The sequence below is a fragment of the Streptomyces sp. NPDC059355 genome (genome assembly GCF_042752335.1).
In the GTDB taxonomy this organism is placed as follows: domain Bacteria; phylum Actinomycetota; class Actinomycetes; order Streptomycetales; family Streptomycetaceae; genus Streptomyces.
This window is the reverse complement of record NZ_JBHYXN010000004.1, coordinates 78,794-170,543: the sequence shown is the minus strand read 5'-3', so window position 1 is coordinate 170,543 and position 91,750 is coordinate 78,794. Positions and strand designations below refer to the sequence as shown.

Here is a 91,750-nt window from a genome sequence, read left to right as displayed (position 1 = left end):
CTATAAGGTTCAGCTGTTGGGCGGGGGGCCGCTGTTTGGGTCCGGTGGGGGTTTGTGGTTGCCCGGGGCCTTGGGTTTGGGGGCTGACGCGGTTTCGCGTCAGCCGCTTTCGCGTGTCCCGCCGCTCAGGTCCGCCGGCGGGCCCCGCCCAGCGCCGCGCGCGCCGCGACGTACAGGCCCGTTGCGAGGGCGATGGCCGCCATCGTCAGCAGCCAGTTGCGCAGGTAGTCCAGCGGCACGACCGTCGGGTTGGCGGCCCCGCCCGGGCGCAGGAGCGGCGGGAGGGCGATCGCCGTCAGGGAGCCCGCGACGATCAGGGCGGCGCGCGGGACCCCGCGCAGGCGCAGGCCGAAGGCGCCGGTGAGCGCGGCGATCGCGATGACGAGCGGCGCGATCAGCCCGTCGTGCACCACGACCGCACCCGCGAGCCACAGCGCGATCCGCCAGGGCGAGGGCTGCTGGACCAGCAGGGCGCCGCCCAGGCCCATCAGGACCACGCCGAGACCCGCGACCACGTACCGGTACCGCATCACAACACCTCCAGTCGGCCGACCCACTTGGTCTGGAGCACGCCGGGCCGGTTCGGGGCGATGATCCGCGCCGGGTAGCCGTGGTCCGGGGAGAGTTCCTCTCCGTTGACGCGCAGCGCGAGCAGGGTGAGCGGGTCCTGGGCGTACGCACGGCCCATCTCCGTCACCCGGTACGCGCCGACCGGCTCCAGGGACTCCACGCGGGCGCGGGCGGCCGGGCCGCCGCCCGCGCGTTCCAGCAGGTCGCGCACGCGGACCCCGGTCCAGCGGGCGTTCTTGCTCCAGCCCTCTACGCAGGCGATGGGCAGTGTCACCTCGTACTGCGGCATCGCGCGCAGTTCGTCGAGGCCGAGGGTGTACGGGCGCGGTCCGGCGACGGTCAGCCGCCAGTCCCGTACGGAGGCCGCGGTGATCCCGGCCGCCGCGGCCGTGCGGTTCACCGGGAGTCCCTGCGGTCCGACGGCGGGGTCGCGCGGGGCGAACAGGTCGAGCCGCCCGAGCGCGGTCACGGACTGCCCGGCGGTCGTCAGCGTCACCGCCCCCACGGCCGCGGCGACGCCCGCCAGCAGCGCGCGCCGGTCCGGGCCGTCGGCCTCGGGCAGCGCGAGCGTGCCCGGGGAGCGCCGGGTCCAGTGGCCTTGGATCTCCGGCCACTTCACGGCGATGTGCACCATGAGCGCTCCGATCAGCAGCCAGGACAGCGCGAAGTGCACGGGTACGAAGGAGAAGGGCCAGGGGTACCACTGGAAGGTGTTCAGCAGCCCGGTGAACAGCTCGAACACCCCGGCCGCCACCAGGACGGCCACCGAGGCCCGTTCGAGCGCGTGCCGCACCGACCGCAGCGGCGGCCATTCGAACAGTCGGGGGTAGACCGCCCACAGTTTCGCGAGCAGCAGCGGGATCGCCGCGATCCCGGAGATGACGTGGAGTCCCTGGGTGAACCGGTAGCCCCAGTACGGGCGGCTCGGCAGCCGGTCGGCGAGCCAGTTCGGCGGGTGCTGGAAGTAGTGGCTGAGCACGCCCGTCACGAAGCAGACGGTGAAGGCCAGACCGAGCCAGCGGCCGACGGCGGTCGCGGTACGGGCGTCGTGCAACCGCGCCTTGAAGGTGACGGGCGGGTCCGAGGGGAGACGGATGGGGAAGCGCATGGACCCATCACACCCCCGGGACGGTGCTCGAAGGCGGTTCGGGCACCTTACGAAACGCGGACATGGGGCGGCGCGGGACCCCGATGTGCGCCGTTGCCTGGAACGCTGCGGCTGTGAACCCGCGTACCGCCCTCGGCCCCGCCGCCCTCGCCGCCCTCGGCCTCTCCGCCCTCGTCGCGGCCTTGGTGTGGACCATCCGCTACGACGGCAATTTCACCGACCCCGCCGGACTGTCCTGGCGGTACGCGGCCTGCTGGGCGCTGTTCGCGGCCGCGCTGCTCGCGCTGCGCCGGGTCCCGGCCCGCCTGGCGGTGCCGCTGGTTCTGGCGGGGGCCTTCGCGGTGACGGCGACGGGGCTGGTGGCGGCGCCCCGGACCAGCACCGATTCGTACCGGTACGCCTGGGACGGCCGGGTCCAGGCCGCCGGCGTCTCACCGTACGACCACGCACCGCAGGACCGGGCGCTGGAGGGGCTGCGCGATCCGTGGCTCTTCCCGACGGGCGCCGCCGCCTGCACCGGCCCGGACCTGGCCCGGATCCCGTACACCGGGGACACCCCGCACTGCACGCGGATCAACCGGCCCGCCGTGCACACCATCTACCCGCCGGTGGCCGAGGCGTACTTCCTGGCCGTCGACCGGCTCTCCCCCGAGGGCTCCCGGCACAAACCGCTCCAGATCGGCGCCGGGGTGCTGTCGCTCGGCGTGACGGGCGCGCTGCTGCTGATCCTGCGGCGCCGGGGCGCGGATCCGTGCGGGGCCGCGTACTGGGCGTGGTGCCCCGCCGTGCCGATCGAAGCCGTGAACAACGCGCACGTCGACGTGCTGGGGGTGCTGCTGGCCGTGTCCGGTCTCGGGCTCGTGGCCTCGCGGAGCCTGGGGCGGCGGGCCGGCGGCGGGCTGGTCCTGGGCGCCGCCGTCGCCACGAAGCTGATGCCGGCGATCGTCCTCCCGGGGGCCCTGTCCGGCGTACGCCGGGTGCGCGACGCGCTCGCCGTACTGCTGCCGGCCGCCGTGTTCACGGCGCTCGCGTACCTCCCGTACGTCCTGCTCTCGCACGGCTCCGTCTTCGGGTACCTGGGCGGCTACGTGGAGGAGGAGGGGTACGAGGACCCCTCCTCCGGCTCCCGCTACGCGCTGCTGCGGCTGGTGATGCCGGGCGACCGGGCGGTGCCGGTGCTGCTCGCCGTCATGGCGGGCGTGTGCGGGTACGTGCTGTGGCGCGGGGATCCCCGACGGCCTTGGAGCGGCGCCCTGTTGGTGACCGGGTGGGCGTTCGTGCTGCTCACGCCCGGCTATTCGTGGTACGCCCTGCTGCTCGTCGGGCTGGTGGCCCTGGACGGGCGCTGGGAGTGGCTGGGCATCGCGGTCGCGGGCCCGGCGGTCTACGTCACGGGCCAGGCGTTCGGCTCGCGCGGGGCGGTGAGTGCCACGGCGTACGGGGCCGCCGCGGTGCTGGTGCTCATGATGACGGCGGTGCGGTGGCACCGGCAGCGCGGCGAGGGGGCGGTCGCGGAGCCGTCGTAGACCGCCCGCCCCGGCTCAGGGCCGGTCGTACCAGGAGAACGCGGCGATCCGCCAGCCGTCCGGGGTGCGGACGAACTGGATCGTCTTGGTCCCGCGGCCCTCGAACGGCTCGCCGTCCAGGATCCCGGACTTGCGGTACTCGCCGAACCGCGACGCGATGTCGCCGGCGATGTCGGTCCGTTCGGAGGTCTCCCACTCCGAGAATTCGACCAGCCGGCCGTCGTTCAGCAGCTTCCGACGGGGCTCGATGAACTCATCGACGGTGTAGACGGTGAGCTCCGGAGGACCGGTCTTGACGATCACCCCGCCCGGCAGGACCAGCCGCCGGATCCGGGCCACGTCGGCGGTCTTGCCGCCCCGGTTGTCGAATGCGCCGAAGAACTCGTCGGTCAGCGCGTCTATTTCACCCTTGGACATGGCGCGACGGTAACACGCGGCCCCTGCGACGGATGCGTGCGTGAATCTGCTCGTTGAAGCGGGGTTTCGAGCAGGTATTGACATGCACCCCGGCGCTGCGCTCCACTTTGGCTGCACTTTGACCGACCCCTGAACTCCCCCTGCCCTCCTACGACTTGGGGACTTGCCATGCGTCTGCTCAGATTGCTGATCGCCGCCGTCTGCGCGGTGGCCGCGCTCTCCTTGCCCGGTGTCGCCGTCGCCGGACCCGCACGGGCCGCTGCCGCGGCGCCGCAGACCGTGCCCGCGCTGCGGCAGTGGACGGCCGGCACCGGCGCCTACACCTTCACGAGCACCAGCAGGATCGTGGTCGATCCCGCCTACGCCGCCCAGCTCTCCGACGAGGCCGCCACCTTCGCCGAGGACCTGGGCGCGCTGGCCGGGCGTCCGGTCGGTGTCGTCACCGGGAGCGCCTCCCCCGGCGACATCGCGCTGAGCCTCGGAGACCCGGGGCTGCCCTCCGAGGGCTACCGGCTGACCGTCGGGCCGTCTGTCGCCGTCCGGGCAGGGACCGGCACCGGCGCGTTCTACGGCACCCGTACCGTGCTCCAGCTCCTGCACCAGTCGCCCACGGTGCCCGCCGGTACGGCGGTCGACTGGCCCGCCAAGGCGGAGCGGGGGCTCATGATCGACCAAGGCCGGAAGTTCTTCACCGTCGACTGGGTCGAGCAGCACATCAAGGAACTGGCCTACCTCAAGCTCAACTACTTCCACTTCCACCTGTCGGACACCTTCGGGTTCCGGCTCGAGAGCTCCACCCACCCGGAGATCGTCTCCGCCGACCACTACTCCAAGCAGGACATCGCCGACCTCGTCGCGCTCGGGCGGAAGTACCACGTGACGATCGTGCCCGAGATCGACACCCCGGGGCACATGAACGCCGTTCTGGCCGCCCACCCCGAGCGCAGGCTCAAGAACAGTTCCGGCACGGCCAGTCCCGATTTCATCGACCTCTCACTGCCGGCCTCGTACACCCTGATCAAGGACCTGGTGAACGAGTACCTGCCGCTGTTCCCGGCCCCGTACTGGCACATCGGCGCCGACGAGTACGTCACCGACTACGCCAAGTACCCCCAGCTGCTGGCCTACGCCCGCGCCCACCACGGGGCGGGCGCCACCGCCAAGGACACCTACTACGGGTTCGTGAACTGGGCCGACGACCTGGTCCGGGCGGCCGGCAAGACCACCCGGATGTGGAACGACGGCATCAAGGCCGGGGACGGAACCGTCACGCCCCACCCCGGGATCCTCGTCGAGTACTGGTACGGCTACGGCCTCACCCCGCAGCAGCTGGCCGCGGCCGGCCACACCGTCGCCAACGAGTCCTGGACGCCGACGTATTACGTGCTCGGGGGCGCCAAGCCCGACACCCGGTGGATGTACGAGACCTGGACCCCCGACCGCTTCGAGGGCGGAGCCACCCTCACCGACCCTTCGAAGAACCCGGGCTCGCTGCTCCACGTGTGGTGCGACAACCCCACCGCCGAGACGCAGGAGCAGATCGCCGCGGGCATCATGTACCCGCTGCGCGCCCTGGCCCAGCAGACCTGGGGCTCCCCGAAGCCGGCGGCCACGTATGCCGCCTTCACCCCGATCGCGGCCGCGGTCGGACACAACCCCGCCTGGCCGGGCCTCGCCCAGCCCGGCAACCTCGCCCGCAACCGGCCGACCACCGCCTCCAGTACGGAGACCGCCGATTTCCCGGCCGCGGCGGCCACCGACGGCGACCCCGGCACCCGCTGGTCCAGCGCGTACGCCGACCCGCAGTGGCTCCAGGTCGACCTGGGGTCCGGCCAGGCCGTGAGCCGCGTGGTGCTGCGCTGGGAGGCGGCGTACGGAAAGGCCTTCCGGGTCCAGCTTTCGGACGACGCCGCGACCTGGCGCACCGTGTACTCCACGACGACGGGCGCCGGCGGGGTCCAGGAGCTCGCCGGACTGTCCGGATCGGGCCGGTACATCCGCGTGTACGGGACCACGCGCGGCACGGCATACGGCTATTCGCTGTACGAGTTCGAGGTGTACGGCGGCCCGTTGAGCGGCACCCGTACGCTCAGCGCGGCCGGCAAGGCCCTCGACGACCCGGGGAGTTCGAGCGCGTCCGGTACGCAGCTGATCACGTGGACGCCGCACGGCGGCCCCAACCAGCAGTGGCAGCTGGGGCTCGACGCCGACGGCTCCTACTCCCTGGTGAACGGCGCGTCGAAGCTGTGCGCTGACGTCTCGGGCGGCTCCACGGCAGCCGGCGCGGCAGTCGTCCAGGCCGCTTGCACGGGCGGGGACAGCCAGCGCTGGCTGATCACCGCGCTCGGCGGGGGCGACTACTCGGTGGCCAACAAGAAGAGCGCGCTCCTGCTGACCACCGCGTCCGGGGCGGACGGCGCCCCGGCCACGCAGGAGACGGGTTCCGGTTCGGCCTACCAGCGCTGGCAGATCGCCTGAGCTCATGGGTATCACCGTGACCGCGTGCGGAACACCGTGTCCACCACACACGTTGTGCGGGAGATGACACACCGTACATACCGCCACGACCACCTCTTAGGCCCCCGCGCAAAGGAGTCCCGCGTGAACCAGGCACCCGCCGTCCCGCTGGTCCTCGACCCCGCCGGCGCCGACCGGCACGCGGAGCACCGGCTGCTGCGTGCCCAAGGGCCCGCGGCCCGCGTCGACATCCTCGGCGTGACGGCCTGTGCCGTCACCGACCCCGCCCTGCTCAAGGAGTTGCTCACCAGCCCGGACGTGTCAAAGGACGCCCGCGCGCACTGGCCTGAGTTCGAGCAGGCCGTCCAGACGTGGCCGCTCGCCCTGTGGGTCGCGGTGACCAACATGTTCACCGCGTACGGAGCCGACCACCGGAGGCTGCGGCGGATGGTGGCTCCCGCGTTCAGCGCCCGCCGTGTCGCCCTGCTCCGCGACACCGTCGAGGACATCGTCACCGGCCTCGTCGACGGGCTCGCCGCCCTCCCGCCGGGCGAGGTCACGGATCTGCGCGAGCGGCTCGCCTACCCGCTGCCCATCGCGGTGATCGGGCACCTGATGGGCCTCCCCCAGGAGCAGCGCGCCGACTTCCGCACGGTGGTGGACGGGGTCTTCGACACCACCCTCACCCCCGAGGAGGCCGCCGCGAACACGGTCCGGGTGTACGAGGTCCTCGCCGAGCTCATCGCCGCCAAGCGCGCCCTGCCCGGCGACGACATGACCTCCCTGCTCATCGCCGCCCGCGACGAGGAGGGGGACGGCTCCGCGCTCTCGGACTCCGAGCTGGGCGACACCCTGATCCTGATGATCAGCGCCGGGTACGAGACCACGGTCAACGTCATCGACCAGGCGGTGACGGCCCTGCTCACGCACCCCGACCAGCTGGACCACGTCCGGGCCGGGCGCAGCGGCTGGGGCGACGTCGTCGAGGAGACCCTGCGGCACGAATCGGCCGTCAAGCATCTGCCGATGCGCTTCGCGCTGGCCGACATCCCGCTGTCCGACGGCCGGATCATGGCCAAGGGGGAGGCGATCCTCGCCTCGTACGCCGCCGCCAACCGGCACCCCGACTGGCACGGCCCGGACGCGGACGCCTTCGACGTCACGCGGGTCACGAAGGAGCACCTGGCCTTCGGGCACGGGGTCCACTTCTGTCTCGGCGCCCCGCTGGCCCGTCTGGAGGTCGCGGCCGCGCTCGAAGCCCTCTTCGACCGCTTCCCCGCGATCGAGCTGGCGGTGCCCGCGGACGGACTGCTGCCCGTCACCTCCCTCATCAGCAACGGCCACCGGTCGCTGCCCGTCCGGCTCGGCCCGTCGGCATGACCGGCCGACCGGCCGACCGGCTGACCGGCTGAACGCCCGAAGTTCACTCTCCCGACGCCTCGGGCTGGCCGATCATCAGCCTCGCCCGCCTTAGGCTGCCGGCATGTCTCAGATGGGGGTCACGGTCCGGGGTTGCCGGCTGCTCGGAACGCTCGGGTCGGTGCTGCTGGCCGCCGGGAGCTGGTCCGCGGGCGCGCTGCCGTTCGGGGTTCCGGACGGAGTGTGGGCGCAGCGCAGCCCGGCACACACGGTGCTGGGAGCGGCCGCCTCGTACGCCGGGCTGGTCCTGCTCGTGGTCGCCTGGTGGCGGCTGGGCGGACTGCTGCGGGCCGGGGAGCCGGTCGGCCCGGGACGGCTGCGGTCCGTGCTGTGGTCCTGGGTCCTGCCGCTGGTCCCGGGACCGGTGATCTTCAGCAATGACGCGTACAGCTATGTCGCGCAGGGCGCGCTGGCGGTCCGGGGCTGGGACGTGTACCGGCTGGGGCCGTCGGTGCTCGGCGGTCCGCTCACGGACAACGTGCCGGAGGTGTGGCAGGACGCGCCGGCACCGTACGGGCCGGTGGCCGTCGCGGCGACGCGGGCCGTGGTCGCCGTCACGGGCGAGCACCACACGGTGGCGGCGGTGCTGGGCATGCGGCTGCTGGCCCTGTTCGGGCTGGCGCTGATCGTCTGGGGTGTGGGGCGGCTCGCTTCCGAGTGGGGTTCCGGACAGGGCTCCGAGCCCGGTTCCGGGTCCGGCGACGCGGAGGCCGGGGCGCTGTGGGCGGCCGTGCTCAACCCGCTCGCCCTGGTGCACCTGGTGGGCGGGGCCCACAACGAGGCGCTGATGATCGGTCTGATGGTGGCCGGGCTGGTGGCCTTCCGCAGGGGGCACTGGGTGCTGGGCACCGTCGTGCTGGTCTCGGCCGCGCTGGTCAAGGTTCCCGCTGGCGTGGCCCTGCTGTGCGCCGCCGCGTGGTCGGTGGGCGGGCGGCCGGACCGGCGTGCGGGATGGCTGCGGGCGGCCGGGATCGCGCTGGTGGGTCTCGCGGCGCTGGTGCTGGGTGTGGCGGTGTGCGGCCAGGGCTGGGGGTGGCTGTCGACGCTGCGGGGCCCGGCGCAGGTGTACACGGTGCTCTCGCCGAGTACGGATGTGGGCCGGGTGCTCGGGCTGCTGTCCGAGGGGTTCGGCGTGGGGACGGCGGGCGATGCGATCGCCGCCGCGCGGTCGGTGGGGCTGGTGCTGGGCGTGTGCCTGGTGGGGTTCTGCGTGTGGCGTGCGCCGCGTACGGGTCCCGAGTACGCCGGCGGGATGGCGCTGCTGGGACTGGTGGTGACCGCTCCGGTCGTTCAGCCCTGGTACCTGCTGTGGGGGATGGTGCCGCTCGCGGCGGTCGCCTGGCGACTGCTGGAGAGCACGCGGGTGCGGCTGGCGATGCTGGTGCTGCTGTTCATGGTGCTGCCCAGCGGGACTTCGGCGACCTGGTCCTACGGGGTCGCCGCCGTCACAGGTGCGTCGGCGGCCGTGGCGGCGCTCGTGGCATGGGGTCCGCCGGTGCCGGGGACGCTGCCCCGCCTTCGCCTGCTGGAGCGCGCTTGGGTGCGGGCGGCGGTCAGAACGCGCCGGTGACCCGGGCGGGGGATCGGCGTTGTGCCGGACGATGATGATCACTAGGGTCGACCGGGTGACTGCCGGGTCGGCCTTGGGCCATGTACGAGTAGGGTTCCCGGCCTCGGCGTGAGCCCGAGGCGGGCCAGGAGCCCGCCCTTCCTCCGCGTTTCCATCGCCCGGCGCCCGCGTGCGGCGCCTTCCCACGGCAACCCGAAACCGGAGACACACACTCATGTCGAACACCCAGCAGTATCCGAACGCCGTCGAGTTGAACCACACCGTCGTCCACGCCAGGGACCGGGGGCTGTCGGCCGAGTTCCTCGCCGTGGTCCTGGGGCTGGAGGTCGGAGCTCCGTTCGGGCCGTTCCTGCCCGTCGATCTCGGCAACGGCGTGACGCTCGACTACTACGCGATAACCGACGAGCCGATCCAGCCGCAGCACTACGCGTTCCTCGTGCCCGAGGGGCGGTTCGACGGCATGATCGCCCGCCTGGAGGCGGTCGGGGTCACCTACTACGCCGATCCCCACCACACCGAACCGGGGCAGACCAACCGCCTGTTCGGGGGTCGCGGCGCGTATTTCGCCGATCCGGACGGCCACAACATGGAGATCATGACCCGCCCCTACGTTCGCCGGTAGCCGGGGGCGCGGGAGCCTCAGCGGGGGCTGCCGGTGAGCTTGCCGTCGGGGGTGAGGGTGAAGACGGTCTCGTCCATCACGGAGCCGGCGCGAGCCGTCTCGCCGTACGCGTGGAGGCTGATCTGCTCGGCCTTGCCCATGTAGAGCTCGGCTTCGGCGGATCGGGTCCAGTGGTTGACGCGGACGTGCGCCGACCAGTGGGCGACCTCCTCCTGCCGCCAGGCGCCCCAACTGCTCTCCGGGAGCAGCCCCGGCGCCGCGCCGCGGTAGACGCTGACGGCCAGGACCGCGAGCAGGGCGGCGGCCACGGCGAAGCCGAGTGCTGACGCGCGGGATCGGTTCATGAAGGGCACGACATGCTCCTGACGCCGGGACGGGAAGGCCCCGCCGGTCGGGTAGATGCGGTGGGGCCCGGTGGGGTTCCGGCCGCTTCGCTCCCAGGGACGATGGCCCGGCACCGCGCGGGCGGGGTGTCGGCCGTCCGGCGGGACTGTCGGTGATCCGTCGGGGATGTGTCGGTGGCCGCTGCAACCGTGGGGGTGTCGGGTTGCCCGAGGGAGCAGCCGCGACCGCCTTCAACAGCAGGGGAGCCCCATCGCCATGTCGTCCGCATCCTCCACCCCGCCCTGGAATGTCCGACGGCTGCCGCGTGCCGATGGCCGCGTCTTCCTGGTCACCGGCGGCAACGCCGGCATCGGGTACTTCATCGCGGAGCAGTTGTCGGCAACCGGAGCCACCGTCGTACTCGGGAGCCGGAACCCCGCCAAGGCCGAGGTCGCCTCGGCCTCGATCCGTGCCCGCGTCCCCGGCGCACGTGTACGGGCCGTGCGGCTGGACCTCGCCGACCTCTCGTCGCTCGGAACGGCGGCGGCGTCACTGGAGGTGGAACGCCTCGACGCGGTGGTCCACAACGCCGGGGTCGCGCTCGACGACCCGCCGCGCAGGGAGACCGGGGACGGTCACGAGCTCATGTTCGGTACGAACCACCTGGGGCACTTCGCCTTGACCCGGTGGCTGATGCCCCTGCTGTCGGCCGCACCGGCGGCCCGCGTCGTGACGACGGGCAGCTTCGCGGCGAAGTCCGAGCGGCTGGACCTGGACGACCTGCAGTCCCGGAAGGACTACCAGCCGAAGCGCACCTACGGACGCTCGAAACTGGCACAGATGTACTTCGGCGTCGAACTCGACCGCCGCCTGCACGCTGCCGGCAGCACGGTGGCGAGCGTGGTGGTCCATCCCGGCGGCGCGCTGGACTCCCTCACCCCGTCGCGGCCACCGGTCCATGTGCGGACCACCGGCGCACGGCTGGGCGCGGCACCTGCGGCCCTCCTCCTCCAGGGCAAGCACGCCGGCGCATGGCCCGCGGTCCGGGCGGTGCTCGACCCGGCCGTGCGGGGCGGCCGGCTGTGGGGACCGCGCGTCTTCGGCCTGCGCGGCGAGCCCCGGCCTGAACCGGTCTGGAACCACCTCGCCGACCCCTCCATCGCGGCACGGTTGTGGGACGCGAGCCGCGATCTGACCGGCGCCGACTTCGACACCCTCTCCGGATAGCTCAGGCACCCGCGCGGTGGCCCACAGGTCGTCGAACCGGCCCCCTCACACACCCGCCTGCGCGGGCTGCGCGAACCGGGATGCCCACGCCCTCAGATCCTCGGCCGAGGCTTCGAGCGCGTCGCCGCCGGGCCCGGCCCAGGCTATGTACCCGTCCGGGCGGACCAGGTAGAGCCCGCGTCCGTAGGCCTCGTACGCACTTGTCCGCGCGGTCCGCAGGCCCGGGAGCGCCGGCAGGTGCTCCGGCAGCGGGGTGTCGACGGCGAGCAGGGTGAAGTGGGGGCCGCGGTAGAGGTCGAAGAGCCGCAGCCCGTCGCGCTTCCCGTCGGGCGCACGGTCTCCCGCGGTGAGGGCGCCCTCGGCCAATCCGGTGCGTATCTCTCGGGTGAGTGAGGAGTCCCGTTGGCCCAGGCCGAGTTGGCGGGTGGCCGCGCCGCGCCGCTCCTCACCGCGGTGGATGCGGGTGGACAGCCCCAGCATGGCCGCGGCATTGGGCAGGCGCTCCTCCTCGTACGTGTCCAGCAGCGCCTCGGGGGCTCCGTCCCGGAGCACGGCGGCGAGCTTCCACCCCAGGTTGTAGGCGTCCTGGACGCTGGTGTTGAGTCCCTGGCCGCCCGCCGGCGAGTGGATGTGGGCGGCGTCGCCCGCGAGGAAGACCCTGCCGTCACGGAAGCGGTCGGCGAGCGCGGCGTTCACGGTGAAGTCCGATGCCCACAGGACCTCGGTGATCTCCTCGGCCGGTATGTGGGTGAACTCGGCGACCAGCGCCCTGACTTCCTCCGCCGTGACCTCTCCGCCGACCGGCGCCGGCTGGGCCACGAACTGGAACTCCCGCGTATGCGGCAAGGGGCAGAGGGCCGCGAAGCCCGTACCGCCCGCGGCCGGCGGGAAGATGTGCCAGTTGTCTCGGTCGAGCGTCGGTATGACCACGTCCGCCACGAGCATCGGGGCGGGATCGACGCGCTCGCCGGTCATCTTGATGCCGACGAGCCGGCGGACCGTGGACCGCCCGCCGCCGGCGGCGACGGCATATCCGGCGCGGACGGACATCGGGCTCCCGCCTCCCGCGGGCATGAGCGTGGCCGTGACGGACTCGGCATCCTGGGTGAGGCCGGTCAGCTCGACCCCGAACACGACGTCACCGCCCAGGTCGCGGAGCCGGTCGAGCAGGATCCGCTGGGTGCGCCACTGGGGCAGCAGCCAGGGGCCCGTGTAGGGCGCGTCCTCGGTCGGCTCGACGTCCTCGAACATGCGGTGCTCCCCCGCACGGGTACCTCCCTGCCATGTCATGCCCATCGGCGCCCGGCCGCCCCATCGCAGGGCCTCCCCCACGACCCCGAGGTCGTCGAGGACCTCCAGGGTCCGCGGCTGGACGCCCTTGCCGCGCGAACCGGAAAACAGCTCCGGCGACCGCTCGACGACCAGCGCGCGCACTCCGCGCCGGGCGAGATCACAGGCCAGCACAAGGCCGGTGGGGCCGGCGCCCACGATCAGGACGTCACTCCGGTCTTCCTGGTACCGCTGCTGGTTCATCGATCTCCCCGTTCGGCCGATCCGCCACGGCCCCTTAACAACATTAAGGAGCCTCGCCCCGCAAGAGTGCCCTTAACGCTGTTAAGCTGTCAACGCCACGGAAGAGTGAACCGCCCTGGGAGACAGAGGCAGACGATGAACGCCAAGCCGCAGCGGACTCCGCCGCGCGTCCCGCCCCTGACCCGCCTGACCGTCGCCGAGACCGCGCTGCGGCTGCTGAACGAGGGCGGGCTCGAAAAGCTCACCCTCCGCGCCATCGCGCAGGAGCTGGACGTGAAGGCGCCTGCGCTGTATTGGCACTTCAAGAACAAGCAAGAGCTGATCGACGAGATGGCCACGGAGATGTTCCGGCGCATGGTCACCAGCCCGGAGGAGCCCGGGCCGGACGACTCGGCGCCCTGGCGGGAGCGGATGCTGAGCGCCAACCGCCGGCTGCGCGAGGCCCTGCTCGCCTACCGCGACGGCGCCCGCGTGTTCACCGGCTCACGCTTCACCGGAACCGAGCACGCCGAACAGTCCGAGGCCTACCTGCGCGCCCTGCTGGCGCACGGGTTCGAACTGCCGCAGGCGGTGAGGGCCATGGCGACCGCATTCTCCTACACGCTCGGGTTCGTGATCGAGGAACAGGGCGTCCACCCCGTCCCGGGCGAGCGCCGGGACGGCTACGACGTGGCCGAGCGCGGCGAGCGTCTGGCCGACTACCCACTCGCCGCGGCCGCCGGTACGCACCTCTTCGAGGAGTACGACGAGCACTTCGAAGAGGGTCTGCAGATCGTCATCGACGGCATCGCCGCGCGGTACGCGATCCGCTGACCGCGGCGGCGCGGGCGCCGGTCGTGGCGGGTTACGGCACGTTCGACATGGTCTCGCAGCGGACCGCGATGTCGGCTCCGCCCGAGCCGTCGCAGCTGTCCTTCGCGTCCTCGCCCCCGTCGATGACGTCGTTGCCGCCCGCCGCCGCGTCCGGGGCGACGGGCGCGACCGGTGCGCCCTGCGCGGGCTTCGCCGCCGGGGCCGGGCGGCCCTGACCTGCCGGGCGCGCGGGCTTGCCGGTCAGGCGCGCGGGCTTGCCGGTCAGGCCCTCGCCCTTGCCGTGTGCGGCGTGGCCCGAGTTGCTGTCACCGATGATCGTGTCCACGCCGGGTCCGCCCAGGAGCACGTCCTCGCCTTGGCCGGTCGCGGTGCCCTCGGCGGAGGAGTCGCCGGTGAGGCTGTCGTCTCCGGCCCCGCCGTCGAGAACGTCCCTGCCGCCGCCGCTCGCATTGATGCCGCCCCGGCTGTCGCCGATCATGGCGTCGTTCCCCGCCTCGCCGAACAGGACGTCGTCGCCGCCGCCCGACGCGCTGGAGCCGAAGGCCATGCTGTCGCCGCCCATGCGGTCGTCACCCGGCCCGCCGAAGAGGACGTCGTTGCCGCCGCCGTCCACGGCAGCCCTGGTCGAGAGCAGGTCGCCGCGCATGAGATCCGCGCCTTCGCCGCCGTCCAGCTGGTCGTTGCCGAGGCCGCCGGCGATCATGTCGTTCCCGCCGAGACCGCAGATCAGGTCGTCTCCGCCGAGACCGTCGATGGTGTCCGCCGCCGCCGACCCGATGATGACGTCGTTGCCCTCCGTCCCGTTGATGGTGCCGGACCCGGTGATGGTCGCCGGCTGCCCGAAGCAGGTGGCGTCGGCCGCGTGGGCGACCGTTGCCGGGGCGCCGAGGGAGAGCAACGCGGCTGCGGCCAGCAGAGTGAGTGACGTGCGGCAAGGCATACAGACCTCCGGTCGGAGTGTGCACAGCCGTTCCGGCTGTCCAGGGAAGCAGGCTCGAATCCGTGGGGAACGTATGGTGCGAATGCCTTGAATGCAATGAAATGCAGAGCCTTTTGTATGCCTTACGCTCGGTTGGCCCCGCTCCGGGCGGGGCCAACCGGCCCACACACGGCCGCACGGGCGCGAAGGAGCGGGCTGCCGGAGGGTCGCCTACCGTCGGGGTATGAGCGGGATCATCGTGGTGCACGAACTCGAGACGCCTACGCCGGGCCGCGCGGCGGGCGGGCCGGCTCCGGGCGCCGGGGCCGCCGTACGCCAGGTACATGCCGCCCCCGCGGCCCCGGATACCACCACCGAGCCGGGCCCGCGCACGCTGTGCGGCAGGGACACGTTCGCGATGCGAGCGGCGGCGGCGTGGACCCCGTCCGGGGAGCCCGGCTCGCCGTGGTACCCGCCGGAGGAGGAGGGCCTCGTGTGCCCTTCCTGCGATGCCGCCATGGACGACGGCTGATCCGGCACCCGGGCGCGGTACAGCGCGTGCGCGCGGCGGGTACCCGCGTGAAGCTTGAGGCCAGGTGACACGCAACCCCTCCGGAAGGGCCCGTCCTCATGCCGCTCACGCATCGCAAGGATTTCGGACTGCTCACCCTGCGCCTGGGCGCAGGCGGGGTGCTGCTCGCGCACGGGTCGCAAAAGCTCTTCGGGTGGTTCGGCGGGGCCGGCATCGAGGGCACGGCCCGCGGTATGGAGCACATGGGGTTCACCCCGGGCCGCGAGAGCGCGATCGCGGCCGGGCTCGGCGAAGCGGGCGGCGGGGCGCTGCTCGCGCTGGGGCTGGCGACTCCCGCGGCCGGAGCCGCCGCGGCCGGCGCCATGGCGGGGGCCGTCGCCGTGCACGCTCCCGCCGGGTTCTACGCCCAGGGCGGCGGCTTCGAGTACCCGGCCTTCCTCGGCTTCGTCGCGGCCTGCATCGGCCTGGCCGGGCCCGGCCGTTTCTCGCTCGACCATGCCACCCGTCACCGGCTGGACCGGCCGGCCACGGTGGCGACGGCCTTCGCACTCAGCGCGGCAGCCGCCACCGTCGTACTCAACCGCCGCGCCGCGACGCTCGCCGCGGCCAAAGCCTCCGGCCCGGACCCGGACGCCGACAGCCGGACGGCCTAGCCTCCGTCGCCGATTCGCGATTCGCGATTCGCCGACCAGCGGCGGAGCGGCTACCAGCCGAAGCGGCGGTCGACCTCCCGGGAGAACTCCTCGAACGTCAGCACGTTGTCGCCGTTCTTGTCGGCGGCGTCGAACAGCGCGGACGAGGCGTCGGCATCCCCGAGGCCCCAGAACGGCAGGTCGCCGTCGGCGGCCAGGGTCGGGCCCTTCGTCCGCAGGGCGGTGATCACTTCCAGACGGGTCAGGGTGCCGTCGTGGTTGAGATCGAGCGCCTCGAACAGCTTGCGGGCCTTCGCACTCATCGCGTACGTCCTTCCGGGAGGATTCGGCAGGGACTGCCTGCAGCCAGCCTACGGCGCACCCCCTCCGGGCCGACGGGGGCGGGGGCTCGGCGCCGACGGCCGGGCCGCGGCGGCCTTTCGGTGGATCCGAACCGTCCGGCGCGGTCGGCCGATCCCAGCCGCGCCCTACCCCGGAGCAGCAGCCGGAGGAACGAGGAATCAGACGGATGAGCGAGACGCCACCCCCGCGCGCCATCGCGGAGCAGGCCGTCACCGTCCTGATGGCGGTGGTGCCGTGCGGCGCCGACACCGCGCGGCAGATCCTGGGAGACGCGGCGCGGGCCGCCGGCGCCGCACTGCACGAGATGGCCGGGGCCGTGCTCGTACTGGGTGGCGGCGGCAAGCCCGCGGCTCCCCTGGGCAGGGCCCTGGCGGACGCGATGGACGAGGCCCGGTGCGCCGCCGAGCCCGTGGCCCAGCCGTACACGCGGCTGCTCCCCGACCCGCGGGCCATCGGCGAGCTGCTGAAGCGGCACCGCGGCCTGCGCCGCCGCGCCCTGGCCACGCCCGACGATCCGGCCGTACGCGATGAGCTCGACGACGCCACCTACACCCTGTGCATCCTGATGGGACGGCGCAACGCCCACACGGCACTCCGCTCGGCGGAACTCCTCCTCGGCACCGAGTGGCTCGGCACCACCGTCATCGGTACCGCGCCCTCGTCGCGGTCTCGGCAGGTCCGGCAGGCCCGCGGCTCCACCCCCTAGAAGGCGTGCGGCGTCCACGGGGCGAGGTCGCTCGCGAAGGCCGCGGAAGCCTGCGCCAAGGCTCCGGGCTTCAGTTCGTGGACCCGTCCTGCCGAGGCGAGGGCGGTGAGCGAGACCCCGCCCAGGTAGGCACAGCCCAGATCCCGTGCGGACAGCACCACCTCGGGGGCCGCGCCGGTGCGTGCACACTCCGCGCCGTCGACGCCGCCGGTGAGCCGCCAGCGCCCGTCGTTCCAGGGGCACATGGAATCCTCGATCTGCAGGACGGTCTCGACCGGTGTGCGGTAGGTCCGGGCCCGCAGCGAGGCGGGCACGTCCACCACGCGGACGAAGAGCGCGTCGCGCAGCCGCAGCTGGCACCGGCGGATGTCGGAGACGAGATGCTGCCACGCATCGTCCGCCGGCCGGTTGGGCAGTGAGAGCCATGACGTCAGGTCGACGTCGAAGAGGAACCTCCACAGGGCGGCGTGGGCAGCCGGGTCCAGCGCCTCCAGATCGCAGAGCACGACGGTGCCCCGGGGGCCCGCCGCGTCCCATTCCGGTCGGTTGCGGAAACGGGCGTAGCCGACGGTCACCCCGTCGCGCTCGGCGAGGACGCATTGCAGCGGGACTCCGCCTGCGTGTCCGGAGCCGTCCGCCTCCACCACGGCCAGCCCCTCCCAGCCGGGCCGGCGTGCCAGCATCCCGGGCCGCTGCGGCACCTGCCGGGCGTACACCGCCTCGCAGGCGTCGAGTGAGGCCACCGGGTCGGCGTACCGGATCCGAACCGTATCCGTACCGCCCGGTACGGAGAGCCGGACCCGGTGGGTGTCGATCATGGCGGAGAGCTGGTAGGCAGCCATGCCGTAGCCGAAGCGGCCGTAGATGTCCGGCTCCGAGGCGATCAGCGCGGCCAGTGGTTCACCCCGCCGGTGCACTTCGTCCAGCTGGCGCCGCATCATCGCGGTGAGCAGGCCTCGCCTGCGGTGGGTGGCCGCGACGCTCACCATCGTGACACCGGCCGCCGGGACCAGAGCCCCACCCGGAACCGAGAGCCCGAAGGAGAAGGCTCCTGCCGTGCCGACGCAGTCGTCGCCGGCCCATGCCCCGAGCGAGCGCTCGGGTTCGGTCAGCGTCCGCCAGAGCGCGCGGATCCGAGGGGCCTTCGGCGCCCCGCCGAAGGCGCGCTCCAGGGTGTCGAACCAGGTGTCCCACTCGGCCGACCGCAAGGTCCGCAGCTCTGTCCCCGACTCCGCCGTCACGCATCAGCTCTACCAGGGCTTTCCGCCCGGCGGTCGCGCGAAGCGGCCGTGTCACCCGCGCGGGTCACCCCGCGGGGGGAGGCGAAGGCCTTGACGCGCCGCACGCAAAGTAATGACACTCATAGTGCAAATTGTTCGCCGAGGTCGCGGGAGAGGGCACATGGGGGAAGTGAGGGCGCCGTTCGGTGCGGTGGTCCGTCGGGAGACCCTCGACATCGGCGGTCTCAGACGCACGTTCACCGTGGTCCGACCCGATCCCATGAGGGCGAACGCGCCGGTGGTGCTCGTCTTCCACGGCGCCTACCAGAACGCGGCGACACTTCGGCTGGCCACCCGCAGGGCACTCGACGGCGTGGCGAACACATCGGGGGCGATCGTCGCCTACCTCAACAGTCACCGATGGCACTGGAACGATGCCCGAGTGGACACGAGTTTCGCGGCCCGCACGACGGGCGTGGACGACATCGCCTTCACCACCGCCGTCGTCGACCGCCTGGTGCGGCGCCACGCCGCCGACGCCTCACGCGTCCACGCGGTGGGCTTCTCCAACGGCGGATACCTGGTCTTCCGGCTCTTGCACGAGGTCCCCGAGCGCCTTGCCGGTGCCGCGGTGATCTCCGCGGCACAGCCGGAGGCAGAGAACTTCGCCCCACACGTGTCACGGCTCCACCCCCTGCCGACCTTGATCATTCATGGGACCGCCGACCGGGTCGTACCGTACGGAGGCGGACGCGTAAGCCTGGGCGGACGGCACTCCGGCGGGAGGTGCATGTCGGCACGGGACACGGCGGAGTACTACGCCCGCCGCAACGGCATGAACGTCGGGGCCACGACCGGCCGGGCAGTCCATGGCCGAGGTGCGTACCCGACGGGGTCCGGCCACACCCCCGTCGAGTACACCGAGTACCGGCAGCATCCGCACCCGCCGGTCGTGCTGTACACCGTCCACGGCGGTGGCCACGCCGTCCCGACTCCGGGCAGGACGCTCGGCAGCCTCCTGGGGCAGGACCGCCGCAGCCTCGATTCGGTCCGGGTGATCGAGGACTTCTTCGGCCTCGCCCGCCGCCGGTAGGCCGCCGCGAGCCGGCCGGGAGGGCGGCCCGCCCAGGGCCTTCCCGTCAGATCAGCTCGACGAGGGGGAACACCCGATGCCGGCGTGGCGGGGTGAGGAAGTTCTGGCGCCGGGTGGCGGTCAGGAACCGCTCCAGGCCGTTCTCGTCCTCGGGTACGTCATGCTCGGACGCCAGGTCGAGCGAGGCCTGGTTGGTACGCATTTCGGCGAAGAACTCGGCGGTCGGGACGAAGGCCGTGAACTCCAGCTTGGGCTGGGCGGATCCGTCGGGCACGTCCATGGAGTCGTACCCCGGCCCGTCCATGCGCAGGTGCAGCGGGTTGCCGTCGGCCTTGCGCGAGGACCTCTGGAGGCAGGAGAGGTGCCCGATGCGGTGTTCCCCTTCCGGGGTGCCGTTGCCCTGGGCGCTCAACTCCGCGTCGTCCGTGCCCCGGAAGGTGTTCGGCAGGAACGCGGGTCCTCCGCCGTCCGTGATCTGGTCGGCATTGCCCTCCGAAGGAGGCGGCGTGGACCGGAACATGTACTGGACGCGTTCCGAGAACGCGGCGTCGTCGCCCGGCACCCCGGCGTCGTCCACGTCGTAGAACTGCTTGAGGTCCAGAATGACGTGGGAGAGGTGCTGGACGGCACCGTGATCGAAGTAGTCCCCCGCGTTCGATGTCGTGAGGCCGCTGGCCAGAAAGGTGACGTCCGCGGCCGGAGCACTCCCGGCGACCTGCTGGTCGGCGAAGCCCATCCACATCGGCGACCTCGGATTGATCATGAAGCCGTAGACGAGCGACTCGGCGTCCGCCAGCTTCCGGGGCAGTCCGATCTGGGTGAACATCGCCCGGCTCGACGTGAAGGTCAGGAGATCCGCCAGGTGCGGCGAGGGCTGGGGGCGGCCGGCAAGGATCTGACTTCCTCCGAGCCAGCGCAACACGTCCTGGATGTGCTCGGCACGGTCGCTGCGCAGCGTGAGCAGGAGGTCGTTGTCCTCGATGGACACCGGTACGTTGAACCGGCGCTTGACGATCCCGGGGTTGGCGGAGCTGACGTCCGTGGGGCCGGGCACCGCCTCCTCCAGGGCGTAGCGGCCCGGCTCGGCCTTCAGGCGGGGCATGTGTGCGGAGACCAGCGGCCCGTGCAGTCCGCCGGGTAACCGGCTGAAGTACGGCAGTCCGTACGAGACGAACGTGAAGACACCCGCGGGGCTGAAGGGGTAGGCGCGTTCGATCGCGGCCAGGGCTCCGCTCAGCTTGGCCTGGTCCATGCGCGTGGGGGTCCGCAGCAGACGAGCCGTGACGAACAGCGTGTGCACCGGGCCGAACTGCACCTCGACCCCGTCCTCGGTGGTGACGGGGGCCATGCGGTCGGCGATGTCGAACTGGATGTCGGGCAGGGCCGGGAGGCGGGCCGGATCGCTGGGCGACGAGGCCGAGACCGTCCTCATCGGGACGGTGGAGGATCTCCCCACCAGCTCCAGGCCGGCCACGGCCGCGGCCAGCACCCCGCCGTGCAGGAGGCTCCGGCGGGTGAGTCCCGCGGGGTCCGCGGTACCCCGCGGTCGGGGAATACGGGCGGGAGCCGCTTCCGGTTCCTGCCGGTCCGATCCGGCTCTGCTCTTCGGGCGTCGGACGTCGTCCATCACGTCTCCACTCCTGATCAGGGGCAGCATTGACGTACAAATTGCACTCGCAGTGCAATCGAGTGGTCACTATAGGCGCCCGGGGAGTGGGCTGTCAGGAGAACCGTCGGAGCGGAGGCAGCCGTTCGCAGCCCTACCCGCGCAGCGGTGTCGGCACGGTCCACGGGCGCGGGCCGCCGTACCGCAGGCGCAGGAGGAAGTCGAGGATTCCGGCTGTCCCGTTGGCGTACTCACAGCCCCCGGCCCGGTCGGCCGTCAGCCGGAGCCCGTCCTGAACGGAGTGCTGCGCGTCGATGATCCCGGCGATCTCCTCCGCGCGGGCGCGATGGCGGTGCGTACCGCGGAGCTCGGCGAGATCCAGGAGGAGGTGGCCGGTACCCGCATTCCCGCAACAGGCGCCCGGCCCCGCGCGCCAGGGGTCGCTCATGGCGGTCGCGGCGGCCTGCTCGGCCAGCTCGGCGAAGCGCTCCTCGCCGGTGGCGGCCCACAGCCGGACGAGGAAGGTCCCGATCCCGGCGGGGCCGTTGCACCACTGGGTGGTCGGTCGCAGCTGCGGCTCGCCCCCTGCCCGGGCCGGCCAGGTCGCGCAGCCCCGCTCCACATGGGCCGTTTCGGCGAGTGTGGCGCCGGCGCCCAGGGCCGCTTCCCGGAACCGTGCCGCCGGCTCGGGCAGTCCGCGGGTCTCCGCCGCGTGCGCGGCGGACAGGAGGAAGGTCCCGACGCCTGCCGTGCCGTGTGCGAATCCGTAGCCGCGCAGGCCGGCGAGCTCGGAGTCGGTCGCCTGCGAGGTGGGCCAGATTCACTGGCCGTCACCGCGGTCGGTGGCGGCCAGTACGGCGTCCCCGCAGGCCAACGCGGCGTCGAGCAGGGCTTCGTCGCTCGTGAGGTGCCACAGGTGCAGATGCGCGGTACCGGCACCCGCGAGTCCGTGGGTGAAGTCCGGGCTGTGCCACCGCACCGGCAGCCGCCCCGCGAGTTCGACCGCCCGGTCGGCGGTCTTCGTGTCGCCGAGGAAGCGGGCGGCGTCGTAAAGGGCCCATGCCGTGCCGCTGCGGCCGAAGCACAGCCCCGGCAGAAGCCGGGGCACCGCGAAGAGGCGCTCGTCGATCCAGGCCGCCGCCACGGCCACGGTGTCGCGCAGGGAGTCGCCGCCGTCGGCCCGAGCCGCCCGGGTGAGCGTGGCCAGGACGCCGCCGGCGCCGTTCCAGATGGTGCACGGATCGGTCTGAGGGACGCGCCGTTCGGGGCGGGGCCACAGCGTGTCCCGGTGCGGCGTCATACTGCGCTGGAGGTGCAGGAGACCGTCGGCGAGCAGACGCTCGACGGAGGCCTCCCGGTACAGGGGCGCGGCGGCCGTGGGGGCGGGGCCCGCCTTCGCCCTGCCGGAGGTGTCGGAGGTGCAGTTCAGCCCGAGGAGGTACTCCTCGGCCTGCCCGAGCGTCCAGCGATCCTCGGGGCCGCTCCGCACCAGCCCGGTGATCAGTTCGCCGAACGGCTCCAGCAGCGGGTGGGACAGGGCGATCAGGGAGAACAGCCGAGCCGGATCCTCCCGGGGCCGCACGACATCGGGCCGGCCGGCCGCCCACCGCGGGTCGAGGTCCGTGACCAGGCAGAACAGCGTCACGCCGAGGCTGAACCGGTCCGCCGCCGGGCCGGGCACCGGGACCGGCCGCGATGCGTCGGGCCCGCCCGCGGCCCGGGCTTCGGGCGCGGCGTACCCGACCGTGTAGGCCGGAATGCGCTCCTGGCCCGGCTCGGCCACGTACTCCGTATCGATCAGGCGCACCTCTCCCCCGGGAGTGACCACAACGTTGTGCGGTTTGAAGTCGCAGACGACGAACCCGGCCTGATGGAGGGTCCGCAGCAGGGTCACCAGCCCTCTCGCCATCGCCACCGCCTCGGGCCGGGTGAGGGTCGCCTGCCGGGCTCGTTCCGCCTGCCAGAGGTTCAACGGGGTTCCGGGCACCAGCTCCTCGGCGAGGAACAGGTCGCCCTGCTCGTCGAAGAGGTCCACCACCGCCGGGGAGACCGCCAGCGGCGCCAGCCGCTCCAGCACCCGAGCCTCGTTGCGCAGCCGGTCGCGTACATCGGTTCCGTCGAGCCGGGCGCCCACGTGGGCGCGGGCGTGCTTGACGACGACCTCCGAACCGGTGCGCTCGTCGACGGCCCGGTAGACGCCCCCCTTGTTCGCGTGGCGGATGGCACGCAGGACCCTGAACCGGCCTCCCAGCAGTACGGACGCGGGCGCCGCGGGCGCCGCGGCGGGCTCCTCCGGGAACGGGTACGCCGCCCAGGGAGGGAGGACGAATCCGGGCTTCCGCTCGTCCTTGACCACGCTGCCGTCAGGGCCGGTCATACGGCGCTCGAACACGCCGTCATCGGTGAGGAACCGCTCTCCGCTGAACTCGCCGTACCGGAAGTACACGAGGCTGCCCGGCCCGAGTTGCCGGTCGGAGAGGATCCTCGGTCCCGGCAGGCCGGCCGTCGCCGCATCGAGCTCGGAGGCCAGCATCCGGAAGTGATCGTCGTCGCGCGGGTAGACCGTGATGAACTTGCCGCCGCTGCCGCGGTCGGACCAGATGTTCCCGAGCCGTGCGACGCGGTCGAGGTCGGTGGCGAACTTGAACGAAGCCCCGTGGCGGACCAGGACCTCGGCCGACCGGGCCAGCACCACGGGCGCGGCCAGGGGGGTGGCCGACACGTGGAGCTTCCAGCCGTGTGCGCGCCGGGCGGTTGCGGGCGGCCGTACGAAGCACCACGCATCGCCCGGCTGGAACGCCCAGCGCTGTCCTGCGCAGCGGTCGAGTACCGCGCGCGCCACGTCCAGCAGGAGCAGGGCGTCGGCCGTCGGCGTAGCGGGTTCCGGGGCTGAAAGTGCGCCGCTCACCCTCCCATGGACGCACCGCCCGGCCCGCCTGTCGAGCGGGGGCGGGCACCAGGAACAGGTTCTTGCACTCAAAGTGCAAAGAATTCGTCAAGCGACGCATTCGGGCGATTTGAGTGGGTATCTACTTCGTATCGAGTCGTGATGACCCGAGAAAACCGACGAGAAGGGCCGAGGAAATGACTGAGATCAACGCCCTGGAGCTGCTTCCGCAGGAGCAGGAGCAGGAGCAGTCGGAGATGGACTGCACCGCATGGTCCAGCTGTAGCTTCACGCTCGCAGCCGATGAATGACCGGAATGCCGGCTGAACGGCACCGGATCCATTCCCCATAGGCACCGCGAGCCGGGTTCCCGCCCTCGAGGGCGGGAACCCGGCTCCGCGTACGTCGGGCTCGCTGTCAGCAGCTGCGGGAGCGGGTTCCGAAGACCCCCGCGCCACCCGTCCAGTCGTGGGTCATGACGGAGGGTTGCACGCGCTCGCCGAGGTAGTCGAGCCGTTGGCCGGGCGTGGGGTCCGTATTGCCGGGCGGCTCCACGCTCTGGGCACTGGTGGCGGCCAGCAGGTAGTGGCTGCGGCAGTACACGAGCGGATCGCCGTTCAGCCAGGTGCCTGCCGAGTCGTTGAAGAGGACGAACCACGGCGCGATCGAGGTCTCGTAAGCGGCACGGGTGCCCAGCGACCGAGTGGCCGGCCAGGCCATCACCTCCGGCAGCCTGCCCGCGGCGGCGCGGTCGCGGACGTGGCGGCCGTACTCCACGTCGGTCGGCACGTTGTCCTCGAAGACCTTGCCCTCGACGGTGCCCGGCCACACGTAGAACAGGAACTTGCCCCTTGCCTGGGCCAGGGTGGGCCAGGCCCCGGCCCGGGCGGCGGCGTCCACGTCGGAGTACGCGGAACCCGTCAGATCTCCGGGCTTGAACACCCGGGAGGAACCGAGCCGATTCGCGATCAGCCGGTCCAGATCCTCCGGAGCCATGTCCGAGCGGCCGTAGAAGCCCCACTTCATTTCCAGCTTCACGTAGACCGGGTCGTGGCCGGGGTGCGCCTCGCTCCAGCGCCGCATGTCCGTGAGGCAGTCGGCGAGGTCTCCGTTCCTGACCTGCTTGCCGAAGATGTTCTTGCGCGTGCAGTTGCTGTCGCTGGAGACGGGGTTGCTGTGGCTGACGACCCACCCGGAGACCGGGTCGGTGTACACGTCGATCTCCAGGAGCCGCGACCCGGCGTCGAGCCCGTCGGTCAGCCGCCCGTACGTGGCCTTCTCGTACGCGTTGTGATTGCCGGAGAGGGTGATCCGGTCGAGCTTCAGGTCCTCGGAGTCCGGGGTGGCGGCCGATGCCCGCTGTGCGCCGCACGCCATCCAGGCGGCGAGGAGTAGGGCGAGGGCGGGTGGACCCCAGGGGCGACACTTGCTCACTCTGGACGCCTGAAACGGCATGGGTACTCCATTCGGGGCCGCGTGGGTGGGAGCATGCTCGGCCGCGTTCACGCTCGGCGGCCCATCAGCGGTGAGCACCGTAGCCCGGGGCGCGGGGCGATCCAGCGGTGTTTTCGAGCCATTCGGCCACAGTGGCCCTCCGGTCGACCCGGCAGACATGAAGGCAAAGAATACGCAAAGCGTGTCGGAGTCGATCGGCGGCGCCCTGCGCGCAGTTCTCATCCAGGTGCCTGCTAAAATCCCGCCATCAGCCTTTCGGGCTCGGACGCGTATCCGGCCGAGAGGCTTTTTTGTGCCCTGGCCCGCCCAGTCCTTCGCGCCGGTGTGCCCGCCCGTGCGGGTGTCATGTTTCGTGCCGCCGCGTGACCACAGATTCGGCATGCGGCGGCGACCGTTGTTCGTCGTCCTGCAAAGGGGTTTCATGTCGGACATATCTGTGCGCCTTGCGAACGATGCCGACCGTTCTGTGCTGGAACGTCTCTGGCTGATGTTCCGCCATGACCTGTCCGAGTTCGGCGGCCTGCTGCCCAACCCGGACGGGGCGTTCCGGAGCGAATGGCTCCAAGCAGCCTTCGACGACACCGATTGCGCGCCGTACCTGCTGATGAGCGGCGAACGCCCCGTCGGTCTCGCTCTCGTCCGAGGCCTGGCCAGCCACACGCGCGTACTCAACGGCTTCTTCGTGGTGCGTGGGGCTCGGAGGTCCGGGATCGGGATGCGTGCCGTTCAGGAGGTGCTCGCCAAGTACCCGGGCCCGTGGGAAATCGCCTTCCAGGACGCCAACGTGGCCGCCGTACGCTTCTGGCACCGCGTCGCGGCCGAGATCGCGGGTGACGCATGGACGGAGAACCGCAGACCCGTTCCAGGCCGGCCCGACCTGCCACCCGACGTATGGATCTCGTTCGACGTGCACGCGTGAAGGCGAGGCCCGACGCCCGGCGGCGTCGGAGGAGCGGGCGCCACCGGCGCCGGTATCGGCTTTCTCCGCTCCCCAGCTGCCCGGGCCCGGCCCGTCTGAAGCAGCTCGACCACATGGAGCCCGGGCTGCCTCGGCCACGAGCGGCCGTCCGCCCCGGCGGACGCCTTTCTCGCTGCGGATGCGGGCGCGCTCTTCGCGTTGGGCGGCCAGGATGCCGGGGTGACGGGCGTTCGCGTTGCGCCGGCGCAGGTAGCGGTGCAGCTCGCTCCTTCGTGCGCGGAGAGGTTGTCCATGACCACGTAGACCGGGGCGCCGTCGGGTCGGGCGGCGCGTATCGGCTTCAGCGCGGCCAGGGACCGAGTGGCGCCCTTGTGGCGGCGGTTGACGCCCCACAGAGTCGTCGCCGACCGAGTAGCAGCCATGGAAGTAGGTGACGCCGTGGGTGCGGCGGCAGGTCGCCGGGACCCGGTCGGGGCGGCCCGGATTGGCCCAGCCGGTCACCGCACTAGTCGGCGGGGTGGGCCGCGTCGGTGGCGGCGAGAAGGGCGTGCACGGCCGTCTCCATCGTCCGGGCGGCCGCCTCGACGCTCAGGCCGCTGCTGCGCCAGTGGTACCAGGCACCCCAGGTGGTCACCGCGTCCAGTCCGTGGAGCACCTCGGTCCTGCGCTCGGCGGGCAGCCGGTCGAGCTCCTCGGCGAAGATGTCGGCCAGCCGTCCCCGGGCGAAGTCCAGGACCTGCCGGGTGACCTCGCTGATCCGGTCGCCGGGCTTCTCGATGCGCAGCAGGGTCAGCTGGGCCGGGGTGATCCACTCCAGGATCCGGGAGCGCTGTTCCGTGAGCGCCGCCACCCGTACAGCCCGTGGGCCGTCCGTCGGCAGGGGCCTGATCTGCTCGATCAGCTGCTCCAGCCGTCGCGCGATGGCGGTCTCCACCAGCTGGGACATGTCGGCGAAGTGGTGGAAGACCAGGCGGCGGGAGACCCCCGCGCGCTCGGCGACGCGGTCCGCGGGGAAGTGCGACTCCCCTTCGTCGAGCAGGGACAGCACCGCGTCCGCGATCTTCACGCGGGACTGACGGCTGCGCTCGGCGCGGCCGTCCGCGAGTCGCTCCTCCGGCTGCCCCGCCGACTGCTGCACGTTGACCCCTCCCGGTCTCACCGGTCGCCATTGTCGCAAACCTGGAGGGGGTTTCCATCGATCCGTGCCGGTCGCCGGGGGAAGGGTAAGGGGAAGGGGACCGGCACGCGCCACCGCCGGGGCGAACGGGGTGAGGGGCGGCCCCGCCGGGCCGCCCCTCACGTGTTCCGTCCCGGCTTCAGCTGGTGGACACGACGAACGTGGCGATCACGGATCCGTTCCCGCCGGAGTCGGGGTTGCTGATGACGGGGACGCTCTGGACGGTCTCGGTGTCACTGAAGGCCCAGCTTCCGCCACCGCCACCGCCGCCGCCGGTGATGGCCTCGCCGCCACCGCCACCGCCGCCGCCACCACCCCAGCCGCCGCCACCGCCGCCACCGCCGCCGTAGTTGGTGGCGTTCACGCGCCACTCGCCCTCGCCGCCCTGGCCGGCGCTGCCGAAGGACAAGGAGGAGTTGTTCGTCCATGCCACACCGGCGTTGGGCCCCTTGGACGTGTGGGTGGGGCCGCCGAGGCCGCCGATCCCGTCCTGGCCGTCGGTGCCCGCGTGACTGGACACACCCGAGCCGCCGCGGCCGCCCGAGCCCCCGTCGCCGTTGCCGCCGCCGAAGCCGCCCTGGCCTGTGCGGGTGAGGGTGCCGGTGGCGGCCCGGCCGTCCCGGCCCTGAGAACCGAGCGAGATGATCTGGCCCGACACGGCGGTGCCGCCGTTGCCGCCGTAGCCGCCGTCGCCGTTGGCATTGCCCTCGCCGCCGCCGCCTCCGCCTGCGCCATCGGCCAGGAGGTTGGTGGTGGTGCAGGAGGCGTAGCCGGCGATGCAGGGCTGATTGGTCGTCAGGTCGACGCCGGACACCAAGGTCGAGGAGCCGCCTCGGCCTCCCGCCGAGGTCCCGCCCAGCTGCCCCACGTAGTAGTAGAGCGTCGATCCGAACGTTCCCTGGAAGTCGGCGACGGAGGTCACCGTCTGCGCCCGTCCGCCCTGTCCGCCACTGCCTCCGGAGTAGAGGCCGCCACCGTTGTCACCCTGACGGCCCGCTCCGCCGAAGGCGGTGAGCACCAAAGGGGTGGACGTCGTCAGCGTGGTCTGGGTGGACTGCTGGGCCGCGGCGAGCAGCGCCGTGGTGTTGTACTGGGAGACACCGTCGGGGAGCACGCAGGAGACCACACCGGTGTCGATCTCCGAGCAGGAGATGGCGGTGGTCGTGGCTGAAGCCGTGGGCGCGGACAGAGCCATGAGCGATGCCAGGCAGAGACTTGCGCCCAGTGTCTTGGCAACGCCGTGGGATGTGGACATGGGTTCCTTTCAGTGACGGAGGCGATCGCGTGTCAGCCGGACACGGCCGCTGCTGAAACCGGTCCCTGAGGGGGCATCAGGGAGCGCACTCCGCCACCGCGCTGATCGTGGCGTTCTCCGTGTGCGTGTTGAGGACGGTGACCACCCAGGTGTTGGGTGTGGCAGCCCTGGAGCTCATCAGCACGTGCATGGGCCGGCTCATCAGGTACGAGCCGCCGACCAGAACGCTCCCGTCGTCACAGGTGGCGTATACGGTGCCCTCCTTGCCCGTGATCACAGTGATCGGGTCTCCGATGACCTCCGAGGTGACGGTGGGCCCTGCGGGTCCGGTCGGCCCTGCAGGACCGCTGGGTCCGGGGGAACCCGAGGATCCGGGGGAACCCGAGGGTCCGGCGGGTCCGCTGGGTCCGGGGGAACCCGAGGGTCCGGGCGGCCCGCTGGGTCCGGGGGAACCGGAGGCTCCAGGGGGCCCTGAGGGGCCGGGGGAGCCTGACGGTCCGGGCGGCCCCGAGGATCCGGGAGGTCCTGAGGGTCCGGGGGAACCGGAGGCTCCGGGAGGCCCGCTGGGTCCTGGGGGGCCAGTGGGTCCAGGGGGACCAGTGGGTCCTGGCGGACCCGACATGCCCGGCTTGGGGTGTCCGTCGTGCTTGCCGTGTTCGTCGCGTCCGTCGTGTTCATCGCGTTCGTCGCGCGGGGGACGGCCGGGGCCGTCCAGCCACGGAGGCCCGCCCGGCCCGCAATCCACAAATGGAGGACAGAAGCCGTTCGGCTCCGGATCCTCCGTGACGACACGGGTCTGGGCTGCCGCGGTGGGCGACGCGGCAGCGGTCACCGTGTATGCAAGGGCGCTCATGATCAGGGCCAGGGAGCTGAATGCCCCTCCGGCGAGCCAGAGCCGGCGCCGGGGCAACGGCCCGAGGCCGCGGCCACGCTTCGTCCCAGCTTCAGGGGACATCTGATTCCTGCTTTCTGCGGTGGTGCCTGTTCCGGGAGGGGAGAGCCGCGGAATCCGGTACGCATGAGCCGTCTTCGCGATCGAGTCACGACGCAGCACGGCGCGCCGGCCGGTGACCGCCGGCCAGGCGAGGGTCGGTACTGGAGCGGATCCCAGGAACGAGCCGTGGCGCGCACGCACGCGCCACGGCTCGAACACGCCGCACAGGGCGGCGTGCATGCGGAGAACCAGCGTCAGCCCTACGGCTTGTGACCGGGCTTCGGCTTGGGGCTGGTCTTGTGCGGCGGCTCTTGGTTAGGCGACCCGTGGTCCGGGCGCTCTTGGTCCGTGCCTTCATGATCCGGGCGCTCTTGGTCCGGGCGCTCTTGGTCCGTGCCTTCATGATCCGGGCGCTCTTGGTCCGTGCCTTCATGATCCGGGCGCTCTCGGTCCGGGCGCTCCTGAGCCGGACGCCCGTGATCCGGGCGCTCGTCCTTGGGAGGTTCGTGGTTGGGAGGCTTGTGGCCCGAGGGCCCATCGCCGGCGGCGATCGACACCCGGACCGACTGCCACAGCTGGGAGGCATGCCCCGCGAGTTGGAAGTGGTAGTCACCGGGCCGGACACGGTCGATTCCGGGATAGTCGGGGATCCAGACCTCCCCCGACACGGAGCCGTCGGCCCCGGCGAGGAAGATGCCGAGCACCACGATCCGCCGGTCGTTGTCCGTGTTGTCCTCGTCCAGGGTGAGCCTGGAGGTGGGCTCGGGCCCCCGGCGGACCGAGATCGGGGCTGCGGGAATCAGGCGGACGTACACTTCTTCGCCCGGCAGGTAGCCGGTCCCGGAGAACGAGACCGTGTCTCCGACGGTGAGATCGGTGCTGCTCACCGAGACGGTGGGGATGACCGTGGCGTGTGCCGCAACCGGTACGGCGGCGAACGCGGGAGTGGCGGCCAAGGTCCCGGCGGCGGCCGTCAGGGCGACGAGCCATCGCGAATATCTGGGCATCGTGTTCGGATCTCCTTCGCAGGCGGGACGGGATCGACCCAAATCCAGCAAGGCAATCCGTTGACCGGTGGAAATCCTATAAAACGGGCGGCCTCCCCAGTTGGGCGAATAGGCCTATAGAAATAGTCAATTAGAGGCAATGGGGAGGCCGCCGGATGCGTCGGCGGGGCGCGAGCCAACCCGTTTCGCTTTAGTGAGTGGGCAGAGTGGCACCTTTCCGAAGGGAAGCTTCATGTCCTATCCACGTGGCCGGGCGAGAATGCTGGGTGTGGGCGTATGCCTGACCTCGATTCTGGCTCTCGCTGCTCCGGGCGCATCGGCGACCACCACCAACGTGTCCTGCGCCGAGATCGAGAGCGGGACCGTCTCCTGCCTCCTGCCCGACGGCGCCTCGCAGTACTCCCTGTCCCAGCTGTTGGCCGACGCCCAGGCGCAGACCACCGTCTCGCTGACCACGTCGACGCCGATGGTCGTCACGGCATTCGGTGGAGCCGGAAGGTACGGGAGCAACGGCGGCGGCCTCTACCGCGGCGGTAGCGGCGGTTACGGCGGCAAGGCCCAGACGGTCAGCACGATCGCCGGCTTCCAAGGCACTTTCGGCGGGACCCTCTACTACTACGACGGCAAGCTGGGGGCCACGTCCTCGGGCGGCCGCGGGGGCGCGTCGACCCTCGTCTCCGGAGTGGACCTGACGCAGCAGACCCCCTGCATCACCGGCTACGGCAGCTGCACCACCGCGAACCTGCTCCTGGATGCCGGCGGCGGAGGCGGTGGCGGCGAGGCGAATGCCGACGGAGACGGAGGCATGGGCGGCAACGGCGGCACCGCGGTCTCGGGCCAGATCATCAGTGCGGGGGCCGGCGGCCAGTCCGGGCGCAGCACGACGGGTACGGTCCGGACCGCCCAGGGTGGCGGCGGCGGGCTGAACGGGGTGGGCGGATCGGGCGGCCGCGCCGGTGGCGGGGTGGACAGCGTCCGCGGAACCGACGGCCAGGACGGTATCGGAGGGCTCGGAGGACCGACGCACACGAGCAAGGGCCCGAACGCCGGAGCGACGTGGACCAACAACGACTCCCTGGCCTTCGGCAGTGCCGGGCAGGGCGGTGAGGGCGAGTTCCGGACCAACGGCACCAACTACGGCAGTGGTGGCGGCGGAGGCGGCGGCTGGGGCGGCGGAGGCGGCGGCGGTGGCGGTGGCGAGGCGGTGAGCGGCGGCGGCGGTGGCGGCGGCGGCGGCAGCTTCGCCATCGGCAACACCGTGTCGGTACAGACCGTTCCCGCCATCAGCAACGCCAATGCCAACGGCGACGGTTCCGTCTACGTCACGTTCGTCGGCAGCGCGAGCTAGGCCGGACGGTCTTGGACGTCTGTCCCGCAGCGGCTCGGGCCGGTGCGGGACAGACGCGTACCCGGACGACGGCCCGTCGCCCACGCGCCGATGCTCCTGCCGCGGACGGTGTCCGCGGCAGGAGCATCGGCGTGGAGAAGGGCGCTGCTCCCTCGGGCGTCAGTTGACGCAGGTGCTCACCGCCGCGGGACTGCGGTCGCAGTTGGTGGGCGTGTTGTTGACGAACATGGAGCCGGGGACCGTGGTGATCGCGACGTTGGTCCAGATGCCGCCCGGAGCAGGATCCGCCGGCGCCGAGTTGTTCGAGACCGAGGCGCCGGTGAAGGTGACGGCGCTGTTGTTGTTGTAGACGCCGGCCGCGAAGGAGCCCGTGCCGGCCACCTTGTTGAAGTCGATCGCGGAACCGTCGACGTTCACGGTGACGCCTTGGCCGAAGTCGTCGCTGGCGTGGATGCCGCCGCCTTGCGAGTAACGCCCCGAGAGCAGGTTCTTCGTCACGTTCGAGCCGTTGTTGATGTTCAGCGTGCCGGCATTGGCCAGGATCCCCCCGCCCTTCGCGTTCTCGCCGATCACCTGGTTTCCGGTCACCGCGGTGTTGTCCAGGGTCAGCGTCCCACCTGCCAGGTGGATGCCGCCGCCTCCGCCGTCGGCGCCGTTTCCGGCGACCTTGTTCCCCGCGATGCTCGCGTTCTTGATCGTGTGGGTACCGCCGGACACCAGGACTCCGCCACCCGAGTCCGCCGGAACACCTCCGGTGGTGATCCGGTTGTCGGCGATGACCGTTCCGTCCACCGTGGAGGTGCCGGCCTCGAAGTGCAGGCCGGCGCCGAGGTCGTCGGCGGTGTTGAACTTGACGTTGCCGCGGGTGACCGTGAGGGTGCCCACTGTCTTGCCGATGCCCCCGGCGTTGCCGGCCCGGTTGCTGAGGATGTCCGTGTCGACGAGGGTCGTCGTGCCTTCGGAGTAGATGCCGCCCCCCGTGGTGGCGCCACCGGTCGTTCGGTTGTCCCTCACGATGCTGTTGCTGAGCGTGAGGGTGCTGCCGACCCTGCCCCTGATGCCTGCGCCGAGGTTGCCGGTACTGCCCTCCACGGTCACGTTGTCCCCGATGAACGTGCCGCCGTTCTGGACCAGGATCGCACCGCCACCGATGTTGCTGGCCGGCTCCCCGTTCTCGACGCTGAGATCGAAGGCGCTGAGCTTGCCGCCGGAGGCGATGTCGAAGAGGCGGAAGTTCGCGGGGACGGTCCTCTTGATCGTGGCGTTGTTGCCGTTGATGGTGATGCCCGCGGCGAGCGTGATGGGCGGAAGCCCGTCGTCCGCCGCTGCGGCCGCGGTGACCTCGTAGACGCAGTAGGACGTCAGGTTCAGGACCGGGTCCCCCATACCACTGTTCGCATTGTTGATCGCGGTGACCAGATCCGCCGTGGTGCAGCCCACCGTGACGTCTGCGTGGGCGGGCACCGCCGATGTGGCCGTCGCCGCCAGCGTCGTCAGGGCGAGGGCGGTCAGGTGCCGCAACCGCCGCGAGGTCGTCCTATGCCGTCTCATCGTCGTGCCTTTCGTACCTGGGCTGCGGGATCCGCACGCAGGAGCTGAGCCACAGCAGGTGCGGGTCGGGGTCCGGTGTCAGCACGTGGCGGGACGCAACGCGGCTGAGACACGCAGTAGGGGTAACCGCACCGCAACGAGTTCATGCCGTACGCCGCCCCGAATGCCGCATCTGTCACGCATCCGGACCGCAGTGGCCGCTCGATCAGCGGTAACTCGACGGGTGCACCGTCGACTTCGTACACGTCGCGCTCGACGGCACTGGGGAGCGGCCGTTCACAGCCGATTCCCAGGTGTCCCACACCCCACGCAAAGGGAAAGCCGCTCAAAATAATTGCACGCGGAGTGCAAAAGTCGGCCATTTCCGTCTACCCTGAAGGAGATGGCCTTCGCCGCCCAGCCGCCGACAGAGCCCGCCAGGGCATGAAGAGCCGTCCTGTGGGGGTTTTCGCCTGGAGGACAGGCAGAGGTCAAGGAGCTCCACAATGTCCCGCCATCACGATGCGACGCCTTCCCGCGGCCGGGAGAGCAGCCGAAACGCGCACCGCTCCCCTGCCGCGAGGACCCTGCGGCCCGTCATCGCAGCCTTGGGCGCCGCGGCCCTGATGACCGCGTGCGCGTCCGGAGAGGCGACCCGGCCGTCAGCGCCGTCATCGGCCGCGGCCCCCGCCTCCACCTCCTCCGGTACGTCCGACTCCTGGTCCGGCACTCCGACCGACCCGAAGAAGATCCCGCTCGGGGACGGCAAGGTCGAGCAGACCGGGGCGAAGAAGGGGTACGCCTGGAGCTGCAGGGCGGCGGACGGCACCGTCGGCGGAGCGCAGAAGGAAGGCCCCTGGATCGACACGAAGACGAAGACCTGGGACTCCACCTCCAAGGTCTCCGTGCAGGGCAAACACACCTGGCCCCAAGCCGACTACAGCGAGACCGTCAGCGGCGCCGATCGAGTGATCAAGTCCACCGGGCTGCCCACACACGAGGTCACCGGCACCTTCCCCGTCCAGCCGTCCGACCCCGCCTACCAGTACGACTTCAATCCCAACACCATCAAGCAGAAGGCCATCGGATACACGCTCCCGCTCAACCCCACCGCCGCGGCCCACCCGTCATGCCTGGCCGGACAGGTCGGCATCCTCAAGAACGGAGTCCTGCTCTTCGCGGGCTTCGACGGCGAGGACCGCGACGCGGTCGCGCACGAGACCCAGGACGCCTGCGACGGCCACCCCGCCCCCACCGAGGAGTACCACTACCACGACATCCCCTCGTGTCTGCTGAACGCGACCGAGGGCAAGCGCTCCACCCTGGTCGGATACGCCCTCGACGGCTACGGCATCTACGTCGAACGCGACGCCAGGGGCAACCTGCCCACCAACGCCGATCTGGATGAATGCCACGGGCGCACCAGTACCGTCGAGTGGAACGGCAAGCGGACCAGCATCTACCACTACGTCGCCACGACGGAGTTCCCGTACACCGCGGGCTGCTTCCACGGCACCGACAACACCCCTGGACCGTCCGGCCCGCCGCCCGCCAAGAAGGCTCCCGCCGTGGCCCCGAAGCCCCGATAGCCGGACCGCGAGCGCTGCGCGTCAACAGAGCGCCACGAAGGGCGAACCCTCCGTGGTCGAGCTGCTACCTTTCGTGATCAACGAGGGAATTGACCATGCGCAGAAGGGTGCGCCCATGAAGACGGCCGGGAACAAGGGCGAGGCCTGGATCGCGTACGGGAAGCTCGCGGGCTGCTGATCGTGGTGAGGATCACCTGGACGTTCCGGCAGCTCGTGGACGTCGCGGCGGTACCGGACGACCGCGTGGGCGACGGAGCGGAGCTCTGCACGAGGCACTTCCGGAACTTCGCCGCCCACACGGCGTTCGAACCCCTCCTCTCGGGCGAGGACCTCCGACAGTGAGACCCCTCGCACTGCGCCCCGCGGCGGCCGTCCGCACGAGCACCACCCGGCGGGCCCTGCTCGCCGGGTCGGTCGGCAATCTCGTCGAGTGGTACGAGTTCGGCGTCTACGGATGCCTGGCCACCGTCATCGCCGCGAACTTCTTCCGGTACGAGGGGAGCAGCGGCGCCGAGGCGCTGGTGGCCACGTACGCCTCCTTCGCGCTCGCGTTCTTCTTCCGCCCCGTCGGCGCCGTGCTCTTCGGACGGCTCGGCGACCGGGTCGGGCGGCGGCCCACGCTCATCGTGGTGGTCGGCCTCATGACCCTCGCCACCGTGATGATCGGCCTCCTGCCGACCCGTGCGACGATCGGCGCCGCCGCGCCCTGGCTGCTCACCCTCCTGCGGGTGTTGCAAGGGCTCTCCGCGGGCGGGGAGTTCGGCGGGGCCGTCGCCCTCATGACGGAGTACGCGCCCGTCGGCCGCCGCGGCCTCTACGGCGCCTGGCAGTCCTTCACCGTCGCGCTCGGCCTGCTCACCGGGGCGGGTACGGCCGCCGCCCTCGCGAGCGCGCTTCCCGCCGGCGCCCTGCACGCGTGGGGGTGGCGGATCCCCTTCCTGCTGGCGCTGCCGATGGGCGCGGTGGCGCTGTGGCTGCGTACCGCGCTGGCGGAACCGCCCCCGCCACGAGAGCCCGCGGCCCCGGCGGACGAAGTTCCCGTCGACCCCCGGGAGCTCGCGCGGGCCGTCGTCCTCGGCATCGGGCGCGTCATGGGCTGGTCGGCGGCCGGGTACACCTTCCTCGTCGTCCTGCCCTCCTACCTCCAGGCGACCCTGGGCGCCTCCCTCCGCGAGGCGCTGCTCGCCACCGCCCTGGCCAACGCCGGGTTCGCCGCCTCGATCCTGCCCGCCGGGGTGCTCAGCGACCGGATCGGCCGGCGGCCGGTGATGCTGGGCGGTGCCCTCGGCGTCGTGCTGCTTGCCCTCCCCCTCCTCCGTCTGCTCCAGTCCCCCGGCGTCTCGCCGTGGTCCAGGGCCGGGGCCCTACTGCTCGCGGGTGCGCTGGTCGGCCTGATGGCCGGGCCCGGGCCGGCCATGCTCGCCGAGATGTTCCCGCGCCGGGTGCGCTGCACCGGGCTCGGGCTGGCCTACTCCCTCGCCAACGCGGTGTTCTCCGGCTGCGCCGGGCTCGTCATCACCGCCCTGATCGCCCGGACGGGAGACACCGCCGTGCCCGCGTACTACGCCGCCGGCGCCTGCGCCCTCAGCTGCTTCGCCCTGCTGAGCCTGCGCGGCCGCGACCACGAGGAGCCGCTGCGATGAGGACGAGGGTGATCGGGCTGATGTCGGGGACCTCGTACGACGCCGTCGACGCCGCGGCCGCCGACCTCGAACTCTCCGCCGAGAACGGCACGCTGCACCTCGAACCGCTGGGCCTGGTCAGCGAGCCCTACCCGGCCGATGTCCGGGAGGCCCTCGCCGCCGTGCTGCCGCCCGCGGCGACCACCCTGGCCGAGGTCTGCCGGCTCGACACCCGGATCGGGCAGGTCTTCGCGGCCGTCGCCGCCCGCGCCGACCGGGAACTGTGCGGAGGGCGCGCCGAGTTGGTCGCCTCGCACGGGCAGACGGTGTACCACTGGGCCGAGGAAGGCCGGGTGCACGGCACGCTGCAGCTCGGCGAACCGGCCTGGATCGCGGAGCGCAGCGGCTGCCCGGTCGTGTCCGGATTCCGGCCGCGCGACGTGGCGGCGGGCGGTCAGGGCGCACCCCTGGTGAGTCTGATCGACCTGATGCTCCTGCGCGGGCGTCCCGGCGTACCGGCCGCCCTGAACATCGGGGGGATCGCCAACGTCACCGTGCTGCCGGCGGGTGGCGATCCCTTGGCTTTCGACACCGGCCCGGGCAACGCGCTGATCGACGCGGCGGTCCGTGAACTGAGCGCCGGGAGGCTCTCGTACGACACGGACGGCGCGCTGGCCGCCGCCGGGCGCGTCCACGAGGGACTGCTGGAGCGGCTGCTGTCCGGGGAGCCGTACTACCGGCTGCCGCCCCCGCGGACGACGGGCAAGGAGCTGTTCCACGCCGGCTACCTGCGGTCACGCCTGGCGGGGTTCGGCGAAATCCGGCCGCAGGACCTCGTCGCCACCCTGACGCGGCTGACGGCCCGTACGGTGGCCGACGCGCTGCGCCCGCTCGGAGCCACCGAGGTGTTCGTGTCCGGCGGCGGCGTACGGAACCCCGCGCTGATGGCGATGCTCCGCGACGAGCTGAGGAACGGCACGGGCGGGGCGGGCGGCGCCGGCGGCACCGCGGTCCGCGGATCCCAGGAGCTCGGGCTGCCCGCGGAGGCGAAGGAGGCCTACGCCTTCGCGGTGCTCGGGTACCTCACCCTGCACGGCCTCCCGGGCAACGACCCGGGGTGCACGGGCGCCGCGGGGCCGCGCGTACTCGGGTCGCTCACCCCGGGCAGCCGCCCGCTGCGCCTTCCCGCGCATCCGGGCCGCACCCCGCACACCCTGACCGTACGGGGGCCGGCCACCGCCCGGGCGGCCGTGTGACCGTCGGCCGGGGCTGCCGGGGCTGCCGGGGCTGCCGGGGCTGCCGGGGAACAGCGAATCGGACCGAGGGAAGGTTCTCGTGCACCATCGGATCACACGACACGCGGCCGCGGTGCTGGCGGCGCTCGTACTCCTGCTGCAGACGGCGGGGATCGGGGCCGCCGGCGCCGCCGAGGCGGCCGACGACCCGGCCCAGGTCGTCGAGGAGCGGCTGATCGACGCGCGGACGCTCGACCTCACGGTCTCCTCGCCCGAGATCGACACGCCGGTCAAGGTGCGGCTGCTGCTGCCGCCGGCCTGGTCCAAGACCGCCACCCGCACGTGGCCCGTCCTGTGGCTGCTGCACGGCGGCCCGGGAGACCACACGGACTGGACCGCCAACACCCACGTCCAGGAGCTGGCCGCCCCTCGGGACGTCCTCGTCGTGCTGCCCCAGACCAGCCCGTGCAGCGGGTACAGCGACTGGTACAACACGGGCAGCGGCGGCCCTCCGGCCTGGGAGACGTACCTGCTCGACGAGCTGCGGCCGCTGCTGGAGAGCGGGTACCGCGCCGGTACGGAGCGTGCCGTCGCGGGGCTTTCGATGGGCGGGCTCGGCGCGATGAAGCTCGCCGCGGCGCACCCCGGCACGTTCCGCGCGGTGGCCTCGTACAGCGGGGCGGTCAGCACCCTCCACCTGTCGCTCGACGGCGGGCTCTCCGGGCCCGACCTGGTGAAGGGCGCCGGCGCCGGTGCCACACCGACTGGCGGCGCATCTGGGGCGAGCCCGGCTTCCCGTACGACACCGCGGACCCGGCGGACGTGCGCCAGCGCGGCGTGTGGGAGCGCAACGACCCGGTCCATCAGGCCGCCGGGCTGGCCGGTACCGCGCTCTACGTCTCGTACGGCGACGGCACGGACGCCGGTACGGGCTGGCAGTGGGGCGACCCGCCGGCGAGCCCGACGCGCTGCACGAACCCGGTCGGCCACGGCACGGAACGCGTCGAGCGGCTCATCCACGGCATGAACCAGGACCTGCGGCTGCGGCTCGCCCAGCTCGGGATCCCGGCGGCGGTGTGCTCGTACCGGGGCGTCCACGCGTGGCCGTACTGGGAGCGCGAGCTCGTGTCCTCGTTCCCGATGCTGATGGCGGCCATCGGCGCCTGACCGGGCGGCGGCTCAGTGCTCGGCCGGGGGTTCGAGCAGCTCGGGGCCGTTGTTCCGGACGCTGTTCACCGCGGTGGAGACCGCCCGTACGTCGAGGTGGCCGCCGGCCGGGGTGTGGAGCAGGGCCCGGAGGTCGTGGGCGTCCTCGTGGGCGGGGTCCAGCCAGGCGTCGTGGTCTCGCGCGGCCACGGCCAGGGGCATGCGGGGGTGGATGCGGCCGGCCGCGTCGGTGGCCTCGGTCGTGATGATCGTCGTGGTGACGAGCCAGGCGGCCGGGTCGTCCTCGTCCGTCACGGCCGGGTCGCGCCAGAACTCGTACAGCCCGGCCATGGCCATCACCCCGGCGTCCTGCGGAGCGATGAAGTACGGCTGCTTGTACGCCTTCGCCGTCGCGGTGGCGGCCACGGGCTGCCACTCGTAGAAGCCGTCCGCGGGCAGCAGGCAGCGGCGCCGGGTGAAGGCCCGGCGGTAGGCGGGCTTCTCGTGCACCGTCTCCACCCGCGCGTTGATCATGCGGGCGCCGCCGTTCGGGTCCTTCGCCCAGGAGGGCACCAATCCCCACCGCAGGGTGCGCAGCCGGCGCTCCACCTCACCCGTCTCGCGGTCGGGGCGTTCGAGGACCGCCCAGACCTCGTCGGTGGGGGCCACGTTCCAGCTCGGTGCCAGCGTCTCCCGCGGGTCCCAGCGGGCCTCGAACAGGCCGGCCAGGTCCTCGGGGGCGCGGCTGGAGGCATATCGACCGCACATGGCATCCACTGTCCCACCGCGCGGGCTCTTCCGGCTCCGCTCGGATGTGCGCCGCGCCGCTCCCGCCGGGACCGGCCGCCGTGCCGGCGCCGCGGGCGCGGGATTCAAGGAGGGGTACGTGCCCGCAGCCGCCGGGGCGGCCGCCCGGGCCGCTCACCGCGGACGGCCGCCGTCTCCAGCGTAGGCCGCGGTGCCGCCGCCCCGCACCGTGGCGGGTGCCCGGCGGGCGCGGTCATGGTGTGCGTCCCGAGCCGACACCGGGCTGCGCGACGAACTCCTCGTCCCCGTAGCGCACCGTCGCGGTGTTCCGCTCCACCCCGGGACCGGCCGTGAGGCGGCGGGCCGGCGGGAGGTCGGCGAGCGGGGCGATCAGGACGAGGCGCCCGTCCACGGTGACCGAGCCGCCGCCGAGCCGCCGCCGGGCGCTCGCGGGACTCGGGGTTCGCGAGCAGCGCTGCGCGCAGGCCGGCGGCCGAGACACCGGGGGCCGGATCTCGACCGCGTCGGTGTCCGGCGAGGTGCGCGGCAGGCAGCGGAAGGTGAGCACCGACTCCTGGTGGTACCGCTTGCGGATGACGTCGGCGATGTGGTGGGGCCCTTCGGCCCCGACCTTGTTCACGTCGGACTCCCGCGAGCGCTCGTACGTGGTCCACTTCAGGTCCGCGGACCGGAAGACGCCGTCGAGCAGGGTGGACTCCCCCGCCTTCGCGCCGTTGGCGCGGACGGTCCGGCGCACCTCGTGGTCGGATCGCGCGTCGGGATCACCGTAGGGCCCGCGGTGCGGCTCTCGGGGCGGCTCTCGGGGCGGCTGCTTGGCCGATAGCGGGTGGCAGGAGCGGCCGGTCAGCCTCGGGGCTCCCGCGCCATGGCCTGCCCGCCGATGTCGGCGGCTCCGTCGAGCAGTTCCTGCCACCACGACTGCACTTCGCGGTGGTCCATCGTGGCCCAGGCGGGGGTCTGCTCCACCTGGCCCCGGCCGAGGCGCCGGGCCAGGGCGACCATCTCCCGCCCTGCCGCACCGCGCGCGGCGTGGTACCCGCCCAGCAGCTCGGCCCAGCTGCCGGCCCGGCGCCAGGCGTCCTCGAACGCGGAGGCGTCCTGGAGCGCCTTGGCCACCCCGCTCGTGTTGTGCGGGCGCACCACGGTGGCCGCGTCGCCCGCGAGCAGCAGGCGTCCGGCCGTCGTACGCGCCGTCTCGAGGTCGTAGATGGGCTGGACGTAGGTGTCCGCGGGCTCCGTCAGGGCCAGCACCTGCGCCCAGTGGGGCGGGAACTCCCGCTCCAGCAACGTGCGCAGGTGCGCGGTGAGTTCCTCGGTCACCCGCCCCGGCGGGAAGCTCGTCGGGTCGTCGAACGGCAGTCGGCCGCCGCGCGGGGGCATGGCGTACAGGACCCAGTTCACCCGGGGGCCGTCCGGCCCGGGGGTGGGGTAGACGACGCAGCTCCCGCCGGTGAAGCAGACGGTGGTCACCGCGTCGGAGGGCACACCGCCGTTGCCGAGCCCCTCCAGCCGCCGGGCGTCGAGGTTCCCGCGCCAGCAGACGTACCCGGCGTAGACCGGCCGGGACTCCGGGCAGACGGCCTCGCGCACCACCGAGCGGTACCCGTCGGCTCCGACGACCAGGTCGAACGGCTCGGCGGCCCCGTCGGCCGTCCGCACCTCGGCCCGCTCGCCGGTGTCGGCGACGCCCGTCACGGCCGCCCCCTGGCGGTAGACCACCGAGGCGGGGGTCGCCTCCCGCAGTCCGCGCCACAGCAGGCCCCAGTGGTACGAGTGGAAGGGGAACGGCTGCTCCCAGAACACCCGCCCGGCGGGCCCGGCCGCCGCGTCGTCGCGGACGATCCAGCGGCGCCGGGTCAGCGGGTGCGCGGCGATGCCGGCGGGCAGGGCGCCGGTGGCGGCGAGTTCGGCGGCGCGGCCGTCGTGGATGCAGAGCCCCAGTCCCCGGTCGGCCAGCCGTCCTCGGGTGCGCTCCAGGACCACCACCTCGTCGGCGCCCGCGCGGGCCGCCGCCGAGGCCAGCGCACAGCCCGCAACGCTCCCGCCCACTACCGCGACTCTGCCGCCTCGCATGACCGCTCCCTCCGCGCGAACTCCCGGATCCCGCCACCCTACTGAGAAGTCCCGGGTCGGGGTGGCGGGTTCGCCTGGCGAGAGGTGCGGCGGCGAGGGCTTCGCCGGGGGTGGGATCAGTCGGCCAGTGCCGCCGAGACGACGGAACGGGCCTCCTCCTGTACGCGGGCCAGGTGGTCGGTGCCCAGGAAGGACTCGGCGTAGATCTTGTAGACGTCCTCCGTGCCCGACGGGCGCGCCGCGAACCAGGCGTGCTCCGTGGTGACCTTGATGCCGCCGATCGCGGCCCCGTTCCCCGGAGCCTCGGTCAGCACCGCCGTGACCGGTTCCCCCGCCAGGGTGTCGGCGGTCACCTGATCGGGTGACAGCCGGGCGAGGACCGCCTTCTCCTCCCGGGTGGCCGGGGCGTCGATCCGGGCGTACGCCGGCTCGCCGAATCGGGCCGTGAGGCCGGCGTACCGCTCGCTCGGGGTCTGCCCCGTCACGGCCAGGATCTCCGAGGCCAGCAGGGCGAGCAGGATGCCGTCCTTGTCGGTGGTCCAGACCGAGCCGTCGCGGCGCAGGAAGGAGGCACCGGCGGATTCCTCGCCGCCGAAGCCGATGCCGCCCGCCAGGAGCCCGTCCACGAACCACTTGAAGCCGACGGGCACCTCGACCAGTTCGCGGCCCAGGTCCGCGGCCACCCGGTCGATCATGCCCGAGGACACCAGGGTCTTGCCGACGCCCGCGTCCGCCGGCCACTGCTCACGGTGGCCGTAGAGGTACTCGATCGCCGTGGCGAGGTAGTGGTTGGGGTTCATCAGGCCGCCGTCGGGGGTCACGATGCCGTGCCGGTCGGCGTCCGCGTCGTTGCCGGTGGCGACCTGGAACCGGTCCCGGCCCTCGATCAGCGAGGCCATCGCGTACGGGGAGGAGCAGTCCATCCGGATCTTGCCGTCCCAGTCCAGCGTCATGAACCGCCAGGTGGGGTCGGTGTACGGGTTGACCACGGTCAGGTCGAGGCGGTGCTCCTCGGCGATCCGCCCCCAGTACGCCACGGAGGCTCCGCCGAGCGGGTCGGCTCCGATGCGCACACCGGCGGCGCGTACCGCGTCCAGGTCGAGCACGGACGGCAGGTCGCGCACGTACGTGCCGAGGTAGTCGTACGTACGCGTGGTCGGGGCCGCCGACGCGCGCGCGAACGGGATGCGCCGGATCTCCTTCATGCCGCCGGTGATGATCTCGTTGGCGCGCTCCTGGATCCAGCCGGTCGCGTCCGAGCCGGCGGGCCCGCCGTGCGGCGGGTTGTACTTGAAGCCGCCGTCCGCGGGCGGGTTGTGCGAGGGCGTGACCACCACTCCGTCGGCCAGGGCCGAGGTGCGACCGCGGTTGTGGGTGAGGATCGCGTGCGAGACCGCGGGCGTGGGGGTGTAGCCGTCGGCGGCGTCGACGAGCACGGTCACGTCGTTCGCGGCGAAGACCTCGAGGGCGGTCACCCGGGCGGGTTCGGACAGGGCGTGGCTGTCCGCGCCGAGGAAGAGGGGGCCGTCGATTCCCTGCCGGGCCCGGTACTCGCAGATCGCCTGGCTGGTCGCGGCGATGTGGTCCTCGTTGAAGGCGATGGCGAGGGAGGAGCCGCGGTGGCCCGAGGTGCCGAAGGCGACGCGCTGGCCGGGGTCCGCCGGATCGGGATGCAGGGCGTAGTACGCGGTCACGAGCCGGGCCACGTCGACCAGGTCCTCCGGGCGCGCCTGCTGCCCCGCTCTTTCGTTGAGCATCCGCCCATTCCTCCGTACTCGATCAAAGAGAACAACCGTGGTCATTGTGTCGCCCCCTGAACGTGCCCGCACCGCCGCGTCCCCACGCGGCCCCCGCCTGTGCCCCGGGTCACGCAACGGGGCACGCGGCGAGGAGAGGCGTCGCCCGCGCGGCGGTCAGCCGCCGGAGGCCTCGCGCACGCCGGTGAAGACGGTGGTGGCGGAGAGGAGGAAGGCGTCGGGCCGGTGCAGGATGCCGTGCCGGGCCTCGGGATCGAGCAGCACGTCTAGGGTGTCGAGGTCGTCCGCGTCGAGCATGTCGCCCGTGGACTCCCGCAGCCAGGTCAGCTGGGTGTGCAGGAAGGCGCAAGCCGCCGCGCCCAGCGGGGCCGGCAGGTCGAGGAGGTACGTGAAGCTCCCCGCGCGGGAGAGCCCGGCGCGGCCGAGCATCGCGGGCCAGTCCTCGACGACGGGGGTGCTGCCGGGGAGCTCGGCCCGCATGATCGAGAACCAGTGCTCGTGGAGGGCGTCGAGCCGGGCCTGCAGGCCGGGCCTGCCGATGCCGATGTCGCGCGGCAGGAAGCGCATCGGCAGCCCGCCTTCCGCCACGGCGAGCACACCGCCGGGCCGCAGAACGCGGGCCAGCGCGTCCAGCGCGCCCTGCTGATCGCCGAGGTGGTGGACGAGCTTGCTGCTCCAGATCAGGTCCGCCGTGCCGAGGCCGTCCCCGCCGGGTCCGTCGCCGCTGTGCAGGCCTTCGGGCAGTTCCGCGTGGAGCACGGCCACCCGGTCGCCGAGGCCGAGCTTCTCGGCGCGGGCCCGGGCGCGGTCCAGCAGCCCGGGCGTGGCGTCGACGGCGACGGTCTCGGCGCCGGCGAAGGCCTCGGCGAGCACGCAGGTCATCACTCCGGGCCCGCTGCCGATGTCGAGGATGCGGCCGACCTCGGCCCAGGGGCCGAGCAGCTCGATCAGGTGGGCCGCCGCCCGGCGCAGGCCGGGGAGCTGCAGTTCGGCGCCGCTCTCCAGCTGGGTCGCCATGACGTCCCAGTCGACGTCGGTGGAGTGGTGGCCGTGACCGTGACCGGCCGTGTCCGCGTGCGCGCGACCGTGGCCGTGGCCGTGGCCGTGGCCGTGCGCCGGGCCGGAATCGCTGTGTGGGCTCATGCCGCGGAGCCTGCACCGGGTCGACCCGATACGACAACTCTTGTTGCCGTTTCCGGGACAGCCGGGTGGAATGCGTCCATGGACACACCAGCCGACCACCCTCCGGCCGACCCGCCGGCGCCCTACCGGACCGTTCTCGACGAGGTCGGCCCGCGGCTCAAGCGGCTGCGCGCCGGGCGCGGTCTCACGCTGGCCGCGCTCTCCGAGACGACCGGCATCTCCAAGAGCACCCTGTCCCGGCTGGAGTCCGGTCAGCGCCGCCCCAGCCTGGAGCTGCTGCTGCCGCTGGCCGGCGCGTACCGCGTGCCGCTGGACGATCTGGTGGGAGCGCCCGAAGTGGGCGACCCGCGGGTGCGGCTGACGCCGCACGCGATGCCGAACGGCGATTCGTACGTCCCGCTGTCCCGGACTCCGGGCCCCCTCCAGGCGTACAAGATGATCATCACGGACCGGGGGGCCGAGCCGGATCTCCGTACCCACGAGGGCTACGAGTGGATGTACGTACTGCAGGGGCGGCTGCGGCTGGTGCTCCCCGAGCACGATCTGGTCCTCGGCCCGGGCGAGGTCGCCGAGTTCGACACGCGGCTGCCCCACTGGTTCAGCAGCGCCGACGGCCGGCCCGTCGAGGTGCTCAGCCTCTTCGGCAGGCAGGGCGAACGCATGCACGTGCGGGCGAAGCCCGCTGCGAAGCCCGCCCCTTGGCGGGCGGAGCGGGTCAGGTCGGCAGGCTGAGGAGCAGCAGCGGGCGGGTGGTGGGCCGGGCCGATCCGCCGGCGGGTTCGACGGTGAGTCCGACTCCGGAGGCGCCCTGGATGCCGCCCTGCATGAGCGTGGCCCCGTCCTGCGCGAGGAGCCCGGCGGGGCGCATGGTGCCGTGGTCGTCGAACCAGAGCTGGTACGTCCGGCCCGCGCCGGGGTCGGGGAGCCCGGTCCCGATGAAGACCGCCCTGTTCTGCAGCTTGGAGCTGACCACGGAGGTGCCGGCGCCGGTGGTGGTGCGGCCGCGTACCGTACGGGCGTCGGAGGCGGCCACGACGGCGCTGACGTCCTGGAGGCGGCGTTCGGACGCCTGGGCCTGCTGCCGGGCCTCCTCGGCGAGCTGTTTCTGCCACACGGTGACGCCCCCGAGCACGGCCGCCCCGGCGAGGCTCGCGGCGATGGCCAGCGTGATGGCCTTGCGGCGCAGGATGGCGGTGAACGTCATCGGCCTGCCCGAGTCGGGCAGCAGCGGCGGCAGTTGGCGGACCGAGTCGATGCCGTGCAGGACCGCATCCCTCATGCGGGCAGGCGCCGCCAGGGTCGCGGCCCCGGCCAGGCGGGCGGCGGTGGCGGAGAACTCGGCCACTTCCTGCCGGCACGATGGGCAGTCCGCGAGGTGTGCGGTGAACGTCTCGTGTTCCGCAGCCGTGAGTGCGTGGAGTGCGTACGCGCCGGTGAGGGTGTGCAGTTCTCCGTCGTGCTTCATGTGGTCACCCCCATGCAGTCGCGCAGCCGGATGAGCCCGTCGCGCATGCGTGTCTTGATCGTGGGCAGTGGAGTGCGCAGGGTCTCTGCGACCTCGCGGTAGGTCAGGCCCTGGTAGTAGGCCAGGGTGACGGCTTGGCGCTGGATCTCGGTCAGGCCGCGCATGCAGCGCCGGACCTGTTCGCTCTCCAGCCGGGTTTCGACCTGTTCCGCCACCTCGTCGAACGGGCGCGCCTGCTGGCGGGCGGCCTGGTCGTGTTCGCGGTTGATCGCGGCCTGTGCGGAGCGGACCCGGTCGACGGCCCGGCGGTGGGCGAGGGTGGCCGCCCAGGCGAGCACGCTGCCCTCCTCGGGGCGGTAGCGGCCGGCCTGCCGCCACAGGTCGATCATCACCTCCTGTGCCACCTCCTCGGACTGGGCGCGGTCGCGTACGACCCGGACGACCAGGCCGAACACGGTTCCGGACAGGGCGTCGTAGAGAGCGGAGAAGGCGTCCTTGTCGCCGCGGGCCACCCGGGACATCAGGTCCTCGAGCCGCGGAGCCGCGGTGTCGGGGACACCGAAGGGCAGCGGCTGCCCGGTGGTGGCGGATGGTCCGCCGAGGTCCGTCCGTCGCATGACAATCCTTTCCCGTCGAATGGACCGGCCCTTCCAGAAAGAGAGCCGACCGCTCCGGATGCTGCCAGGTTCGCCTTCTCGACCGGTCTTCGGAGCAGACATCTGTGCGGATTGGTCAACCGGGTCGCCAATTGCCGATCAATGTGCAGCACCCGCACCGCGGCTGGTTCCGCTCTCCGCAACCGGGACCAATCCGGGGGCCCTTCGGCCGCGAATCAAGGGGGAGAAGCCGTCCCGGAAGGCGGCGTGGCGACCGGTGGGGAGTGACGGAATTTGCGTACCCAGAGTGTGGCCGTGATCGGCGGCGGGGTGGCGGGACTGACCGCCGCCTACGTCCTGCAGAAGGCGTGCGACGTCACGCTGTACGAGGCGGACCCCCGGCTGGGGGGCCACGCCCACACCCATGAGCTGCCGGCCCCGGGCGGCGGAACGGTGCAGGTGGACTCGGGGTTCATCGTCCACAACGAGCGCACCTACCCCTTGCTGATGCGGCTCTTCCGCGAACTCGGAGTGGCCACGCAGGACTCCGAGATGAGCATGTCGGTACGGTGCGACGGCTGCGGCCTGGAGTACGCCGGTGCCCGCGGACCCGCGGGCCTATTCACCGGGCGGGCCGCGCTGCGCGGCCGGTACCTCAGGCTGCTGGCGGAGGTGCCGCTCTTCCACCGACGCGCTCGCCGGCTGCTGGCCGAGGGCGGTCCGGAGCAGCAGCTCACCCTCCGCGCCTTCCTCGCCGACGGCGGGTTCTCCCCGTACTTCGTCGGCCACTTCATCACGCCGCTGGTGTCCGCCGTGTGGTCCTGCCCCACCGAGACCGCGCTGGAGTACCCGGCCGAGTACCTGTTCCGCTTCCTCGACCACCACGGGCTGCTGTCCGTCACCGGTTCCCCCCGGTGGAAGACCGTCACCGGCGGCAGCGCGGCGTACGTGGACGAGGCCGCCAAGGAGATCAGCAACGTCCGGACCGCCACTGCGGTCAACCGGGTGGACCGGATACCGAGCGGCGTCCTGGTGGGCACGGAGGACGGCACCACCGAGCCGTACGACGCGGTCGTCATCGCCACACACCCCGATCAGGCACTGCGCCTGCTGGCCGAGCCCACCCGCGACGAGCGCCGGATCCTCGGCGCCTTCCGGTACGAGACGAACCCGACGGTGCTGCACACCGACACCGGGCTGCTGCCCCGCTCCCCGAGAGCCCGCGCCTCCTGGAACCACCACCTCGACGACTGCCGTCCGGGGGCGGGGGGAGTCCGGGTCAGCTACGACATGACGCGGCTCCAGCGGCTGCCGGGCAGCTCCCGGTACGTCGTCACCCTGAACCCGGGCGGGCGGATCGACCCGGAGCGCGTCCTGGCCCGCATGGACTACGCGCACCCGGTCTACACGCCCGAGTCGGTGGCCGCGCAGCGGGCGCTGCCCCGCCTCAACACGCGGGTCACCGCGTTCGCGGGGGCGTATCACGGGTGGGGCTTCCACGAGGACGGCTGCCGCTCGGGCGTACGGGCGGCCGCGGCTCTGGGGGTGCGGTGGTGAGCCGGGTGGACGCGCCCACCGCGGCGCAGCGGACGAGGCGCACGATCCTGCGGGGGCGGACGGCGTCGGCAGCGGCGTCGGTGTCGGCGGACCAGGCGAACCAGGCGAACCAGGCGGTCCCGACGCCCCCGACGCCCCCGCCCCTCCCGCCCGTCGCCGTGCCGGCCCTGTACGACTGCGTCGTCTCCCACGCGCGGACGGCCCCCGTACGGCACTCCTTCCGCCACCTCACGTACATGTGGCTCGTGGACCTGGACGCGCTCCCCCGCCTCCCGTGGCCGCTGCGCCCGCTGGCCCGCTTCCACGCCCGGGACCACTTCGCCGCCGCGCCGACCATCCGGGCCGGACTCGACGCGTACCTGGCCTCCCGGGACGTGGACCTCGACGGCGGGCGGGTCCTGATGCTGGCCCACGCCCGGGTCCTCGGGTACGTCTTCAACCCGCTGACGCTGTACTGGTGCCACGACCGCGCCGGGGCCCTGGTCTGCGTCGTGGCCGAGGTCCACAACACGTACGGGCAGCGCCACTGCCACCTCCTGCGGACCGACGAAGCCGGCCGGGCCGAGGCGGCGAAGGAGCTGTACGTCTCGCCGTTCTTCCCCGTCGACGGCCACTACCGCATGCGCCTGCCGGAGCCGCGGGAGCGGCTGGAGATCTGCGTCCAGCTCGAGCGCGCCGGGCACCGGCCCTTCACCGCGACCCTGCACGGCCGGCACCGCCCCGCCACCGCCCTCACCCTGCTGCGCGCGGTCGCCCGGCGGCCCTGGTCCACGGCCGCCGTCTGGGCCGGGATCCGCCGCCACGGCATCCGCCTGCTGCTCCGCGGGCTGCCCGTACAGCCCCGACCCGACCGCGCGCCCCAGGAAGGCATCCTCCCGTGACCCTTTCCCTCCCCCGCAGCGCCGACACCGAGCCCGGCATCGACTGCGACACGCAGGCGTGGCCGGACGTGGCGCGTCCGCCGGCGGCCCCCTTCGGGCACGCGGCCGTCGCCCGCACACTCGTCCGCCGCGCCGTGACCGCCCTGCCCCTGCGCTGCCGCTTCGGCGCCGAACCGCCCTGCGGCAGCGGTCCTTCGCTGACCGTCCACGACCCGGACGCCTTCTTCCGCCGGATCGGGGCGTTCGGTCTGATCGGCTTCGGCGAGTCCTACATGGCGGGCGAATGGGAGAGCGACGACCTGACCGGCCTCCTGACCGTCCTCGCCGCGCACGTGGACGACCTCATGCCCGTCCCGGTGCGCCGGCTGCGCGGAGCGTGGGTGCAGCGCAGGCCCGAGGCGCAGCTGAACTCCCGGGCCGGGGCCCGGGAGAACATCCACCGCCACTACGACCTGTCGAACGAGCTGTTCGCGCTCTTCCTTGACGAGACGCTGTCGTACTCCTCCGCCGTGTTCACCTCCTTCCCCGCGCGCCGCGAGAGCCTTCCGGCCGCGCAGCACCGGAAGATCGACCGGCTGCTGGACCTCGCCGGCGTCGGTCCGGGCACGCGCCTGCTGGAGATCGGCACCGGCTGGGGCGAGCTCGCGCTGCGCGCCGCCGCCCGCGGGGCGCGTGTGACGACGGTGACCCTCTCCGCCGAACAGCAGCACCTCGCCCGCCGCCGGATCGCCGCCGCGGGGCTGGCCGGCCGGGTGGACGTGGAGCTGCGGGACTACCGCGACGTGGAGGGCCGCTACGACGCGGTGGTGAGCGTGGAGATGATTGAGGCGGTCGGCCGGGACTTCTGGCCGGCGTACTTCGCGGCCCTGCGCGACGCGGTGGTGCCGGGCGGACGGATCGCCCTCCAGTCGATCACCATGGGGCACGAGCGGATGCTGCGCACCGCCCGTACGCACACCTGGATCAGCAAATACGTCTTCCCGGGCGGTCTGATCCCCTCCCGCGAGGCCATAGAGGCTCACGCGGCCGGGGCGGGGCTGCGGATCGTCTCCGACCAGGGGTACGGCGACCACTACGCGCAGACGCTGCGCCTGTGGCGGGAGCGCTTCGCGGAGCAGGAGCAGGCCGTGGCGGCGCTGGGCTTCGACGCGACGTTCCGGCGGATGTGGGAGTTCTACCTGTCCTACTCGGAAGCCGGGTTCCGGGCCCGCTACCTCGATGTCCGGCAGCTGCTCCTGACGGAGGACACCTCGCCGGGGGCGCGGCCGTGAACGCCGCCTCCCGGGAGGCCCTCGGGGGCGAACCGGCCTCGGCCTCCGTCACGGCCGGATCCGTACCGCTCCGTACCAGCGGGTTCTTCCCGCTGCCGTCGAGGGGAGGCCGCGCATGAGGGGGCCGACGGGTGCGCTGGTGCTGCACCGGGTGCCGCAGGATCCGACGGCCGCGGTGCTCCTGCTCCACGGAGGGCGGGCGCAGGGGCTCGAAGCGCCGCCGCGGCCGAACCTGCCGGGGCTGCGGATGCGCCCGTTCGCGCGGGCGGTCTCGGGCTCGGGGGCGGCGCGGGGCGTGGTGGTGGCGGAGGTCCGCTACGAGCACCGGGGCTGGAACGGCAACCGCGCGGATCCGGTCCACGACGTGTGGCAGGCGCTGCGCGAGCTGTGCTGCGTGGCCGGTCCGCTGCCCGTGGTGCTGGTCGGGCATTCCATGGGCGGGCGGGCCGCGCTGCGGGCCGCCGCCGACCCGCTGGTCCGTGCGGTGGTGGGGCTGGCGCCGTGGTGCCCGCCCGGTGAACCGGTGATGCACCTGGGGGACACGGCCGTGGTGCTCCTGCACGACGAGGCCGATCGGGTCACCGACGCGCGGGGGTCGTGGGACTACGTACGGCGGGCCCGTGCCCGGGGCGCCCGGGCCGCGGGCATCGCGATGCCGCACGGAGGTCACGCGATGCTCCGCCGGGCCCCGGACTGGCACCGGGTCGCGAGGGACACGACGCTGGGCCTCCTCGGCCTGGCCCCGCTCCCGGAAACCCTGTTCACGGACCGGGTGCCGACCCCGCCGGGTCCGTCCCCGCGGCTTCCGGCGCGGGGCGGGTCAGCGGCCCGGTGAAGCGGTGGCCGTAAGTGGACGGCGCTCCGGCTCTTCGAGTTGCCGTCCCAGGGGCGCGAACGCGAGGAGGAACAGCAGTCCCGCCGCCGGAAGCAGGTCCAGGCTGACGCCCGTGGCCACGATGCCCGCGACCACCACGACGGGCCGCCAGGCGGCGATCCGGCGCAGCGCCGCCAGCTGGGTCATGAGCAGCAGCAGGCCGACGTGGAAGAGGAGCGGACCGACGGTGTAGACGGCAGGCTCCACACCGGCGTGGCTCTTGACCCGTCGGAAGAGTTCGCGCATGGCCTCGCGGTCCTCGCTGAGGAATCCGGCGACGAGGTCGATGGCCGCCTGCGCGACGACGGAGGCGATGCCGAGCAGCGCCGTCACCGCTCCGGCTCCGGCCAGCGCCCGGCCTGCCCGGCCCCGGCCCGCCGCGACCGCGCGGCGCATGCCCAGTACGACGGGGACGAAGCACGACACGGCGGCCAGGAAGAAGAGGTGGCCCGAGGACCAGGCCAGCCCGGGGCCGTGCTCCTCGTCGGTCAGCCGGATGAGCCCGTAGGCCGTCATGCAGAGCGGGCCGACGCTGAACGCCGTCCGCTGCCATGGTGAGTTCGACATGGATCGATCATGTCCACGCCCAATCCGCCGGCCCTCGGGGAACGCCCTGACCCGCCCCTGACGGGGCGGGCCGGGCGCCTTAGGGGAGGACCCCCGTGGGGACTACTCGACCACCAGCGTGACCGGGATGTTGCCGCGGGTGGCCTTGGAGTAGGGGCAGACCTCGTGGGCCTGCTTGACCAGCAGCTCGCCCGTCTCGCCGGCGAGGGACTCCGGCAGCTCGACACGGAGGGTGACGGCCAGGGCGAAGCCCGTGTCGTCCTTGCCGATCGAGGTCTCCGCGGTGACCGACACCTCGCCGGTGTCGACCTTCGCCTGCCGGCCGACCAGGCCGAGCGCGCTGGCGAAGCAGGCCGCGTAGCCGGCCGCGAAGAGCTGCTCGGGGTTGGTGCCCTGGCCGTTGCCACCGAGCGCCGGGGGCATGGCGAGCGCGAGGTCGATCTGGCCGTCGGAGCTGACGGTGCGGCCTTCGCGGCCGTTGGCGGTGGCGACAGCGGTGTACAGCGCGTCCATCGGGGGTTCCTCTCACGGTGGTGACCGTCCAGCCGGTGTTCGACTGACCTCCAGAAGTAGAGCACACAATTCAATTGCGCACAACTGAATGACTCGCAAGTCTTGCCCGGGTACACTCGTGTCCATGAGCGAGCAGCCCGCCCCCACCCTCCGCGAGGAGGACTTCCTCCGTCTGGACGGCCAGATCTGCTTCGCGCTGAACTCGGCGAGCAGGGCCTTCAACGGCCTCTACCGCGTGGTCCTCAAGGACCTCGGCCTGACCTACCCCCAGTACCTGGTGATGCTGGTGCTGTGGGAGCACGGCACCACACCCGTCAAGGAGATCGGAACCCACCTCCGCCTCGACTCGGGCACGCTGTCGCCGCTGATCAAGCGCCTGGAGGTGGCCGGGCTGGTCCACCGGGAGCGCAGCACCGAGGACGAGCGCTCGGTCCACGTCGGCCTCACCGAGGCCGGTACGGAGCTGCGCGCCCGCGCGGTGGAGGTGCCGCGCCGGATCGCGGCCGCGACGGGCTTCGAGCTCGCCGAGATCCGGGACCTCCAGATCCGCCTGCACCGCCTCACCGCGGCCCTCGACGCCGCGGTGCCGCAGGCATGACCAGCCTCTGACCCGGCGCCCGGCGAAAGCGGGCGAAACGCTTCCGGGAGGGTGGCGAGCCTCCTGCCCTCGTCCGCGAGGGAGGGGTGGTTCACCATGGAGGAAATCGTGACCGCCGCGGCCGCGTCCTTGCCGGGGGCGATGGCGACGGATGCCCGAGGGCAGGCACGGGAGGGCGTGATCGCCCTGTGGAGACGCGTCCGCACGCGCCGGGAGCCAGCGCCCGGCCGCGCCGCGAATCGTACGACGCGCAGGACTCGGAGCTCGACACCCGGCTGGTGGCCCCGAGGGCCGCATTGACCGAAGCGCGGCGGCTCGGCGACGCCGAGGCGGAACGGGCCCTGGCGGCCGACTGGCAGGAGCGCTTCCGCGAGCTGCTGCGCCGTCACCCGGAACTGGCCGGGCCGGTACGGAACCTGATCGACGAGCGGCCCCGCCACGGCGGCGGCGCAGCCGGAGGGGGCCGGTGGCGTTGCCACCGTGAGCGCCGACGTCTTTGGCCAGGGCAGGGCCCATCCGGCCGGCCGCGACCTCACCGTCCACGAACGATGGCCGAGCCGGCCGCCGGTCCGCAGGAGCCCGAAAGCCCCTCTGTGCACGCCGAGGTGAGCGGCGACGCCCGCGCCTACCTCTCGGGGCGCGACATGCACCTGTACATCGAGGACGGCGTACGGACGCTGCGCCGGACCCTGTCGGGCGGCGCTCCCGAGGGCGGCGGCGCCGGGTGCCGCTGCCCGTATCCGGGCCTGCGTCCGTTCGCCCCGCAGGAGCACGAGTGGTTCCGCGGGCGCGAGGACGTCACCGCCGATCTGCTCCAACTGCCGGCCCAGCGGCTGGAGTCGGGCGGCCCGCTGATGGCGGTGGCGCCCTCGGGGGCGGGCAAGTCCTCGCTGCTGCGGGCGGGGCTCCTGCCCGGCATCGCCGGCGGCGGGCTCCGCGTACTGGCCGCGCGCCGCCCTCACTCCGCCGCGCGGCCCCTGTCGGCCCTCGCGGACGCGCCGGCCGCCGCCCTGGCCGGGGAACTCGGCGACACCGCCCGCGATCAGGTGCGCCAGGCCCCGGCGGCGGGCCCGGAGGCCGCGCAGGCCCTCGTGCTCACGGCACTGCGCGGCGCGCCCGCGCGGGTCGCGCTCCTCGTGGACCAGCTGGAGGATCTCTTCACCGTCTGTACGGACGCGGAGGAGCGGCGGGCGTTCGTCGGGGTGCCGGCACGGCTCGCGGCGAAGGTGGACGGGGAGCCGGCCGCCGCCCTCGTCATCCACGGCCTGCGCGCCGGCTTCACCGCCGCCCGCGCCGCGCATCCCGAGCTGCGGGACGCCCCTCTGGGACGTCCGCGACCCGGCCCGGCCTGTGGCCCGGGGCGTACCGCTCGGCTGGTTCGGGCAGCAGGCGGGCGTGCACGGGATCGTATTCAGCCCGGACGGCCGTTTCCTGGCGGGCGCGGTGGGCGGGAACGGGCACAACGCCATCGACCGCAACGTCCTGGTCCGGGACGTCACCGACCCCGCCCGGCCGCAAGCGCTGTCCGGGGCGCAGGTGAGCGACCGGGGAGTGCTGATGAGCCTCGCGTTCAGCCAGGACGACCGGCTGCCGGCAACCGGCAGCGCCGACGGGGTCGTCCGGTTGTGGAACACCGCCGACCCGGCCCGGGGCATCACCCTCGCCGGCTCGCTGACCGGCCACCAGAACCTGGTGGGCGCGCTCGCGTTCAGCCCGGACGGCCGCACGCCGGTCGGCGGAGGGGCCGACACCACGGTCCGGCTGTGGGACGTGGCCGCGCGCTGGGCGGGCCGCTGACCGGGCACACGCTGCCGGTCGGGGACGTGGCCTTCGCGCCGGACGGCCACACCCTCGTCACGGCCGGCCGGGACGACGCCGTCCGTCTGTGGGAGACCGACCCGGCGCGGCTGCTGCCGCGGCCGTGCGCGGCCACCGCCGGGCCGCACGACCGGGAGCTGTGGCAGCGTCACGTCCCGGGCACCCCGTACGTGCCGGGCTGCGGCTGACGCGCGCCCCAGCCCCGGCCCCCAGGGGGTGTCTTGTCGATCAGGTCGGCCGCCGCGAGCCCGGCCTGATCGGCGAGACACCCCCTAGGCTCGGGGCCATGGTGCACGTACTCGGCAGCCGCGTCCTTCTCACCCCCGCCGACCCGGAGCGCTCGCGCGCCTTCTACGGCGGCACCCTGGGGCTCGCCGTGCACCGGGAGTTCGGCACCGGGCCGGACCGCGGCACGGTCTACTTCCTGGGCGGCGGCTTCCTCGAGGTCTCGGGACGCGCCGAAGGCCCGCCCGCTCCCGGGCTGCGGCTGTGGCTCCAAGTCGCCGACGCGCAGGCGGCGTACGAGGAGGTGCTGGCCCGGGGTGCCGAGGTGCTGCGGCCGCCCCTGCGGGAGCCCTGGGGGCTGATCGAGATGTGGATCGCCGATCCGGACGGGGTCCGCATCGCCATCGTTGAGGTCCCGGCCGACCACCCGTTGCGCTTCCGCGCCGGAACCGACTGAACCCCGAGCTCCTTCCGGCCGGACCCGCACGTCCGGTACGCCGTTCGGGTTGTTCACCATCCGTGATCGACGTCGCCACGACGAACGGGAACCCGCCCGGGCGCGGCAGCTCCCGGCGCGCGGGCGCCGAGCCCGTCCACCCATCGGGGGGACATCGGGCGCACCCCCTGGACACCGCGTCAACCCCGCCCGGCCGCGTGGCCGGTACGGGAGCGGGTACGCAGTGCCCGCATAGCAGAGATGAATATGCCGTGGAGGCCTTTTGTAAAGATCAACTCAGTGTGCTGGATTAATCACCGACAGTGCTCCCGGCTGCGCGGAAGGACATCGAATGCGCACGGTTCGCGAATCAATCCTGGACGTTCTACGAGCACGTGGTGTAACCACGGTCTTCGGCAACCCCGGCTCGACCGAACTGCCGATGCTCAAGCGGTTCCCCGAGGACTTCCGGTACGTGCTCGGCCTCCAGGAGGCCGTCGTCGTCGGCATGGCCGACGGTTTCGCCCTCGCCTCCAGAACCACTTCCCTGGTCAACCTGCACACCGGGCCCGGCACGGGCAACGCGATGGGCGCCATCCTGAACGCCCGCGCGAACCGCACCCCGATGGTCGTCACCGCGGGCCAGCAGGTACGCGCCATGCTCACCATGGAGGCCCTGCTCTCCAACCCGCAGGCCACACTGCTCCCCCAGCCCGCCGTCAAGTGGGCATACGAGCCTCCTCGTCCCGCCGACGTCCCGGCGGCGCTGGCCCGCGCCGTGCAGATCGCCGAAACCCCGCCGCACGGGCCGGTGTTCCTCTCCCTCCCGATGGACGACTTCGACGTGGAGCTCACCGAGCAGGAGGACCGGGCCGGCCAGGAGGCGGCCGCCCGCCGGATCACGCACGCCGCCGCGCCCGACGCCGCCACGGTCGCGGCGCTCGCCGACCGGATCTCCCGCGCCCGCTCCGCCGTCCTCGTCGTCGGCGACGACGTCGACGCCTCCGGTGCCTGGGACGCCGTCCTCGCACTCGCCGAGCGCACCGGACTGCCCGTCTGGGCCGCGCCCGTCTCCGCCCGCGTGTCCTTCCCGCGCAGCCACCCGCAGTTCCGCGGGGATCTGGCCCCGGCGATCGGGCCGCTCGGCCGGCAGCTCGAGGGACACGACCTGGTCGTCGTGGTCGGCGCGCCCGTGTTCCGCTACTACCCCTACATCCCCGGTGCCCACCTGCCCGAGGGCACCGAGCTCGTGCTCCTGACCCGGGACGCCGAGGAGGCCGCCCGGGCCCCCGTCGGGGACGCGGTCGTCGCGGACCTGGCCCTGGCCGTACGGGCCCTCGCGGAGCGGCTCCCGGCCGCCGGCGCGCCCGTACCCGCACCGCACGAGCAGGTGCGCTTCCCCGAGGCGGCCGACGGGACCCTCACTCCGCTCGCCGCCCTGACGGCCATCGCGCAGGGCGCCCCGGAGAACACCCTCTGGGTCAACGAATCGCCCTCCAACGTGCCGCAGTTCCACGAGGCCACCCGCATCCGCACCCCTGACTCCTACCTGTTCTCCGCGGGCGGCGGACTCGGCTTCGGAGCCGCCGCGGCCGTCGGCGCGCAGCTCGGCGCGCCCCACCGGCCCGTGGTCTGCGTGATCGGCGACGGCTCCATCCACTACGCCGTACAGGCCCTGTGGACCGCGGCCGCGTACAAGGTCCCGGTGACATTCGTCGTCCTCAGCAACGCGAAGTACGCGATCCTCCACTGGTTCGCACAGCTCGAGCACGCCCAGGGCGCCCCCGGCCTCGACATCCCCGGTATCGACGTCACGGCCGTCGCCGACGGCTACGGGGTGCGCACCCACCGGGCCCAGGGCGCGGGCGAACTCACCAAGCTCGTACGGGACGCGGCGGCCCAGCAGGACGGGCCGGTGCTCATCGACGTGCCCGTGACCACCGAGCTCCCCTCCCTCTGAAGCCCGGCCGCCGCGCCGCCCGGACACCAGCCTCCCCCCACCACCGTCAGAAGGCCCTCATGTCCCCCGAAACCCCTCTCCTGTCGCGCCTGCGCACCCTCCTCACCGACCACGCCGACGTCCTGCACACCGACCCGGAGACCCTCGCCGCGCACGCCCGGGACGCCGCGCCGTTCTCCGAGGCCGGCACCCCGGCCGTCGTCGCCTTCCCGCGCACCGCCGAGCAGGTCCGGCACATCATGCGCACCACGTACGAACTCGGCGTCCCCGTCGTCCCGCAGGGTGCCCGCACCGGCCTCGCCGGCGCCGCGAACGCGATCGACGGCTGCGTCGTCCTGAGCACCGCCCGGATGGACCGCATCCTGGAGATCGACCCCGCCAACCGGCTCGTGCGCTGCGAGCCCGGCGTGGTCACCAAGCGGCTGAACGACGCCGTCGCCGAGCACGGCCTCTCCTACCCGCCCGACCCCGCCTCCTGGGAGCACTGCACCATCGGCGGGAACATCGCGACCGGCGCGGGCGGCATCTGCTGCGTCAAGTACGGGGTCACCGCCGACTACGTCCGCGGCCTGGACCTCGTCCTCGCCGACGGCCGCCGGATGCGCACCGGCCGGGACACGGCGAAGGGGGTCGCCGGGTACGACCTGACCCGGCTGCTCGTCGGCTCCGAGGGCACCCTGGCCGTCATCGTCGGCGCCACGCTCGGACTGCGCCCCGTACGGCCGCCCGCGCTGGCCATGCTCGCGCAGTTCCCGACCCTGACGGCGGCCGGGGACGCCGTCGCCGCGATCACCGCGGCCGGCCACGTCCCGTCCGCACTCGAACTCCTCGACCGGGCCACCTCCCAGGCTGTCGCCGACCACGGGCACCCGATGATGACCCCGGGGGCCGCGGCCACGCTCATCATCGAGAGCGACACGGCCGAGCCCGCCCGCGACCTCGCGTCGATGGCCCTCCTGTGCAAGGAGGCAGGGTCCCGGAACGTGGTGACCGCCTCCGGCTCCGAGGAGTCCCGGCAGGTCATCGAGGCGCGCCGGCTGGTCACCCCGGCCCTGGGCGCGTTCGCCGCGACCCTCGGCGGCCGGCCGACCGCCTTCATCGAGGACGTGGCCGTACCGCGCTCCGAACTGGCCAAGTTCATGGGCACGATCGAGGAGATCGCCCTGCGGAACCGGCTGCGGATCTTCACACTCGGCCACGCGGGGGACGGCAACCTGCACCCCACCGTCGTCTTCGACGAATCGGACGCGGACGAGTTCCGCCGCGCCCGGACCGCGTACGACGACATCATGGCCGCGGGCCTGGCCCTCGGCGGCACCAGCACCGGCGAGCACGGCATCGGCACTCTCAAGCGCGAGTGGCTGACCCGCGAGCTCGACCCGGTGAGCCTGGAGCTCCAGCGCGGGCTCAAGCGCCTCTTCGACCCGAAGAACCTGCTCAACCCCGGCAAGGTCGTGGAGGCATGACCGAGGCCACGGCCCGCTCCGGGGCCGCCGACGAAAGCACCGCCGGGACCGCCGGGATTCCGGACCGGACCGCGGACACGGACTCCACCTCTCTCCCCGTACCGCGGCCCGCCCGGGCCGGGCGCGCCGAGACCGTCCGCTTCGCCGCCACCCACACGCTGCCCGCGTTCGTCCGCGGGGCCTTCCACGTGCGGCCCCGGGTGGTGGCGGCGTACGCGGCCCTCGGCCAGCAGGGCTGGTCGGCCGCGACCCTGCGGGCCATGCGCGCCCGGCACGGCGGAGCGCCGGTGGAGGTGCGCGGCCTGTCCGGGCCGCTGCTGGTCCTGCTCGACCAGGCGGACGTACGGCGGTTCTACGAACTGCCCGTGCGCACCCTCGCCATGGACGCGCCCGACAAGTACAAGGGGCTGTCGCTGCTGGAGCCCACGGGCGTCATCTGCTCCCACGGCGACACCCGCGAGGAGCGCCGCCGCGTCAACGACGAGGTGCTGGCCGCCGACCGGCCCGTCCACCCCTCGTGCGAGGAGTTCCGGGCCGTCGTCGCCCAGGAGGCACCCGCCCTGGTCCAGGGCTCCGAGCTGGACTTCCCGCTGCTGCGGCGCACGGTGGCCCGGGTCGGACGCCGGATGGTCCTCGGCGACGCGGCCGCGGACGACGAGGAGCTCGCCCGGTGGCTGCTCGTGATCCGCGAGGAGGCCAACTGGATGCGGATGCGCAAGGGCCGGGCCGCGGCCGCCGAGGCGCTCTACCGCAAGGCCGCCGCTCGCGTCGAGGAGTACGCCGCCCGGGCCGAGCCGTACACCCTGGCCGCGCTGGCCCGCAGTCATCCGGCCGCCGCGGGACCGGACGCCGCCGCGCTGGACGCGGTGGGCCAGGCCCATCACTGGCTGCTCGCCCTCGACACCGTCGGCCCGACCGTCGCCCGCACCCTGCTGCTGCTCGCCGCGCATCCGGCCGAGCAGGAGGCGCTGCGGGCCGAGGTGGAGGGCGGGGGCGCGGAACTGCCCCGGCTGCGGGCCTGCGTGGAGGAGACCCTGCGGCTGTTCCCGATCGTGCCGGACCTCGTACGGGTCACCCGGGCCGAGACCGAGTGGCGCGGGGTGCACTACCCGGCGGGGACGGCGGTGCTGGTACCCGCCCTGTTCCATCAGCGGGATCCCCAACACGTTCCGGCGGCCCACCAGTTCGTTCCCGCCCGGTGGCTGCGGCCCGGGGCGGCGCAGGACATCCGGATGGCGCCGTTCAGCCACGGCGGCGGGCGCTGCCCGGGTGAGCACCTGGGCGTGCTGACGGCCTCGTTGCTGACCGCGTCGGTGCTGCGGGGCCACCGGGTCGTCGGCGGCAGGCCCGCGGTGGACCCGTGCCGTCCGCTGCCCGGCCTCCTCGCCTCGGCCGGCATCCGGCTCGCCCTCGCCCCGCGCTGAGCACGTGCGGTGGCGCGGGGCCGGCCGGCCGCCGGGCCCGCGCCGCACGTCCGGCTCGCCACCCGTAACCCCACCACGCCCCGGAGGGCACCTGCATGACCGATGCCACCACCGCCGTCGCCGGGAACGAACCGGAGATCGGCTCCCTGCACCACCTGTGCCGCGTCCTCGCGGAGGCCGCCGAAGCCGTGGGGGACGCCTCCCGGTACGCCTCCGAACTGGCCCTCGGCACCCGGCTCGCGCGCGCCGGCGGCGGCGCCGCCTGGCGCACCCTGCTGCGGACGATCACCGACCCCAAGGGGCTGGGCTGGGCCCCGCGCGGCCGCGGCCTGGCCGGGATCGGCCGGCTCGCCGGGGTGTTCACCAGCCGGGAGAGCCTCGCGGTCAGCCTGGCGGTGACGGGCCTGAAGGCGCGCATCCGGGCAGCCGCCGTGACCCACCCCGAACTGCTCGCCGACCCGGACACCGCACGCGTGCTGCGGGCCGTCCGGGAGGACCGGCAGCGGGAGGCGGTCCGCGTCTTCCGCTCGATCCTCGCCGCCCAGGGCGCCGAGCGGACCTTCGCCCTGCTGGCCCCCGCGTTCGCCGACATCCTGGCCTGGAACGCCCTCACCGACGAGAACCCGCTCAACGACGGGGCGGGCTGGGAGATCGCCACCGGCCGCACCCTGACCGGCGCCGAGCCGATCCTCGGCGTCAGCGCCCGGGTCTGGGCCTTCCTCGACCGCGGACCGGGCCGGGCCGAACCGCTCGTCCCGTCCCCCGCGCTCGCCGAACGCCTCGACACCTCCGGCACCATCGCCGGGTACGTCCGCAACATCGGCGCCGTGGGCACCGACGGAACGCTGCTGGTCCAGCAGGTCGTGGGGCCCGACGGAGTCCAGCGGTACGTGGTCCACCTCGCCGGCATGTCCGGAGTCAGCGACAAGAGCCCCCAGGACCTGCTGGGCGCCGTGCACGCCGTCGCGCGACCGGCCACCCCGTACTCCAGGGCCGTCTCCAAGGCGCTGCGCCGGCTGATCCCCTCGGGCTCCGAACTGGCCCTGGTGGGCCACAGCCTGGGCGGGATCACCGCCATGAACCTGGCCGCCGACCGGGACTTCTGCGGGATCCACCAGGTCACGCACGTCGTCGCGATCGGCTCCCCCATCGACGGCAAACGCCCGGCCGATCCGCGGACCCGGGTGTACTCGCTGGTCAACGAGCACGACGTGGTGCCCAGCCTGGAGGGCCGCTCCTCGGTCTCCGCGTACGCGCTGCCCGAGCAGTTCACCGAGTTCACCTGGACCGACGACACGCACGCCTTCCCGCTGTGCCACGCGGCGGAGCGGTACGCGCACAACCTCGAACACGAGGTTCCCGAGGCGAGCGCACGCGTCGACGCCGCCCTCGCGCCCTTCCGGGGCCGGGTGACCGCCGCCCGCTTCTTCCGTCTGTACGACCGCTGACCGCGGACCGCCGCTCTCCCGCCCCTTCCCCCTGTTCCGCCCGACCGCTGAGGAACGCCATGACCGACACCGCCTCCACCGAGCCGAGCGCCGCCCCGCACCCGGGGAGCCCGGCGGCCCCGGCCGTCCCCGCGCAGGCCGACCACCCCGCCCAGGCCCCCGCCCAGGACCCCGCGTACGGCCCGCCCGGGCTCCTCGAACGCCTCGGCTCGGCCGCCTTCGCCCGTGTCAACCGCACGCGCGAATGGCACGAACTGCCGCTTCCCCTCGGGCTGCTGAACCTCCGGGTGCTCCGCGACGACCTGCGCCGCAAGAACCTGTACGACACGTACGGCGCGGGCGGCGAGCGCCGCCGGCGTCCCACCCCCGCGCTCGCGCCCTTCCGCTCGTACGACGGCTCGGGCTACGACCCGTACGACGAGGACATGGGCCGGGTCGGCACCCGGCTCGACCGCAACGCCCCGCTGCACCTGGTCTTCCCGGACTCCGACGAGGAGCTGATGTCGCCGAGCCCGCGCGAGATCAGCAGGCAGCTGCTGGCCCGCAAGGGGTTCGTGCCCGCGCCCACCCTCAACCTGCTGGCCGCCGCCTGGATCCAGTTCGAGAACCACGGCTGGGCCAACCACGGCGACAACGAGGAGGCCGAGCCGTTCACCGTACCGCTCGCCGGGGACGACGACTGGGCCGAGCAGGGCGGCAGCTGCCCGATGCGCGTGAACCGCACCCGCCCCGACCCGGTCGCGCACACCTCGGCGGACGTGCCGCCCACGTACGAGAACACCGTCACGCACTGGTGGGACGGCTCGCAGATCTACGGCTCCGACGAGGCCCGCTGCCGGGCGCTGCGCACGGGCGAGCACGGGCGGCTGATCATCGAGGACGGGCGGCTTCCCTCCGACCCGCGGCCCGGGCAGTCCTGCCTGGACTGGACGGGCATGAACAGCGACTACTGGGCCGGTCTGTCGCTGCTGCACACGCTCTTCGCCAAGGAGCACAACGCGATCTGCGACTACCTGCGCGCCCACTACCCGACCTGGGACGACGAGCGGCTCTTCCACACCGCGCGGCTGGTCAACACCGCGCTGATGGCGAAGATCCACACGGTGGAGTGGACGCCGGGCATCCTCGACACCCCGGTGCTGCGCCGCGCGATGGACGCCAACTGGTACGGGGTGCTGCCGCGCTGGGTCAGCCGGACGTACGGGCGCGTCGGCAAGGGCGAGATGCTCAGCGGGATCCTCGGCTCCCCGACGGACCACCACGCGGCGCCGTTCTCGATGACGGAGGAGTTCGTCTCCGCGTACCGGCTGCACCCGCTGATCCCCGACGAGCTGGCCGTACGGGAGCACCGCGGGGGCGCCGTGCGCGCGCGGATCGGCTTCGAGGACATGCAGGGCGCGACCACCCGTACGGCGGTCGACGCGTACGGCATGAGCGACCTCTTCTACAGTTTCGGCACGGCCCACCCCGGGGCCCTCGTGCTGCACAACCACCCCGGCGCGCTGCGCAATCTGGCCCGGCTCACCGGCGAGCACATCGACCTGGGCACGGTCGACGTCCTGCGCGACCGCGAGCGCGGGGTCCCCCGCTACAACGCGTACCGGCAGATGCTGCGCAAGCGCCCGGTCACCTCCTTCGAGGAGCTGACCGGCGGTCATCCGGGTGACACTCCGCTGCTGAGGGAGCTGTACGACGGGCGCCTCGACCGGGTGGACACGCTGGTCGGCAATCTCGCCGAGCCGCGGCCGGCCGGGTTCGGCTTCAGCGACTCGCTGTTCCGGATCTTCATCCTGATGGCGAGCAGGCGGCTGAAGAGCGACCGCTTCTTCACCACCGACTACCGGCCGGAGGTGTACACGGCGGAGGGTCTGGAGTGGGTGGACCGGGGCGGCATGGTCTCGGTCCTGCTGCGCCACCACCCCGAACTGGCCCCGGCTCTCGACGGTGTGACCAATGCCTTCGCCCCCTGGCGGGCGCTGTGACGGGCGTTCCCGCGCCGCGTGCGGGGCAGCGGGCGCGGCGGTACGAGCCCGCGGAGGGACTGCGGGCGCACTCCGCGGCGCTGCTGCGGCAGGCGGAACGGCTGCGGGCGGGGGCCGCGGCGCTGGACTGGAAGGGGCCGCAGGCCGAGGCCTTCCGGTGGCGGGTCGAGGCCCTGGCCGACCGCTGCGCGACGGCGGCGGACGGTCTGGCCCGCTCCGCGGAGCAGCTGGACGCGGCCGTACGCCCGCGCTGACGGCCGGGGCCCGGCTCCGCCCGCGGACCGGGCCCTCGTGCCCCTCACCGCTTCCGCGCCCCGTCCACCACCTCGCGCACCGCGTCCGCGACCAGCCGCGGCCGCTCGACCGCGATGCCGTGGCCGCTGTCGGTGTCGGTGATGTGCCGGGCGTGGAGCGCGCGGGCGAGGTCGTCCTGGGCGGCGAGCCAGGCCGGCCAGGTCGATCCGCTGTTTCCGACCGCGAGGTCCCACGGTCTGTCGGAGGTCAGCACGGCGGCGGGCAGCGGGTGCGGCATCGGGGGCGCGCCGCGGATCTCGGCCACGGAGGCCTCGTAGTCGGGCACTTCGAGGCCCTTGCCCCGGTCCATCGCCTCGATCTTGTGCATCCAGTCCGACCACTGGGCCGGTGTCAGGGTGTCGCGCAGGTACGGTGACGCGCCGTCGACGGTGACGAGGCCGGACACCCGGGGGAAGTCGGTGCGTGCGAAGAGTTCGGCGATCATCGCCCCCCAGGATGCGCCGACCAGCACGAACGGCCCGTGCTCGCCGGCGGCGGACAGCACCGCCCGCAGGTCCCGCACCCCCGCCTGCGCGGTGGTGGGCTGGGACACCGGGGTCGAGGAGGTCGGCTTTCCGTCGGCCCGGGTGGTCCCGGGGCGGTCGTAGGCGCAGACCCGCGTGAATGAGGCGACCGTCGGAAGCACCGCCGCCGCACTGGGTTCCAGGCCGGCCGCGGGGGCGGCGGGGTCCACGACATGGGTCCACTCGTCCCCGGCCCCGCCCGTCCCGGAGACGAGCACGACGGTCGGGGACCCGGTTCCCCGGCACTCCAGCCATAGGCGGCGGCCGCCGCCGATGGGCACCGGGCGGGAGGGATCCCCGGAGGCGCCGCCCGGGGACACGGTCGCCGCAGGAGAGGCCGCCGGCGTAGGCGTGGCCCTGGTCGCGGCCGGACCGCCGCCCGCGGCGAGCGCGAGAGTCGCCACGACGGTGACCGCACCGGCCAGGAACCGGCCTCCTCCGGACACCCGCCCAGTGTCACACCCTGCCGTGACCGGGGCGATCGGGCCCGGCCGCGGCGAGCGCCTCGGCGACGAGGCGCCGCAGGTGGTCGTCGGTCAGGGCGTAGACCACGCGGCGGCCCTCCTTGCGGGTGGTCACCAGCCCCGACATCCGCAGCCGGGCGAGGTGCTGGCTGACGGCCGGCCGGGCGGCCCCCACCGCCGCGACCAGGGTGGCGACATCGGCTTCTGCCGAGGCCAGGGTGTGCAGGAGAGCGAGGCGGGTGCGGTCGGCCAGCAGGCCCAGGATCGCGGCCGCGGCGTCGAAGGCCTGCGGGCCGGGTTCTTGCGGGTGCGAACCCTGCGCAGGTGATAGGTGCATGCGTGCGCTCATACGCACATAATAGGCGGGTGGACGCGCGCGTCCACCGTCCCCCGTCGTCCTCGTCGAAAGCGAGCACGCTGTGAGCCACCACCACGAGCACCACGACGGGCCGCTCCGGGCCCGGCTGCGACGCCGGCTTCCGCACCGGCTCGGCCGTGTGGCGCACGCCTTCACCCCGCACAGCCACGAGCCGTCGGCCAAGGTCGACCCGGCAATGGAGACCTCCCGGCAGGGCATGCGCACGCTGTGGCTGTCCCTGGGCGTCCTGGGCCTCACCACGGCGATCCAGGCCGGCGTCGTCGCCCTCTCCGGGTCGGTGGCCCTGCTCGGCGACACCGTCCACAACGCCGCCGACGCGCTGACCGCCGTCCCCCTCGGCATCGCGTTCGTCCTCGGGCGGCGCGCGGCCGACCGCCGCTACACATACGGCTACGGCCGTGCCGAGGACCTGGCCGGCATCGTGGTCGTGCTGACCATCGCGGCCTCCTGCGCCCTCGCCGCGTACCAGGCCGTGGACCGGCTCCTGCACCCCCGCGAGATCGGCCAGCTCTGGGCGGTCGCGGGCGCCGCTGTGGTCGGCTTCCTCGGCAACGAGTGGGTGGCCCGGCAGCGGATCCGCACCGGCCGCCGGATCGGCTCCGCGGCGCTCGTCGCCGACGGACTGCACGCCCGTACGGACGGGTTCACCTCCCTCGCCGTCCTGCTGGGCGCGGGCGGCGCCGCGATCGGCTGGAAGAGCGCCGACCCGATCGTCGGCCTGCTCATCACCGCGGCCATCCTCGTGGTGGTGCGCGACGCCGCGCGCGAGGTCTGCCGACGGCTCATGGACTCGGTCGATCCGGCCCTGGTCGACACCGCGCACGGCGCGCTGCTCGGCGTGCCCGGTGTACGGGCCACCGGACAGGTCCGCATGCGGTGGATCGGGCACGCGCTGCGGGCCGAAGCGGACATCGTCGTCGATGCGCACCTCACGGTGGTGCAGGCGCACGCCCTGGCCGTCGAGGCCGAACACGCCCTGATCCACGCCGCCCCCCGGCTGACCGCGGCCACCGTGCACATCGACCACACCGCCGGCCACGAGGACCCGCACGCCGCCCTGGCCCACCACGTCGGCCGGACGGGCTGACGGCGGCCGGAGGCGGAATCCTGACGGGCCCTTGACGCCGGAGCCGGGAGCGCGTCAGCGGCGTGTATGGAGTGGGCCGTTTCCCGTCAAGGTGGCGTCAGGGACCGGCGCGAGGAGCCCGCGCACGGGGATAGCTTCGGAGTCGCGCCCCGCACTGCCTCCCCGCACTCGGGGCGCCACCAGTCGCCTCTTGCGGTTCCTCAGGGAGGGCCCCATGTGTCTGTTCCGGTACGAAGACGATCCCGAGCCCGAGGAACGGGTCCCGGCCGGACTCCTGTACGTGCCCGTCCGGCCGGGAAGGGGAGCGGAGGCGGTGATCCGCCTGTTCCGCACTCCGCTGGGCGCCCGTACGGCCGTCGGCTTCACGCGCACGGACCTGCTGGCAGCCACCCTCGGTGAGGACCAGGACTGCATCCGGCTGTCGGAGTCCGTGCTGCGGGAGCTGTGCGCGCCGCTCGGCGCGGATCTGCTCACCGTCGACCCGACGCTGTCGGCTCCGGCGGCCGCTCCGGCCTCTCCTGCCGCCGCGGCGGCTCCGCACCGACCGGGCCGGCTCCCGGCCCAGGCCGCCTGAGGGGAGGAGTCCCATGACCACCGTCACCCTGTCCGAGATCGCCGCGGACTCCGCGGACGAGCTGTCCGTCTGGCCCGCCTCGACGACCCGGCTGCCGCACGGGGGCCTCGCCGTCGGCGGGGTCCCGCTGACCGAGATCGCCGACCGCTTCGACACCCCGGCGTACGTACTGGACGAGGGCGAGGTGCGAGCGCGCTGCCGCACCTACCGCGACACCTTCCCGGACGCCGAAGTGCTCTACGCCGCCAAGGCCTTCCTCTCCCGCGCCATGGTCCACTGGGTCGCCGAGGAGGGCCTCGGACTCGACGTCTGCTCGGCGGGCGAACTCGAACTCGCCGTCACCGCCGGATTCCCGCCGGAGCGGATCCTCCTGCACGGGAACGCCAAGTCGCCCCGCGACATCGAGACCGCCCTGCGGCTCGGCGTGGGCCGGATCGTCATCGACAGCCCGTCCGAGATCGCCCGCCTCGCCGCGGCCGTCGGCCCGGGAGGGCACCAGAAGGTCCTGGTCCGCGTCGTCCCCGGCATCTCGGCCGGCGGCCACGAGAAGATCCGTACCGGCACCGACGGCCAGAAGTTCGGGCTGTCCCTCACGGACGGCTCCGCACAGCACGCCGTCACCCGCCTGCTCGGCCAGCCTCAGCTCGAACTCGTGGGGCTGCACTGCCACATCGGCTCCCAGATCACCGACGTGAAGCCGTACCTGACGGCGGTGCGCCGCGTGGTCGGCCTGATGGCCCGTATCCGCGACGCGCACGGCGTCACCCTCCCCGAGCTCGACATGGGCGGCGGCCACGGCATCGCGTACTGCCCGGGTGTACCCGCGCTCGACCTCACGGCCCTGGCCGGCCGGCTGCGCGCCGAGCTCGTGGAGAGCTGCGCCGGGGCAGGACTGCCCGTGCCCCGGCTCGCCATCGAGCCGGGCCGGGCGATCGCCGGTCCGGCGGGCGTGGCCCTGTACCGGGTGCTCGCGGTGAAGCGCACCGGGGACCTGGTGTTCGTGGCCGTGGACGGCGGAATGAGCGACAACCCGCGGCCTGCGCTGTACGGGGTGCGGTACGCGCCCCGCCTGATCGGCCGCCGTTCCGCCGCCGGGTCCTGTACGGCCACGGTCGTCGGCCGGCACTGCGAGGCGGGGGACGTCCTCGCCGCCGACGTCGAACTCCCCGGCGACGTCCACCCCGGAGACCTCCTGGCCGTGCCGGTGGCGGGCGCCTACCAGCTGTCCATGGCCTCCGGCTACAACATGGTCGGCCGTCCCCCGGTCGTCGCCGTGGACCACGGCGCGGCCCGGCTCCTCGTACGCCGCGAGACCCTGGACGACTTCCGCCGCCGGGACATCGGCGACTGAGGTCCGCCGGGGGTACCGACCGGCCCGCCGGCCGGCCGGTGCCCCCGGCTCTGGGGGGGGTGGCCGCGAAGTCCCGCCTGCCCTCCGGGCGCACGGCCCGGCTTCGCGGCCGCCCCCTGGCGGCGCCGTCACCGGCCCGATCGCCGGGAGCGGGCGTCCGGGCCACCATGGGGGGAGGTCCGTATCCACGGGGAGCCCGCCCGGGAGGCGCCGATGGTGCACAGCGATGGAGCGGCCGCGGACGTCCTGGTGGCGGGCGCCGGCCCGGTCGGTCTGACGGCCGCCGCCGAGCTGCGGCGGCGCGGGATCTCCTGCCGGATCGTCGACCGGCTCCCGGCGCGGCTGCCGTACGCCAAGGCGGTGGGGATCCAGCCGCGGACCCTGGAGATCTGGGACCGCATGGGCTTCGTCCGGGCCGCGCTGGAGGCGGCCGTCCCGATGCGCGGGCAGCTGACGTACGTGAACGGCGTGGAGCAGCCCCGGCTGGACCTGGTGCTGCCGCCCGAGGTGCCGTACCGCTTCGCCGCGCTGCCGCAGTACGAGACCGAGCGGATCATCGAGGAGTTCCTGGAGGGGTTCGGGACGCGCATCGAGCGGGGCACCGAGCTGGTGTCCTTCGTCCAGGACGCCGAGGGGGTGACCAGCCGGCTCACGACTCCCGCCGGGGAGGAGGAAGTCCGCACCCGGTTCCTGGTGGGCTGCGACGGGGCGCACAGCATCGTACGCAAGGGGCTCGGCCTGGCCTTCGGGGGAGGCGCCTTCCCCGAGGAGTACATGCTCGCCGACGTGGAGGTCGACTGGGACCTGCCGTACGCGTACGGGGTGCGGGCGATGCACCACGACGCCCGGGGCGCCGTCGACGACGTACTGGTGTGCATCCCGTTGCCGGGCGACCGCCGCTACCGGGTGTCGATGATGGTGCCGCCCGAGCTCTCCGCCGCTCCCCCGCCGGGCGGTGACGCCGTGCTGCACGGCCTGGAGGGCGGCCGGGCCCCCGAACTCGGGCACGTCCAGGCGGTGCTGGACCGGCTGTCCCCGCAGCCCACGACGGCGTCGGCCATGCGCTGGTCGTCGGTGTTCCGGATCAGCCACCGGCTGGTGGACCGGTACGGGGAGGGGCGCGTCTTCGTGGCCGGGGACGCGGCGCACATCCACCCGCCGACCGGGGCGCAGGGCATGAACACCGGGATCCAGGACGCCTGGAACCTCGCCTGGAAGCTGGCGCTGGCCGTGCGGGGCGCCGGGTCTCCAGGGCTGCTCGCGAGCTACGACGCCGAGCGCCGGCCGGTGGGCGAGGAGGTCGTGGGCCGTACGGTCCGACAGGCCGCCGAGGGTGTCCAGGCCGATCCGGAGGACGCGGACACGCTGATGATGCGCCAGGCCCAGCTGCTGGTCGGCTACCGCGGCAGCCCCCTCGTACGGGCGGCGGGGCCGGAGGACTCCGACGGGCCCGGGCCGCGGCCCGGGGACCGGGCGCCGGACTGCGGCGGGCTCTCCGGGCACATCGCTGCCTATCCGATGCGGCTGTACGACCTGCTGCGCGGCCGCGAGCACATGCTGCTGCTGTACGGGCCCGGCCCGGCGCTGGACGGCCTCGCCGAGCTCACCTCCGCGGTACGGGGCTTCGCGACGGGCCGGGTCGGGGTGTGCGCGATCCTTGCCGAGGCCGAGCCCGGGGCGGCGGCCGACCGGGGGGCGGGGCTGCCCGTGTACCGGGACGGCCGGGGCGAGTTCGCCCGGATGTACGGGGTGCGGGAACCGGCGGCCTTCGTGGTCCGGCCGGACGGCTACCTCGGCGCCAGGCTGTGCCCGCCGACGGTCTCGGGGCTGGCCGCCCACTTCTCGCAGGTGTTCGCGAGCTGAGCGGGCTCGCCCGACCCCTCGGCTCCCGTGAACCCCTTGGCGAGCAGCCGGATCGCCAGGCCCACCTCCCAGGCGAACACCGGGAGCGCTGCGAGCGTTCCGGCGTCCGAGACCTGCTCGTACAGGCCGAACAGGACGGCGGTCGCCGAGGCGCAGATCAGCGCGCCGCCAATGAGCCCCAGCGCAGCGAGGGGCCGCGGTACGAGCCGTGAGCGGTACATCAGGCAGGCCAGCACGAGGGTGTTCGCGCCGAGGACGAAGTTGGGCCCGAGGAGGAAGGTCCGGTCGTGGATCGCCACGAGGGCGTCGGCGGCCGTGACGAGCGAGGCGGCGTCGCCGCCCGGCGCTCCCGCGGATTCCCGGCGCAGCGTCACCACCGACAGCACGCTGATGATGCCCACGACGATGACGGCGGCTTCCAGCAGCCGCCCGCAGACGTAGCCGAGCGCGGCGCCCTCGTTCTGCCTCTTGACCACCGGGTACAGGGCGACCCCGGTGCCGATGACGGCCAGTGCGAGGACGAGCTCGCACAGTGCCCCGAGGAACACCCGGGTGTCGGCGCCGGGGCCGAGGACGTAGCCGGTGTCGTGCAGCACGGGGCCGTACAGCACGAGCCCGCCGATCGCGGCGACCTCGGTGACGAGGAACAACACACCTGTGACGACCGCGGTCTTTCGGGTCGAACCCATGCGGAACCACTCCCTCTTGAGAGGTGTACGGCGTACACCTGAGACACACGGTAGGTGTACGCCGTACACTCGTCAAGCCGGGAAACCACGACGAGGGAGCCGATCGAGATGACCCCCCGACCGGAGGCGGCGCCCCGGGCGCCGCTGAGCAGGGACCGGGTGCTGCGCGCCGCCGTCGAGCTGGCCGACGGCACCGGGATCGAGGCGCTGAGCATGCGACGGCTCGCCCAGGAGCTGGGCGTCGTGCCGATGGCGCTCTACAAGCACGTCGCCAACAAGGAGCAGCTCCTGGACGGCATGGTGGAGGCCGTCGTGAGCGAGATCGATCCCCCGGCCCGCGGATCCGACTGGCAGGGCGCGGTCCGCCGGCGGATCCTGTCGGCGCGCGCGGCCCTGCTCGGGCACCCCTGGGCGGCCCAGGTGATCCGCTCGCGCAGCGGGCCGACCCCGGCGGTGCTCGCGTACCTGGACTCGGTGATCGGCATGCTCCGCGCCGGGGGCCTCTCCGTCGACCTCACCCACCACGCGATGCACGCGCTGGGCGGCCGCGTCCTCGGCTTCACCCAGGAGGTGTTCGACGCCGCCCCGGACCCGGATCCCGCGAGGCCTCCGGCGATGCCCGCGGAGGCCGCCGCGGCCTACCCCCACGTCGCGGAGCTGGCGATGGCCGCGGCCCACGACGGGGACTCCGTCGTGGGCGGCGGCTGTGACGACCGGTTCGAGTTCGAGTTCGCGCTGGACCTGCTCCTGGACGGCTTCGAGCGCCTCAGGCGGCAGGGCTGGTCGTCAGGCGCCCGGCGAGCCGGGGATGGCCTGATCGCGTAGGCTCGGCCAATGGCCAAGTACTTCGACGTGCACCCCGAGAACCCCCAGCAGCGCACCATCGGCAGTGTCGCTGACAGCATCCGCTCCGGCGCGCTCGTCGCGTACCCGACGGACTCCTGCTACGCGCTGGGCTGCCAGCTCGGCAACCGTGACGGCCTCGCCCGGATCCGGTCCATCCGCAACCTCGACGACCGCCACCACTTCACCCTGGTGTGCCAGGACTTCGCCCAGCTGGGCCAGCTCGTGCAGATCGACAACGACGTGTTCCGCGCGATCAAGGCATCCACGCCCGGCAGTTACACCTTCATCCTCCCCGCCACGAAGGAAGTGCCGCGCCAGCTGCTGCACCCCAAGAAGAAGACGGTCGGCGTGCGCATCCCCGACCACGCGGTGACGCAGGCCCTGCTCGCCGAGCTGGGCGAGCCGCTGCTGTCGAGCACCCTGCTCCTGCCCGACGAGCCGGAGCCGCTGACGCAGGGCTGGGAGATCAAGGAGCGGCTCGACTACCTGGTGGACATCGTGGTCGACTCGGGCGAGTGCGGGACCGAGCCGACCACCGTCATCGACTTCTCCGGCGGCGAGGCCGAGATCGTCCGGCGCGGGGCGGGCGACGCCACGCGGTTCGAGTGACGGAGCCCGGCGCCACCCGCCTGCCGCAGGACCGGACCCGCATCCGGATCCGGGTCACGCGGCGGGTGGATCGGCCGGCCGGGGCTCGCCCCCGCGGCGCACCAGACCGTACGCCCAGCGCTCGTTCAGGCCGGCGAGGAAGCCGACGCTGCCCCAGAAGAACCAGGCCTTGATCAGGGCCTGGTGGCCGGCCGCGGAGAGCGGGACCGGCCCGCACATGTCCTCGGGGGCGGCCGGCGGGGTGAGCAGGGTGAGGATGCCGCCGTTGATGAGCAGGAAGAGCGAGCTGGCCAGGAACCAGCCGACCACCACGCGGTACCAGCCCTCCTGACGCATCATCCGGGCGAGCTGCACCGGATCCGCGGGGATGTCGGCGGGCTCCGAGCGGCCGGGAGCCGGCCGGATCAGCTGGTAGGCGTCGCGCAGCCGGATGATCACACTGAAGACCGCGCCCATCGCCCCGCCCGCGAAGCAGACCAGGGAGTCCATCAGGATCAGCTCTTCGGGGCAGCCGATGGCCGCGTGGAACAGCGGCGGCAGGAACCGGCCGGCGAGCAGGGCCAGTACGAGCACCACGGGGCTGAGGACGATGCCGAAGGCGAGGCCCGTGTTGAGTCCGCGCCCGCCGGCGAGCGCCGCGTCGGCCGCGAGCCGCTGGGCGGCTCCGTCGGCCTCGGCCCGGAGGCGGCCGGTTCCGGTTCCTGCCGCTGCTCCTGTTCCGGTTCCCGCTCCGGGCGGGCGCCCGGCGGGGCCTGCCGAGGTCTCGCGGATGCCGGCGCGTACGGCGGCCTCCAGGGCGCGGCACACGGCCTCACCCGTACGCCGCTCGAAGGCGCGCTGCGCGGCCGCGTGGAGGCGCTCGACCCGGTCCAGCTGCAGCGGCTCCGCCTCCCTCAGACGCTGGAGGCCGGGGGCTTCCTCGGCGAGGCCGAGGGCCTCGGCCGGCGTCCGCGGCTCGACGGGACCCGCGGCGCCGAACAACCAGGCTCCGATCGCGCCGGTCCCGCCCCTGCGCCTTTCATCCATCCGCATCCCCCTTGATCCCAGGGGAAGTTGTACCGTCCCATCCGTCCGGGCGGAACCCCCGGCCCGCGGCCTCGCACGGGCCTGGAGCCGCCGGACGGTGTGCGGACGGACGGATCAGCAGCCGAAGTCGACCTTGCGGAACGAGGCGTAGTGGTCGGAGGTGTAGTAGTCCTCCTCCCACTGCTGTCCGGTGATGATCCGGCGCGCTCCGCGCGTCGGCGAGCCCGGGGTGATGACGGTGTACTCGTGGTAGTAGCCGCTGCCGTGGGTCGGCAGCAGCCGCTCGCGGTTCTGGAAGACGACGCCGTCCTGGGAATAGGGGAACGGGCCGCCCCGGTCGATGAGATCGAGGGTGTCGTGCGCCTGCGACGGCAGCGCCGAGTAGCAGACGTGTCCGACCGCGGCCGCCGCGGCGGCCACGGCGGAGACGGGGGCCGAGGTGGGAACGGGAGCCGCCGAGGCGGCCGGTCCGGTGAGGAGTGCGCCGGCGACCGCTGCGGCGCCGACGAGGGTCACGAAGCGTGGGGGGATTCTCATGCGGCCCATGATGACGCGCGTAGAGCAGCCACCGTCAACGCCAACTGCCTTGCGTTCCATGCCTGTTCACCCGCCGTGGACGGCACTTGGCACGGATGTCGGCGGCTCGTAAGCCGGACGCATCCCGGGGCGGCGAGACGGCGGTGGCAAGATGATCGTCAGTCGACCGAGAGAGGTGCCGCACCATGGCCGTCGTCCACCGGACCACGATGACCCCGGGCAAGCTGGAGCTGCTCGCTTCCTGGCTTCCCGCCCAGCCCTGGTACCAGGACCCCGGCTCGGGGCGTGCCCCGCAGCCGGACAGGGCCGGAGGCTTCCGGCTCGACGACCCGCAGGGCGAGGTGGGGATCGAGTTCATGGCGATCCGCGACGATGCGGGAGACCGGCCGGTCACGTACCACGTGCCCCTCACGTACCGCGGCGCGCCGCTGGACGGGGCGGAACACGCCCTCATCGGCACCTCCGAGCACGGTGTGCTGGGGCGCCGGTGGATCTACGACGGGGCCCACGACCCCGTCCTGGTCGAGCGGTTGTACGCGCTCGTGCGCGGCGACGCGGAGCCGCAGGCGCAGCGCGAGAGCAATACGCCCGACCCGTCCGTCACGGGCTGGTACGCGGGGACCGGCGAGCCGGGCCCGGTCACGATCCTCGGCGTGTCCGCCGGACCGGAGACGACCGACGTGCTCGTGCAGACCCCGGCCGGGAAGCAGAACCTCTGCGTCCGGCGGATCCTGCGGCCCGCACCAGCCGGGGAGGACACCGCCGAGCAGCCGCTGGGGCACGTCACGGCGGAGTGGACGCTGCCGGACGCCACCTCGGTGCGCGGCCCGTACGCCGTCGTCCGCGCGTAGGCCCCGCCCGGGCCGCACCGGGCCGGGCCCGGGCCGCGCCCGGGCCCGGCCTCGGCGCGCGGGCGGCGCGCACCGACCGCTGCGCGCATCATGGGAGGTGGGAAAGGCCCCTTTCGCCCGGCAGAGGAGGGCGCGGATGAGTTCCGAGCGCTACGAGCTGGTGTTTTCCGAGGACCCGGACGAGAGCGAGGACGTCGTCGTGGTGACGGCGACCGGCCAGGCCGGGCCGGGCGGCCACCCGGTCTACGCGGACGCGACCGGCATCGTCCGTGCGGAGATCAGCGACCAGGAAGAGGTCCGCATCCTCGCCTCGGGCGGCGGCCAGAACCCGGCCCGCGTGGTCCGGGTCCGGCCCTTGTCCTGAACGCGCCCCGAACACGCGCCGGGCGGCCCCCGCAAGTGCCCGCCCGGCCGCCTGCGTTGCTCCGTCCGAGTTCTCTTGCGTGCCCGTTCGGTCGCACCGCCCGAGCGCATGATCATCATTTAGCCGCGCAATCGTTTTGATGCTCCCAACGGGCCGTGGGCGAGCTGGGAAGGCTGCGTGGCGATGTCATCGACGCACCGGGCACAAAAGGAACGACGGGTACGACGGGCCCTGGGGGCGCCGGGGAGCATGACGTGGAGCGTGGTGGCCGCCGTCACCGGCGCCGCCCTCGTCGTGGCGGCGGCCCCGGGCCGGGCGCCCGGGCAGGACGCCGCGGGCCGGCCCGCCGGCGGCCCCGACGCCGCGGTGACACTCCTCGTGGGCCGGGCCCTGGACGTGGGCGACGGCGGCATCGCCGCCCGGTGCGCGCTGGAGGCCTTCCGGGACGGCCTGTGCACCGGATGGCGGCAGCAGCGGGTACGGGCCACCTCCCGGGGAGCCGGGTCGGTCCTGCGGGGGCCCGCGTCGCGTGAGGCCGCCGGGGCGGCCCGTACGGTCGTCCTGCCCACCAACTCCGGCGGTCCGCTCGAGATCGCGCTGGCCGAGGCGGGCCGGCTCACCGATGTCACCGTCCACGACGGGCACGGGCGCTACGTGGGCGGCGAACTCGCCCCCAGGAGCCGCCACTGGACCAACACCGAGCCGCTGCGGGCCGGCGAGCTCTACACCGTGCAGGTGGGCGCCCAGGACGCGGCGGGGACCCCGGTGGGCGTCACCCTGGCCTTCCGGACCTCGCCTCCCCCGGACGAGGGCCGGCTCACCGTGGAGTTCGGGCCGCGGCCCGGCACGTACGGTGCGGGGCAGATCGTGACGGCCGCCCTGAGCCGGCCGGTTCCCGCCGCCGACCGGACCGCCCGGGCCCGGGTGGAGCGGGCGCTCCAGGTCACCTCGGAGCCGGCCGTCGAGGGCGGCTGGCACTGGGTGGACGAGTCGACGCTGCACTACCGGCCGCGGACGTACTGGCCGGCGCACGCCGAGGTGCACGTGACGAGCGGTCTCGACGGGGTCGAGGTCGGCGACCACGGCTACGGCGGCCCCTCCGGCTCCACCGAGTTCACCGTCGGGGACCGGATCGAGGCGGTCACCGACGCCGAGGCGCACGAGATGACCGTACGGCGCAACGGCAAGGCCATCCGGACGATCCCGGTGACCACCGGCAAGGCGGGGTTCCGGACCCGCAGCGGCATCAAGGTCGTGCTGGGCAAGGAGTACCAGGTCCGGATGCGCGGGGACTCCGTCGGCATCAAGCGCGGTACGAGCGAGTTCTACGACCTGCCGGTGTTCTACGCGACGAGGGTGACCTGGAGCGGCGAGTACGTGCACGCCGCTCCCTGGTCGGTCGCCTCGCAGGGCGAGGAGAACGTGAGCCACGGCTGTACGGGCATGAGCACGGCGGAGGCCGCCTGGTTCTTCGAGACCGTACGGGAGGGGGACATCGTGCAGGTGCTCAACAGCGAGGGCGAGCCGATGGCTCCGTTCGAGAACGGCTTCGGCGACTGGAACCTGGACTGGCGGGCCTGGCAGGCGGGCAGCGCCCTCGGCGCCGACGCCGCCGTCCCGGCCGCCGCCCTCCCGGCGGTGTCCCAGCACACCGCGTCCCGGCTGCGCCCGCTGACCTGACCTGACCTGACCTGAGCGGCGCGGCGCGCCGCGGCCGAGCGCCGTACCCGGCGGATCCGCCGGGTACGGCGCTGGGCGTCAGGCGGCGGGGGCGGGGGCTACTTCGGCCCGGGGCAGACCTGCCAGGCGAGGTGGTAGAGCGTGCTCACGCTCGCGTCCGTGGAGTCCATGGCCATGAAGCTCGTCGCGGTCTGCGGATTGGACGTGCCCGCATTCACCCGCAGTTCCGTATTGATGTTGAAGTTGCGTTTCTCCCCGCACGGGGCCCAGACCAGATCGGCGTATTCGGTCTTGTCGCTCGCCTGCCAGTTGTCGTTGTGCGGCCCGTTGAACTGATGCGTGCGCTGGGTCGTCTGGGGCATTCCCTGGAAGTAGTAGTTGGCCCGCTCCTGACCCCACGCACCGGGCTGGAGGAATGCGAATCCGCGGTAATCCGCCTGGACGATCGCATAGGTGAATCCCGAGGGGACGTGGACGCGGAGATTGAGCTGGCAGTTCTTGCGGAATGCCGTGGGCGGCGCGCCGAGCCCCACCTGTGCGAGATAGTCACTGTAGGTGATGGTGAAGGCGGTGTTGTCGGGTGCGACCGCCACCTCGGCGGTTCCCTCGCGGCAGCCGGATCCGTTCACGGTGGCGAGTTCGATCACGATCTTGTCGGGCGGAGCGGTGATCTGCGGGGTGTGGCCGGCCGCCCCGGCGGAGGTCGCCGCCGTGGCGATCAGCACGGCCGCCGCGCCACCGGTGAGCAGGGTACGAGACAGGGAATGAGACATCGTTGTCACTCCTGATCATCGATCGGTGTTTCCTGCGCTCACGCCGCGTCAGGCCGTCGCCGGGCATTCCTTCCACTCGAAGTGGTAGACCGTGCTCACGCTGCCGTCCGTCGAGTCCATGCTCATGAAGCTCAGGGCCTGCGGGTTCGAGGTCCCCGCGTAGACCCGCAGTTCGCTGTTGACGTTCAGGTTGCGCTCCTCGCCACAGGGCGCGAAGACCAGGTCCTGGTAGTCGGTCTGGTCGCTCGCCTGCCAGTTGTCGGAGTACGGTCCGCCGAACTGGTGGTTCGTGCGGGCCGTCTGCGGCATGCCCTGGAAGTAGTAGTTCGCGCGCTGCTGCCCGTAGGCCCCGCGCTGGAGGTGCGCGAAGCCGCGGTAGTCGGCGCGGGCGATGGCGTACGTGAACCCCTGCGGTACGTGGATCTGGAGGGCGAGCTGGCAGTTCTTGCGGAACTCGGTGCCGCCCGAGCCGGCGCCCGCCTGGGCCAGGTAGTTGCTGTACGTGACGCTGAACGAGGTGTTGTCGGAGGCGGTGGTGACCCCCGCGGTCCCCTGCGGGCATCCCGAACCGTTGACACCGACCACGTCGACGGTGATTCTGCCGGGCGGTGTGGACGGCGTGTCGGCCTGTGCGGGAACGGCCAGGGCGCATAACGCCGCGACCGCCGCGCCGACGGTGAGTCTGCGGAGCAACATCTTCGTTTCTCCATTCATCGGTCCGGTCATCGATCCGGAAGCACCGGGAACCGGGAGCCGGGACGGAACCGGAATCGGAACCGGAATCGGTTTCGAATTTGGGCATGCACATGTCACCACAGGGGATCCGCGGTGGGAAGGACGCGAAACGGCCAACCCCTCCGTCCCGCGCCGCCCTGGCCGAATTCGGCACCACCGAACCGGATGGCGCATGAAGGACATGCACGTCAAGACGCGAGGCACAGGAAGCTTGGCCGCGATAGGCTCGTACGAGGCGCAGGAGAGGGATGATGCGGATGTGTCGCTGGCTCGCCTACTCCGGTTCGCCTATGTTGCTCGACGCAGTGCTCTACCAGCCGGAACACTCACTGATCGATCAGAGCCTCCACGCCCGGATGGGCGTCGAGTCGACGAACGGCGACGGTTTCGGCATCGGCTGGTACAGCCCCGACGGTGGCGCCACTCCGGCGATCTTCCGGGACATCGGACCGGCCTGGAACAACCGCAACCTGCGGGAACTGGCCGCCCACGTCCGCTCTACGCTGTTCTTCGCCCATGTCCGCGCCTCCACCGGTTCGGCCATTCAGCAGACGAACTGCCATCCGTTCCGGCACGGCCGATGGCTGTGGATGCACAACGGCGCGATCACGGACTTCCAGCGCCTCCAGCGCGATCTGTGCATGGCCGTGGACCCCGCCCTGTTCCCCTGCATCGAAGGCTCGACCGACTCCGAGGTGATGTTCTACCTGGCCGTCACCTACGGCCTCGACCAGGACCCCCCGGGCGCGGTCGCCCGGATGGCGGGCCTGGTGGAGCACCTCGGCAAGGAGCACGGCGTCCCCGACCCGATGCAGATGACGGTCGCGGTCAGCGACGGCGAGCGGGTCTGGGCGTTCCGCTACTCCAGCGCGGGCAAGTCGCGTTCGCTCTTCTACAGCAGCAAGGCCGAAACGGTCCGGCATCTGCACCCGGAGCTGCCGTTCCTGCGGGAGGTCTCGGACGCGACGCGGCTGGTGGTCTCCGAACCCCTCGGCGACCTCCCGGGCGTGTGGAACGAGCTCCCCGAGGCAAGTTACGCGGTCCTCCCCTCGGCGGCCGTGGAGGACTACTTCCCGTTCATCCCCGAACTCCCCTGAAACCTCCGGAGCCCCGGCCACGTAGCGTCGTCAGGGAGGCGGCGGTTCGCTCACGACGGTACGGGGCCGGGGCCCGGCCTCAGCAGATGCGGGGCAGCTGCTCCCCGATCGGCAGGTCGACGACACGGGTGCCGCCGAGGCCGGTGCGGGCCACCACCAGGCCGGGGTGGGCCTCGACCGCCTCGCCGATCACGGTCGCGTGCCGGCCCAGCGGGTGCGCGCGCATCGCGTCGAGGACGGCGTCGGCGTGCTCTCGGGGTACGAACGCGACCAGCTTGCCCTCGTTGGCCACGTAGAAGGGGTCGAGGCCGAGGATCGCGCAGGCGTTGCCGACGGCCTCCGGGACCGGCACCCGGCCCTCGTGGATGACGACCCCGGCACCCGAGGCCGCCGCGATCTCGTTGAGAGCGGCCGCCAGCCCGCCGCGTGTGGGGTCGCGCAGGACGTGCAGATCGGGGGTGACCGCGAGCATGGCCTGGACGAGCCCGCCCAGCGGCGCGCAGTCGCTCTCGATGTCCACCCCGAATTCGAGGCCCTCGCGGACGCTCATGACGGCCACGCCGTGCAGGCCGATCTCCCCGCTGACGATGACCACGTCACCCGGCACGACGCGCTGCGGGCGCAGGTCCACCCCGTCGGGGATGAGCCCGATGCCGGCGGTGTTGAGGTAGATGCCGTCGCCGTGGCCGGACTCGACCACCTTGGTGTCCCCGGTGGCCACCTCGACGCCCGCGGCCCGCGCGGCCGCGCCGAGGTCCGCGGAGACCCGGGCCACCACGGAGAGCTCGACGCCCTCCTCGAGGATGAACCCGCAGGAGAGGTAGGCGGCCCGGGCCCCGCTCATGGCCAGGTCGTTGACCGTGCCGTTGACCGCGAGGTCCCCGATGCTGCCGCCGGGGAAGAACAGCGGCCGCACCACGTACGAGTCCGTCGAGAAGGCGAGGCGCGCCCCGCCCAGGGTGACCGCGGCCGAGTCGCCGAGCCGGGCGAGCACCTCGCCGCCGAAGGCGGGTGCGAAGACGTGCTGGACGAGCTCGGCGGAGAGGGCTCCGCCGCCTCCGTGGCCCATCACCACGCGGGGGCGGTCCCGCAGCGGGGCCGGACACGTCCAGCCGGTGACGTCGAGTACGGCGTCGGACAGGGCTTCAGACAACGGGGCTCGCCTCCAGCGGTGCGGTCCGGGCGGCCGGCGCGAGGTCGAGGCGCCGGTAGAGGTAGTACGCGGCGCACGCGCCCTCGCTGGAGACCATCGTGGCGCCGAGCGGGTTGCGCGGGGTGCAGGTGGTGCCGAACGCCTCGCACTGGTGCGGCTTGATGAGCCCCTGGAGGACCTCGCCGCTGCGGCACTCGGCGGGCTCCTGCGTGGCGATGTCCGTCACCGAGAAGCGGTGCTCGGCGTCGTAGTCCCGGTAGCGGGCGGACAGCCGCCAGCCGCTGCCGGGGATGACGCCGATGCCGCGCCAGGCGCGGTCGGTGACCTCGAAGACGTCCTCCAGCATGGCGAGGGCGGCCGGGTTCCCCTCCGGGCGGACGGCGCGCGCGTAGGCGTTGTCGACGGTGTGCTCGCCCCTCTCCAGCTGCCGGACGGCCCGGCGTACGCCTTCGAGGATGTCCAGCGGCTCGAAGCCGGTGACCACGATGGGGACCCGGTGGCGCGCGGCCAGCTCCGGGTACTCCCCCATGCCCATCACGCTGCACACGTGCCCGGCGGCGAGGAAGCCCTGGACCCGGCAGCTCGGGGAGGTCATGATCGCCTCGATGGCCGGGGGCACCCGGACGTGGGAGACGAGCAGGCTGAAGTTGCGGATCCCGAGCTTCTTGGCCTGATACACCGTCATGGCATTGGGCGGCGCGGTTGTTTCGAAGCCGATACCGAAGAACACCACCTCGCGCGCCGGGTTCTGCTGGGCGATCCGCAGGGCGTCGAGCGGGGAGTACACCACCCGTACGTCGCCGCCCTCGCTGCGCACCTGGAACAGGTCGCGGCCGGATCCGGGGACGCGGAGCATGTCGCCGAACGAGCAGAAGATGACGTCCGGGCGGGAGGCAATCTCCAGTGCCTTGTCGATGACCTCCAGCGGGGTCACGCACACCGGACAACCCGGTCCGTGAATCAACTCGACCTGTTCGGGGAAAAGTTGGTCGATCCCGTGTCGGATGATGGTGTGGGTCTGGCCTCCGCAGACCTCCATCAGCGCCCAGGGGCGGGTGACGGTGGCGTGGATGTCGTCGAGCAGGCGGCGGGCCAGCTCGGGGTCCTGGAATTCCTCGATGTACTTCACTGCTGCCGAGCCTCCTTTGCGGCGCCCTCGGCGTCCGCGGTGTGCCGCGGCTGCTCCGCGATGTCGTCGGCGAAGGGCCAGTCCTCCACGCCCGCCTCGGCCGCCGCCCGCTCCCAGGGGTCGCCGAACTCCTCCTGGAGCATGCCGAGCTGCGCGAAGAGTTCCAGGGTCTGCCGGGCCGACTCCTCGTCGAGCCGCTGGAGGGCGAAGCCGACGTGGACGATGGCGTACTCGCCGACCTGGAGGTCCGGGAGGTACTCCAGGCACACCTCCTTGACCACGCCGCCGAAATCGACGGTCGCCATGCGGGTGCCGTCCTTCTCCCCGATGTCAAGCACTCTGCCGGGTACCGCCAGGCACATGGCCCTCTCCTTGCTGTGGGTGTCGCGGGGCACTGGCCGCCACCATGAGCTGGCCGAGGGCCAGCCCCCCGTCGTTCGGCGGGACGCGGTGGTGGCGCAGAACGGTGAAGCCGCGCTCGCGCAGCAGGCGGGCGCAGGCGCTGGAGAGCACGGTGTTGGCGAAGACCCCGCCGCTCAGGGCGACGGTGTCGAGCCCGTGCCGCTCGCGCGCGAGGACGGCCAGCGTGCCCACGAGATCGGCGACGGCCGTGTGGAAGCGGGCGGCGATCAGCGCCTTGGGCGCGCCCGCCCGCACGTCGGCCACCACCGCCGCCAGTACGGGGGCCGGGTCGGCCGTGACCGGGGTCCCGCCGCCCGGTCCTTGCGGGTGCAGTGCGAAGGCGTAGCCGCCGTCCGCCGCCGTCCCGCACCCCGCGAGGGCCGCGGACTCCAGCTCGACGGCGGCCTGGGCCTCGTACCCGGCATGGTGGCAGACGCCGGCCAGGGAGGAGACGGCGTCGAAGAGGCGGCCCATGCTGGAAGTCGGCACGCAGTGCAGGTTCCGCTCCAACTGGCGTCGCAGAAGCCGTAGTTCCTCGGGCGGGCAGGCTGCCGTACAGGGCAGGTCCGGGTCCCAGTCGAGCCCGGCGGCGCGCAGATGGGACAAGGCCATCCGGTACGGCCGGTGCACGGCGGCATCGCCGCCCGGCAGCGGGACGTAGGCGAGGTGCGCGAACCGGGTGTACCCCGCGTAGTCCGCGAGCAGCACCTCCCCGCCCCACACCGCCCCGTCGTCGCCGTATCCGGTGCCGTCGAAAGCGACGCCGATCACCCTGCGGGCGCCGTCCTGCCCGTGTTCGGCCATCGCGGACGCGATGTGCGCGTGGTGGTGCTGGACTCCGAGGACCGGGCGGCCGGCGGCCCGGGCGCGGACCAGGCGGCCTGAGCGGTAGCCGGGGTGCCGGTCCACGGCGAGCAGCCCGGGCGCGACGCCGGTGATGGACTCCAGCTGCTGCTCGGCGCGTTCGAAGGCGTACTGCGTGGCCAGGTCGTCCATGTCCCCGATGTGCGCCGACAGCCAGGCCTTGCGGCCCTCGCCCAGGCAGAAGGCGTTCTTGAGGTCGCCCCCGGCGGCCAGCGTGGCGGGTACGGACAGCGGAAGCGGGAGGGGCAGCGGGGCGTGGCCGCGGGAGCGGCGCAGGGTCAGCGCCTCGCCGTCGCAGACGCGTACGACGGAGTCGTCGCAGGGGACGTGGATGGGCCGGTCGTGGGTGAGCCAGGCGTCGGCGAGCCGGCCGAGCCGGTCCATGGCCTCCGTGTCGTCGGTGATGATGGGCTCGCCCGACAGGTTTCCGCTGGTCATGACGAGCAGCCGGGGACCGGGCGGGTCGCCGGGCAGGCCGAGCAGCAGATGGTGCACGGGGGTGTACGGGAGCATCACGCCCAGGTCGGGGCTGCCAGGGGCGACGCCGTCGGCGACGAACTCCTCCTCGGCGGCTCCCGGGCGGCGGCGCAGCAGGACGATGGGGCGGACCGGCCCGGTGAGCAGGGCCCGTTCGGCCGGGCCGAGGTGGACGAGGTGCTCGATGTCGGCGGGCTCGCGGGCCATCAGGGCGAAGGGCTTGTGCCCGCGCGCCTTGCGGCGCCGCAGCTCGGCCACGGCCCCGGCGTGCGCGGCGTCGCAGGCGAGGTGGTAGCCGCCGAGGCCCTTGACCGCGAGGATCGCCCCGCCGGCCAGCAGCCGGCGGGCCTCGGCCACCGGGTCGGCGGCGGCCGTCTCGCGCGGCGGCGTACCGGCGAGCAGGCGCAGCCGGGGTCCGCAGGCGGGGCAGGCCACCGGCTGGGCGTGGAAGCGCCGGTCGGCGGGGTCGGCGTACTCGCGGGCGCAGTCCGGGCACATCGGGAAGCGGGCCATGGTCGTGTGCGCCCGGTCGTACGGCACCCCGGTGACGATGGTGAAGCGGGGGCCGCAGTGCGTGCAGGTGATGAAGGGGTGCCGGTGGCGCCGGTCGGCCGGATCGGCCAGCTCCGCCAGGCAGTCGGCGCAGGTGGCCGCGTCCGGGGAGACGAGGGTGCGGGCGGGCCCGCCGGAGCGGGAGGCGACGATGGTGAAGCCCGCGCCGCCGGAGGCGGGCACCTCGTGGTGGTCGACGGCGTCGACGACCGCCAGCGGCGGGGCCTCGGCCGCGAGCCGCTCGCAGAAGGCCGATACGGCCGCCGGGGCGCCTTCCACCTCGGCGACGACTCCCTCGGGGGTGTTGGTGACGTGCCCGGCGAGGCCGAGTACGGTCGCGCGGGTGTACACGTACGGCCGGAATCCCACGCCCTGTACCACTCCGCGCACGACGACCCGGCGGCGCTCCACGGCTTCCATCAGCGGGTCGGCACCACGCCGGAGTGCGGGTGCACGGCCCGGGAGACGGAGCCGGGACCGTGGTGGCCGGGGCCGGTTCCGGGACCCGGACCGTGGTCGTGGCCCGGACCGTGTTCATGGCCGGGGCCGTGGCCGGCGCCGGGTGCGTGGTGGTGGCCGGGTCCGTGGTCGTGTTCGTGGCCGGGGTCGGGGGCTTCCGTGTGGTGATGGTGGTGCGTGGCGGGCTGCTGTGCCATGACGGGGGCGTGCACCGGGCCTCCGGCGCCGACCGCCAGCGCCCGGTCGAGCAGGATGCCCTCGCCCTCGCCGCGGCGTGCCGAGGTCAGCACCACCTCCACCCCCGGGTTGACCTGCTGGACGTGCGCGCGGAAGGCCGCCTCGTCGAACTCCACGGCCTGCGCGATGTCCGTCTTCGTCACGACGACGAGCTGGGCCAGTCCGAACGCGGTCGGGTACTTGAGCGGCTTGTCCTCACCCTCCGTCACCGAGGCGAGGACGACGCGCAGCGATTCGCCGAGGTCGTACGAGGCGGGGCAGACGAGGTTGCCGACGTTCTCCACGAAGAGCATCCGGGTGTCCTCGGGCAGCCAGCCGTCGAGGTGCCGTCCGAGCATCGCGGCTTCGAGGTGGCAGAGCCCGTCGGTGAGCACCTGCTTGACGGGTACGCCCGAACGGGCCAGCCTCAGCGCGTCGTTCTCGGTGGCGAGGTCGGCGGTGAGGGCCGCGACCGGTACCCCGCGCTGGCGTGCCAGGCCGAGTTCGCGCTCCAGCAGGGCGGTCTTCCCGCTGCCCGGGCTGGACAGCAGGTTGACGACCGTGGTGCCGCGGGCGGTGAGTTCGGTGCGCAGGGCGTGCGCGGCCGAGTCGTTCTTGGCGAGGACCGCCTGCTTCAGGTCGACCACACGGCACATGGTTCAGTGCTCCTCGGAGATCGGTTCGCGGGTGGGGGCCGGGGGCCGGACGCGATCGGGGCCGGGGCCGTCCTCCCAGTGCACGCTGAGGATCTGCAGCTCGCGCCCGGTGAGGAGTTCGACGTCCGCGGCCTGCCCGCAGCCGGGGCAGACCAGCCGGGGCGGCATGCCGACCGCCCAGTCGCCCGTGCAGGAACGGCAGTGGGCGCGGGCGGCGACCTGCTCGGTCACGAGCTCGGCGCCCTCCAGGAGCGTCCCCGCACAGGCGAGTTCGAAGCAGAAGGCGAGTGCGTCGGGCACCACCCCGGCCAGTTCTCCGACTTGGAGCCGGACCGAGGTGACGGCGGTCGCGCCGCCGGCCTCGGCGGCTTCCTCCACCTGGCCCACCACCGCCATGGCGATCGACATCTCGTGCATGGGACTCCGTCCTGCCGGGCCTCATTAGACCGGCCTGCGCCGTACGGGGCGCTCGGGCACGCCGACGCGCCGACGCCCCGTACGCCATTCGGGCGCCGGGGCGGTCGCACGTCAGGGATCACATGGATCGCGGGTCTCAGGTCACGGGTCACATGCGGCGGATCTTCAGATAGCGCTGGATGTCGGGGAGCACCACGCTCAGCGCGCAGGCGAGGACGGCGGCGGCCGCGCCGCCGATGATGGCCTTCTTCATGGGTTCTCCTCAGTTGGCGGTGGCGTTGCGCTCTTGGTCGAGCAGTTCCTCGTCCGGGCTCAGGACCAGGTCCAGGACCATCCGTACGGCCTCCGGTACCGCTGCGGCCACCGGGGTGCTCAGGCCGATGCCCTCCTCCAGGGAATCGGGTTCGCAGCCGACGACCCAGATCCGCCGGGGCGGCGCGGTGCCCGTTCCGGCGCACAGGGTCTCCAGCAGGGCGAGCACCGCGTCGGGGGACATCTGGTGCCCGTCGAGTACCGGGCTCTGCGGGGCGAGGGAGCCGGGCTCGGCGGCCTCGATCAGGTACAGGGTGCCGGGGGCTCCGCCGCGGGCGGTGGCGTCCACCAGGACGAGGGTGTCGTAGCCGTCGAGGAGCTGGTAGGCGAGGTGGACCCCGCGTACGCCGATGTCCACCACCTCGACGTGTCCGGGCAGGCCGTGGCCGGGGTCGGCCAGCCTCTTGGCGGTCTCCACGCCGAAGCCGTCGTCGCCGAGGAAGACGTTGCCGATGCCGGCGATCAGGATGCGGCCGCTCACGCGCCCTCCAGGGGGGCGACCTCGTCGGGCTGGAAGTAGAGGAACCTGCCCTGTTCGCGCCGGATGTCGGCGCCCGGGTCCCCTTCGACGGTGACGGCGAGGTGCACCCCGCCGTCCACGTCGTGGAGGACGGCCTCGACCTGGGCGGCGGCGCCCTGCAGGAACAGGTCCTGGGCGTCGGTGCGCCGCAGCCCCGGGCGCAGGATCACGCGGCTGCCGGGGCCCACTGAGGTACCGTCGATCAGGATCCGGTCGCGGGCCGGGTCGGCGGGATCGGCGTGGGCCGGGTCCCACCAGGGGGTGTCCGGCTTGAACACGGCGTCCTCGTCGAAGAGTTCGGCGAACGACTCGGGGGTGGCCGCGCCGGGGTCGGTGATCTCGCGGAGCGCCCGGACGGCGCCGTGCAGGCGTTCCAGAACCTCGGGCGGCATGGTCTCGGCGAGGTCGATGACGGCGGCCGCGCGGGGGTCGGTGCCGCGGGCCTCACGCTTCTCCTGGTCGGTCAGGGCCGCCGTGCGCAGGGCGAGGATCTCGTCGATCTCGGTGGCGTCGTACATGGCCCCGATGCTCTCGGGGGCGATGCCGGGGTGGTCCTCCAGGATGATCGGCGAGGACAGCACCACGTCACTGCTGCCCGGTTCGCCGGCGAGGACGGGCCAGGTGTGCCGGTTGGCGCAGGTGGCGACGGAGGCCTTGGCCCATTCGGGCGGATCGGTCATCGAGAGGAAGGATCCGGCGCTGAGACCGAGCAGCAGGTGGGCCGCCACCAGTGAGCGCGGCAGGGCGGCATCGCGGTCCGCTCCCCCGGTCGCGCCGGCTCCCCCGGGCGAGCCTGCGGGCGTGTCCGTGCCCGGGGTCCAGTCGCTCGTGTTCTCGACCACGGCCGTGAGCTTGAACGCCCGGTACGGGACGTCCAGTTGCTCCGCACGCAGCAGCAGCACCCCGTCGGCCCGCTCGGTGCGCCGGACCAGCCGGCCCACCTCCCGGCCGTCGGCGCCGAGCACGGGCTCGGTCTCCTCGCGGGCGGGCCGGACGAAGGGCAGGGAGACCTCGCCCTCCTCCAACTCCGCGACGGGTACGGTCATTTCGACACGCTCCTCGGTTCCCTCGTCCCAGGGGACCAGGACCCGGTCGGGCAGGTGCAGTTCGGGCACGGCCTCGAACGAACCGTCCGCGCGGGCCTCTTCGACCGTGCGCCGCTGCGCGTGCAGGAAGCGCAGCTCGACGGCGAGGGTGGCCGCGCCCCGGGGTTCCATGACCACCTCGGTGCGCTGGAAGGAGTGCTCGCCGTGCGCGGGCCCCCACGCGGGCGGGACCAGCACGCCGAACTGCCAGCGCAGCCGGTTCTTCGCCGCCGAGGCCCGGTACGGGTAGAGGACGTAGCCCTCGAAGAGGACGGCGTCGGCCACCTGCCGGGCGACGGCGAAGCGTGATGCGGGCAAGGCCGTCGTGGTCATGGCGCGGTCCTCTCGGCGGCCCGCGGCAGTACGGCGCCGGCCCAGGCGGGGTCCGGGGGCGGCGGCTCGGCCGTCGACGCAGCGTCCAGCAGGCTCCGTACGGTCGCCTCCCAGGAGGCGAGCGCGTGACGGGAGCGGTAGGCGAGCAGGTCCGCCATGGTGTCGCGGGGCAGCCGCAGCCAGCCGCAGCCGGGGAAGTGCTGCTCGACCATCTCGTGCCACACCTCGGCGGGCATCCGGAACGGTGCTTCGCGGTCCCAGGGGACGGGTTCGACCTGGAAGCCCCCGGCGCCGGTGAAGGCCGTGCCGGAGAACAGCATCAGCAGCGGCGCCTCGCCCTCCTCCAGGGCGCTGAGGTAGCGGCCCGAGGCGATGTCCATGTCGTACGAGCACGGCACGACGACATCGGTCTCGGTCTCCCCGGTGAAGCTGGGGACCATCACCGAGACCTGGGCGAACTGGAGGGGCTGGAGGGTGTTCCCCCAGCGGGCCCGCTCGCCGAACAGGTCGTGCAGCGCGGCTGCTTCGCCCGTGCCGTAGCCGCGCCGGGCCGGCTCGATGCGGATCTGGCAGCGCAGCGCCAGCGCATGGACGCGCTTGTCCGGGGCGGTGGTGATGCGCAGCCGGAAGACGAGGGTCGGGCCCGCCGCGTACTGGTCGGCGCGCACCCCGGTGCAGGCGAAGGTGAAGTCGGTCACGACCGCGCCTCCCCCGCTCCGGCCGGGACCTTGGCCCGGCGCTCCACCTGGGCGAAGAAGGCGTTCAGCGCGGCGCGGGCCTCAGCCCCGCCGTCGAAGCCCTGCCACAGCAGCCGCATCCGCCCCACCAGCTCGTAACAGATGTCGATGGGCACGAGGTAGCACTCGGTGCGGCCCTCGGTCCGGCGCAGCAGCAGCGCCTCCACGTCGGGTTCGAGCAGCGCGGCGAGCGCCCCGCCGCCGAGCACGTTCTGCCAGGTGGCCGGGTCCAGTTCGCTTTCGGTGGCGCCGGCCGGGCTCGGGTAGAGCGCGACCAGCCGGTCGAGGGCGGCGTTGCGGAAGAAGAAGGCGACGCCGACCGGGATCTGGAGCTGCTCCCAGGCCCCCTCGCCGAGCCGGTGGTCCGGGTCGGTGAGGTAGCGGTCGGGGACGGCGCGGAAGCGCCCGGTGGCGGCGCCGGGCCGGTCGAACAGCAGGGCGCAGGCGGTGCAGGCGCAGACCAGCGCCCTCTTCTCGACCTCCACCAGATGGCGGTGGCCGTCCTCGCGGACCGCCACCCCGCACAGCTCGCAGCGCTCGGGGCGGGGCGGCCGGGGCCCCGTGAACCGGCGCAGGCCGCGCGGGCCGCGCAGCCCGGCGGAGCCGAGAGCCCCGGCGGAGCCGGTGCCCGGCTCCGCCGTCTCCCAGGGGTGCGTCGCGTTCACCGGGCCCGCGCCGGGGCCTGCGGGCGGGTGCCGATCTGGAGCAGCGGCAGGGCCGCTTCGGCCGCTTCGAGCTCCACCGCGGTCACCTCGGGCGCGAAGCAGGCCAGGGCGTCCTCGACGCTCCGCGGCACGGTGTCCCCGCCGGAACCGCAGCCGCAGCCGCCGCCCGGCGCGGACCGCAGGCGCAGCGTGCCGGTGGCCGCGTCGTACCCGACGAGCGACACGGGGTCGCCGACGGAGTCCAGCGCCCGGGCGATCCGGGTGTGCACGTCCTCCGGGTGCAGGTCGTGCAGGGCGAGCAGGCTCGCGACGAGCTCGTCGTCCAGCAGCCCGCCGAGGCGCTCCACGCCGAGCCGCTCCACGATCCGGGCGAGCCCGGCCCCGTAGAAGTCCATGAGCACGCGCACCAGTTCCTCGGCCGCGGCGCAGGCCTCGCGGTCGCCCGAGGCGGCCAGCCGGTCCAGGACCTCGTCCACGCGCCGGCCCGCCTCGCGGGCGTCGGTCGCCTGCGCGCTCATCCGCCGAGTCCGCTCAGGCCGGTGGGCACGTGCATCTGCTTGACCGTCTTGCCGCCGCCGACGTACATGTGCACGCCGCAGGGCAGGCAGGGGTCGAAGCTGCGCACGGCGCGCATGATGTCGATGCCCTTGAAGTTCTCCGGGGAGTTCTCCTCGAAGATCGGGGTGTTCTGGACGGCGTCCTCGTACGGTCCGGGGGTGCCGAAGGTGTCGCGGGTGCTGGCGTTCCACGGGGTCGGCGGGTACGGGTGGTAGTTGGCGATCTTGCCGTCGCGGATCACCATGTGGTGCGAGAGCACGCCGCGCACGGCCTCGGTGAAACCGACTCCGATGGACTCGTCCGGGACCTCGAACTTCTCCCAGGTCTGGGTGCGTCCGGCGCGGACCTCGGCCAGGCCCTTCTCGGCGCAGTGCAGCGCGATGGCGGCCGCGTACGCCTGGAAGTACGTGCGGGCGCGGTTGCGCTCCAGCGCGTTGCTCCACTGCGGGATCTTCCACTCGAAGCGCGTCTCGGGCTTGGTCATGGTGCGGGGCAGCGTGATGACCACGCTGTGGCCGGTGGCCTGGACGTAGTCGGTGTGGACGAGCCCGGACAGGGCGGTGGACCACAGGCGGGCGATGGGGCCGCCGCCGGTGTCGAGGGCCAGGTGGTCCTTGCCGTCGAACCAGCGCGGGGACATCACCCAGCTGTACTTGTCGTCGAAGTTCCGCTTCTGCGGGGCCGGGATGGTGTGCTGGTTCCACGGGTGGCGGGCGTCGACCGGGTTGCCGAGGGGGTCGTGGGTGACGAACTTCTCCTGGCCCTGCCAGTCGTCGTAGTACGAGCTGCCGAGCAGGATGCGGATGCCGAGATTGATCTCGGTGAGGTCGTTGGTGACGAGCTTCCCGTCCACCACCACGCCCGGGGTGACGAACATCTTCCGTCCCCAGTCGGTCATGTTGGCGTACGTGAAGTCGCAGTACTCGGGGTCGTTGAGCGCGCCCCAGCAGCCCAGCAGGACGCGCCGGCGGCCGACCTCCTCGTAACCGGGCAGTGCCTCGTAGAAGAAGTCGAACAGGTCGTCGTGGAGCGGGACGACCTTCTTCATGAACTCGCAGTACCGCATGAGGCGGCTCATGTAGTCCGTGAAGAGCTGGACGGAGGCGATGGTGCCGACACCGCCCGGGTAGAGGGTGGAGGGGTGCACGTGGCGGCCCTCCATCAGGCAGAACATCTCGCGCGTGTACCGGCTGACCTGGAGGGCCTCGCGGTAGAACTCGCCCTCGATGGGGTTGAGCGAGCGCATGATGTCGGCGATGGTGCGGTAGCCGTGGTCACCGGCGTGCGGGGCCTCGGTGCGCTCGGCGAGTTCGAGGACGCCGGGATTGGTCTCGCGGACCATCTTCTCGCAGTAGTCGACCCCGACCAGGTTCTCCTGGAAGATGTTGTGGTCGAACATGTACTCCGCCGACTCGCCCAGGTTGATGATCCACTCGGCGAGGTGGGGCGGCTTCACGCCGTACGCCATGTTCTGGGCGTAGACGGAGCAGGTGGCGTGGTTGTCGCCGCAGATCCCGCAGATGCGGCTGGTGATGAAGTGCGCGTCGCGGGGGTCCTTGCCGCGCATGAAGACGCTGTAGCCGCGGAAGACGGACGAGGTGCTGTAACACTCCGCGACCCTCTTCTGCTTGAAGTCGATCTTCGTGTGGATGCCGAGACTGCCCACGATCCGGGTGATCGGATCCCAGGCCATCTCCACCAGGCCGCTGCCGTCACCGGCCGCCTTCGTCTTCGGTGTCATCTTGTCTGCCGTGACCCTTCTTGGAGACGGGAGCTGGGGGTTTGGGGAGGCGCAGCGGTGGGGCGCGGGGCCCGGGGGGCCCCCCCCCCCCCCCCCCCCCCCCCCCCCCGGGGCGCCGGCGGCCCCGGCACCCCGGGGTGGGGGTTGC

89 protein-coding genes and 3 pseudogenes are annotated in these 91,750 nt (G+C 73.1%); 46 read left to right on the top strand and 46 right to left on the bottom strand.

Annotated elements, in window-relative coordinates; genetic code table 11:
- Window positions 1-125: 125 nt before the first annotated feature.
- Both ACFXGI_RS05865 and ACFXGI_RS05860 read right to left on the bottom strand, forming a co-directional pair.
- Window positions 126-530, bottom strand: a complete 405-nt coding sequence (locus tag ACFXGI_RS05865) for a hypothetical protein (RefSeq protein ID WP_384703866.1) — start codon at window positions 528-530, stop codon at window positions 126-128.
- Entirely contained in the window at window positions 530-1,678 is a 1,149-nt protein-coding gene (locus ACFXGI_RS05860; protein ID WP_384703864.1) for a molybdopterin-dependent oxidoreductase, read from the bottom strand. Before ACFXGI_RS05860 ends, ACFXGI_RS05865 begins: the two co-directional genes overlap by 1 nt.
- 113 nt (window positions 1,679-1,791) lie before the next feature.
- Between ACFXGI_RS05860 and ACFXGI_RS05855 the strand changes: the two genes are divergently transcribed.
- A complete protein-coding gene (locus tag ACFXGI_RS05855; protein ID WP_384703861.1) occupies window positions 1,792-3,204 on the top strand; it encodes a glycosyltransferase 87 family protein in 1,413 nt (470 codons plus the stop codon).
- A gap of 15 nt (window positions 3,205-3,219) precedes the next feature.
- Here the strand turns inward: ACFXGI_RS05855 and ACFXGI_RS05850 are convergent, their stop codons facing one another.
- On the bottom strand, window positions 3,220-3,621 hold the full coding sequence (locus ACFXGI_RS05850; protein WP_384703859.1) for a DUF4440 domain-containing protein: 402 nt from the start codon (window positions 3,619-3,621) through the stop codon (window positions 3,220-3,222).
- A 168-nt stretch (window positions 3,622-3,789) separates the two neighbouring features.
- Here ACFXGI_RS05850 and ACFXGI_RS05845 point away from each other — a divergent pair, with 168 nt between their 5' ends.
- The 4 genes from ACFXGI_RS05845 (at window position 3,790) to ACFXGI_RS05830 (ending at window position 9,689) form a co-directional block, all read left to right on the top strand.
- Window positions 3,790-6,099, top strand: a complete 2,310-nt coding sequence (locus tag ACFXGI_RS05845; RefSeq protein ID WP_384703857.1) for a family 20 glycosylhydrolase — start codon at window positions 3,790-3,792, stop codon at window positions 6,097-6,099.
- 123 nt (window positions 6,100-6,222) lie between these two features.
- Window positions 6,223-7,458 carry a cytochrome P450 gene (locus ACFXGI_RS05840; protein WP_384703855.1) on the top strand — a complete coding sequence of 412 codons (1,236 nt, stop codon included), beginning with the start codon at window positions 6,223-6,225 and terminating at the stop codon, window positions 7,456-7,458.
- 103 nt (window positions 7,459-7,561) lie between these two features.
- Entirely contained in the window at window positions 7,562-9,067 is a 1,506-nt protein-coding gene (mptB, locus tag ACFXGI_RS05835) for a polyprenol phosphomannose-dependent alpha 1,6 mannosyltransferase MptB (RefSeq protein WP_384703852.1), read from the top strand.
- A 214-nt stretch (window positions 9,068-9,281) separates the two neighbouring features.
- The gene (locus ACFXGI_RS05830) at window positions 9,282-9,689 is read left to right on the top strand and encodes a VOC family protein (protein ID WP_384703849.1); all 408 of its coding nucleotides are present in this window, start codon (window positions 9,282-9,284) and stop codon (window positions 9,687-9,689) included.
- A gap of 17 nt (window positions 9,690-9,706) precedes the next feature.
- On the opposite strand, the gene ACFXGI_RS05825 is transcribed toward ACFXGI_RS05830, so the two are convergent.
- Window positions 9,707-10,033 carry a hypothetical protein gene (locus ACFXGI_RS05825; RefSeq protein WP_384703846.1) on the bottom strand — a complete coding sequence of 109 codons (327 nt, stop codon included), beginning with the start codon at window positions 10,031-10,033 and terminating at the stop codon, window positions 9,707-9,709.
- 256 nt (window positions 10,034-10,289) lie between these two features.
- Between ACFXGI_RS05825 and ACFXGI_RS05820 the strand changes: the two genes are divergently transcribed.
- Window positions 10,290-11,240 (top strand): SDR family NAD(P)-dependent oxidoreductase, encoded by a 951-nt coding sequence (locus ACFXGI_RS05820; RefSeq protein ID WP_384703843.1) that lies wholly within the window; start codon window positions 10,290-10,292, stop codon window positions 11,238-11,240.
- Between the two features lie 45 nt (window positions 11,241-11,285).
- On the opposite strand, the gene ACFXGI_RS05815 is transcribed toward ACFXGI_RS05820, so the two are convergent.
- On the bottom strand, window positions 11,286-12,794 hold the full coding sequence (locus ACFXGI_RS05815) for an FAD-dependent monooxygenase (protein WP_384704098.1): 1,509 nt from the start codon (window positions 12,792-12,794) through the stop codon (window positions 11,286-11,288).
- Window positions 12,795-12,908: 114 nt separating this feature from the next.
- Here ACFXGI_RS05815 and ACFXGI_RS05810 point away from each other — a divergent pair, with 114 nt between their 5' ends.
- Window positions 12,909-13,586: a TetR/AcrR family transcriptional regulator gene (locus ACFXGI_RS05810; protein ID WP_384703840.1), complete on the top strand. Its 678-nt coding sequence runs from the start codon at window positions 12,909-12,911 to the stop codon at window positions 13,584-13,586.
- 31 nt (window positions 13,587-13,617) lie between these two features.
- Here the strand turns inward: ACFXGI_RS05810 and ACFXGI_RS05805 are convergent, their stop codons facing one another.
- Window positions 13,618-14,526 carry a calcium-binding protein gene (locus tag ACFXGI_RS05805; RefSeq protein ID WP_384703837.1) on the bottom strand — a complete coding sequence of 303 codons (909 nt, stop codon included), beginning with the start codon at window positions 14,524-14,526 and terminating at the stop codon, window positions 13,618-13,620.
- 223 nt (window positions 14,527-14,749) lie between these two features.
- On the opposite strand from ACFXGI_RS05805, the gene ACFXGI_RS05800 reads away from it, so the two are divergent.
- Both ACFXGI_RS05800 and ACFXGI_RS05795 read left to right on the top strand, forming a co-directional pair.
- Window positions 14,750-15,037 carry a hypothetical protein gene (locus tag ACFXGI_RS05800; RefSeq protein WP_384703834.1) on the top strand — a complete coding sequence of 96 codons (288 nt, stop codon included), beginning with the start codon at window positions 14,750-14,752 and terminating at the stop codon, window positions 15,035-15,037.
- Between the two features lie 98 nt (window positions 15,038-15,135).
- On the top strand, window positions 15,136-15,690 hold the full coding sequence (locus tag ACFXGI_RS05795) for a DoxX family protein (protein ID WP_384703831.1): 555 nt from the start codon (window positions 15,136-15,138) through the stop codon (window positions 15,688-15,690).
- Window positions 15,691-15,740: 50 nt separating this feature from the next.
- On the opposite strand, the gene ACFXGI_RS05790 is transcribed toward ACFXGI_RS05795, so the two are convergent.
- Window positions 15,741-15,992 carry an EF-hand domain-containing protein gene (locus ACFXGI_RS05790; protein WP_384703825.1) on the bottom strand — a complete coding sequence of 84 codons (252 nt, stop codon included), beginning with the start codon at window positions 15,990-15,992 and terminating at the stop codon, window positions 15,741-15,743.
- Window positions 15,993-16,198: 206 nt separating this feature from the next.
- On the opposite strand from ACFXGI_RS05790, the gene ACFXGI_RS05785 reads away from it, so the two are divergent.
- Window positions 16,199-16,738 carry a DUF5133 domain-containing protein gene (locus tag ACFXGI_RS05785; protein ID WP_384703822.1) on the top strand — a complete coding sequence of 180 codons (540 nt, stop codon included), beginning with the start codon at window positions 16,199-16,201 and terminating at the stop codon, window positions 16,736-16,738.
- Here the strand turns inward: ACFXGI_RS05785 and ACFXGI_RS05780 are convergent.
- A complete protein-coding gene (locus tag ACFXGI_RS05780) occupies window positions 16,735-17,979 on the bottom strand; it encodes a GNAT family N-acetyltransferase (protein ID WP_384703819.1) in 1,245 nt (414 codons plus the stop codon). The genes ACFXGI_RS05785 and ACFXGI_RS05780 overlap by 4 nt on opposite strands.
- A 160-nt stretch (window positions 17,980-18,139) precedes the next feature.
- On the opposite strand from ACFXGI_RS05780, the gene ACFXGI_RS05775 reads away from it, so the two are divergent.
- Complete coding sequence (locus ACFXGI_RS05775) at window positions 18,140-19,051, top strand: alpha/beta hydrolase family esterase (RefSeq protein WP_384703816.1); 912 nt, start codon at window positions 18,140-18,142, stop codon at window positions 19,049-19,051.
- Window positions 19,052-19,097: 46 nt separating this feature from the next.
- Here the strand turns inward: ACFXGI_RS05775 and ACFXGI_RS05770 are convergent, their stop codons facing one another.
- From ACFXGI_RS05770 to ACFXGI_RS05760, 3 genes and pseudogenes are all read right to left on the bottom strand, one after another.
- A complete protein-coding gene (locus ACFXGI_RS05770) occupies window positions 19,098-20,678 on the bottom strand; it encodes a hypothetical protein (RefSeq protein ID WP_384703813.1) in 1,581 nt (526 codons plus the stop codon).
- Window positions 20,679-20,811: 133 nt separating this feature from the next.
- A pseudogene (lanL, locus tag ACFXGI_RS05765) lies at window positions 20,812-23,499 on the bottom strand (class IV lanthionine synthetase LanL).
- 462 nt (window positions 23,500-23,961) lie between these two features.
- A complete protein-coding gene (locus ACFXGI_RS05760) occupies window positions 23,962-24,978 on the bottom strand; it encodes a Ca2+-dependent phosphoinositide-specific phospholipase C (protein ID WP_384703810.1) in 1,017 nt (338 codons plus the stop codon).
- 442 nt (window positions 24,979-25,420) lie between these two features.
- Here ACFXGI_RS05760 and ACFXGI_RS05755 point away from each other — a divergent pair, with 442 nt between their 5' ends.
- Window positions 25,421-25,918 (top strand): GNAT family N-acetyltransferase, encoded by a 498-nt coding sequence (locus ACFXGI_RS05755; RefSeq protein WP_384703807.1) that lies wholly within the window; start codon window positions 25,421-25,423, stop codon window positions 25,916-25,918.
- A 126-nt stretch (window positions 25,919-26,044) separates the two neighbouring features.
- Here ACFXGI_RS05755 and ACFXGI_RS05750 read toward each other — a convergent pair.
- The 5 genes and pseudogenes from ACFXGI_RS05750 to ACFXGI_RS05730 all read right to left on the bottom strand — a co-directional run.
- A pseudogene (locus tag ACFXGI_RS05750) lies at window positions 26,045-26,461 on the bottom strand (IS630 family transposase); the annotation flags it as partial.
- A complete protein-coding gene (locus ACFXGI_RS05745) occupies window positions 26,424-27,077 on the bottom strand; it encodes a TetR/AcrR family transcriptional regulator (RefSeq protein ID WP_384703804.1) in 654 nt (217 codons plus the stop codon). The gene ACFXGI_RS05745 and the pseudogene ACFXGI_RS05750, both read right to left, overlap by 38 nt.
- A gap of 157 nt (window positions 27,078-27,234) precedes the next feature.
- Entirely contained in the window at window positions 27,235-28,350 is a 1,116-nt protein-coding gene (locus ACFXGI_RS05740; RefSeq protein WP_384703801.1) for a hypothetical protein, read from the bottom strand.
- A 76-nt stretch (window positions 28,351-28,426) separates the two neighbouring features.
- Window positions 28,427-28,627 (bottom strand): hypothetical protein, encoded by a 201-nt coding sequence (locus ACFXGI_RS05735; protein WP_384703798.1) that lies wholly within the window; start codon window positions 28,625-28,627, stop codon window positions 28,427-28,429.
- 917 nt (window positions 28,628-29,544) lie between these two features.
- Window positions 29,545-30,291: a hypothetical protein gene (locus tag ACFXGI_RS05730; protein WP_384703795.1), complete on the bottom strand. Its 747-nt coding sequence runs from the start codon at window positions 30,289-30,291 to the stop codon at window positions 29,545-29,547.
- A gap of 268 nt (window positions 30,292-30,559) precedes the next feature.
- Between ACFXGI_RS05730 and ACFXGI_RS05725 the strand changes: the two genes are divergently transcribed.
- Window positions 30,560-31,639, top strand: coding sequence for a hypothetical protein (locus tag ACFXGI_RS05725; protein ID WP_384703792.1), 1,080 nt, complete (start codon window positions 30,560-30,562; stop codon window positions 31,637-31,639).
- A gap of 159 nt (window positions 31,640-31,798) precedes the next feature.
- Here ACFXGI_RS05725 and ACFXGI_RS05720 read toward each other — a convergent pair whose 3' ends face one another.
- Window positions 31,799-33,190, bottom strand: a complete 1,392-nt coding sequence (locus ACFXGI_RS05720; protein WP_384703789.1) for a hypothetical protein — start codon at window positions 33,188-33,190, stop codon at window positions 31,799-31,801.
- A 485-nt stretch (window positions 33,191-33,675) separates the two neighbouring features.
- Here ACFXGI_RS05720 and ACFXGI_RS05715 point away from each other — a divergent pair, with 485 nt between their 5' ends.
- The 7 genes from ACFXGI_RS05715 (at window position 33,676) to ACFXGI_RS05685 (ending at window position 38,782) form a co-directional block, all read left to right on the top strand.
- Window positions 33,676-34,758 (top strand): YHYH protein, encoded by a 1,083-nt coding sequence (locus ACFXGI_RS05715; RefSeq protein ID WP_384703786.1) that lies wholly within the window; start codon window positions 33,676-33,678, stop codon window positions 34,756-34,758.
- Between the two features lie 52 nt (window positions 34,759-34,810).
- Window positions 34,811-34,936: a hypothetical protein gene (locus ACFXGI_RS05710; protein WP_384703783.1), complete on the top strand. Its 126-nt coding sequence runs from the start codon at window positions 34,811-34,813 to the stop codon at window positions 34,934-34,936.
- A 2-nt stretch (window positions 34,937-34,938) separates the two neighbouring features.
- Window positions 34,939-35,100, top strand: coding sequence for a hypothetical protein (locus ACFXGI_RS05705; RefSeq protein WP_384703781.1), 162 nt, complete (start codon window positions 34,939-34,941; stop codon window positions 35,098-35,100).
- Window positions 35,097-36,401, top strand: coding sequence for an MFS transporter (locus tag ACFXGI_RS05700; RefSeq protein WP_384703778.1), 1,305 nt, complete (start codon window positions 35,097-35,099; stop codon window positions 36,399-36,401). Before ACFXGI_RS05705 ends, ACFXGI_RS05700 begins: the two co-directional genes overlap by 4 nt.
- Entirely contained in the window at window positions 36,398-37,636 is a 1,239-nt protein-coding gene (locus ACFXGI_RS05695; protein WP_384703775.1) for an anhydro-N-acetylmuramic acid kinase, read from the top strand. The genes ACFXGI_RS05700 and ACFXGI_RS05695 overlap by 4 nt, the downstream gene beginning before the upstream one ends.
- 79 nt (window positions 37,637-37,715) lie before the next feature.
- On the top strand, window positions 37,716-38,642 hold the full coding sequence (locus ACFXGI_RS05690; RefSeq protein WP_384703772.1) for an alpha/beta hydrolase: 927 nt from the start codon (window positions 37,716-37,718) through the stop codon (window positions 38,640-38,642).
- On the top strand, window positions 38,639-38,782 hold the full coding sequence (locus ACFXGI_RS05685) for a hypothetical protein (protein WP_384703769.1): 144 nt from the start codon (window positions 38,639-38,641) through the stop codon (window positions 38,780-38,782). The genes ACFXGI_RS05690 and ACFXGI_RS05685 overlap by 4 nt, the downstream gene beginning before the upstream one ends.
- Before the next feature lie 12 nt (window positions 38,783-38,794).
- Here the strand turns inward: ACFXGI_RS05685 and ACFXGI_RS05680 are convergent, their stop codons facing one another.
- The 5 genes from ACFXGI_RS05680 to ACFXGI_RS05660 all read right to left on the bottom strand — a co-directional run bounded on the left by ACFXGI_RS05680 (window position 38,795) and on the right by ACFXGI_RS05660 (window position 44,502).
- Window positions 38,795-39,529, bottom strand: a complete 735-nt coding sequence (locus tag ACFXGI_RS05680) for an SOS response-associated peptidase (RefSeq protein ID WP_384703766.1) — start codon at window positions 39,527-39,529, stop codon at window positions 38,795-38,797.
- 232 nt (window positions 39,530-39,761) lie between these two features.
- A complete protein-coding gene (locus ACFXGI_RS05675) occupies window positions 39,762-40,265 on the bottom strand; it encodes a hypothetical protein (protein ID WP_384703763.1) in 504 nt (167 codons plus the stop codon).
- Window positions 40,266-40,372: 107 nt separating this feature from the next.
- A complete protein-coding gene (locus ACFXGI_RS05670; RefSeq protein WP_384703760.1) occupies window positions 40,373-41,602 on the bottom strand; it encodes an FAD-dependent monooxygenase in 1,230 nt (409 codons plus the stop codon).
- 116 nt (window positions 41,603-41,718) lie between these two features.
- The gene (gene pgm / locus ACFXGI_RS05665) at window positions 41,719-43,359 is read right to left on the bottom strand and encodes a phosphoglucomutase (alpha-D-glucose-1,6-bisphosphate-dependent) (RefSeq protein WP_384703757.1); all 1,641 of its coding nucleotides are present in this window, start codon (window positions 43,357-43,359) and stop codon (window positions 41,719-41,721) included.
- Window positions 43,360-43,515: 156 nt separating this feature from the next.
- Window positions 43,516-44,502 (bottom strand): class I SAM-dependent methyltransferase, encoded by a 987-nt coding sequence (locus ACFXGI_RS05660; protein ID WP_384703754.1) that lies wholly within the window; start codon window positions 44,500-44,502, stop codon window positions 43,516-43,518.
- 78 nt (window positions 44,503-44,580) lie between these two features.
- Here ACFXGI_RS05660 and ACFXGI_RS05655 point away from each other — a divergent pair, with 78 nt between their 5' ends.
- The gene (locus ACFXGI_RS05655) at window positions 44,581-45,234 is read left to right on the top strand and encodes a helix-turn-helix domain-containing protein (protein ID WP_384703751.1); all 654 of its coding nucleotides are present in this window, start codon (window positions 44,581-44,583) and stop codon (window positions 45,232-45,234) included.
- Here ACFXGI_RS05655 and ACFXGI_RS05650 read toward each other — a convergent pair.
- Together ACFXGI_RS05650 and sigK are read right to left on the bottom strand one after the other, a co-directional pair.
- Window positions 45,218-45,967, bottom strand: a complete 750-nt coding sequence (locus tag ACFXGI_RS05650; protein WP_384703748.1) for an anti-sigma factor domain-containing protein — start codon at window positions 45,965-45,967, stop codon at window positions 45,218-45,220. The two genes, ACFXGI_RS05655 and ACFXGI_RS05650, sit on opposite strands and share 17 nt — an antisense overlap.
- The gene (gene sigK / locus ACFXGI_RS05645) at window positions 45,964-46,584 is read right to left on the bottom strand and encodes an ECF RNA polymerase sigma factor SigK (protein ID WP_384703745.1); all 621 of its coding nucleotides are present in this window, start codon (window positions 46,582-46,584) and stop codon (window positions 45,964-45,966) included. Before sigK ends, ACFXGI_RS05650 begins: the two co-directional genes overlap by 4 nt.
- Window positions 46,585-46,857: 273 nt before the next feature.
- Here sigK and ACFXGI_RS05640 point away from each other — a divergent pair, with 273 nt between their 5' ends.
- The 4 genes from ACFXGI_RS05640 to ACFXGI_RS05625 all read left to right on the top strand — a co-directional run bounded on the left by ACFXGI_RS05640 (window position 46,858) and on the right by ACFXGI_RS05625 (window position 51,107).
- Window positions 46,858-48,120, top strand: a complete 1,263-nt coding sequence (locus ACFXGI_RS05640; RefSeq protein ID WP_384703743.1) for an NAD(P)/FAD-dependent oxidoreductase — start codon at window positions 46,858-46,860, stop codon at window positions 48,118-48,120.
- A gap of 158 nt (window positions 48,121-48,278) precedes the next feature.
- Window positions 48,279-49,001, top strand: a complete 723-nt coding sequence (locus tag ACFXGI_RS05635; protein WP_384704096.1) for a DUF1365 domain-containing protein — start codon at window positions 48,279-48,281, stop codon at window positions 48,999-49,001.
- Window positions 48,998-50,272, top strand: a complete 1,275-nt coding sequence (locus ACFXGI_RS05630) for a class I SAM-dependent methyltransferase (protein ID WP_384703740.1) — start codon at window positions 48,998-49,000, stop codon at window positions 50,270-50,272. Before ACFXGI_RS05635 ends, ACFXGI_RS05630 begins: the two co-directional genes overlap by 4 nt.
- A gap of 115 nt (window positions 50,273-50,387) precedes the next feature.
- Window positions 50,388-51,107: an alpha/beta fold hydrolase gene (locus ACFXGI_RS05625; RefSeq protein WP_384703737.1), complete on the top strand. Its 720-nt coding sequence runs from the start codon at window positions 50,388-50,390 to the stop codon at window positions 51,105-51,107.
- On the opposite strand, the gene ACFXGI_RS05620 is transcribed toward ACFXGI_RS05625, so the two are convergent.
- Window positions 51,093-51,713 (bottom strand): hypothetical protein, encoded by a 621-nt coding sequence (locus ACFXGI_RS05620; protein ID WP_384703734.1) that lies wholly within the window; start codon window positions 51,711-51,713, stop codon window positions 51,093-51,095. The two genes, ACFXGI_RS05625 and ACFXGI_RS05620, sit on opposite strands and share 15 nt — an antisense overlap.
- Window positions 51,714-51,815: 102 nt before the next feature.
- Entirely contained in the window at window positions 51,816-52,226 is a 411-nt protein-coding gene (locus ACFXGI_RS05615) for an organic hydroperoxide resistance protein (protein ID WP_384703731.1), read from the bottom strand.
- Window positions 52,227-52,350: 124 nt separating this feature from the next.
- Here ACFXGI_RS05615 and ACFXGI_RS05610 point away from each other — a divergent pair, with 124 nt between their 5' ends.
- The 11 genes and pseudogenes from ACFXGI_RS05610 to ACFXGI_RS05560 all read left to right on the top strand — a co-directional run bounded on the left by ACFXGI_RS05610 (window position 52,351) and on the right by ACFXGI_RS05560 (window position 63,837).
- Window positions 52,351-52,824 carry a MarR family winged helix-turn-helix transcriptional regulator gene (locus ACFXGI_RS05610; RefSeq protein WP_384703728.1) on the top strand — a complete coding sequence of 158 codons (474 nt, stop codon included), beginning with the start codon at window positions 52,351-52,353 and terminating at the stop codon, window positions 52,822-52,824.
- 548 nt (window positions 52,825-53,372) lie between these two features.
- Window positions 53,373-54,131, top strand: a pseudogene (locus ACFXGI_RS05605) (hypothetical protein); the annotation flags it as partial.
- Between the two features lie 88 nt (window positions 54,132-54,219).
- Window positions 54,220-54,621 carry a WD40 repeat domain-containing protein gene (locus tag ACFXGI_RS05600; protein ID WP_384703725.1) on the top strand — a complete coding sequence of 134 codons (402 nt, stop codon included), beginning with the start codon at window positions 54,220-54,222 and terminating at the stop codon, window positions 54,619-54,621.
- Window positions 54,588-54,830, top strand: coding sequence for a hypothetical protein (locus tag ACFXGI_RS05595; RefSeq protein ID WP_384704094.1), 243 nt, complete (start codon window positions 54,588-54,590; stop codon window positions 54,828-54,830). Before ACFXGI_RS05600 ends, ACFXGI_RS05595 begins: the two co-directional genes overlap by 34 nt.
- A gap of 98 nt (window positions 54,831-54,928) precedes the next feature.
- Window positions 54,929-55,324, top strand: coding sequence for a VOC family protein (locus tag ACFXGI_RS05590; RefSeq protein ID WP_384703722.1), 396 nt, complete (start codon window positions 54,929-54,931; stop codon window positions 55,322-55,324).
- Window positions 55,325-55,655: 331 nt separating this feature from the next.
- Window positions 55,656-57,263 carry a benzoylformate decarboxylase gene (mdlC, locus tag ACFXGI_RS05585; RefSeq protein WP_384703719.1) on the top strand — a complete coding sequence of 536 codons (1,608 nt, stop codon included), beginning with the start codon at window positions 55,656-55,658 and terminating at the stop codon, window positions 57,261-57,263.
- 59 nt (window positions 57,264-57,322) lie between these two features.
- Window positions 57,323-58,729: an FAD-binding oxidoreductase gene (locus ACFXGI_RS05580; protein WP_384703716.1), complete on the top strand. Its 1,407-nt coding sequence runs from the start codon at window positions 57,323-57,325 to the stop codon at window positions 58,727-58,729.
- Window positions 58,726-60,153 (top strand): cytochrome P450, encoded by a 1,428-nt coding sequence (locus ACFXGI_RS05575; protein WP_384703713.1) that lies wholly within the window; start codon window positions 58,726-58,728, stop codon window positions 60,151-60,153. The genes ACFXGI_RS05580 and ACFXGI_RS05575 overlap by 4 nt, the downstream gene beginning before the upstream one ends.
- 95 nt (window positions 60,154-60,248) lie before the next feature.
- Window positions 60,249-61,601, top strand: a complete 1,353-nt coding sequence (locus ACFXGI_RS05570) for an alpha/beta hydrolase (protein ID WP_384703710.1) — start codon at window positions 60,249-60,251, stop codon at window positions 61,599-61,601.
- 59 nt (window positions 61,602-61,660) lie between these two features.
- Window positions 61,661-63,583: a peroxidase family protein gene (locus ACFXGI_RS05565; protein WP_384703707.1), complete on the top strand. Its 1,923-nt coding sequence runs from the start codon at window positions 61,661-61,663 to the stop codon at window positions 63,581-63,583.
- A complete protein-coding gene (locus tag ACFXGI_RS05560; protein WP_384703704.1) occupies window positions 63,580-63,837 on the top strand; it encodes a hypothetical protein in 258 nt (85 codons plus the stop codon). The genes ACFXGI_RS05565 and ACFXGI_RS05560 overlap by 4 nt, the downstream gene beginning before the upstream one ends.
- Before the next feature lie 44 nt (window positions 63,838-63,881).
- On the opposite strand, the gene ACFXGI_RS05555 is transcribed toward ACFXGI_RS05560, so the two are convergent.
- On the bottom strand, window positions 63,882-64,847 hold the full coding sequence (locus tag ACFXGI_RS05555; RefSeq protein WP_384703701.1) for an alpha/beta fold hydrolase: 966 nt from the start codon (window positions 64,845-64,847) through the stop codon (window positions 63,882-63,884).
- A 10-nt stretch (window positions 64,848-64,857) separates the two neighbouring features.
- Window positions 64,858-65,214 (bottom strand): ArsR/SmtB family transcription factor, encoded by a 357-nt coding sequence (locus ACFXGI_RS05550; protein ID WP_384703698.1) that lies wholly within the window; start codon window positions 65,212-65,214, stop codon window positions 64,858-64,860.
- A 70-nt stretch (window positions 65,215-65,284) separates the two neighbouring features.
- Here ACFXGI_RS05550 and ACFXGI_RS05545 point away from each other — a divergent pair, with 70 nt between their 5' ends.
- The 4 genes from ACFXGI_RS05545 (at window position 65,285) to ACFXGI_RS05530 (ending at window position 70,119) form a co-directional block, all read left to right on the top strand.
- On the top strand, window positions 65,285-66,331 hold the full coding sequence (locus tag ACFXGI_RS05545) for a cation diffusion facilitator family transporter (RefSeq protein ID WP_384703696.1): 1,047 nt from the start codon (window positions 65,285-65,287) through the stop codon (window positions 66,329-66,331).
- 214 nt (window positions 66,332-66,545) lie between these two features.
- Window positions 66,546-66,905 carry an SAV_915 family protein gene (locus tag ACFXGI_RS05540; protein ID WP_384703693.1) on the top strand — a complete coding sequence of 120 codons (360 nt, stop codon included), beginning with the start codon at window positions 66,546-66,548 and terminating at the stop codon, window positions 66,903-66,905.
- Window positions 66,906-66,918: 13 nt separating this feature from the next.
- Window positions 66,919-68,256, top strand: coding sequence for a diaminopimelate decarboxylase (lysA, locus tag ACFXGI_RS05535; RefSeq protein WP_384703690.1), 1,338 nt, complete (start codon window positions 66,919-66,921; stop codon window positions 68,254-68,256).
- Between the two features lie 213 nt (window positions 68,257-68,469).
- Window positions 68,470-70,119 carry an FAD-dependent monooxygenase gene (locus tag ACFXGI_RS05530; RefSeq protein ID WP_384703687.1) on the top strand — a complete coding sequence of 550 codons (1,650 nt, stop codon included), beginning with the start codon at window positions 68,470-68,472 and terminating at the stop codon, window positions 70,117-70,119.
- Here ACFXGI_RS05530 and ACFXGI_RS05525 read toward each other — a convergent pair.
- Window positions 70,044-70,808 (bottom strand): DUF4386 domain-containing protein, encoded by a 765-nt coding sequence (locus ACFXGI_RS05525; RefSeq protein ID WP_384703685.1) that lies wholly within the window; start codon window positions 70,806-70,808, stop codon window positions 70,044-70,046. The two genes, ACFXGI_RS05530 and ACFXGI_RS05525, sit on opposite strands and share 76 nt — an antisense overlap.
- Before the next feature lie 108 nt (window positions 70,809-70,916).
- Between ACFXGI_RS05525 and ACFXGI_RS05520 the strand changes: the two genes are divergently transcribed.
- On the top strand, window positions 70,917-71,633 hold the full coding sequence (locus tag ACFXGI_RS05520; protein ID WP_384703682.1) for a TetR/AcrR family transcriptional regulator C-terminal domain-containing protein: 717 nt from the start codon (window positions 70,917-70,919) through the stop codon (window positions 71,631-71,633).
- A 9-nt stretch (window positions 71,634-71,642) separates the two neighbouring features.
- Complete coding sequence (locus ACFXGI_RS05515; RefSeq protein WP_384703679.1) at window positions 71,643-72,263, top strand: L-threonylcarbamoyladenylate synthase; 621 nt, start codon at window positions 71,643-71,645, stop codon at window positions 72,261-72,263.
- A gap of 54 nt (window positions 72,264-72,317) precedes the next feature.
- Here the strand turns inward: ACFXGI_RS05515 and ACFXGI_RS05510 are convergent, their stop codons facing one another.
- Together ACFXGI_RS05510 and ACFXGI_RS05505 are read right to left on the bottom strand one after the other, a co-directional pair.
- The gene (locus ACFXGI_RS05510; protein WP_384703676.1) at window positions 72,318-73,289 is read right to left on the bottom strand and encodes a hypothetical protein; all 972 of its coding nucleotides are present in this window, start codon (window positions 73,287-73,289) and stop codon (window positions 72,318-72,320) included.
- Window positions 73,290-73,403: 114 nt separating this feature from the next.
- A complete protein-coding gene (locus tag ACFXGI_RS05505) occupies window positions 73,404-73,826 on the bottom strand; it encodes a ribonuclease domain-containing protein (protein ID WP_384703673.1) in 423 nt (140 codons plus the stop codon).
- Between the two features lie 185 nt (window positions 73,827-74,011).
- On the opposite strand from ACFXGI_RS05505, the gene ACFXGI_RS05500 reads away from it, so the two are divergent.
- The 3 genes from ACFXGI_RS05500 (at window position 74,012) to ACFXGI_RS05490 (ending at window position 76,721) form a co-directional block, all read left to right on the top strand.
- Complete coding sequence (locus ACFXGI_RS05500) at window positions 74,012-74,677, top strand: 1,4-alpha-glucan branching protein (protein ID WP_384703670.1); 666 nt, start codon at window positions 74,012-74,014, stop codon at window positions 74,675-74,677.
- 136 nt (window positions 74,678-74,813) lie between these two features.
- Window positions 74,814-75,041: a DUF6296 family protein gene (locus ACFXGI_RS05495; protein ID WP_384703667.1), complete on the top strand. Its 228-nt coding sequence runs from the start codon at window positions 74,814-74,816 to the stop codon at window positions 75,039-75,041.
- Between the two features lie 249 nt (window positions 75,042-75,290).
- Window positions 75,291-76,721, top strand: a complete 1,431-nt coding sequence (locus ACFXGI_RS05490; RefSeq protein ID WP_384703665.1) for an Ig-like domain-containing protein — start codon at window positions 75,291-75,293, stop codon at window positions 76,719-76,721.
- A 98-nt stretch (window positions 76,722-76,819) separates the two neighbouring features.
- Here ACFXGI_RS05490 and ACFXGI_RS05485 read toward each other — a convergent pair whose 3' ends face one another.
- Together ACFXGI_RS05485 and ACFXGI_RS05480 are read right to left on the bottom strand one after the other, a co-directional pair.
- Entirely contained in the window at window positions 76,820-77,494 is a 675-nt protein-coding gene (locus ACFXGI_RS05485) for a DUF4360 domain-containing protein (protein ID WP_384703662.1), read from the bottom strand.
- Between the two features lie 48 nt (window positions 77,495-77,542).
- Window positions 77,543-78,190, bottom strand: a complete 648-nt coding sequence (locus ACFXGI_RS05480) for a DUF4360 domain-containing protein (RefSeq protein ID WP_384703659.1) — start codon at window positions 78,188-78,190, stop codon at window positions 77,543-77,545.
- 296 nt (window positions 78,191-78,486) lie between these two features.
- On the opposite strand from ACFXGI_RS05480, the gene ACFXGI_RS05475 reads away from it, so the two are divergent.
- A complete protein-coding gene (locus ACFXGI_RS05475; RefSeq protein WP_384704092.1) occupies window positions 78,487-79,326 on the top strand; it encodes a class II glutamine amidotransferase in 840 nt (279 codons plus the stop codon).
- 79 nt (window positions 79,327-79,405) lie between these two features.
- On the opposite strand, the gene hypE is transcribed toward ACFXGI_RS05475, so the two are convergent.
- The 13 genes from hypE to ACFXGI_RS05410 all read right to left on the bottom strand — a co-directional run bounded on the left by hypE (window position 79,406) and on the right by ACFXGI_RS05410 (window position 91,602).
- The gene (gene hypE, locus ACFXGI_RS05470; protein WP_384704090.1) at window positions 79,406-80,395 is read right to left on the bottom strand and encodes a hydrogenase expression/formation protein HypE; all 990 of its coding nucleotides are present in this window, start codon (window positions 80,393-80,395) and stop codon (window positions 79,406-79,408) included.
- Between the two features lie 76 nt (window positions 80,396-80,471).
- Complete coding sequence (gene hypD, locus ACFXGI_RS05465; RefSeq protein WP_384703656.1) at window positions 80,472-81,608, bottom strand: hydrogenase formation protein HypD; 1,137 nt, start codon at window positions 81,606-81,608, stop codon at window positions 80,472-80,474.
- Window positions 81,605-81,970 carry a HypC/HybG/HupF family hydrogenase formation chaperone gene (locus ACFXGI_RS05460; RefSeq protein WP_384703653.1) on the bottom strand — a complete coding sequence of 122 codons (366 nt, stop codon included), beginning with the start codon at window positions 81,968-81,970 and terminating at the stop codon, window positions 81,605-81,607. The genes hypD and ACFXGI_RS05460 overlap by 4 nt, the downstream gene beginning before the upstream one ends.
- Window positions 81,939-84,323 carry a carbamoyltransferase HypF gene (gene hypF, locus ACFXGI_RS05455; protein ID WP_384703650.1) on the bottom strand — a complete coding sequence of 795 codons (2,385 nt, stop codon included), beginning with the start codon at window positions 84,321-84,323 and terminating at the stop codon, window positions 81,939-81,941. The genes ACFXGI_RS05460 and hypF overlap by 32 nt, the downstream gene beginning before the upstream one ends.
- On the bottom strand, window positions 84,323-85,234 hold the full coding sequence (gene hypB / locus ACFXGI_RS05450; RefSeq protein WP_384703647.1) for a hydrogenase nickel incorporation protein HypB: 912 nt from the start codon (window positions 85,232-85,234) through the stop codon (window positions 84,323-84,325). The genes hypF and hypB overlap by 1 nt, the downstream gene beginning before the upstream one ends.
- Before the next feature lie 3 nt (window positions 85,235-85,237).
- On the bottom strand, window positions 85,238-85,651 hold the full coding sequence (locus ACFXGI_RS05445) for a hydrogenase maturation nickel metallochaperone HypA (protein ID WP_384703644.1): 414 nt from the start codon (window positions 85,649-85,651) through the stop codon (window positions 85,238-85,240).
- 148 nt (window positions 85,652-85,799) lie between these two features.
- Window positions 85,800-85,904 (bottom strand): DUF6893 family small protein, encoded by a 105-nt coding sequence (locus ACFXGI_RS05440; protein ID WP_384703642.1) that lies wholly within the window; start codon window positions 85,902-85,904, stop codon window positions 85,800-85,802.
- A gap of 9 nt (window positions 85,905-85,913) precedes the next feature.
- Window positions 85,914-86,444, bottom strand: coding sequence for a hydrogenase maturation protease (locus ACFXGI_RS05435; RefSeq protein WP_384703639.1), 531 nt, complete (start codon window positions 86,442-86,444; stop codon window positions 85,914-85,916).
- On the bottom strand, window positions 86,441-87,901 hold the full coding sequence (locus tag ACFXGI_RS05430; RefSeq protein ID WP_384703636.1) for a hypothetical protein: 1,461 nt from the start codon (window positions 87,899-87,901) through the stop codon (window positions 86,441-86,443). Before ACFXGI_RS05430 ends, ACFXGI_RS05435 begins: the two co-directional genes overlap by 4 nt.
- Complete coding sequence (locus ACFXGI_RS05425; protein WP_384703633.1) at window positions 87,898-88,599, bottom strand: DUF6084 family protein; 702 nt, start codon at window positions 88,597-88,599, stop codon at window positions 87,898-87,900. Before ACFXGI_RS05425 ends, ACFXGI_RS05430 begins: the two co-directional genes overlap by 4 nt.
- Entirely contained in the window at window positions 88,596-89,231 is a 636-nt protein-coding gene (locus tag ACFXGI_RS05420) for a DUF5947 family protein (RefSeq protein ID WP_384704088.1), read from the bottom strand. The genes ACFXGI_RS05425 and ACFXGI_RS05420 overlap by 4 nt, the downstream gene beginning before the upstream one ends.
- Before the next feature lie 68 nt (window positions 89,232-89,299).
- Window positions 89,300-89,821: a hypothetical protein gene (locus tag ACFXGI_RS05415; RefSeq protein ID WP_384703630.1), complete on the bottom strand. Its 522-nt coding sequence runs from the start codon at window positions 89,819-89,821 to the stop codon at window positions 89,300-89,302.
- Window positions 89,818-91,602, bottom strand: coding sequence for a nickel-dependent hydrogenase large subunit (locus ACFXGI_RS05410; RefSeq protein ID WP_030856636.1), 1,785 nt, complete (start codon window positions 91,600-91,602; stop codon window positions 89,818-89,820). The genes ACFXGI_RS05415 and ACFXGI_RS05410 overlap by 4 nt, the downstream gene beginning before the upstream one ends.
- Window positions 91,603-91,750 lie beyond the last annotated feature (148 nt).

Excerpts from the sequence above, each read along its gene's own strand:
- ACFXGI_RS05865 (WP_384703866.1), bottom strand. The coding sequence starts at position 530 with ATGCGGTACCGGTACGTGGTCGCGGGTCTCGGCGTGGTCCTGATGGGC.
- ACFXGI_RS05860 (WP_384703864.1), bottom strand. The coding sequence starts at position 1,678 with ATGCGCTTCCCCATCCGTCTCCCCTCGGACCCGCCCGTCACCTTCAAG.
- ACFXGI_RS05850 (WP_384703859.1), bottom strand. The coding sequence starts at position 3,621 with ATGTCCAAGGGTGAAATAGACGCGCTGACCGACGAGTTCTTCGGCGCA.
- ACFXGI_RS05845 (WP_384703857.1), top strand. The coding sequence starts at position 3,790 with ATGCGTCTGCTCAGATTGCTGATCGCCGCCGTCTGCGCGGTGGCCGCG.
- mptB (WP_384703852.1), top strand. The coding sequence starts at position 7,562 with ATGTCTCAGATGGGGGTCACGGTCCGGGGTTGCCGGCTGCTCGGAACG.
- ACFXGI_RS05830 (WP_384703849.1), top strand. The coding sequence starts at position 9,282 with ATGTCGAACACCCAGCAGTATCCGAACGCCGTCGAGTTGAACCACACC.
- ACFXGI_RS05825 (WP_384703846.1), bottom strand. The coding sequence starts at position 10,033 with ATGAACCGATCCCGCGCGTCAGCACTCGGCTTCGCCGTGGCCGCCGCC.
- ACFXGI_RS05820 (WP_384703843.1), top strand. The coding sequence starts at position 10,290 with ATGTCGTCCGCATCCTCCACCCCGCCCTGGAATGTCCGACGGCTGCCG.
- ACFXGI_RS05810 (WP_384703840.1), top strand. The coding sequence starts at position 12,909 with ATGAACGCCAAGCCGCAGCGGACTCCGCCGCGCGTCCCGCCCCTGACC.
- ACFXGI_RS05805 (WP_384703837.1), bottom strand. The coding sequence starts at position 14,526 with ATGCCTTGCCGCACGTCACTCACTCTGCTGGCCGCAGCCGCGTTGCTC.
- ACFXGI_RS05800 (WP_384703834.1), top strand. The coding sequence starts at position 14,750 with ATGAGCGGGATCATCGTGGTGCACGAACTCGAGACGCCTACGCCGGGC.
- ACFXGI_RS05795 (WP_384703831.1), top strand. The coding sequence starts at position 15,136 with ATGCCGCTCACGCATCGCAAGGATTTCGGACTGCTCACCCTGCGCCTG.
- ACFXGI_RS05790 (WP_384703825.1), bottom strand. The coding sequence starts at position 15,992 with ATGAGTGCGAAGGCCCGCAAGCTGTTCGAGGCGCTCGATCTCAACCAC.
- ACFXGI_RS05785 (WP_384703822.1), top strand. The coding sequence starts at position 16,199 with ATGAGCGAGACGCCACCCCCGCGCGCCATCGCGGAGCAGGCCGTCACC.
- ACFXGI_RS05775 (WP_384703816.1), top strand. The coding sequence starts at position 18,140 with ATGGGGGAAGTGAGGGCGCCGTTCGGTGCGGTGGTCCGTCGGGAGACC.
- ACFXGI_RS05770 (WP_384703813.1), bottom strand. The coding sequence starts at position 20,678 with ATGGACGACGTCCGACGCCCGAAGAGCAGAGCCGGATCGGACCGGCAG.
- ACFXGI_RS05755 (WP_384703807.1), top strand. The coding sequence starts at position 25,421 with ATGTCGGACATATCTGTGCGCCTTGCGAACGATGCCGACCGTTCTGTG.
- ACFXGI_RS05740 (WP_384703801.1), bottom strand. The coding sequence starts at position 28,350 with ATGTCCACATCCCACGGCGTTGCCAAGACACTGGGCGCAAGTCTCTGC.
- ACFXGI_RS05730 (WP_384703795.1), bottom strand. The coding sequence starts at position 30,291 with ATGCCCAGATATTCGCGATGGCTCGTCGCCCTGACGGCCGCCGCCGGG.
- ACFXGI_RS05720 (WP_384703789.1), bottom strand. The coding sequence starts at position 33,190 with ATGAGACGGCATAGGACGACCTCGCGGCGGTTGCGGCACCTGACCGCC.
- ACFXGI_RS05715 (WP_384703786.1), top strand. The coding sequence starts at position 33,676 with ATGTCCCGCCATCACGATGCGACGCCTTCCCGCGGCCGGGAGAGCAGC.
- ACFXGI_RS05695 (WP_384703775.1), top strand. The coding sequence starts at position 36,398 with ATGAGGACGAGGGTGATCGGGCTGATGTCGGGGACCTCGTACGACGCC.
- ACFXGI_RS05685 (WP_384703769.1), top strand. The coding sequence starts at position 38,639 with ATGAACCAGGACCTGCGGCTGCGGCTCGCCCAGCTCGGGATCCCGGCG.
- ACFXGI_RS05680 (WP_384703766.1), bottom strand. The coding sequence starts at position 39,529 with ATGTGCGGTCGATATGCCTCCAGCCGCGCCCCCGAGGACCTGGCCGGC.
- ACFXGI_RS05670 (WP_384703760.1), bottom strand. The coding sequence starts at position 41,602 with ATGCGAGGCGGCAGAGTCGCGGTAGTGGGCGGGAGCGTTGCGGGCTGT.
- pgm (WP_384703757.1), bottom strand. The coding sequence starts at position 43,359 with ATGCTCAACGAAAGAGCGGGGCAGCAGGCGCGCCCGGAGGACCTGGTC.
- ACFXGI_RS05660 (WP_384703754.1), bottom strand. The coding sequence starts at position 44,502 with ATGAGCCCACACAGCGATTCCGGCCCGGCGCACGGCCACGGCCACGGC.
- ACFXGI_RS05655 (WP_384703751.1), top strand. The coding sequence starts at position 44,581 with ATGGACACACCAGCCGACCACCCTCCGGCCGACCCGCCGGCGCCCTAC.
- ACFXGI_RS05650 (WP_384703748.1), bottom strand. The coding sequence starts at position 45,967 with ATGAAGCACGACGGAGAACTGCACACCCTCACCGGCGCGTACGCACTC.
- sigK (WP_384703745.1), bottom strand. The coding sequence starts at position 46,584 with ATGCGACGGACGGACCTCGGCGGACCATCCGCCACCACCGGGCAGCCG.
- ACFXGI_RS05625 (WP_384703737.1), top strand. The coding sequence starts at position 50,388 with ATGAGGGGGCCGACGGGTGCGCTGGTGCTGCACCGGGTGCCGCAGGAT.
- ACFXGI_RS05620 (WP_384703734.1), bottom strand. The coding sequence starts at position 51,713 with ATGTCGAACTCACCATGGCAGCGGACGGCGTTCAGCGTCGGCCCGCTC.
- ACFXGI_RS05615 (WP_384703731.1), bottom strand. The coding sequence starts at position 52,226 with ATGGACGCGCTGTACACCGCTGTCGCCACCGCCAACGGCCGCGAAGGC.
- ACFXGI_RS05610 (WP_384703728.1), top strand. The coding sequence starts at position 52,351 with ATGAGCGAGCAGCCCGCCCCCACCCTCCGCGAGGAGGACTTCCTCCGT.
- ACFXGI_RS05590 (WP_384703722.1), top strand. The coding sequence starts at position 54,929 with ATGGTGCACGTACTCGGCAGCCGCGTCCTTCTCACCCCCGCCGACCCG.
- mdlC (WP_384703719.1), top strand. The coding sequence starts at position 55,656 with ATGCGCACGGTTCGCGAATCAATCCTGGACGTTCTACGAGCACGTGGT.
- ACFXGI_RS05580 (WP_384703716.1), top strand. The coding sequence starts at position 57,323 with ATGTCCCCCGAAACCCCTCTCCTGTCGCGCCTGCGCACCCTCCTCACC.
- ACFXGI_RS05575 (WP_384703713.1), top strand. The coding sequence starts at position 58,726 with ATGACCGAGGCCACGGCCCGCTCCGGGGCCGCCGACGAAAGCACCGCC.
- ACFXGI_RS05570 (WP_384703710.1), top strand. The coding sequence starts at position 60,249 with ATGACCGATGCCACCACCGCCGTCGCCGGGAACGAACCGGAGATCGGC.
- ACFXGI_RS05565 (WP_384703707.1), top strand. The coding sequence starts at position 61,661 with ATGACCGACACCGCCTCCACCGAGCCGAGCGCCGCCCCGCACCCGGGG.
- ACFXGI_RS05550 (WP_384703698.1), bottom strand. The coding sequence starts at position 65,214 with ATGAGCGCACGCATGCACCTATCACCTGCGCAGGGTTCGCACCCGCAA.
- ACFXGI_RS05540 (WP_384703693.1), top strand. The coding sequence starts at position 66,546 with ATGTGTCTGTTCCGGTACGAAGACGATCCCGAGCCCGAGGAACGGGTC.
- lysA (WP_384703690.1), top strand. The coding sequence starts at position 66,919 with ATGACCACCGTCACCCTGTCCGAGATCGCCGCGGACTCCGCGGACGAG.
- ACFXGI_RS05530 (WP_384703687.1), top strand. The coding sequence starts at position 68,470 with ATGGTGCACAGCGATGGAGCGGCCGCGGACGTCCTGGTGGCGGGCGCC.
- ACFXGI_RS05525 (WP_384703685.1), bottom strand. The coding sequence starts at position 70,808 with ATGGGTTCGACCCGAAAGACCGCGGTCGTCACAGGTGTGTTGTTCCTC.
- ACFXGI_RS05520 (WP_384703682.1), top strand. The coding sequence starts at position 70,917 with ATGACCCCCCGACCGGAGGCGGCGCCCCGGGCGCCGCTGAGCAGGGAC.
- ACFXGI_RS05515 (WP_384703679.1), top strand. The coding sequence starts at position 71,643 with ATGGCCAAGTACTTCGACGTGCACCCCGAGAACCCCCAGCAGCGCACC.
- ACFXGI_RS05510 (WP_384703676.1), bottom strand. The coding sequence starts at position 73,289 with ATGGATGAAAGGCGCAGGGGCGGGACCGGCGCGATCGGAGCCTGGTTG.
- ACFXGI_RS05505 (WP_384703673.1), bottom strand. The coding sequence starts at position 73,826 with ATGAGAATCCCCCCACGCTTCGTGACCCTCGTCGGCGCCGCAGCGGTC.
- ACFXGI_RS05500 (WP_384703670.1), top strand. The coding sequence starts at position 74,012 with ATGGCCGTCGTCCACCGGACCACGATGACCCCGGGCAAGCTGGAGCTG.
- ACFXGI_RS05495 (WP_384703667.1), top strand. The coding sequence starts at position 74,814 with ATGAGTTCCGAGCGCTACGAGCTGGTGTTTTCCGAGGACCCGGACGAG.
- ACFXGI_RS05490 (WP_384703665.1), top strand. The coding sequence starts at position 75,291 with ATGACGTGGAGCGTGGTGGCCGCCGTCACCGGCGCCGCCCTCGTCGTG.
- ACFXGI_RS05485 (WP_384703662.1), bottom strand. The coding sequence starts at position 77,494 with ATGTCTCATTCCCTGTCTCGTACCCTGCTCACCGGTGGCGCGGCGGCC.
- ACFXGI_RS05480 (WP_384703659.1), bottom strand. The coding sequence starts at position 78,190 with ATGTTGCTCCGCAGACTCACCGTCGGCGCGGCGGTCGCGGCGTTATGC.
- ACFXGI_RS05475 (WP_384704092.1), top strand. The coding sequence starts at position 78,487 with ATGTGTCGCTGGCTCGCCTACTCCGGTTCGCCTATGTTGCTCGACGCA.
- hypE (WP_384704090.1), bottom strand. The coding sequence starts at position 80,395 with ATGGGCCACGGAGGCGGCGGAGCCCTCTCCGCCGAGCTCGTCCAGCAC.
- ACFXGI_RS05460 (WP_384703653.1), bottom strand. The coding sequence starts at position 81,970 with ATGTGCCTGGCGGTACCCGGCAGAGTGCTTGACATCGGGGAGAAGGAC.
- hypF (WP_384703650.1), bottom strand. The coding sequence starts at position 84,323 with ATGGAAGCCGTGGAGCGCCGCCGGGTCGTCGTGCGCGGAGTGGTACAG.
- hypB (WP_384703647.1), bottom strand. The coding sequence starts at position 85,234 with ATGTGCCGTGTGGTCGACCTGAAGCAGGCGGTCCTCGCCAAGAACGAC.
- ACFXGI_RS05445 (WP_384703644.1), bottom strand. The coding sequence starts at position 85,651 with ATGCACGAGATGTCGATCGCCATGGCGGTGGTGGGCCAGGTGGAGGAA.
- ACFXGI_RS05440 (WP_384703642.1), bottom strand. The coding sequence starts at position 85,904 with ATGAAGAAGGCCATCATCGGCGGCGCGGCCGCCGCCGTCCTCGCCTGC.
- ACFXGI_RS05430 (WP_384703636.1), bottom strand. The coding sequence starts at position 87,901 with ATGACCACGACGGCCTTGCCCGCATCACGCTTCGCCGTCGCCCGGCAG.
- ACFXGI_RS05415 (WP_384703630.1), bottom strand. The coding sequence starts at position 89,821 with ATGAGCGCGCAGGCGACCGACGCCCGCGAGGCGGGCCGGCGCGTGGAC.
- ACFXGI_RS05410 (WP_030856636.1), bottom strand. The coding sequence starts at position 91,602 with ATGACACCGAAGACGAAGGCGGCCGGTGACGGCAGCGGCCTGGTGGAG.